The following is an 83,437-nucleotide window of genomic DNA, read 5'->3' on the forward strand; positions in this document are numbered from 1 at the left end:
TCTGCAATTTACCCTGAAGATTAGGGGCTTTCAGGCGCAGGTTGCTGCCTTTATAGCCTTCCGGATTGGCTTGCGGAGTGTCCATATAACGCTCTCCGTACATCACTTCATAATAGTTCCAGTCGATAACCGGTCCACCGGCTACACCCACCTTGAAGGTTTCCGGATAAGAAAGCATCAGGTTGGTAGTCATGAAACCACCGAACGACCATCCGTGCACACCGATGCGGTTCTGGTCTACGTAAGGCAATGACTTCAGGTAAGCTACACCGCACATCTGGTCTTTCATTTCCTCATCACCGAGATGTCTGAAAGTGACGTTCTCAAACTGGCGTCCGCGATTCTCTGAACCTCTGCTGTCGAGCACAAAGATCAGGTAACCCTTCTGAGCCATGTAAATCTCCCATCCGCGGGCCATGTAGTTACGGCTGGCATCCACCAGATGAGCGTGCGGACCGCCGTAGACATAAACAATGGTCGGGTATTTCTTATTCGGGTCAAAGTTTACCGGTTTTACCATGCGGTAGTACAGATCGGTGCTGTCGTCAGATGCCTTGATATGGCCACCCACGATTTCAGGCTTGTTGAACTCTTTCCAAGGATCTTCTGCCGTGAGCAGGTTGATACCCTTGCCATTCTTGGTGGCATACAGATTGATGCTGCGGGCAACTTTCGGAGAACTGTAAGTATCAATGATATACTGTCCGTCGGCAGACAGATTACCCTGATGCACTCCCTCTGATGTTCCGATTAATGTGCGCTTTTTGTTGGAAACATTGACCGAATTCAAAGTATATTGAATCGGGTTCTGTTCGTTGCTGCGAATCAGAATGCTTTTCTCTTTCTCATTGAATCCCAGCATGTCCAATACCACCCAAGGACCGGATGTCAGCTGTTCTACCTTGACATATTCCTTATAAGTTGCTCCATCGGCCGCATTTTTGAAATTATCGTAAAGCGGTGATTTCAAATCAAACAGGTACAGATGGTTATATCCGTCGCGCTGGCTCTGATAAATGAACTTGTTGCTGTCCCAAGGAAGGAAGACAATCGGATGCTGTGGTTCTACGAATTTAGGATGTTTTTCTTCATAGAGCACTTCTTCCTTTTTACCGTTGGCCGCGTTATAACAAACCAACTGGGCGTGGTTCTGGTCGCGGTTCAATTCGATGACATAAATCTTCTTGTTATCCGGTGACCAGGCGATATTGGTGAAATACCGGTCTGTGGCATCGCCGGTCTGCAACCATACGGTCTGTTCGTTTGCCGGATTGAAGACTCCGATGCTTACTTTGTGGCTCTTTTCGCCGGCCATCGGATATTTGCAAGGGAATGTTGTGGCAATTCGGGTATTAATATCTACCTGAGGATAGTCGGGCACCATGCTCTGGTCCATACGGTAGAATGCCAGCAACTTTCCGTCCGGACTCCAGTAGGTACCCTTGCTGATGCCGAATTCGTCACGGTGCACGCTCTTACCATACACCAGATCGTTGCTGCCGTCTTTGGAAACAGCGATTTCCTTACCCTCGGCAGTGGTTACATACAAGTTGTCGCCAATAGTGAAGGCTTTGTTTTTTGAGACTGGGTTCCAGTCTGTATTCTGGGCCTGGGCATTGTTTTTCTGGCTCCAGATCACTTTCTTTTCCTTGAAATCTACGATGAAATCCTTCTGTGCTGTGCGCAATACAAACTGTTCCTTTTCTGCATATGGGAACGAGATTGCAGTGCATGCGGTAGCCAGTTCCTGATCCTCACCCAGCCACTGCTTTACTTCTTCCAAAGTAAACAGGACAGATTTCTTTCCATCTTTCTTATTAATGACAGAGCATTGCTCTTTAGTTCGTTCGATGCAGTTGTCGCCCCACCACGTCAGATTCATGGATTTGGGTTGCAAATTCCAGAAGTTATTTCCACCCGGAAGCAAGTCTTCTAGGGTGAAACTCTTGTTTTGTCCCATCATGACAGATACTAAAAAGCTCAGAATCAGAAAGAGATTAATCTTCTTCATAACGGTTATACTTGCGGTTCTTATTAAACGATTTGTTTCCTTTATCGAAAGACTTTCCACCGCCACGGTAGCTCTTTTTGCTGCTGCCCCGGTCGAAGCCACGTTCTTCGCTTCTGAATCTGCCGCCCTTTCCGCTCTGACTGTCTCTTTTAAAGCGGAATCCGCTCTGATCATCGTCTTCGTCGATGGCTTTCTTGAACTCGCGGTTAGCCTTGAAACGCTTCTTCTGAGCCATCTGTCGGCGTTCCTCGTCTGTTTTGATCTGTCCGCCGTCGGCACGCATATCCTTATATTTTCCGCTAAAGATCTGATATTTGCGGAACTCGCACTCCAGAGAACCGTTGTAGAGTGGTATCTTGATAGATGGTTTCAGGCCAATCTGTTCGAAACACTCTTCGCGGTAGCTCAGAATCCATGCGTCATAATCCTGGAACTGGTGCTTCAGACGCTCACCGATTGTGCGGTACAGGCCCAATAAGTCAGGAGTAGAGATGCGCTCTCCATAAGGAGGGTTGGTAACCATGATGCATTTCTCCTGTGGGCGGGTAAACTGATGGAAATCCTTCTGGTTGATTTCGATTTCCTTGCTCAATCCGGCAGCCTTGACATTCTTCAACGCAATTTCTACGGCATTGCGGTTGATGTCATATCCATAGATCTTGTGTGTAAACTCTCTTTCTTTGGAGTCATCGTTGTAGATGGCGTCGAAGAGTTCCTGATCAAAGTCGTTCCACTTTTCAAAAGCATACTCTTTGCGGAATACACCCGGAGCAATGTTGCGGGCAATTAGGGCTGCCTCAATGGCAATAGTACCCGATCCGCACATCGGATCAATCAAATCACACCCACCATCCCAGCCGGTCATCATAATCATGGCTGCGGCCAATACCTCGTTCAATGGAGCTTCAACAGACTCCTGGCGGTAACCGCGACGGTGCAAAGACTCGCCGGAGCTGTCCAAAGACAAAGTGCAGTCATCTTCTGCAATATGGATGTGCAACTGCAAATCCGGGTTAGTGATGCTGATGTTCGGACGGCTTCCGGTTTTCTCTCTGAAGTAGTCAACGATAGCGTCCTTTACCTTGTAGGCCACAAATTTGCTATGACGGAATTCTTTAGAGAACACTACGGAATCCACTGCAAAGCTGGTTTCGTTGGTCAGGTACTGACTCCAGTCAATCTTTTTGATGGCATCGTACACCTGATCGGCGGTCTGTGCCTTGAAGTGCTTGATCGGTTTTAAGATTCTGATTGCGGTGCGGAGGGCGAAGTTTGCCTTATACATCAAGGCTTTGTCTCCGGTAAATGACACCATTCTTCTGCCGATCTGGATATTGTTTGCTCCTAAATCGGTAAGTTCTTTTGCCAGAATATTTTCTAACCCCTGAAAGGTTTTCGCAATAAGTTCGAATTCTGCTTCCATTATTTTTTATTCTTCTATGGATGTAGTGAGTGATATGTTTTTTTGATAATAATTACTTTTTCTGTACGAGTCGTGCTCCTTCGGGAACATCTTCGGTAACCCAGATATTTCCGCCTATGGTAGATCCTTTTCCGATGCGTATGCGTCCCAGAATGGTGGCATTGGCATATACCACTACGTCGTCTTCAAGAATCGGATGACGTGGGATACCTTTTATGGGATTACCGTTTTCGTCCAAGGGAAAGCTTTTTGCTCCCAAGGTTACTCCCTGGTAGAGTTTCACATGATTTCCTATGACGCAGGTTGAGCCAATTACGACACCGGTTCCGTGGTCGATGGTAAAGTGGTGACCGATCTGCGCGCCCGGATGAATGTCAATACCTGTTTCGGAATGAGCCATTTCAGAAATGATTCTCGGAATGAGCGGCACTCCCAGAACCAGAAGTTCATGAGCGATACGATAGCTGCTCAGGGCCTTGATGATGGGGTAACAACTGATAATTTCACCATAACTCTCAGCGGCAGGATCGCCGTTATAGGCTGCTTCCACGTCAGTGGCAAGCACACTTCTCAGTTCCGGCATCTTTGCGATAAAAGCGGCAGCTAGTTCGGCTGCTTTTTCCTTACAATGTTTGTTGCAACCGGATTCGTTCTCCTTATTTTGTGCACAACCTTCTTCCGAAGCAAAACAGAGGCCGGCCAGAATCTGATCGGTGAGCAATCCGTAAAGACGTTCCAGATTGACTCCTATGTGATAGGTTATGGTATGGCTGTTTACTGTGGATTTCCCGTAGAAACCGGGAAAGAGAATAGAACGGCACAGCTCGATAATTTCCTTAAGAACCTTTCCAGAGGGTAAAGGGCCGCCGTCTCTATGTTCGTGAAAGACACCCTTTAAAGAACTATAAGTGGACAGTTCTTCTACGGTCTGTGCCAGCAGATGAGTAAATTTGTGCAGACTCATTAAAACTTGTTATGATGTGGTATATTAGTTTAGTTGCAAAGATAGGTAAAGAAAATAAAATATAAAAATATTTTCTCATCTTAAAAGGAAGAAGCCTGTATGTGATGAAATACAGGCTTTCCTTGTTTATTGTTTCGGTGCGGAACTGACCATTTTATAGAGTTTGTCGCTCGGACGAATCTTTCCGGGCACTTTAAAGGATACGCGCATGCCTTTCTTTACCGTGTCTACCGGCTTCAGGTCATAGCGTACTTCCTCCAGAGTGAGGAACATGGCTCCGGTGGTCGGACCGGTGATCAGGAGTTTGTCTCCCACACTCATCTCGGCCGCTTCGATCTGGAACTCGCCTACCTCGATATTTGAGAAGTATTTGATGGCCTTACCTACATATACTTTCTTTTCAGTGGCATCGGAACCGTATGACTTGGTCCATTCTCCCAGGAACTGTCCCTGATAATATCCGTCCCAGAATCCGCGGTTGAACACGCGTTTCAAACGCTCATCCCAGGCATCTTTCTTCTCTTCTGTAAAATTGTTGTCGAGCACACTCTGGATCGCTTCCTGATAACAGCGCACTACGGTGTCTACATACTCTGGTCCGCGGGCGCGGCCTTCGATCTTGAATACCCGTACTCCCGCATTCATCATACGGTCGATGAAACGCACTGTCTTCAAGTCCTTCGGACTCATAATATACTGGTTGTCGATTTCCAGTTCCACATCGCTTTCTTTATCCTTAACGATGTATTGGCGGCGGCAAAGCTGCATGCAGGCACCACGGTTGGCCGAGCGTCCAGTGTTGTTCAGGCTCAGATAGCATTTTCCGCTTACGGCCATGCACAGGGCACCGTGGCAGAACATTTCGATGCGTACCAGTTCTCCGCTCGGGCCGCAGATTTTCTGTTCCTGAATCTGCTGATAGATATAGGAAACCTGGTCCATGTTCAGTTCGCGGGCCAGTACGACCACATCGGCAAACTGTGCATAGAATTTCAGGGCTTCAATATTCGTGATATTCAGCTGAGTAGACAAATGTACTTCCTGACCGACGCTTTGGCAATAAGTCATTACGGCCACATCCGATGCGATTACCGCCGAGATATTGGCTTCTTTGGCGGCATCGATAATCTGATGCATCAGAGGAATGTCTTCGTCGTAGATGATTGTGTTTACTGTCAGATAACTTTTTACTCCGCGCTCGGCACACTCCTGGGCAATTCTTTTCAGGTCGTTTATGGTAAATGTGCTTGCCGAGTGAGCACGCATGTTCAGATTTTCTATTCCAAAATAGATGGAATCGGCACCCGCATTCAAGGCTGCGGCAAAAGATTCAGGCGAACCTACCGGTGCCATTATCTCGAAATCACTTCTTGTCATGTTATGAATCAATTTATTGCTGCAAAGATACTGCCTTTTCTTGATAACTAAGGGATATGTTGCAGAAGTTCTGATAAATATATGTTTTTTTTATGATTCTCGAGTTTACTTTTTCACTCCTTATCCTTAATCCGCTCCTTGTTTTTTCGTATTTTTGCGCTCATTATGAAAATTGGAAATATCGAATTTGGTCCATATCCGGTCTTTTTGGCCCCTATGGAAGATGTGACGGACATCGGTTTCCGTCTGTTGTGCAAGAAGTTTGGAGCAGCCATGGTCTATTCTGAGTTCGTGGCAGCGGATGCTCTGATCCGAATGGTGAACCGAAGTCTGGAAAAGCTGAAGGTCTGTGAGGATGAGCGCCCGGTGGCGATTCAGATTTACGGTAAGGAGGTCGGTCCGATGGTGGAGGCGGCCCGTATTGTGGTGGATCAGGCGCGCCCTGATGTGCTCGATTTGAACTTTGGCTGTCCGGTAAAGCGAGTGGCCGGAAAAGGAGCCGGAGCGGGTATGCTTCAGAATCCCGAAAAGATGCTTGAGATAACTGAAGCTGTTGTGCGTGCGGTAGATATCCCGGTGACGGTAAAGACCCGTCTGGGATGGGATGAAAACAGCAAGATTATTGTCGATCTGGCCGAGCGCCTGCAAGACTGCGGTATTCAGGCACTGACTATTCACGGACGCACCCGCGCCCAAATGTATACTGGTGAAGCCGACTGGAGTCTGATTGGAGAAGTGAAGAAGAATCCCCGCATGCACATTCCGATTATTGGAAACGGTGATATCACTTCGCCCGAGAAAGCGAAGGATTATTTTGAGCGTTACGGAGTGGATGCCGTGATGGTGGGTCGGGCTACTTTCGGCCGTCCCTGGATTTTTAAGGAAATCGTAGATTATTTGTGTCCGCAGCAGGCAGAATCTGCTTCGAACCATATTATAGAGAGTGATTATGAAGTGATGTCGGACGACTGGAAAATCGATGTCTTGAAAGAGCAAGTACTCACCAGCGTGCGTCGTATCGACGAGTATCGGGGCATTTTGCACAGTCGTCGCCATCTGGCGGCATCGCCCATTTTCAAGGGAATTCCCAATTTCCGGGAAACCCGAATTGCCATGTTGCGTGCAGAAACTCTGGACGAGCTTTTCGCCATTCTGGAAACAGCCCGCGAGCAGTTGCGGAATCAGAAAGGCTAGTCCGATTCTTATTCATACAAAAACTCCTTATTATAATAAGGTATTCTGTATACCGGCTTATTATAATAAGGAGTTTTTCTATATTCCGTTATTGGTTTTCTTTGGCCTTGAAAGCCAGCGCATACATTTTCATCTGTTTCAGCATGGCCAGCAGACCATTGCTGCGGGTAGGAGAGAGATGCTCCTTCAGTCCGATGCGTTCAATGAAATACAAGTCTGCATTCAGAATCTCGTCCGGTGTATGATCCGACAACACCCGTACCAACAGCAGCACAATACCCTTTACAATCAGGGCATCGCTTTCGGCCTGGAAAATGATCTTGCCGTCCTTCAGGTCAGCCTGGAGCCATACACGGCTTTGGCAACCGTCAATCAGATTCTGGTCTGTTTTATACTCTTCGGGCAGTGGTTTCTCTTCGCTACCCAGATCAATCAACAGCTGGTATTTGTCCATCCAGTCGTCAAAGTCATTGAATTCCTCAATAACCTCGTCTTGCAGTTCGTTAATGGTTTTCATTATTTCTGTTTTCGTTATATAAAACCTGCAGAACGGTTTGTCCTACAGCTTTCAGTACATTCTTGTCAATATGTTCCATGTCATCCTTAGCTGTATGCCAGGTAGGTCCGAATGATGAAGGGCCGTCGGTAAAGTAAGGCACGATGTCGATGCACGGGATGCCTGCAATCTGATTTACCGGCACATGGTCGTCCACGATATAGCCGCTGAGGCGTTTCAGGAAATAGTTGCCATATCCCAATGCTTCTGCCGTATTCCATACGTTATTGACCACTCCCGGTGCATATTCCTGTGAGTAAGCTTCCTGCGAGAAGGTTGCTCCCTGTCCGCCGACCATATCCAGCAGAATGCCATACATGGCCTTATAACCCTCCTTATGCGGGTTCTGTGACCAGTGCTGCGAGCCCAGACACCAGCTTTGTGAATGATCTTCTGCCGTTTCGGCCCATTGCGGTATGCCCCAGTCTTCAGCATCGAAGCAGATAAAGTCCACACCGATCTGGCTCAGCGGCTGCTGTTGCAACATACGGGCCATTTCGAGCATGACCGCCACTCCGCTGGCTCCGTCGTTGGCAGCCAGAACCGGCTTTTTCCAGTTGGCAGAGTCCGGGTCGTTGTCGCACCACGGGCGGCTGTCCCAATGGGCACAGATCAGTACTCTTTTTTCTGCATCCGGATTTACCGAGGCGATGATGTTACGGCTTTTCAGTACAGTGCCGTCATAACCTTTCAGGTCGGCATACTGGTCGGTGATGGTGGCTCCATAAGCCGCAAACTTCTCGGCAATATAGTTGCCGCAGGCCTTGTGTGCCTCGCTGTTCGGAGTACGCGGACCGAAATCACACTGATCGGCTGTAAACTGATAAGCGCTGTCGGCATTGAATGTCGGGCATTCCGCATTAACCTGAGCCGATTGTTCTGTTTGGGTTGCGGTAGATGTATTCTTTTTACCGCAGCTGCTCAGCAGACAAACGGCAGCAAGCGCCAGGGCGCTCCAATATTTCTTTTCCATATCTTCAGATTATTACTTAAAGTTCTGTACCTGTTGCATCACACGCAGGAAGTTTCCTCCCCATATTTTCCGGATATCCTCTTCGTTGTACCGGTCCAGAATCAGGCGGCGTGTGAAGTTGATCAGTTCGGAAGCCGAGGCACAGCCCGGTATGCCCCCGTCGCCGTCGAAATCGGTACCGATGCCCACGTGGTCCACTCCCATAATGCGGATCATGTGATTCAGGTGCTCCATGGCATCCAGGATAGAGGCTTCGCCTTCCTTTTTCAGGAATCCGTGATAAAGGGTAACCTGTACCACTCCTCCCTTCTGGGCGATGCTTCTCAGCTGGTCATCCGTCAGATTACGCGGCACACCGCACAAGCTTCGGCAGGAAGAGTGCGAGCAGACAATCGGAGTGCGGCTGATTTCCAGTGCATCATAGAAACTCTTTTCCGAAGCGTGCGACAAGTCAACCATGATTCCCAGGCGGTTCATTTCCTGAATCACCTGTTCGCCGAAGGCGCTCACTCCGTGGTGTTCCTCTTCCGGTGCTTTGGCCGAGTCACAGATATCGTTGTTTCCGTTATGGCACAGCGTGATATAAACTACGCCGCGTTGCTTGAAATGTTCCACAAGCCGGATGTCGCGTCCCAATGCATATCCGTTCTCTATACCCAGCATAATGGCCTTTTTTCCCTGATCCTTCAGGCGGAACAGGTCTTCCGGCGTGCGTGCAATCTGCACGGCAGTGCAGTTTTTGGCTGCCATGTCCACAATCTGGTCCAGAATCAGGTCAGCCTTTGCCGTGGCAGCAGCCAGTCCGGCTTCGGTGCGCTCCTCCTGTTTCAGATAAGCCACCATGATGGTTGCATCCAGATGTCCTTCATGCATCTTATGCAGGTCCACCAGAATCTTGGAGTCCCGTTTGTGGAAACTGATATTCTGGTCAAAGAACATCGGCGTGTCGCAGTGGCTGTCCAAAGTCAGAATGCGGCGGTGCATCTGTTTGGCGGTGCTGAAAGAACGCGCTTCGCGTGTAAGCCATTCAAAGAGAGGCATCATGCAATCGTCCTGTTTCAGGATGAAGCATTCCGGATGCCACTGCACTCCCAGGATAGACTTATGCTCGGCCGATTCAATGGCCTCGATGATGCCGTCGGCCGAACGGGCGCATACGGTAAACCGTTCGCCCGGTTCGTTTACTGCCTGATGATGGAAGGAGTTTACCGGCAAAACCTCTGTCTGCATGATGCCATGCAGTAAAGAGCCCGGTTCGATATGGACGAGATGCGAGGCATGGCTACGGTCCAGATTCTGACTGTGCTTGAGCAGCGGTTGTTGCGAAGAGCAAGAACTGTAGATATCCTGATGAACGGTTCCACCAAGAGCTGCGGCAAGCACCTGAATGCCGCGGCAGATGCCCAGCATCGGAATCTGGCGGTCGTAGGCCAGGCGGGCCAGTAACAGTTCCGGAAGGTCGCGTTCTGCGTTAATACCCCCCAGTTCCCGTACCGGTTCTTCATCCAGATACAGCGGATTGATGTCGCCTCCTCCCGAGAACAGCAAGCCGTCCACGTGGTCCAACAGATTGATTAAGGCATCCTTATCGGCAAATGGCGGGATGATTACGGGAGTTGCACCGGCGTGCAGCACCGATTTGAAGTAGCCTTCGGCCAGTTCGCATCCCTTGTCTCCAAAGTTACCGGTGATGCCGATTACCGGCTGTGCTGTATATCCCGGAAAAGACTGGTGCATTCTGTCATAAGTCTGCTGCCAGCAAAAAGCCCCTTCTTTCATTATGCTTCTGTTTATTCGTTTTCTATATCATCAATTCCGATTGGAATTTCTTTCTTGATGCTCTGTTCCAGAGAGATCAGAGTTTCTGTAGCTACCACACCCGGAATTTCCTGCATCTTGTTGTTGAGCAGTTCCATCAGGTGTGAATTGTCGCGTGCATAAAGTTTGGTCAGCATGGTGTACGGACCTGTTGTGAAGTGACATTCCACGATTTCGGGAATCTTCATCAGTTCCTCAACCACTCTTTTGTACATAGACCCCTTTTCGAGTTTGATACCGACATAAGTGCAAGTGCTGTATCCCAAGCTTTTAGGATTCACCTGATAGCCCGAGCCCACAATCACGCCCATGTCGATGAGGCGCTGTACACGCTGGTGTATGGCTGCTCTGGAAACCCCGCATACCGCAGCCACATCCTTGAACGGGATGCGCGCGTTGTTTGATATGATTTCCAGAATTTTCTTGTCCAAAAGATCTATTTTTTCCATAATGTCTTACTGTTATCTGTGTGTTTGATTAGAGATTGTCAAAAAGTAAGCAAATATAAGGATTTATTCAGTACGGTGCCTGCTTTTAACAAAAAAAAGGCATCAAACCTAGGTTGATGCCTTCTTTTTATAAAGCAATATGCTATTTCACAATATCCAGAAGCTCTACGGTGAATATCAGCGCCGAGTAAGGAGGAATCTTTCCTGCCTCGCGTGCGCCATATCCCATTTCCTGCGGGATATAGATTTCCCATTTTGATCCGACCGGCATTTTGGTCAGAATCTCGGTCCATCCCTTGATCACCTGTTTGCAGCCAAATACCGCCGGCTCATTGCGCTTGTAAGAACTGTCGAAGATTGTTCCGTCGATGAGGCGGCCTTCGTAGTGCACCTTTACAGTAGAAGAGTCGGCCGGAATGGCTCCGTTACCCTCCTGTAAGATCTTGTATTGCACTCCGCTAGGCAGTTTCTTCACGCCTTTTTCCTTGGCATTTGCTTTCAGGAATTCTTCTCCGGCTTTTTTATTGGCGCCGAAGCGTTTTTCCATCAGAGCGTTCTGATAGTATTCCATCTGCTTTTTGGCCAGGTCCTGAGCATGATCCAGTGTCATCTTAGTCTCCTGTCCGGCAATGGCAGTTCTGAATCCGTCGATAAACAAGTCACCTTTTACCGTTTTCACAGTATCGTTTCCGGCAATCTGTTTGTCAATTTGCGGGATGATCTGTTCCTCTACCTGCTTGCGGATTTGCAGACCGGCAGTGTAGGCAATAGCCTTTTTAGCCTCTTCGCTGTTCATGTCCGCATCGAAACCTTTCAGGAAGTCGGCCATGTAGCCCATGTCCACTCCCATTCTGTTGGCCAGATAGTTTTTCAGTCCGTCGCTGTTGGCCAGTCCGATGGCATAGCTGAAGGTATCCACCGAGCAAGTATCTACCTTTTCAGCATTCTTCTTGTCCTTTCTTGTCTTGCGTGCATCCATCTGACCGCCAAAGAAGGTCAGCAGAGCCAGCGACAGAATCAGGAATTTAGAATATCTCATCGGTCAATTATTTTGCAGACTCGATATCAATCAGTTCAATAGTGAAAGTCAAAGCAGAGAAAGGTTTGATGTTTCCAGCCTCTCTTGCACCATAAGCCTGATCCTGTGGGATGTAAACGATCCACTTAGAACCAACAGGCATGTGAGTCAGAGCCTCAGTCCATCCTGGGATTACAGCGTTGCAAGAGAAAGTGATCGGATCTGTTTCAGTCTTGTCGAATACAGTACCGTCGATCAGTTTACCCTCGTATTTCACCTTTACGCGAGAAGTGTCAGCTGGGATAGCACCCTTACCTTCGGTAATTACCTCATAGTAAACGCCATTTGCCAGAGCCTTTACACCAGCCTTCTTGGCGATGTTAGCCATATACTCTTCGCTCTTCTTCTTGTTGTCGCCGTATTTCTTTTCCATCTGCTCCTTCTTGATGCTTTCCATCTTCTTGGTAGCCAGTTCCTGAGCCTGCTCTACAGTCATGATGTCAGTCTTGCCGTTTACACCGCTTACGAATCCGGCCATGAAGTTCTTCAGGCTGATAGTCTGGGTAGAATCCTCTCCATAGAGTTCGTAGTTGATGCCCTTCATCATCTGCTGGCTGATCTGCTGTCCGATCTGAACACCGGCAAAGTAAGCCATCTTCTTCTTGTCGTCACCGGCATTTGCACCTTCGTTCAAACCTTTGATGAACTCAGCCATATCGGTAGTGTCGATGCCTACAGTGTTAGCCAAATATGCTTTCAGACCCTGAGTCTGTGCCAGACCGATAGAATAGCTCAAAGAGTCAACGTCTGTTTTCAAGTCTGCTTTAGGAGCTCCAGACTTAGAGCAAGATGCCATGGTTGCAACCAGGGCTGCAGCCATAATAAAACTAGTTTTTTTCATTGTTCTATTTATAATTTAAGTTATTACCTGTTTATGATGGATTAAAGAACCTCGATCAGCTCTACATCGAAAATCAGAGTGCTGTAAGGAGGAATTGAAGCACCGGCACCGCGGGTTCCGTAACCCAGTTCGTAAGGAATGAAGAAACGGTACTTGCTTCCTTCCTTCATCAGCTGCAAACCTTCGGTCCATCCGGCGATCACACCGTTCAGAGGGAAGGTGGCCGGGGTGCCGCGCTGCAAGCTGCTGTCAAAGAGAGAACCGTCAATCAGCATACCTTCGTAGTGACATTTTACCTGGTCAGTAGCTTTAGGGCTCTTTCCGTTACCCTCGCTCAGTACCATATACTGCAAGCCAGAAGCAGTGGTGATGACACCTTCCTTCTCGGCGTTCTTTTTCAGGAACTCGATTCCGGCAGATTTCATCTCTTTTGCCTGCTCTTCCTCTTTCTCTTGGAGATATTTATTGACGATTTGTTGTGCTTCCTTATGAGAAACAGCCAGCTCGTTATTGTTCAGCACATCCTTAATTGCTTGTGCAAAGTCATCTACACAGATATCTTTGGCATTCATACTGCTCAATTGCTGGCCGATACCCAAACCTAATGCATAGCTAATCTTATCCATTTCTTAATTTGTTATATGATTTGTTTTCTGTATTTTTTCACGGCCGCAAAGTTAATAGTTTTCGCTGACTAAATCTTGCATCACCCGTTTATTTTTCTTTTTTTTGTATAAATAACGATAGCTTATTCAAAAACATACAGTTATGAAACTGTTGTGTTTCATAAGAATCCATAACAGCTGACGGCTTCTGATTCATCATGACTTGGTGCGCTGTGTGCGAATTCGCACTAAAAACGTGCGGATGCGCACGCTAATCAATCATGACTGTTTTTGTAATTCGTTTAAAACCAATAGGATATAAATTGGCACGATTTTTGAATGCATGATGGTATAGAGCCGTCAGAGTAATAAACTTAAAAGCCATGATATGATATTACATTATTTGAAGATAGCCGTACGCAGTCAGATGCGATTCAAGATGCAAAATCTGATAGCCATATTAGGTTTGGCCGTGTCGTTGTTTTGTTTCAGTATTTGTCTTTATTGTAGCAGATTCATATTCAGTACCGACAGTTGTTTCCGTAACAAGGACCGGATTATGGAAGTGGGTATGAATAAGGAAGACGGGGGGAGTTATCTTGGAACAAACGGACAACTTGCCGGCTATTTAAGAAATCAGGGTTTAGGTACAGAAACCTTTTGTGTGGTAGTTAATCCCGGGGAACGTACGTATCAGGTAGAAGTGTCGGAAGAAAAGCTTCTGCCCTATACCCTGATGTGTATGGAAACCGATTCGGTTTACCATGAGATTTTTACGCCGGAGATTTTGTTTGGAAGTTGGGAGCAGGCTACGCATGGTCCTAATTCGGTGATTCTTTTTGAGAGTGCGGCGGAGCGTCTCTTTGGAAAAGCCGAGCAGGCTATAGGAAAACATATGATTCTTTCCCACCGTTTGTATCCGTCGCCGGACACTACACCCCGTGATGGAGGAATAAGCTATACCATACAGGCTGTTGCCAAAGATTTGCCTTTGAACAATAGTCTGGGTTTTCTCCGTAAAATGGATGCGTTGGTTATAAACGATACGGAAGGACTGGTAAATATAGACAACAAAGACCTGACAGGCGCCAGTACTTATACTTTGATTCATGACGAAGAAGAATTGTCACGACTTGTGGACGAGGTAAATAGAAGGAAACTTGTCTATCATATCTTTGGTAAAGATGCCAGTATTCGTTTCGAAAAGTTCGGTGCCAGCTTCTGGAAGGATAATGAAGTTCTTTCTATCTGCTATACAACGCTTATTGCCGGAATACTTGTCTTGCTGGTAGGTCTGCTCAATTTCCTGCATTTCATTACGGGCTCTTTCTTTATTAGAGTGAGGGAGTGTCATATCCGCAGAGTCAATGGTGCCGGATTTAAGGATCTGTTTCTCATGTTCTTTGTGCAGATTGGCGTTTCCATTATATTGTCAGCATTCTTTACGTTTCTGCTTATTGAACTTTTGTCGCCTTTCCTTAATCTCGCCTTTGTGAATCTCAGTTTTACCATAGAACCGGATGTACTTATGTGGCAGGTATTTACTTATTTTGTGGGATTGATGGCTTTATGCGTTGTCATATCACTTTTTGTGATCTTCAGGATTCGTAAATCCTATGTAAATCAGAGTCTCGGGATCAGTTCTGCAAGAAGATACGGCCGTCATCGGTTGAGAAACATATCTTTGGGAATCCAGTTGTTTGTAGGCTGGATTTTCATTTCTTTTGCCGTAGCCTTGTATTTACAGTCCGCAAAAACAAGTCATTCTGTTCTCGGAACCTTGTCTCTATCGGATAAGGAACGGATTTTGAGCATTCCTTTTGAATTTCCGTTTCTGGATGTTCCTGCAAAGAGATTTCTTGTAGAAGAAATCCGTAAATGTCCAGGAGTGGAAGATGTCATTACTTCTGATGGCAATGATCTGTACGCTACTACCTATACACCTCTTTACCTTACAGAGGGAAGAGAACAATTTTTTGATGCCAATGTGATGCGTGTTTCACCTGGTTACTTCAAGTTTATGAATCTGAAAATCCAGTCCGGATGCGAGCTGCGAACAGCTGACGAGATGGTTATTGACGAAGTATTGTCGAAACGGATTCACAAGGATTCGCTTGGAACTGTTCTGTATGATTATAGTAAGGAATATAAGTTGGTTGGCATATCCGCTCCGCTCGTCATATCAAATTATCCTGAAGGTCAGTCAAACGGCTTTATGTTTACCTTTTCTGATTATTCCGATGATTTTATGCACTGTTATGTGAAATATAGTGCCGACAGACAGAAGGAAGCCATGCACGCCGTGCAGCATGTGATGCGTAAAGCCATACCAGAGAGTGTAGAAATCAAAATGCGCACCATGATGGATGATATACGTGAAGTTTATGCTGTGGAATTTGAGTTGAGAAACATTGTTCTTTTTATGGCGGTGGTGGCACTGGTTATATCTCTGCTTGGTATCTACTCAGCCATCACTCTCGACACGGAACATCGCCGTAAGGAGATGGCCATCAGAAAGATAAACGGAGCGGGAACATGGCAGATCGTCTTGCTGTTTGCGCGGTTGTATCTTGTATTGGTTTTATCAACGGCTGTTGTGGCGTTCCCGATTGTGGATTTCCTGTTGGGTGAGTTGCGCAGAACGTACCATTCGTTCATAGATACAGGTATCCTGTTTTACGGAGGCATCCTGCTTTTTGTGGTCTTGCTGATTACCTTGGCCGTTTATGTACGAATCCGGGATATATCACGGATAAATCCAGCGGAAATCATCAGGAGCGAATAATTGTTCTGGCGCATTTTTCTGTTTGTTGTTTTTTATTTGTATTTTTGTAGAAAATGGATACAATGTTTCTTACAGCATGAAAAAGATTGTCGTATTGACCGGAGCAGGCATGTCTGCCGAAAGCGGAATCACAACCTTTCGCGATTCCAATGGTTTGTGGGAACAGTTCCGGGTGGAGGATGTGGCTTCGATAGAAGGTTATGAACGCAACCCCCAGCTGGTGCTTCAGTTCTATAACGACCGCCGTCGGCAGCTGGCTGACGTGGAGCCTTGTGCGGGGCACAGACTGCTGGCCGAGATGGAAAGAGATTATCAAATGGTGATTGTGACGCAGAATGTGGATAATCTGCATGAGCGCGCCGGAAGCACGAATGTGATTCATCTGCATGGTGAACTGACGAAAGCCACTTCTTCACGTAATCCGAATGACGCGCGTTGTATTGTGGATATTCCGGTGGACCATGAGATCCGCTGGGGCGATCAGGCCAAGGACGGGTCGCAGTTGCGTCCGTTTATCGTGTGGTTTGGCGAGCCGGTACCGATGATAGAAAAGGCTATAGAGGAAGTGCAGACGGCTGATATATTCGTGATTATCGGAACTTCTCTGAATGTTTATCCGGCGGCCGGACTGATTCATTATGTTTCTCCTTCCGTTCCGGTATATCTGATTGATCCCAAGCCGGTAGAAACTCATGGAGCACGAGGCATTCAGTTTATTCAGAAAGGAGCCTCGGAAGGAGTAGCAGAACTGAAGGGCTTATTAAAGAATCTTAAATCTACTCTGTAATCAGTCCAAATGTGTATTTTATTTATTATACTTGCACCAGAGAATTAAATTAGAATATTGAAAATTAAAATTAAGTGAGATGAAGAAGTATATTTGTACAGTTTGTCAGTGGGTTTATGATCCAGTTGTAGGTGATCCGGATTCAGGTATTGCACCGGGAACTGCATTTGAGGATATTCCAGAAGATTGGGTTTGTCCTTTGTGCGGTGTGGGCAAGGATGACTTCGAGGTTTGCGAGGACTAATCCCCTTACATAAACACAGAAAAAGATAATCAGATGTGCATGACCGGAGTGTGATGCACATCTGTTTTTTTATGGGGTATGGAATCGGGTTCTGATGGCTGAAAAAAATCATCAGGATGATTTTGTAACTTCATTGAGATGAACGGAAAAAATGATCCCGATGAATTTTTTGTGTTATCATGGGATATAAAAAAACCGAACAGGCTCAGTCGTTGAGACGGGTCTGTTCGGTTTTTGAGTAAAAATGAGTCTGTAGAGTTTTATTCTCCCCACACATTAAAATCGCTTTCTTCGTTACCCAGCTGAGTTCCGTTGCTGACTTCATCGTTAAGTCCCAGAGAAGCGCTCAACAGCTGGCTTTCAGCTTCAACCTGCATCAACTCCATCTTGGGAGTCTGATAGATTCTTTTTTTCATAATGTCTATGATGTTTATTTGATAACTTTCTTTCCGTTTACAATATAAATGCCTTTCTTCAGACCGTTAAGTGCCTGATTCTCCAGAACCTGCTTACGTACCAGAATTCCGTCGATAGTATATACATTAACCAGTGCTTGTCCGTTTACAATCTGGTCAATGCCGGTTGTTCCGTCGCCTTCCAGACCAAAGCCTCTTGTGTTCTTGGCAATTTCGGTTGGAAGTGCCAGATAAGCCTTGTGGGCACCATTGGTAAATGCAGCACCGTTTTCGGCAGCCCAATAGAATCCCAGGTTCTCACCGTTGTTGTCGTAGGACAGCTTGTAGAACAAACAGTTTTCGCCTTCAGTAGTGGCTTCGGCAACAGAGCCTTTCAGCAGGTTTTCGGCAGGAGTCTTTGCCTCAGAATCATCTACAATATAAGAATAAGTACCTTCGTTTCCTTTCAACAGAACACCTGTGTTTGCCGGAACAATTTCTCCTTCTTTATATGCGCTCCAGTCTATAGTCAGAGTAGCATTTGCAGTTGACGCATTGGTTACGATACCGATCTCAACACCCGTTGGGACAACGAAGGCATGGTTTGCGTAGTAAGTGCTGTAACCGGCTTCTGTGATGTTCAGGTCGTAAAGACCAAATACTTGGCTGGTGCCTTTGATTCCGTTGTCTGTATCAAAATAGCGTTCTTTAGTACCATAGAAGGAAACTTCCTTACCGATGAAAGAACTGTTATCAACAATATTTACAGCATTTCGTAACGGGCCGGCTCCCAGTTGAACAGGAATGATGTCATCTCCTGTGCCTATCGCCCAATTGGAATTTATGGGTTTTGAAGCAATATTACCACCATTCTCATAAGAGCCTAAAATTGTTCCCGTAAACCATCCTTCTGTGCCAGCATTCAAATATTTGATATCGTTCAGAGTATATGGCTTTTCAAGGCTACCATTTCCCTCCAGAGTAATGAATGTATATGTAGCCTTAGTTACCGAACTTACCAAATCACCTTTGATGGCAACAGCCTTGATTGTTGTTGTTTTGTCAATGGTAATAGGTGAAGAATAAACTTCACCATTGTTCAGACTTGGTTCGGTATCGTCTGTTGTATATTTGATAATAGCACCTTCTTCTGCTGTTATGGTAAGTTCAAATGGATTTTGATAGATACCTTCTTCGGCAGATAATGAAGGTGAAGCTACATTTTCAGTATCCTCTCCATTGGTAAGAATGCGAATTTGAGAAACGGTTGCCTTTATGCAAGGGTTGATTTCTACGATGTTCTGTCCATTAGAACTGCTCCAGTTCATCTTTTCACCATTAGTAAATTCAATGGCTGTAATGAGTTCGTCGTTAGGAGCTGTAATTGTCAATATATTACCGGCATAGGTTCTTAAACCATCTGTCCAGATTCGTGCTGGTACATTGGCTGTACCATTTTCACCGACGAAGTGAAATCCCTGAATTGTAAAATCGCTACTTTCTTTGCCTTGGGCAATAAGTTCGCTTTTTGTAATAATGTATTCTGCTGCAAAAAGCACTTGAGCGCTAAAAAGCATCAGAAAACATGTAAGCGCCTTAAAGGACAATCTCGTTTTCATAATCTCAGAATTTAATATTAAACATTTTATTTCAATACTTTCTTTCCATTAATCAGATAGATACCGGCAGGCAGACCATCCAGCGCACCTCTTTCCTTTACCTGTTTTTTGAGCAGGGTGCCGCTGATTGAGTAAACGTTTACCCGTTTGTTTGTTGCATTTGCAGGCAGCTGAATGCCGGTAGATTTATCCAATGCAAAATAGTTGATGCCGCTTGCAGCAGCTTTCGGTACGGCCAAATAAGCCTTATGTGCTGAATTGGTGAATGCACCGCCGTTTTCTGCACCCCAATAGAAGCCGACAGGCTGGTCCACATCTGTTGACAGTTTGTAGAACAGACAGTCTGTTCCCTCTGTTTCGGCATCAGCAACACTTCCTTTCAACCAGTTGTTTGCAGGCTTTTCCGCATCTGTCTGACTGATTTTGCATACATAGTTTCCGGCTGCACCCTTAATAAGCACACCGGTTTCGCTCGGTACAACAGCTCCACCCTGATAATGCCAGTCTATAGTCACGTAATTGCCGGCAGTTTGTATGCCGTTTACTGTACCGGCCTGAAGGCCTGCCGGCAGATAGAATGGCTGGTCGCTGTAATAAGTGATGTAGCCGTTATGGTCAATCGTCAGGTTTACGGATTGTAATTTATAGAGGTTTACAGCTTTCTGCTGTGATTCGTAGCAGGCAAATCTTGGTGCTCCGGCATTATACTGGATGCTTCTGCTGCTATAGGCACAGTTGATGATCTGAGTACCTTCGTTGGTGATTTCAATATTCCATAAGGCATTTTCGCTGTTCTTGTCGGTTGTTGTGTGCAATTTATTGGCACTGCTGTTCAAAGACAGATAACACTGGGCCGTAGCATCGTAGAACGTATATTGGCCGGCGCTACCTCCCAATACAAAGGTGTAAGGTTGTCCGTTTCCATTTACTTCGGTATGAATCAATCCGTTGTCGAATCCAATCTCTCCATAGCTGCGGATATCTTTACCCTGTGCGCCCATGGCCACACTGAGTTCTTCGCACACGATGAGATATTGTGCCCCCGGAGTGAGGTCGGCTGTTGAGGTTACCGGTGAGAAGGTCCACAAACCGGATACGGAAGGAGTGTCGCCTCCATCATCTGAGATGGTATATGTGGCTGTTGCAGACTGGCTCTTTACACCATCCAACAGGGCATAGGCTGTGATGGTTGTGCTTTCGTTGATGGTCAGGTTAGCCGGATTGTTGACGGTCACCTCGGCACCGCCGTTTAAAGAGTATACAATCCGGGCTCCCGGAGTGCCGGTTGTAATCTGGATATTCGTGCCCTTGTTTACGGTGCCTGATGCCGGTGAGAACACCGGAGTCATCACCTGAGGATCTCCTCCTTGTCCGGAGCCGTCGTAATTTTCGGAATCGAAGATCACATCCATTTTCTCTCCCCAAATGTATTCTTCAAGGCCGGGATAGTCGATGAACGGATTGCGGTTTTTCTGCAATTTATATACTTCGTTGTTGCGGTCAATCTCTTTTTGGCTTACCGGGTCCTCTTCGGCCCAGCGCAACAACATGGTCACCGCCCAGTCGGTATAGGCGGGATATGCGTTTCCGGCCAGCATCGGACTGCTCCATTTGGCTATCTGGTTCTCGTAGCAGGTAGCCATATAGAAATAAGTTCGTGCAAAGTCGCCCTTATATTCGTCTGCCGGTTCAAATACGATACCGTTATAACCGGGAGTAGAAGAGGGGCCTAATTTGCTGAATCCTCCATTGGAAGTATAGGTCGGACTGTCTGTTTCGCCAAAGGGATAGTTGCTGCGACGGCCGTTTACATAGCCGTCTGTAGGATAGAGATGGAACAAGTCTGTGTACATAGGGCGGGCATCATTGAACCAGCTCTTGGGGAAGGAATGTTCGCGATTGTATACATCGCCTTCTTTAGAGTACTGACCAGCCTGATCGGCTCCGAACACAAAGTTGGTGCTCGAAGAATACATGTCCCAAACTTTTCCGTCAGCTCTTTTGTCGGTTGTCTTGAAGGCATTCCAAAGGGCGTCATAACTCAATGCGGTGTGTGCATTGATCACCTTGTAGAGGGCGGTTTTCAAACTGGCGCCACAATAGCCGTCGGCTGCACTGTAGTAGCCGCTTGGAATCTGAGCAAATAATTGAAAGAGTACACTTTGCAGTGTGAGCAATACCAAAAAACGTTTCATTTCTTTTAATTAGGTCTATTGTTGTTGTAAATTTATGAAATATAGAAACATCCTGTATCCTTGCCAAACAGGATTTTTGCCGAATGGTCGTTTTTCCAAGAAAAAACAGATCTTGAAACAGCAATGTAATGCAGATGACAAGAAACGGACTAATTGGGATGTCCTGCCGATTCTATTTTGGCCTCGATGATATTTTGGATGTATTCGCCGATCTTCTCGCATTCGTTGATAATATCCAGATATAAAGTGCCCAGATGGTAAGAGTACTCGTGATTGTTGATATCCACGGCATTCTGGTTGCGCAACTGCTTCTTGAAATTCTTGATTTCCTGATTGATGAAGAAGATGGTGCGTCCCTCGGCCAACGGGCGGCGCATTGAGGTGATGCGCTTCATCTCTTCAAGGGCCTGTTCTGTGAGCAGGAACAGCTGGTGCAGATGGTTCTGCTGCTTGGTGGTGAACTGTTCCTTGCCGTGATACTTATGGCCGATGACCCGCGATATGATATAGCAGGAGTCGGCAATACTTTCAAGTTCGGAAACTTCGCGGAGCATGCAGCGAATCTGATTCTTTGTTTTTGAACTGAGCAGGTCGTTGCTGACTTCGCCCAAATAGTCTGCAATTTCTTCTTCAAGCTCATCACTGGAGCATTCTAGTTTCTTGATCTTCAGATAAATGTCCTGAAATTCCTGATTCTTGTTTACGGTGAGCAGATAGCGCACTTGGGTGAACATACGGTGGGTAAGGTCGGCAAAATTGCTGACCTCCTTCTGGGCTTCCAGAACCGATAACTCCGGAGTGGCTAGCAGTCCGCCTGTGATGTAACGCAGCTCGCCTTCTTCTTCATCGCTCTTGGCCTGAGGAACCAAAGTGGCACTGATACGTTCCAGTGGTTTTACCAGCCAAATGAACAGAAGTACGTTCAGTAAATTAAAACTGGTATGGAAGGCAGCAAGAACATAAGCCGGCATGTTGCGGTCGGCAGAACTCTGTCCGGAAGTCATGGGAGTGGCCTGGTTTAGTAAATCTGTTGTGAAAGGGAAGATTGCAAAGACCCAGGCAATACCCGAAAGGTTGAATATCAGCTGTGCAGCCGCTACACGGCGGGCAGTGATATTGGCCGAATGAGCGGACTTGCAGGTGATGATGGCACGGCCCAGATTCTCGCCCAAAACAAGGGCAATACCCGAAGGAATGGAAAGCAGACCGGTGGAGCAGAGAATCATGCTGCTGGCCATCAAGGCAGCCGAAGACTGGATCAGAAGAATGAGCACCGCACCGATGAGCAGCAGAATCAGATAAGAGAGATAGCCTTCATTAAAGGTACTGAAGAAGGATACTAAAGCAGCATTATGGCTCAGCTCCATGTTGTCTGCAAATTCGCAGAGCAGGCGTAACCCCAGAAACATAAAGCACACACCAAACAACGATTCGCCCAGAGAACGGAAATTGCGGGTGTTGACCAGCCAGATGGCAACACAGAAAAAGACAAAGATGTAGTAGCTGATGGCAAAATTAAATTCTGCTGCCATAAGCCAGGCAATAAGTGTGTTGCCGATGCTCGCACCCATGATGATGGACAGGCCTTGTATGAAAGTAAGCATTCCGGCATGGACAAAACCGATGGTCATGACCGAGGTGGCCGATCCCGATTGAATCACGGCAGTAATAAGAGCTCCCGAAATCAGCGAGGTGAAACGGTTTGTGGTGAGTGTGTCCAAAATGCGGCGCAATTGGTTACCGGCCATTTTCTGAAGGCTTTCGCCCAACAGCTTCATGCCATACATAAGTAATCCCAGGCAACCTAAAAGCTTTAAAAATGCTAAAATCATCATCCCATTCTGTTTTTGTCTGTGCGTAATTTCTTTTTCTCCACAGCATTCTGTACATTTAGCAATGTATGAACCTAATCATGATGAATTATGGAAAGGATGCTGCAAATACGTTGCAAAAATAATAAAAAAAAGGTGGATGTACCCATCGGATGCAATCTTTTGGATGTGTATCATATCTTAAATCTTCAGATGCCTTATGGGCCGGTAAGCGCCAAGGTAAACAATAAGGTGGAGGGGCTGCATTACCGTCTGTTCAATAATAAGGATATTGAGTTCCTGGACGTGAGATCGGCTTCCGGTATGCGAACTTATACACGTTCTCTGTTTTTCCTGCTGGTCAAGGCGGTGGAAGATACCTTCCCGGGATGCCAGTTGCGCATTGCGGCACCGATAGCACGCGGATATTATTGCAAACTGCGCATGGAGCGTGAGGTGACAGCCGAGGATGTGCTCCTGATTCGTGAACGCATGAGGCAGATTGTAAAAGAGGATATTCCGTTTCATAGAATGCAGTGTCCCACGGAGGATGCAATTGATCTCTTCCGGAAAAAGGGAATGCTCAGCAAGGTAAAACTGCTGGAGAGCGTGGGAAGCCTGTATACTCATTACTATAAGTTGGGCGATTCCATTGATTATTTCTATGGCTCTTTGCTGACTCATACCGGAGGCCTGCGGGTCTTTGATCTGATTCCTTACCATGATGGCTGTCTGTTGCGCGTGCCGTCTATGAAAGATCCGGATAAACTGGAGGATATGGTGAACCAACAGAAGTTGTTGGATATTTTCGACGAGCATCACACTTGGCAGGATATTGTGGGAATCAGTACGGTGGGCGATTTTAACCGTGCCTGTATCGACGGACATGCCACGGACTTGATCAACGTGTCGGAGGCTTTGCAAGAAAAGAAGATTGCGCGTATTGCCGATGAAATCAATTCCCGAAAAGGTGTGCGCATTGTGCTTATTGCTGGCCCTTCTTCCAGTGGAAAGACAACTTTCAGCAAGCGTCTGGCCATTCAGCTGATGGCATGCGGACTCAAACCTTATCCGGTGTCTTTGGATGATTATTTCGTGGATCGGGAAAAAACACCGAAGGACGAGAATGGGGAATATGACTTTGAATCACTCTATGCCTTGAATCTGGATCTTTTCAACGCACACATGAAGGAACTGCTGGCCGGTAATGAGATTGTTCTGCCCAAGTATAATTTTCAGGCCGGAAGAAGCGAGACGAGCGGAAAAGTCCTGAAGCTGGAGGATAATATGATTCTGATTCTGGAAGGAATTCATGCGTTGAATCCGGAGCTTCTGCCGCAAATAGAAGAGGCGTGCAAATATAAGATTTATGTATCGGCCATCACCACCATTATGCTGGATGACCACAATTACATTCCGACAACAGATAACCGTTTGCTGCGACGCATCGTGCGTGATTTCAAGTATCGGGGCTGTTCGGCTTTGGATACCATAAGACGGTGGCCCAGTGTTCAGGCCGGTGAGAACAAATGGATTTATCCTTATCAGGAACACGCCGATATCATGTTCAACAGTGCCCTGCTGTTTGAGTTGGCAGTGATTCGGGATCAGGCAATTCCGCTCCTCGAACAAGTGCCGGAAAATGTATCGGAATATTCAGAGGCTTACCGCTTGAGGAAATTCCTGAGATACTTTGTTTCCATGCCTTCCTCACAGATTCCTCCGACGTCTCTGCTGCGTGAATTTTTGGGTGGAAGTTCCTTCCAGTATTGATTTTGCAATCCGATTGTACGGATTTTGTGGTATATTTGCCTTTTTAAGGACAATGATTTTATGAAAAAGCATGATTTGCATTCAGAAAATATCGAAGAGAGAATGTGCTCCCGCGGAGTAAAGCCCACAGCTGTACGCCTTCTGGTTTTTGCCGCCCTGCAAAAGGCGGCCCGTCCGATGTCGGTGGCTGATTTGGAGGAATACCTGCAAACAGTAGACAAATCTACCATATTTCGTGCGCTGACCCTGTTCCTGGAACATCATCTGATCCATGGAATCGAAGATGGCAGCGGGGCTGTGAAATATGAATTATGCCACGGAGAATGGGATTGTTCGGTGCGCGACATGCATCTGCACTTTTTTTGTGAATGTTGCCATCGTACGTTCTGTTTCAAGGATATGCCGATACCCGAAGTGAATTTGCCCGAGGGGTTTGTGATGAATGGAGTGAATTTTGTCATTAAAGGGCTGTGCCCGGAATGTGCGGTAAAATAAAAGGAATCGGATTCTCCGGAGGAGGTTTTTGTACCTCCGGGGAATCCGATTCCTTTTTCTGATATATTTATGGGATGTGCAGATAGCGTACCTGATCCTGCCAACTGGCCTTTTTGTAAATGTATTGCGTCAGGAAATACACCGGGAAGGCGGTGATGAATCCGGTGATGGCGTCAATGACATAATGAGCCTGGATATATACCGTAGCTCCGTAAAGGAGCAAGGATATGGGCAACAGGCAGAATCCCAATCGGCGTGACTCTTTGAATGCCAGAATCAGCAGAATCGTGGTGATGCTGACGTGGGAGCTGGGAAAGGCTGCTGTGGGATATTCACCCATGTCCTGAGCATTTTTCACCAGTCCGAAGAAGAAGCCGTTCGGGTCGCCCGGTGGCGGAAACATGTCGGTGTGGTACTTGAAATAATTACCCATTTCGGGGAATATTCCGATTTTTGCCCATTCATAGCCGATAGCCTGAAAATAATATTGTGGACCGGCCACGGGTATCAGAATGTAGATAATGTAATAGATGAAGAAAGAACACATGATGATGAATGAGGCTTCTTCGTATTTCTGATACTTATAGACAAAATAAAACACCGTGACTACCAGAATCATAGGATAATAAGAAAAATATCCTAAATTGAATGCTTCGCTGAAAATGGCCTGCGGACAGAGCTTGCCGAAAAGCAGCGATGGCTGGCAATGGAACAGACTTTGCTCGATGCGGGCAAAAATATGGTCCATATTGTCGAAATGACAATTGAAACTGTAGGTTTCGGGATACCAGAAGTTCAGCAGGATCATCTGGAAGGTGATTCTCAGAAACTTCAGTGCCTTATAAGGAAAGCGCTTATACAGAAGCAGCAGGATTGTGGTAACCAGTAGAATCATGACACGTCCTTCGATCATGCTCCAGGGATCAGCCATGTCTTTCCATAGTGCGAGGATCAGAATTGTTGTCAGGAAGGAGTAGACAAGACCGAGTTTCTCTATCAGCAGGAACCCCGGTCTGATTTGGTCTGTATCTTCTTTCTCCAGAAATCTTTTCCAGGCATTCATCATAACCATCCCTCCTTTTTATACCAGGCGATGGTTCGTTTGACTCCTTCGGCCAGCAACACACGGGGCTGGTATCCGATTTCTTTTCGGGCCGGTTCGATGTCGCACTGCCAGTTTCTCTGGCACAGAATATGGAATTTGTCTCCGTTCAGGGTGCTGGTCTTGCCGGTGCACTTGCTGATTGATTCGCTGATGCTGCAAATGATTTTCAGAAGGAATATCGGTGCCTTGATGCGGAGCAGCCATTTTATGCCCAGTTCCTTTTGAATGAGATCGCTGAAATCCTGACTGTGATACACCTGTCCGTCGCTGATAAAATAGGCACGTTGCGTAACTCCGGCATTGATGGCACAGAAAATGGCATCGACCAGATCCTGCACATAGACAAATGTAATTTCCTGAGGACGGTAACCGACGGCGAAGTCAGAGTGCTGCTTGATGCTTTGTGCCATCAGGAAATAGTCTTTCTCGCGCGGTCCGTACACTCCGGTAGGGCGGAGAATGACATAGGGAAATCCCGGAATGTTCTTGATGTATTCTTCAGCTTTGAGTTTGCTTTGTCCGTAGGCTGTATTGGGAGAAGGGGTGTCTTCTTCGCGGATCGGCGCATAAATCCACGGCGAGTTGCCCGACTGTTGCACCGGAGTTTCGCGTATGGCTCCGTAAACACTGAGCGAACTGACAAACACAAACTGCTTGGGCACCATATCCAATTTGCGCAAAGTATCTACAAAAATGCGGGTTCCGTCGAAGTTGGTCCTGAAGAAATCTTCCTTATTCAGGCATTTGGTTGCACCGGCAGCATGGACAATATAGTCCCAGTTGCCGTTGGCTGCTTTGTGGGCAGCCAGTTGTGCTTCCAGTTTTTCCGGATTGTTGAAGTCCAGCTCTATGAAATGAATGTGTGGGTCCTTTAGATATTTTTTGCTGCTGGAGTGGCGGATTCCGGCCCAGACCTGATAGCCTTGTTTCAGTCCTTCTTCTACAATGAAGCTGCCGATGAAGCCACTCGCTCCGGTAATTAGTATATTCATGATGTCTTTGTTTGTATTATTTTTCAGATGATGAGCATGCCGGACATTCGTTCGGATAAACACCGTTTACCTTGATGGGCTCGGTATGGATGCCTACATGAGTGTTCGGACCGAATCGCTCCTTCAGTTTGCGTTCCACGGCTGAGGCTTTGCAATGCGCTTCGTACAATGGAATATTTCCGTCCATGCGGATATGCATTTCGATGGCATACTCATTTCCGATTCTTCGAGTCCTCAGATTATGGATTTCGCAGATGTCGGGCACTTGCATGGCTGTGTTGATAATCTCTTCTTCCACGTCGTCGGGAAGAGAGCGTTCCGTCAGTTCGTCCACACTGCTCTTCAGCAGGCTGAGAGATACTTTCATGATGAAGAAACTGACGATGGCAGCGGCCAAGGGATCCAGTATGTGCCATTGATTGCCCAATAATATGGCTCCTCCGATACCCAGTGCGGTACCGATAGAAGAGAAGGCATCGCTTCTGTGGTGCCAGGCGTTGGCGATGACAGCCTGGGAGTTGACTTTCTGTCCCACATATTTGGTCATTTGGAAAGCTAGCTCTTTCAGTACGATGGAGAGGATGGCAGCCCAGAATGCCAGCATGCCAGGAGCTTCAATGTCTCCTCCCTGCAACACGAAGAATATTTTCTGCAGGCTGGTCCACAGAATGCCGATTCCGATGGCAAGCAGCGCCGCTCCGATGATGGCAGTAGCCAAGGTTTCATATTTTCCGTGTCCGTAATCATGCCCTTTGTCTTTGGGCTTGCTGGACATGCGTACAAATACCATCACAATCAGGTCGGTGACGAAATCAGACAGGGAGTGGATGGCATCGGCCACCATAGCCGCACTGTGTCCCCAAATGCCGGCGGCAAATTTAAAAACAACCAGAAACAAGTTGATAGCCCCACCTATCAGGGTAATCTCATAAATGCGTTTTGTTCTATCTTTCTGCATCGTAATTTCTTTTAATCAACCCGAACATTCCGATATATTTTGTTGGTTGTCTGTTGTTTTACCTTATATCCAAATGTTCCGGATTTACAGTTGAACGATATTCAGACATTAATTCTTTTAGGGAGAGCAAAAGTAGGGATTTTAGATGATATGAACAAAAAAAATGTGTGTTGTCCCTTGCAGATGGTTTTCATGTAGGAAAGAAGAAGGAAATAGGCCGTTGTCACTGGTTCTTCGGGGGGAGATTTTATGATTTTTTAGGTAGTATTTCTTTGTAACAAGTTTTTTCTTATTAAAAACAACCTTGCTTTTCTTGTAAGATATTTATTTTTGGTGTACTTTTGTAAAATAATATTAATGAGTAGAATCAAAACAAAAGAACCTATGAAGAAGATGAAGTTTATTTCGTGTCTCGTTTTGCTGATGTTGGCAATTCCACAAACCGGAAACGCACAGTTTTTGAAAAAATTGGGAAAGGCTCTGGAAACAGTAAATCAGACGTTGGAAACTATTAATCAGACGCTTGACCCTGAGAAGAAAACACAGCAGGCCGCAGAAAAAGTTGTTGAAGAGAAAAAGGCAGAAGCTACACAGGCTGTAACCAATGTGGTGAACAATGCAACACAGACCGTGGCCGCCAAAGTGGCTGAATATGTAGCGCCGGAATTTCTGGTACGCATTTCTGGAAATAAGGTGAATGTCCGTAAAACTCCGACTACCAGTGGAGAAGTGGTGACACAGGCCGGAGCCGGAACTTTGTATGAATTTGTGTCAGAACAAGACGGTTGGTTTGAAGTAAAAGTGCCGGGAAGCGCAGAAAACTGTTACGTTTCTGCCACAGTTGCTGCAAAAGTAGCACTGGCTACTGTACCGCGTACCGATAAGGGAATCGTGAAAGCTGCGGGTACAGATTTGATTTATCAGAAAACTGTAAACACATCAAAATACAGTTTGATAACCAATTATACCATTACTCAGGGAAGTCAGGCTGGAGAAGTAGAGGCTTATTATAATGAACATGGTGCTTACGCCGATGGAAGATTTATTCCAGCCGAAGAATATTATATGAAGGGAAAGCAGTTGGGCTGGTGTATCGTCCTTGATCAAATGCAAAACACGTTCAGCGAAGAGTGGGAGAAAATGGAAAGTCCAATTGTGATTTATGCCGCCGATGCAACCGGTCGAAAGGTTGTCATTGCAGGAGAGACATATACTCTGACTCGCGAGAGCTACTAAAGACCTAATTCCAGTTACAAGATATTAAGGAGGAGCATTCCGAAAGTTTCCGAGAAACTTCAGAATGCTCCTCCTTTCTTTTTTCTGGCGGATACGAAACTTCTAGGTGACGGGGGCCGGATGCCTTCTTTTAAAGATACTGAAATTCAAAAATAAAGTACTCCTTTTTGAGTCGTGATATCCATAATTTTGCTTTATTTGCATAAAAGAAAAAATAGGAACAACCTCTAAAAAGAAAGAAACATGGGAAAATCACAGAAAAAAGGAGGCAAGCGCCTCAAGAAGAAAGAACTGGCAAAGATGCTGATTGATCTTTTCCAGAACAACCCGTCGGAGGTTTACGATGTGAAGACAATTTTCCGCCTGCTGAAGCTTGATACCCATCCGGCAAAGATGCTTTGTATGGATGTGCTCGAGGAAATGGCTCTGGATGATTATATCGTAGAAAAGGAAAAACTGAAATATCGCCTGAACACGTTCGGACAGGTGCTCGAAGGTGTTTTCCGTCGCAAGGCGAATGGCAAGAATGCATTCATTCCTGACGGAGGCGGCGAACCGATTCTGGTGGCCGAGCGCAATTCGGCGCATGCCATGGATGGCGACCGCGTGAAGGCCACTTTGCTGGCCCGCCGCAAGCATCATGTGCGCGAGGCGCAGGTGACGGAAATTCTGAAACGCAGCAGCAAGAATTTTGTGGGTACTCTCAAGGTAAGCAAGGATTATGCGTTTCTGCTGACCGAGGACCGTACGCTGGCCAATGATATTTTCATTCCGAAAGGTGCTCTGAAGGGTGGAAAATCCGGTGACAAGGCTGTTGTAACGATTACCGAATGGCCGGATAATGCCAAGAATCCGATAGGAAAGGTTCTTGATATTCTGGGAAAGAGCGGCGAGAACAACACTGAGATGCATGCCATTCTGGCCGAATACGGTTTGCCGTATTCTTATCCGGAAGAAGTGGAGAAGGCGGCCGACCGGATTGATCCGGGAATCACGCCCGAAGAGATTGCCCGCCGTGAGGATATGCGCGGTATCACGACATTTACCATCGACCCGAGAGATGCCAAGGACTTTGACGATGCCTTGTCTATCCGCAGTCTCTCTGATGGTTTGTGGGAGATCGGTGTGCATATTGCCGACGTGTCACACTATGTGCAGGAAGGAAGCATTATCGACAAGGAGGCCGTGAAGCGTGCCACCAGTATCTATCTGGTAGACCGCACCATCCCGATGCTGCCCGAGCGCCTGTGTAACTTTATCTGTTCTTTGCGCCCGAACGAGGAGAAACTGGCTTACAGTGTGATCTTCAAGATGGACGATCAGGCAGAGATCAAGAGCTGGCATCTGGCACATACCGTCATCAAGAGCGACCGCCGCTTTACTTATGAAGAGGTGCAGGATTTGCTGGAAAAGAACCAGGAAGCTTCGCCCGAGGATTATCGTATGCCGGGCGACCATAAGGTGCCGCCATTGGACCCGAATGCCCTGCCTGTGGAGAATTTCAAGGACGAACTGATCACGCTGAACCGTCTGGCCAAGAAATTGCGCAGCAAGCGCTTTGCCAACGGAGCCATTGACTTTGACCGTAATGAGGTGCGCTTTGAGATTGACGAGAAAGGAAAGCCGCTGAGCGTATATTTCAAGGTGGCCAAGGATGCCAACAAACTGGTGGAGGAATTTATGTTGCTGGCCAACCGTACTGTGGCCGAGAGCATCGGAAAGGTGCCTAAAAACAAAACCGCCAAGACATTCCCGTATCGAATCCATGATCTGCCCGATCCGGCCAAGCTGATGAATCTGAGCGAGTTTATCGTGAAATTCGGATATAAGCTGAAAACCAGCGGAACCAAGGCCGAGGTGAGCCGCGGATTGAACAAACTGTTGGAGGAAGTGCGGGGCAAGAAGGAGCAGAATCTGATCGAAACCGTTTCTTTGCGCGCCATGATGAAAGCCCGTTACAGCACCCATAATATCGGTCACTACGGACTGGCTTTTGACTATTACACGCACTTTACTTCGCCTATCCGTCGTTATCCCGACGTGATGGTGCACCGCCTGCTGACCCGTTATGCCGATGGCGGACGGAGTGCCAACCGCGACAAGTACGAGGAACTGTGTGAGCACAGCAGCGAGATGGAGCAGCTGGCAGCCAGTGCCGAGCGTGCAAGCATCAAGTACAAGCAGGTAGAGTTTATGAGCGACAAGTTGGGCGAAGTCTTCGAAGGAACCATCAGTGGCGTAACCGAGTTCGGACTCTATGTAGAGGTCAATGAGAACAAGTGCGAGGGTATGGTGCCTTTGCGCGATCTGGACGATGATTACTATGAGTTTGACGAGAAGAACTACTGCCTGTGGGGCCGCAAATACCACCATCGCTACTCTTTGGGCGATCAGGTGAAGATTCAGGTTGCCCGTGCCAATTTGGATAAAAAGCAGTTGGATTTTGCGTTGGTAAAAGAAAAATAAGGATTTCTTGGATAGAAGTCTGTAATAAATCGGAGGGGGATGTCGGTATGAGGCATCCCCCTCTTCTTGTTTTTTATCGCCTTTGCCGCTGGGTGTTCATTCAGGAACATCCCTCTGTTGGTGCAGGCAGAAGAAAGAAACGGAACTGTATCTTTTTGTTTGACTATATGATTGATTCTCCGCTGTTTATCTACATGAAAAAAGACGGCGCTGATCCATGAAAAAAATCATGCTGATGAACTTTTGAAATCATTACGATGATTTTGGAAAATCATGCTGATGTTTTTTCGGGGAAGTCAGGATGCAAGTCTTCTTTCTTCGTTTTTTTCCGTGCAGGCATAACCCGCGTCTGTCCGGTTTTATGCAGATTCAGATTAACAGAATGTTTATTTTTCTTTGAATTTCTTTTTTCGGAATTGCGCAACGCGAGTGAATTAAAATAGTTATCTTTGCAATTGGATATTAAAGTTTTGACAGATCATACGATATGGCACAGAAAATCATTCAAACGCAATCCCTGCAACAAACACAGACCCTTTCGCCGCAACAAGTGCTTCAGGTGCGCCTGTTGGAAATGCCTGTGTCTGAACTGGAGCAGCGGGTGAAGAATGAAATTATAGAAAACGGAGCGTTGGAAGAAGGCGACCACTTTTCGGAAACAGACGATTCCTACAATGCCGATACTCAGGAGGATGCTTACGAATCTGGCGAAGGAGGCATGGAGGCCTATTCCGATCTGGTGTCCGCGCCCAGCAAGGAACTGAAGGACGCTCTGGGCGATTACCGCAACTCGGACGAGGTGCCCGATTATCTGTTGAAGAACTATCCGCAGAACGATACGATGGAAGCCATTGACTACAGCGACACCATCTCCTTCTACGAACAGATGAAAGAGCAGATGAACGAGTGCGAACTCACCGAAAAGCAGAAAATGCTGATGGAGTATCTCATCGGTTCACTCGAGAACGACGGCCTGCTGAAGAAACCGCTTTCCACTTTGGCCGATGAGCTGGAAGTGTATCACAACGAGCCCACCACGGTGGAAGAACTGGAACAGGTGCTCCGCATCCTGCAGGAATTTGAACCTGCCGGTATCGGTGCCCGCAGCCTGCAGGAATGCTTGCAGATACAGATCCGGCGCGACGAACGCTTTCACACACCGCTCAAACAGAAGGAGTATCGCATCGTAAGTCAGTTTTATGACGAGTTCACCCACAAGCGGTGGGACAAGATTCAGCAGCGCATGAAGCTCACCGATCAGGAAGTGGAGCTGCTTCAGAAGGAAATCCGGAAACTGAATCCGCGTCCCGGCAGCTCTATGGGCGAGGTAGTGGGGCATAACTACCAGCAGGTGGTGCCCGACTTTATTGTGGAGACGGACGACGACGGTACCATTACCATGACACTGAATCAGGGTGATGTGCCGGAACTGAAAATCAGTGATTCGTTTCTCGACATCCTGCGGCAGTATGATCAGGGACGGCAGAAAATGAGCCGCTCTGAAAAGGATGCCTTGCTTTATACCAAACAGAAGATCGAAAAGGCACAGATCTTCATCGACGCCATCCGGCAGCGCCGGCATACGCTGACGGTGACCATGCAGGCCATCATTGACTTGCAGCGCCCCTTCTTCCTCGAAGGAGACGAGATGCTGCTCAAACCCATGATTCTGAAGGATGTGGCTGAGCGCACGGGACTGGACATTTCAACCATATCGCGTGTGAGCAACAGCAAATATGTGCAGACCAATTACGGCATTTATCCGCTCAAATGGTTCTTCAGCGACGGCTATACCACCGAAGACGGTCAGGAGATAGCCACCCGCAAGATACAGAATGCCCTGAAAGAAATCATCGAAAACGAAGACAAGAAAAAACCATTGAGCGATGAAACCCTGACCCAAATGTTGAATCAGAAAGGTTTCCCCATTGCGCGCCGCACGGTGGCCAAATACCGTGAACAGCTGGGAATCCCCGTTGCAAGATTAAGAAAATGAGTGATAAACAGATTATTCTGATAGCCCGGTTCTTTTCCGGACTGTTCCGTCCTTTTTACATGCCATTGATCAGTTTTCTGGCTTTGTTTGTGTTCACCTATCTGAATGTCCTGCCCTTCAGCTATAAGTTGAGCGTGCTGGCGCTGGTCTACTGTCTGACCATCCTGCTGCCCCAACTGCTGATTTTCTCCTATCGGAGCATGAAAGGCTGGCAGGCGGTGCATTTGCGCCGGAGAGAACATCGTGTAGTTCCCTACATCTTGTCCATCTTTTCTTATCTCACCTGCCTGTATGTGCTCAACGAACTGCACATGCCCCGTTACATGGGCGGCATCATCGTTTCGGCCCTGCTGATACAGATTTCGTGTGCCGTGGTGAACATCTGGTGGAAGGTGAGCACCCATTCGGCAGCTATGGGCGGACTGATTGGCGGATTGCTGGCCTTTTCGCTGCTGTTTATGTTCAATCCGGTGTACTGGTTGTGCCTGGCGGTTCTGTTGGCCGGTGTCGTGGGCAGTTGTCGCATGCTGCTGCGTCAGCATTCTTTGGGCCAGGTGCTTGTGGGCACACTCATCGGCATTATCTTTGGCTTTTGGGGAATCCTGTTGCCTTTCCCCAGCATTTTACATTGATTCATTCGTAAACAAACATATTAAAACAAATTTATATGAAACCAGTTGTAAGTATTATTATGGGCAGTACGTCCGATCTTCCGGTGATGGAGAAGGCTGCTAAGTTTTTTGATGAGATGCAGGTTCCTTTTGAGATGAACGCTTTGTCGGCTCACCGCACACCGGACGAGGTGGAGGCCTTTGCCAAAGGCGCGGCTGCACGTGGCGTGAAAGTGATTATCGCCGGTGCCGGTATGGCTGCCGCTCTTCCTGGAGTAATTGCCGCCAGCACTACTTTGCCGGTTATCGGAGTGCCTATCAAGGGAATGCTCGACGGACTGGATGCCATGCTGTCAATCATTCAGATGCCTCCCGGAATCCCGGTGGCTACTGTAGGAGTAAACGGTGCACAGAATGCCGGAATCCTGGCAGTGGAGATGCTGGCACTGGCCGATGAGGCACTGGCTGCCCGTCTGGCCGAATATAAGAACAGCCTGAAGAACAAAATCGTAAAGGCCAATGCCGAACTGGCTGAGGTGAAATATCAGTTTAAGTGTAATTGATTCTATGGACTTGTTTGATTATCAGCGTAGAGAGACCTGCGAGGTGCAGATCGGCAGTACGCCTCTTGGCGGACAGAACCCGATACGGGTGCAGAGCATGACCAATACGGTTACTCTGGACACTGAGGCTTGCGTGGCTCAGACACTCCGCATCGCTCAGGCAGGCGGCGAGTATGTGCGCCTGACTACACAGGGAGTGCGCGAGGCTGAGAATCTGAAGAATATCAATGCCGGAGTGCGTGCTGCAGGATGTAACGTGCCTTTGGTAGCCGACGTGCATTTCAATCCCCGTGTGGCCGATGTGGCTGCGGAATATGCCGAGAAGGTGCGCATCAATCCGGGTAATTACGTGGATTCTGCCCGAACCTTCAAGCAGTTGACTTATACCGACGAGGAATATGCGGCCGAGATCCGTAAGATTGAGGAGCGCTTTGTGCCGTTTCTGGATATCTGCCGTCGGAACCATACTGCTATCCGTATCGGAGTGAACCACGGTTCGCTGAGCGACCGTATCATGAGCCGCTACGGAGACACGCCCGAAGGTATTGTGGAGAGTTGCATGGAGTTCCTGCGTATCTGTGTGAAGCAGGACTTCAAGGATGTGGTAATTTCCATAAAGGCCAGCAACACGGTGGTGATGGTGCAGAGCGTGCGTCTGCTCGTGCAGGTGATGGAGCAGGAGGGAATGAATTTCCCGATCCACTTGGGAGTGACCGAAGCCGGTGACGGCGAGGACGGACGCATCAAGAGTGCTGTGGGAATCGGTGCCTTGCTGGCCGACGGTATCGGCGACACGATCCGTGTGTCTTTGAGTGAGGCGCCCGAGAACGAGATTCCTGTAGCCCGTAAGTTGGTCGATTATGTGGTGCAGCGTCAGGGACATATCATGGTGCCGGGTATAGCCGCCGAGGATTTCAATTACGTACACCCCGTGCGTCGCATCACCCGCGCCGTAGGCAATATCGGTGGCGATCAGGTGCCTGTTGTGGTGGCCGACCGTATGGATTTGCAGGCTGCCGGAACATTGGCTTCCCATCAGTCAGCTCCCGATTTCCTGCCCGACTATATCTATTGCGGACAGAATCTGCCTGAAAAGGAGCATCGTGAGCCGACGGCTTACATCGTGGATGCCGACTGCTGGACCGGCGAGGAGAATACTTATCCTGCCTTCCCGTACAACATGCTGCCGTTCATGGGACAGTGTCCTGCCAAACTGAAATTCCTTTTCCTGAGCTATGCCGCTCTGACCGAGGAGGTGCGTGCCTGCTTGAAATACCATCCTGAGGTGGTGATCATCGCGCAGAGCAATCACAAAAACCGTCTGGCTGAATTCCGTGCCCTGATTCACGAACTGACGCGCAACGGACTGCAGAATCCGGTCATCGTGTTCCAGCACTATGCACACAGTCAGGAAGAGAAAGAAGACTTCCAGATAGAGAGTGCAGTCGATATGGGCGCTCTGCTCTTTGATGGTCTGTGCGACGGAATCTATCTCTACAACAACGGCTCGCTGTCGCATCAGGACATTGATGCCACGGCATTCTCCATTTTGCAGGCTGCCCGTCAGCGCACCAGCAAGACGGAATATATTTCCTGTCCGGGCTGCGGACGTACGCTTTACGACCTGCAGGACACACTGGCCCGTGTGAAAGCCGCCACAGCGCATCTCAAGGGATTGAAGATTGCCGTGATGGGCTGTATCGTAAACGGTCCCGGAGAAATGGCCGATGCCGACTACGGATATGTGGGAGCGGCCCGTGGAAAGGTGAGTCTCTACAAGAAAAAAGAATGTATCGAAAAGAATATTCCGGCCGAAGAAGCGGTGGAAAAACTCCTCCGTCTGATTCGGGAGAACGGCGACGATCCGGAATATAACGCTAATAAAGAAAATCTATAAACAATGGAACAGAAATTATTTGTTTACAATACCCTTTCGCGCAAGAAAGAAGAATTCAAGCCCATCACACCGGGACGCGTCGGCATGTACGTGTGCGGACCGACCGTATATGGCGATGCCCATCTGGGACACGCCCGTCCGGCGATTACTTTTGACGTGTTGTTCCGCTACTTGCAGCATATCGGTTACAAGGTTCGCTATGTGCGCAACATTACGGATGTGGGACATCTGGAGCACGACGCAGATGAGGGCGAGGACAAGATTGCCAAGAAGGCCCGTCTGGAGCAGCTGGAGCCTATGGAGGTGGCTCAGTATTACACCAACCGCTTCCACGATGCCATGGCAGCGCTGAACGTGCTTCCGCCGAGTATCGAGCCGCATGCTACCGGACACATCATCGAGCAGATTCAGCTGGTGAAGGAAATCATCGACAACGGTTATGCTTACGAGAGCGAGGGCAGTGTGTATTTCGATGTACCCAAATATAACAAGGTTTACCGTTACGGCAAACTCTCCGGACGTAATCTGGAAGATGTGATCAATAATTCACGTGAGCTGGACGGAGTCAGTGAGAAGCACAATCAGGTGGACTTTGCCCTTTGGAAGTCTGCCCAGCCGCAGCACATCATGCGCTGGCCGAGTCCGTGGAGCGACGGTTTCCCGGGATGGCACTGTGAGTGTACGGCTATGGGCCGCAAATATCTGGGCAATCACTTCGACATTCACGGAGGAGGTATGGACTTGATCTTCCCGCACCATGAGTGTGAGATTGCACAGGCTGTGGCCAGTCAGGGCAGCGACATGGTGAACTACTGGATGCACAATAACATGATTACCATCAACGGACAGAAGATGGGTAAGAGTCTGGGCAACTTCATTACACTGGCTCAGTTCTTCAGCGGAGAGCACATCAGCCTGGCACAGGCTTATTCGCCGATGACCATCCGTTTCTTTATTCTTCAGGCACACTACCGCAGTACGGTAGATTTCAGCAACGAGGCTCTGCAGGCTAGCGAAAAGGGTCTGTCTCGTCTGATGGAGGGTATGAAGAATCTGAAGCAGATCACTCCGGCAAGCGCTCCGGGCAGTGTGACCATGGATTACGTGAAGGAGATTGAAAACAAGTGTTACGAGGCCATGAACGATGACCTGAACACTCCGATTGTCATCAGCCATCTGTTTGATGTATGCCGTGTGCTCAATACGGTTGTGGACAAGAAAGCCACCATCGACGCTCCGACACTGGAAGCACTGACCAAGGTGTTCCATACCTTTGCTCTGGATATTCTGGGACTGAAGGAAGAAGTGGGCAGCAATAGTGGTCGTGAAGAAGCTTTCGGTAAGGTTGTGGATATGCTGCTGGAGCAGCGCATGATTGCCAAAGCCAACAAAGACTGGGCTACCAGCGACAAGATTCGCGACAGTCTGGCCGAGCTCGGATTCGAAGTGAAAGATACGAAGGACGGTTTCTCCTGGAAACTGAACAAGTAAATATTTTACTGTGCCGCCCCGATGAGCCGAAAGAATCATCGGGGCGTTTTTTATATCTATGATTGAAAAACTGACACTTAATATTTAAAAAAGACCGTAAAATGATTCGCAAAGACAATTCTACCTGGAAAGGATATTTGTGCGGCATTATCGCTGCCGCTACCTATGGCATGAATCCTTTGTTTGCCTTGCCTCTTTATAAAGACGGAATGGACACCGATTCTGTATTGTTTTTCCGTTATCTGTTTGCCAGTATCATTATCGGACTGATGATAAAGGCCCGCGGACGGAACTTCCGGGTGAGCCGGAAGGATGTTACCCCGCTGCTGGTGATGGGTTTCCTTTGTGCCTTTTCATCGCTTGCCCTGTTTGTGAGCTATTCTTATATGGAAGCCGGAATTGCCTCGACCATCCTCTTTGTCTATCCCATCTTTGTGGCAGTGATCATGGCCCTTTTCTTTAAGGAAAGACTGACTCTGCTCACCGTGTTCTGCATTCTGCTTGCTTTGGGTGGTATTGCCTTGCTCTATAAAGGCGAGAACGGTGCTACCTTGAGTACTACCGGCATAGGCTTTGTCATGGCTTCCGCGTTGGCGTATGCCATTTATATCGTAGGGGTGAACCAGTCACGTCTGCGGCAGATGCCTACCGTAAAACTTACGTTTTATGTCATTCTTCTGGGCACCTTCCTGTTTCTGGGACGCCTGTTGTGGAAGGGAGAAATCATTCTTCCCACACAGTGGTATCTGTGGGGAAATATTGTGGCGCTTGCCGCTCTTCCTACTGCCATTTCGTTCATGGCAACGACCAAAGCCATCCAGTATATCGGCTCCACGCCTACGGCCATTCTTGGAGCCCTGGAACCGGTTACGGCCATCTTCTTCGGAGTGCTGGTATTCGGTGAAGTTCTCACGCCGCGTCTGTGTACGGGCATTCTGCTAATTCTGATTGCCGTGACTCTGATTATTGCCGGCGGAAGCTTTTCTGCCGTGTTGCTCCGTTTCAGAAAACTTTTTCCGAAACTCAGACGTAACCGGAACAAGGCATCGTGATTCCCTGCTCGGGATTGGGCGTTGGAGAACTTCCTCTGCTTTGTCTTCTTACAAAATGACACTTTGACCAGAAGGGATGGCGAGATTCCGCTTTTCCGGACAAGGAGCATGGGAGTGGGAAAAAATGGAACTCTCAACGGCTTCATTTCGGGTTATTCTTCACTTTTTCAGATCAGTACGTGCAAAAAACGGAGTCTTCAGACAGTTGAATCTGGAGCGATGAGGCTGCGGAAAACCCGCATTTGGGGCATCCGGACACTTCATGCTGACGGTTGGAGAGAAACATTCTGATGTTTTCAGAAGAACAACACGATACTTTTTCAGAATCTCCGTGGTCATCCGGAAAGGATTACCACGGAGATTTTTGTATATAATCTGCATATATGCGTCTGCCAACCCTTTTTGCATGTATATTTATGCAGAAATATCTCCAGAATGATTTTTTGAAATAAAGGCTTTGTCAGCAGAATCCGGAAAAAACGGATATTCTGAAAGGAGAATCCCGCTTGAAGACGTCACACTGTTCTGCTGCACGGATACAAAAAAAGCATCCCGAAGCTGTCGTCTGTCAGGCGATAGCTTCGGGATGCCTTGAGAATTATTTCCTGTTTCTTACTTCTTGATGATGGAGGACATCGGGTTCTTCACTCCCTTGTATCCGGTCAGGAAAGCCTTGGCCGAACCGAAGTTCAGATACATGTCCAGGCGTACGGGCAAGTGGTTCTCGTCGTCGGTAACGTAGAAGGTGATGACTTCCTTTTCCTTGTTGTCCTTATATTCCACGAATGAGAACACCATGCATCGGTAAGTGACTCCGGTATTTTCCATCTCGAAGTTCTTCTTGCCCCGATAGATCAGTGTCTCCTGTTTCACATCATCACCATCGGCCATCAGGAATTTGATTTTCTGGTTCACCTTATAACCTTCGGTTTTGAAGGAGCGCGCCTTCAGCAGCATGCTGAGCATGTCATACACACACTCGGGACTTCTTTTGTCTTGTACGGTCACCTTATGCTCGGCATTCTTGTAGCGCTGGTGAATCAGAGTGTGCTCGTTCTTATAGTCATACCACACCTCGTCCACCTTGTAGCGTTTGCCCTCCAGGGCTCCCTTGCGGAAGTAGTAGGGCACGATGGAGTGGTCCACGATGCTGACCAGCGTGTCGCGCATCACAAAGAATTTGTCGGCACGCTTGCTGCCTCGGGTAATCAGGTGGCAGCGGTAGGCATCTTTTCCCTTATAGCGCGTGTTGGAAATGTCCATGCTGGCATTTCCCACCTTAATCCAAACGAACTTCCAGTTGAAATACAAATCGTAAGTCAACACTTCGCCGGCCTTGAAAGCCGTGTTCTTTACCGGGCATTGGCCCATGACAGAACTTATGCACAGCAGCATAAGGCTGATCCAGACAAAAGATCTTCTCATAATTTTATCTGTTTATCGGTTATAGTTTTGGTTTCTACGGAGAATCTTTTTCTCCTGATCCGGTTTTTGCTTGGTGATTTCCGGAGCTTTCTGTTTGGTGAGCGGGATGCTGGTCGGATTCCATTCCTGCTCAATCTCCATACGCACTTTCACGGGGATGGGCTTGGGGAAGTAATACATCGGCTCGGGTTGCAGTCCTTCGTCATAGTTTCCGGTGTCCCACACACCGTTGCCATTCACGTCGATGAATGCCCGCACGTAATAAGTTGCCGGTTGCAGATAGAAGAAATCGGCCCGGTTCTTTACGGTTTGTATGGATCGGTAGATGCGTCCCGATGCGTCGAGCAGTTGCACTACGGCCTGTGTGTCGGGAATGGCCAGATGGATGAACAGGGCGCCGAAACTCTCCAGCGGACTGATTTTGACGCTGCATTCCACCTTGTTGCTCTCTGTGCCGAAGATGTCGGTAAAGGCGGCCGTGTCGGCCACAAACTTATATTCCTTTCCCGGTTCCCATTCGGCATAAAGCCGGAAGCTGCGCACCTGTCCCTCTACGGGCAGGAACAGATAAGGTTCGTCCACCCAAAGCGTATCCACTTTCCTTTGGAAGGAGAAAAGCGTGGTGTCCACCCGCTCAATCGGTTGTCCGAAAGTGATGGTTACATTCTGGTTCGGAGCCATGCTGCCGAAGCTGGACAGTTGGGCGGTCATATACGACTTCAGGAAAGGATTCTCTTTCTTGGTGGCCATGCCCTTTTTCCGGAGGCGTTCGTTGTCCTTCTCCCATTTTTCTATTTTCTCCTTCAGTTCCTTTTCAATCCGCTCTCGGCTTTTCTTGGCGGCCAGCTCCTGGGAGTCCGTACGCAGAACGAGCTGTCCCAGAGTGTCGGTGTCGAGATAAGTGAGCGAGAACTTCAGGGTGTCCAGATTGGCTGTCAGAGTATCTTTAATCCAATAAGTCAGCGTGTCCTTGTGCTCGGACGCTTCCAGCAGGAAGGCGGTTTCCGGATTGAAGTTGAATCCCTTGATGACGGGGAGCGTGTCCGATGGTGCCGTGAAATACACGGTAAAGCGGTTGGGCACGGGGCGCTCTATCTTGAGCAAGTGCAAGTCCTGTCCGGCTTCTTTAAAGGCACGCAACACAATGTCGTTGGGGAGAAACTTGGTGTAGGGCACATAACGGATGGAATCAATATGAGTGGAATCGTGCCACACGGTGTCGTTCCGCACGTCCGGAGTGCTGTAAGGCACCACAACGGTGGTGTCGAAAGCAATCTGTTCGCTTTTCTGGTTAAACAGAAAGTCGCCGTCGGCATCCTGCAAGGCAAAGATGTGATAACGTCCGGGAGCAATACCCTTGATGTTGAAGAAGCCGCTTCCATTGGTACGTGCCACGCGCAGAAACGGTTTGGTACGCAGGGCCTTTTCGTCCGTTTCGCGGTGCAGTCCCACAAGGATTCCCTTTATCGGTTCCAGATCCTCGGCATTCAGCACATTTCCAGACACTTCCATCGTGTCAATCTCACTTCCTGTTGAGAAGGAGTAGGTGTACTGTCCCATAGGATTACCCTCGTTGTTGTCCACAATCGCATCGCCAAAGTCGATGGTATAAGTGGTGTTGGGCTGCAAAGAGTCGAACAGCTCGATATCGATTCGCTTGCCTTCCGTACGGATTTCGGGCATCTCCTTTTGTGGCGGAGATACGACAATCTTTTCGGAGGCATTCTCCAGTTTGATATATTCGTCAAAGAGCAAGGAGATGCGCTTCTGCTTGTTGTTGGTGGTTTTGTTGTCCGGATTGCTGCGCACTACCTTGGGCGGCGTTTCGTCGTAGGGACCTCCCTGAGGATTTCCCATGCTGGCGCAGGCGTAAACCAGAATGGTGAGTATGGCGAAGCACAGAGCTTTGGTAATTTTCTTTTTCTGCATTTCTGTAGATTAGTTCAGAGATAAAATTTCTTCGATATAAGTTCGGTTGTTGCTCAGACGGGGCACCTTGTGTTGTCCGCCCAGTTTTCCTTTCTGTTTGAGCCAGTCGTTGAACAGGTCTTTGCGGGCTACGACAATCTCCAGTCGCTGCAGGGTGATGTCCTTGTAGCGTTTGGCCTCATAGTCGGAGTTGATTTCCTGCAAAGAACGGTCCAGAATATCGGTGAAGCGTTCCAGAGAATCCGGCTCGCGGGCGAATTCAATGACCCACTGGTGGCTGCACTTTCCCTGTGCGTTCATAAATATCGGTGCGGCGGTATAGTCCAGAACTTGAGCTCCCGTTTCGCGGCAGGCGACGGCCAGTCCCTTTTCCGCATTGTCCACAATGAGTTCCTCGCCGAAGGCGTTGATAAAGAACTTGGTGCGTCCGCTGATAATAAACTTGTAAGGATTGGTAGAGGTGAATTTCACCGTGTCGCCGATCATGTAGCGCCACAGGCCGCTCGAAGTAGAGATCACCATGGCGTAGTTGCGTCCTGTTTCCACACCCCATAATGGAACGACGGCGGGATTTTCGTTTTCCAGCTCATCCATCGGGATGAATTCATAGAACACACCGTAGTCGAGCATCAGCAGCATGGCCGGATCATTCGGGTCGTTCTGCAATCCGAAGAAGCCTTCGCTAGCATTATAGGTCTCCATATAATGCATCTTGGGCGAGGTAATCAGATGCTTATATTGCTCCCGGTAAGGGGTAAAGGCCACTCCGCCGTGGAAGAAAACTTCCAGATTCGGCCAGACTTCCTCCAGATGCTGCTTGCCGGTGATTTCCATCACGCGGTTCAGCACAGAAAGCATCCATGAGGGCACACCGCTCAGATTCGTTACATTCTGGCCGATGGATTCGCGGGCAATACGGTCGCGCTTGATCTCGAAATCGCTGAGCAGGGCGGTGCTCTTCTTGGGCACGCGGATCATATTGACCAATGGATTGATATTCTCAATGAGAATGGCACTCAGGTCGCCCACCAGACTGTTCGGAAGATTATAGTTCGGTGCATGGCTTCCGCCGAGAATCAGGGCCTTGCCGTCGAAGATGCGGCTTTGAGGATTGTTCTTCAAATAGAGAACAACGGCATCGGTACCTCCTTTATAGTGTGTGTCATGCAATCCGTTTTTACTCACGGGGATAAACTTGCTCTTGTCATTGGTGGTTCCCGATGATTTGGCATACCATTTCACCTGACCGGGCCAAAGCACGTCCTTTTCACCCTGACGCATGCGATCAATAAAGAATTTCAGTTCTTCGTATGTATTGATTGGAGAAGAGGCTGCAAAATCTTCGTAGGTTTTGATACGGTCAAAACCGTGATTTTTGCCCCATTCCGTCTGACTGGCTTTTTGAACAAGAGAGAAAAGAGTTTTCAGCTGGAGTTCTTCTGCCGCGGTAAAGTGCAGATTAAGTTGCCTTTCGCGGGGTTTGAAGACATTTCTTATGATGCTTGTTTTATTCATCTTTGCTTTATTTTTGTATCGCATGAAACATTTATACAAAAATAAAGCAAAGTTCTTAGAATATCTAGGTTTTGACCCGTTTTTATTGATTTTAATAGGAAACTTTGGAAGTCAGGCTTCGAAAGCAGCTCGTTCTGCTGCTTCAATGATTTCTTTCTTCGACAGCTTCCTGTTTCCTTTTTTCATTGAAGTGTCTGGTTCAGAAACGGTTATTGACACCTCGGCTTCTGATGAATGGACAGCTTCTGTAGCAGAATCCGTTAGGGCTGTTTCCGTGGAAGTCTGAGTGCTCTGCTCCGGTTCTGCCTTTTCGGTTACTGGCGACAAGCTTCTTGCATTAAGAATCTTATGTGTGAATCCGGTTTTCTTGAGCATTTCCAAAGTCTCTTTGGCTGCGGTCTGCTGGCTTTCTTTCTTGGAATAGCCTTTGCCTATACCGCACTGAATGCCTTGCAGGAACACCTGTGAAGAGAAAATCGGAGTCCCGTCGCTTTCGCTTCCTTGCTCCAGCAGTTCGAAAGAGATGCCGACCTTGTTCTTTTGAGTCCACTCAATCAGCTTGCTTTTGAAGTTGACTTCTTTATAGGCGATGGAGTCCACACTGATGTATTTATCCAGAATGCGGCGTTGCATGAACTGCATGCAGCAGTCATAGCCCCGGTCCAGATAAATGGCTCCGATGAGTGCTTCAAAGGCATTGCCACACATGTTGCTGTTGTGTGAATTGTTGGAATGGACTGAGTATTTGATGAGTTTGTGCAGCCCGATTTCGATGGCTACCTTGTTCAGTGTTTCCCGCTGTACTATTTTACTGCGTGCATTCGTGAGGAAGCCCTCCTTTTTGCCGTCGAATCGGCGGAAGACAATATCTCCCACAATGGCATCCAGAATAGCATCGCCCAGGAATTCAAGTCGCTCGTTATTGATCCATTTTCCTTGTTCGCTCTTCACGGAAGAGGATTTGTGCAGAAGAGCCTGTTTATAGAAACGGATATCCTTGGGATAAAAGCCAAGGATCTGGTATAAAGAAGAATAAAGCTCCTTTTCTTTTCTAAAAGGGAGCTTCATTCTTTCTATGACATTAATGTGAAACACGATTATTCTGCGTATTTCTTAAAGATTACACATGCATTATGACCTCCAAAGCCAAAAGTGTTGCTCAGAGCGGCACGTACGGTGCGTTTCTGTGCTTTGTTGAAAGTGAAGTTCAGGTTGTAATCGATTTCCGGATCACGATCCTCTTCTTCGTGATTGATGGTTGGAGGAATGATGTCATTCTGTACGGACAAGACGCTGACCATAGCTTCGAGAGCACCGGCAGCACCGAGTAAGTGGCCCGTCATGGACTTGGTTGAACTGATGTTCAGTTTATAAGCATGCTCTTTGAAGAGTGCTTTGATGGCTTTAGCCTCAGAGATATCTCCCACAGGAGTAGATGTTCCGTGAACATTGATGTAGTCAATGTCTTCCGGCTGCATGTGAGCATCATCCAAAGCATTCTGCATCACCAGCATAGCTCCCAAGCCTTCTGGGTGAGAGGCTGTTATATGATATGCATCTGCCGACATTCCGGCACCTACCATTTCGGCGTAAATCTTGGCGCCGCGCGCTTTGGCGTGCTCCAGTTCTTCCAAAATCAGGCAGGCAGCACCTTCGCCCATGATAAATCCGTCACGGCTTGCGCTGAACGGGCGTGATGCACGGGTAGGGTCATCGTTACGGGTTGAAAGTGCCTTCATGGCATTGAAACCGCCGACTCCGGCAGGCCAGATAGCTGCTTCGGCACCACCGCTCAGGATCATGTCGGCCTTGCCCAAACGGATCAGATTGAACGCATCGGCAATGGCGTTGCTTGATGAAGCGCAAGCAGAAGTGGTACAATAGTTCGGTCCTCTGAATCCATATTGGATAGAGATATGACCGGCAGCGATATCTGCAATCATTTTCGGAATGAAGAACGGGTTATATTTCGGACCCATTTCCTTTCCGGTAACAGCATAGTAACCGGCTTCTTCTTCAAAAGTGTGAATACCGCCGATTCCGACACCATAAATAACACCAATACGGTTCTTGTTCACTGTTTCCAGATCAATGCCGGAATCAGTAACAGCCATCTGTGCAGAGGCAATGGCGTATTGGGTATATAAATCCATTTTGCGTGCTTCCTTGCGGTCGATGAAGTCAGTCACCTTGAAGTCTTTCACCTCGCAGGCAAACTGAGTCTTGAACATAGAAGCATCAAAATGAGTAATAGGACCTGCTCCACTTACTCCATTCAGCATGTTCTTCCAAGTTTCCTCGGCAGAATTACCCAATGGGGAAAGGGCTCCAAGTCCTGTTACTACTACTCTTTTTAATTCCATGTATAGTAGGGAATAAAAAAATATTACTGAGCGTTAGCCTCGATGTAAGAGATAGCGTCGCCTACAGTTGCGATCTTCTCAGCCTGATCGTCTGGAATGTTGATTCCGAACTCTTTCTCAAACTCCATGATCAACTCTACTGTATCCAGAGAGTCAGCACCCAGGTCGTTTGTGAAGCTTGCAGTTGCTACTACTTCTGACTCATCAACACCCAACTTATCAACGATAATAGCTTTTACTCTTGATTCGATTTCAGACATAATTTCTAGTTTTAAATTATTAATAATGTTAGTAAAGTCTCATTATTTCGATTGCAAAGGAACTATTTTTTATTCTTTTATGCAAGAAATGAACTAAATAAATTCACTCAAACTGCACATTTAATACTTCTTTGTGCATTTATAAGGCTTTAAAAACTATTTTTCACGCCGTAAAGGATAGTTGCCGCGCAGCTCCTCGAACTCTTCGGGATGCTCTTTCAGCAGTAGGCTGTCTCTCTGAGGGTTGTACAGGCAGAGTGCTCTTTCCCGCGGGGTGCAGTGGGGGGCGGGGCGCAGTTCTTCGGGCAGCTCCGGAGCAGAAATCTCATAGCAGAAGGGGAGACCGAAGAAACGGCAAAGCCCTTCGAGCGCCATGCGTGTTGCATTGGCTTTTCCGTCGGCCGAGTATCCGGCGATGTGCGGTGTGCCGATGAACACACGTTGCAGCAGTTCGCGGTTTATGTGGGGTTCATTTTCCCAGGTGTCGATCACGGCATCGCGTATGCCTTTCTGTTGCAGGACATCCAGCAGTGCTTCGTTGTCAACCACCTCGCCGCGGCTGGTGTTGAACAGGATGCATTCTTTTTTCAGGCCGTTCAGGAACGTGCGGTCGGCCAGATGATAGGTCGGATGCGGTCCGTTCAGTACCAACGGAGTATGGAAGGAGATGATGTCGCATTCCTGTTGCAGCTCCTTCAGAGTAGAGAAATGCATGTCGTTTGCCGTTCCGTTTTCTTCCAGAGGCGGGTCATTATACAGCACACGGACACCGAGCGAGGCGGCAGCCCGGCCTACGGCTTTTCCCACATGACCGGCTCCTACGATTCCCAAGGTGCAGTGGTTCAGGTCGATCAGTCCGTTCTGGTCGAGCAGAAGCAGGCAGGAATGCACATACTGCCCCACGGAATTGGCATTGCAGCCCGGGCAGTTTTTCCAGGTGATGCCTTTTTCTTTCAGATATTCCACGTCCAGATGGTCAAAGCCGATGGTGGCGGTGGCGATGTATTTTACGCGGCTTCCTTCAAGAAGCTGCCGGTTGCAGCGGGTGCGGGTGCGCACAATCAGGGCGTCGGCGTCCCGCACGTCCGGAGCGCTGATCTCACTGCCTTTTATATAAACCACTTCATCCGCAATCTGTTCGATTGCTTCGCGGATAAAGGGTATCTTATTGTCTACGATTACTTTCATAGAAGCAAAGGTACGTACTTTTTGTCTGATTTGTATTGCCTGTTCGGTAAAGTTTGCCTAGATTTGCAAAATAAAAATCAAAAAAACAATTTTATGATGACGTTTACTGAACTCTGTAATTCTATTTTTGTCCGTGTCATTGAGGATTATCACCGGACAAACGATGTCGATACCCCGATTAACAATCCTTATAAGGAGCACACCATTGAGCACGATCTCTATCTGAAAAACTGGATTGACACCGTGCAGTGGCATTTGGAAGACCTCATCCGCGATCCGCAGATTGATCCGGTTGAAGCTTTGGCCCTGAAGAGAAGAATCGATGCCAGCAATCAGGACAGAACCGACCTGGTTGAGTTGATTGACAGTTTCTTCTATACCAAATACAAGGATGTGACCGTACAGGCTGACGCCACCATCAATACAGAGAGTCCGGCATGGGCTGTTGACCGTCTTTCTATCCTCGCTCTGAAGATTTACCACATGAGCGAGCAGGTAGAGCGCAATGATGCTTCGGCCGAGCACGTAGCTATGTGTCAGAAAAAGCTGGATGTGCTGTTGGAGCAGCAGAAAGACCTTTCTTTGGCCATCGACCAGTTGCTGACCGACATTGAGCAGGGAAGAAAATACATGAAGGTATACAAGCAGATGAAGATGTACAACGATCCGGATACCAATCCTGTGTTGTACGGAAAGAAATAATCCCGATTTCTATACCTTATTAATATACACAAAGGAGCCGAACCACAAGACAGGTTCGGCTCCTTTGTTGTTTTTTATACCTCCGCTTCGGGGACGCTGCTCCGCAATCATCGGGACTTTAGAAAATCATCAGGATGATTTTCTAAAGTCATTGGGATGACTGTTGCATTTCATCAGGATTATTTTTTCGGATGAACGGCCGGAAATGCGCATCGTATGTAAATGACTGATAATTATCGAGATGCTTCATTGACTGCTTCCGAAGGTCAGGAAGTATCGGTGTCCGGATTTTTTCAGTTTCGGGAACTCATGGCAAATTCATTTCCGGATGACCACCATAAAAAAATCCGGGTGCGAATCCTTATGCCGATTCGCACCCGGAACGTTTTATTGTCAGATTATAACTGTTGCATGTCATTGAGCTTCTTGTAATAGCCACCTTTGGCCAGAAGTTCTTCGTGTGTGCCGCGCTCTACAATCTCTCCTTCGTGCATCACGCAAATCTCGTCGGCATGACGGATGGTGGACAGACGGTGAGCGATGGCGATGGTCGTACGCGATTTCATCAGGCGCTCCAACGCTTCCTGTACCAAGCGTTCCGATTCGGTATCGAGTGCCGAAGTTGCCTCGTCCAGAATCAGAATCGGCGGATTCTTCAGGATGGCTCTGGCGATGCTCACGCGCTGGCGCTGACCGCCCGACAGACGGCATCCCCGGTCGCCGATATTGGTTTCGTAACCGTTTTCGCTCTCCATGATAAAGTCATGGGCGTTGGCAATCTTGGCAGCCTCGATCACCTGCTCCATAGTGGCGTTCTCCACACCAAAGGCAATGTTGTTGAAGAAGGAATCGTTGAAGAGGATAGCCTCCTGATTGACATTACCGATAATCGAGCGCAGGCCGTGGATGCTGAAATCCTTGATGTCGGTTCCGTTGATGGTGATGCTTCCCGAAGTGACATCGTGGTAGCGGGGCAGAAGGTCTACCAAAGTGGATTTTCCGGAACCCGACTGGCCTACCAGAGCGATGGTCTGTCCTTTCTTGATGGTCAGGTTGATGTGCTTGAGTACCTGTTTGGCCGGTGTATATTGGAAAGAAACATCGCGGAACTCAATCTCCGTCTCCAGATCCTTGATGGGCTGCGGTGTGGTGGTTTCCTTGATCGGGTTTTCTGCGTTCAGAATCTTGTCGATACGCTCGATAGAGGCCAGTCCCTTAGGAATATTGTATCCAGCTTTGGAGAATTCCTTCAGCGGGTTGATGACGCTGTACAGAATCACCAGATAGAAAATAAAGGTAGGAGCGTCGATCGGCGAGTGGTCTGAGAAAATCAGCGTACCGCCAAACCACAGCACCAGAACAATGAGACAGGTGCCGAGGAACTCGCTCACGGGGTGAGCCGAAGCCTGACGGGTAGCCACACGGTTGCAGGCCGTGCGGTATTCGTTGCAGCACTTTTCAAACCGGTCGCTCATCTTCTTTTCGGCGATGAAGGCCTTGATGATGCGCAGTCCGCCGAGGGTTTCCTCCAGCTGAGTCAGCGTGTCGCTCCACAGATTCTGTGCCGTGAGTGAGCGCTGCTTGAGCTTTCGTCCGATGTTACCCATCACCCAACCGATTCCCGGAATGACAATGATGGTAAAGAGCGTCAGCTCCCAGCTGGTAATCAGCATGGTGGCAAAGTAGAAGATGATGAGAATCGGGTTCTTGATGAGCATATCCAGCGAACTGGTGATGGAGTTCTCCACCTCCGACACGTCGCCGCTCATGCGGGCCATGATGTCGCCTTTCCTCTCGTCCGACATGAAGGACAAGGGCAGGCGCACGATTTTGTTATACAGCAGCACACGGATGTCGCGCACCACGTTTGTACGCAAAGGAATCATGATGGCCGAAGAGGCAAAGTAAAAGGTGGTTTTCAGCAGAGTGGCAAAAGCCAGAAACAAGCCGATGAACAATAAGGACAGAGACTCTCCGTAGTTGTGAATCAACACAGTGGTATAATAATACAGATTGTTGATGGCAATATCCTTGATACTCATGTCCGGATTCTCCCAACTGATGAAGTGATACTGTGTGGTGTCCATACCGAACAGCAGATTCAGCAAGGGGAGGAGGGATAAAAAGGAAAATACGTTCAAGGCGGCAGAGAGAAGGTTGAACAAGACCGACCAGGCCATATATTTCTTATAAGGCCAGGCGAATCTTTTCATCACTTGAAGAAATTCTTTCATAAAAAAGCGTTTAATATAGATTTACTTGCGTCCGAAATCGGCTGGAATCTCTCCCCAAATCTCGGTTTTCCATTTTAATATAGGAGTTTGGTAGGAGTTGTTCTTCAGCCAGTTTTCCGCTCTTTGGATCAGATCATGCAAGGGAGCGGTCTTGGCGTTGAGCTCCAGTTTGGTCTTGCACTGCTTCTTGCTGACCCAAAGCATGGCTATTTTACTGTCGGAGTATATGGGCATGGAACTGTTTTTCTGCTTCAGCAGGGCCAGGGCATGCACAATGGCCAGAAATTCGCCGATGTTGTTGGTGCCGTGTACCGGGCCGTAGTGAAACACAACCTCACCGGTTCTCAGATAAACACCTCTGTATTCCATCTTGCCGGGATTACCGCTGCATGCCGCATCTACTGCCAGCGCCTCGGCTATGACTTCCGGAGGCAGCATCATGACAGAATCGTGGCGCTCCACGGCCGTACTGCTCTTTTCGGGAGCGGGAGCCGCCTTCTTTTGGAAATAAAGCTCGGGGGCGGACTGATAGGCCTGCTCGGCTTCTTCTTTACTGTCGAAAGACTTATAAACGGCACCGGCATAACCGTTGATCTGCAGTTTGCAGTCTGTCCAGGAAGTATAGATTCCCGGACAGACTCCATTCCACACTACATAATATTTTTGTTTGCTCATGCTGCAAGGCTTACATTCTTTCCGGCACCTCGATGCCCAGCAAGCTCATGCCCAGCTTGATGACTTTTCCTACATTGGCAGAGAGAGCCAGACGGAAGATCTTCTTGTTCGGATCCTCTTCGCGCAGGATGCTGAAGTCGTGATAGAACTGGTTGTATTCCTTAACCAGCTCGTAGCAGTAGTTGGCAATGCATCCCGGGTTGTAGTCGTTGCCGGCCTGTTTTACAATCAGGGCAAAGTTGGCCAGGTTCTGTACCAGACTGATTTCCTTCTCGCTCAGCTCGGTGTTGTGAGGCAATTCTGCCGGCACAGTCAGACCTGCCTCGGCAGCCTTGCGCAAGATAGAGCGGATACGGGCATAAGTATACTGGATGAACGGACCGGTGTTGCCGTTGAAGTCGATACTTTCTGCCGGGTTGAACAGCATGTTCTTGCGTGCGTCAACCTTCAGGATGAAGTATTTCAAGGCACCCAGACCCACGATGCGGGCAATTTCGTTGGCCTCTTCCTCGCTGATGTCAGTCAGTTTGTTGATCTTGTCCTCAGAAGTACGCTTGGCGGTAGCGATCATTTCGGCTACCAGATCGTCGGCATCTACTACGGTTCCCTCGCGGCTCTTCATCTTTCCGTTTGGCAGTTCCACCATTCCGTAAGAGAAGTGCACCAGACTCTTACCCCAGTCGAAGCCCAGTTTGTCGAGCAGGATAGACAACACCTGGAAGTGATAGTTCTGTTCGTTACCTACCACATAGATCATCTTGTTGATCGGATAATCCTGGAAACGCAGTTTGGCGGTACCGATATCCTGAGTCATATATACAGAAGTACCGTCAGAACGCAGCAACAGCTTCTCGTCCAGTCCTTCCTTGGTCAGGTCAGCCCAAACAGAACCGTCCTCTTTCTTGAAGAAGAAGCCCTTTTCCAGTCCTTCCATCACCTTGTCCTTACCCTCCAGATAAGTGTCAGATTCATAATAAATCTTGTCGAAGCTTACGCCCAATGCTTTGTAAGTCACATCAAAACCGGCATAAACCCAGTCGTTCATCTTCTTCCACAAAGCGCGGATTTCCGGGTCATTGTTTTCCCATTTCACCAGCATTTCGCGAGCCTCTTTAATCAGCGGAGCTTCGTTTTTGGCTTCTTCCTCGCTCATGCCCTGCGCCATCAGTTCCTTGATTTGCTCCTTGTAGTGCTTGTCAAAGGCTACATAATAGTCACCGATCAGGTGGTCGCCCTTGATGCCTGTTGACTCCGGAGTGGCTCCGTTACCGTATTTCAGCCAGGCCAGCATGCTCTTGCAGATGTGGATACCACGGTCGTTCACGATATTGGTCTTGACAACCTTGTTTCCGTTAGCCTCCATGATCTGTGCCAGCGCCCATCCCAAAAGGTTGTTACGCACGTGACCCAGGTGCAATGGCTTGTTGGTGTTTGGTGAAGAATATTCGATCATTACGAGCGGAGACTGCTCAGTTACTGGAGTGAATCCGAACTTTTCCTGTTTATGGATTGAGTTGAGAAGGTCAATCCAGCAGGCAGAAGAAATGGTCAGATTCAGGAATCCCTTGATTACGTTGAAATCGGCTACGACCTCAGAAAGGTTCTCTTTCAGATAAGTACCGATTTCCTGGGCGGTATCTTCCGGCTTCTTTTTGGATACTTTCAAGAATGGGAATACAACGAGGGTGAGATGACCTTCAAATTCTTTTTTGGTGGTTTGCAACTGTATTGTGCTTTCCGGCACTTCCTGTCCGTAAAGCTGCTTGATTCCGGCGGCTACGGCCGATACAATTTTTTTCTCAATTTCCATAAACTAAATAAGTATGATTTTGTTCGCAAAGATACGCAGAAAAAGGGATATAGGAAAGCTACTTGTTTAATTTTTATGGAATGATTGCGGTGAGAATCTAGCTTTTAGCTTGAATTTGTTCCGTAAAAAAAGAAAAGCATCGGAACTTCCCGTCCGATGCTTTCTCTGTTATGTTTACTGAATAGAGTCTGTCAATTCACTTCCGGCCTTGAATTTGATAATCTTCTTTGCCTCGATGGTGATCTGCTCCTTGGTTCTCGGATTGATACCGGTGCGGCTTGGACGCTCGCTGATAGAGAATGTGCCGAAGCCGATAAGAGATACTTTGTCTCCCTGCTTCAAAGCCTCAGAAATTGAGTCCAGGCAAATATCTAATGCTTTTTTTGCTTCAACTTTATTCAAACCTGCACCTTCTGCAATGGCGTTAATTAAATCTGTTTTATTCATGTCTTTATAAATTAAGTAGTTTCTGAATCAATAATGTCGCAAATATAGAGAAACTGCCGTTTAAAACAAATTATTTTCTGAAAAAGTATTTCTTTTTACGAAAAATAAGTCGCAAAGGTGTTTTCCTTGCTCAGGGAATGGAATAAAATATTTATTTTTGCAGCGTATTTATATTTAAGAAGCAATATGATGAATATGCCGCCCATTACCAAAAACTTGATTATAATCAATATTCTTTTTTTTCTGGCGCAACAGATATTGGGCATGCGCTATGATTTGGACTTGAACGATGTGTTGGGTCTGCATTTCTTTCTGGCCTCCGACTTTCATCTCTATCAGTTGGTGACCTACATGTTTATGCATGGCAACTTCCAACATATTCTGTTTAATATGCTGGCCGTGTGGATGTTCGGTCGCGTGATGGAAACCATGTGGGGACCAAAGCGCTTTCTACTCTTCTATCTGATATGCGGAATCGGTGCGGGTCTGACTCAGGAGGTGGTGCAATACTTTTCCTTTATGATGAACGGCCTGGGAAGTCTGCCTTTGGACGGTCTGGTTTCTGTAGACGGTTACACCATGCCGCTGTCTACTTACCTGAATTTCTGGACCACCGTGGGAGCATCCGGAGCAGTCTATGGTATCTTGCTGGCTTTCGGAGTGACCTTCCCGAATGAAAGAATGTTTATTTTCCCACTGCCGGTGCCCATCAAGGCAAAGTATTTCGTAATCGGATATGCTGTTTTGGAACTTTTCCTGGGACTGGGAAACCGCGGCGACGGAGTCGCTCATTTTGCCCACTTGGGAGGAATGATCTTTGCCTGGATTCTGATTATGTACTGGCGCAAAAACGGCGGTGGCAACGGTTATTACGGAGGCTCCTCTTCGTGGGAACAGCTGCGGCAGAAAGTGCAGGATCTTTTCCGGAAGATGTTTTCTGCAAAGCCCCAGATGCATGCTTCACGCGGCAAAATGTCTGAGGATATGGACTATAACGCCCGCAAGAAGCAGCGCTCGGAAGAGATTGACCGGATTCTGGAGAAAGTGAAGCGCGATGGCTATGGAAGCCTTACAGATGAAGAGAAGCGGAAACTGTTTGATGCCAGCCAGCAATAGACCATGTTGACAAAAATCAAAAAAATAGTACTACAGATAATGGCAGGGGCGAATATCACTTCGTCTCTGCTGTTGTTGTTTTCTTGCTGGTCCGTGTATCTGGTTCCGGCAGATTATCCGCGTCTGTCCTTGTTCGGTCTGGCTTTTCCCATATTTCTGGTCATTAACATTCTCTTTCTTTTTTTCTGGCTGATCTTTTATGTCCGCTATAGCCTGATTCCAATCGTGACTCTGTTATTGAGTTTTCCTTACCTGAATGATTATTGTCCGATAAATTGGAAAAAAGATCCTCCCAAGGATGCACTGAAGGTATTGACATATAATGTGGCGGCTTTTGGCGGCACAGAAGAAAGCAAGAAACAGGAAGACAATGAAATTCTTCAGTATATCTTAAAATCGGATGCCGATATCGTTTGTATTCAGGAAGCTACCGGACCGATACGGAGACTGCTGGATGAGAAAATGAAGGAGGCCGGTTATTCGGTGCCGAAGATTGTGAATGAAAACAAGGAACTGATGGAACATGCATATTTTAAGATGCCGATTCTGTCTGTAGAGGCCATAAAATATGACAGTGAGAGTAACGGTAGTGTGGCCTATCACCTGCTGTATGAGGGAGATACCCTGTTGGTCGTTAATAATCATCTGGAGTCGAACCGGTTGACTGTAGAGGACAAAAGTGTGTATAAAAGCATGATTTTTGATCCGGAAAAGGAAAAGATGGAAAACGGAATGCGTCTGCTGATGAGAAAAATGTCGAATGCCTCTGTAATCCGTTCGCCTCAGGTGGACATTGTTACGAAATACATCAAGCGCGACAGAAGCTCTTCGGTGATTGTATGCGGTGATTTCAATGATTCCCCGATATCCTACACTTGTAACCGTTTCGGAAAGGAACTGGTCAGTTCGTTTGTGGAATCTGGCAATGGTCCCGGCTTTTCTTACAATAAGGATCTTTTCTATGTGAGAATCGACCATGTGTTCCATTCCAAGAATCTGAAATCTTATGCGACACAAATAGACAGATCGATAAAAACTTCAGATCATTATCCGCTTATAACATATATTAATAAGGGTAATTTGGACACAAAATACTAAATTAATCTCTTAATTTGCGGACTTAATCTAAAAAAAACTTATATTTGCGGCTTCGTAACTAATATCAGTAAATTAATAATAAAGTAAATAACAATTTAGAAATGCAAAACAAAGGATTTGTAAAAGTGTTTGCTCTACTGCTGACTCTTGTTTGTATTTTCTATTTGTCCTTCTCATTTGTTACTCGCTACCAGATGAACAAGGCAGAGGAAATAACCAAGACTCAGGGTGCGGAAGCAGGCGACCACTACCTGGATTCAGTAATGAACGAGCCGGTGTGGATGGGTACATGGACATTGAAGGAATGTCGTGAGATGGAGATTGGTTTGGGATTGGACCTGAAGGGAGGTATGAACGTAATCCTGGAGGTTTCTGTTCCTGATGTAATTAAGGTTTTGGCTGATCACAAGACAGATCCGGCTTTCCTGCAGGCTGTTGACTATGCCAAGACTGAAGCAGAAAAGAGCCAGAGCGACTTCATCAAGCTGTTTGTAACCAAATACAAAGAGTTGGCTCCGAATTCTAATCTGGCAGAGCTTTTTGCCACTCAGCAGTTGAAAGGAAAGGTTTCTTCAAAGAGTACCGATGCTGAGGTAGAGGCTGTGCTGAGAGAAGAGGTAAAAGCTGCCGTTGACAATTCATACAATGTATTGAGAACCCGTATCGACCGCTTCGGTGTGGTTCAGCCGAATATCCAGACTTTGGAAGGACAGATGGGCCGTATCATGGTGGAAATGCCGGGTATCAAGGAACCAGACCGTGTACGTAAATTGTTGCAGGGTAGTGCTAATCTGGAGTTTTGGGAAACTTATACTACTCAGGAAGCTGTTCCTTATCTGGCTTCTTTGGACAGCCGTCTGGCTGCTGCCGGTCAGACCGATGCTGACACTACTGCACAGGCTGCCGCTCCGGCCGATTCTACTGTTGCCGACAGCGCAAAGACTCAGGCCAAGGCTGTAGATCTGGCAGCTGCTCTGAAGGGTGGCGACAAGGCCCAGGCTAAGGCTGCCGCTTCTACTAGTGAGGCTGATGCCAAACTGCGCAAGGAACATCCGCTGGCTTCTGTACTGCAGCTGGCTCAGGGACCTGCCGGTTGTGTAGTTGGTTATTCTGTATGGCGTGATACCGCTGCCGTAAACGCTTGTCTGGCTTCTCCAGAGGCAAAGGAGATTCTTCCTACTGACATGAAGTTGGTTTGGGGTGTTAAGCCTGTAGGTAAGGGCAGTGCCGGTGATGTATACGAACTGTATGCCATCAAGGTAACTTCACGCAACGGACGTGCTCCGCTCGAAGGAGACGTAATTACTGACGCTAAAGATGATTTCGATCAGTTCGGTCGTCCTTGTGTCAGCATGACCATGAATACAGACGGTGCCCGCCGTTGGGCTGTTCTGACAAAGGCAAACAAGGATCGTTGCATTGCCATTGTTCTGGACGGTTATGTATACAGTGCTCCGAATGTAGAGGGTGAAATCACCGGTGGTGTTTCTTCAATTACCGGTTCCTTCACTATCGAAGATACACGTGACTTGGCCAACGTATTGAAGTCAGGTAAGATGCCGGCTCCGGCACACATCGTTTCTGAGGAAATTGTTGGTCCTACCTTGGGTCAGGAATCTATCAACCAGGGTATCACTTCATTCGTGATTGCCTTCATCCTGTTGATGTTCTACATGTGTTTCATGTATGGCTTCACTCCGGGTATGGTGGCTAACGGTGCCTTGATTCTGAACTTCTTCTTCACTCTGGGTATCCTTACCTCATTCCAGGCAGCGCTGACTATGTCCGGTATTGCCGGTATGGTACTTTCTTTGGGTATGGCTGTGGATGCCAACGTGCTGATCTACGAGCGTACCAAAGAGGAATTGCGCGCAGGAAAGAACGTACGTGCCGCTTTGAAGGACGGTTATTCAAATGCCTTCTCTGCGATCTTCGACTCTAACTTGACATCTATCATTACCGGTGTGATCCTGTTCAACTTCGGTACAGGTCCTATCCGTGGTTTTGCTACCACCTTGATCATCGGTATCCTGGTATCTTTCTTCACTGCCGTGTTCTTAACACGTTTGGTTTACGACCACTTCCTGGAGAAAGACAAGTGGACAAAACTTACTTTCACCACTTCTCTGTCGGCTAAGTTCCTGAAAGATACTCATTACAAGTTCATGAGCGCTTACAAGAAGTCATTCATCGTATTCGGTGTTCTGATTCTGGTCAGCCTCGGTTCATTGGTCGTACGTGGCTTGAGCAAGAGTATCGACTTCACCGGTGGACGTAACTTTGTGGTTCTCTTCGAGAAGCAGGTACAGCCAGAAGATGTAAGAGCCTTGTTGAACGACAAGTTCGGCGATGCTACTACTCAGGTTATCGCTTTGGGTACAGAGGGCAACACCTTGCGTATCTCTACCAACTACCGCATCCAGGAGTCAGGAACCAATGTGGATTCTGAAATCGAGGCCAAGTTGTTCGAGGCCCTGAAGGGTGCCGACCTGCTGGCTAAGGATTTGGATCTGAATACCTTCATCAACCGCGATGAGCGTGCCGGTGGTTCTATCATCAGTTCTCAGAAGGTAGGTCCGGCTGTTGCCGAGGATATCACTTACGGTGCTATCGTTTCTGTGGTATTGGCTTTGGTTGCTATCTTCCTCTACATCCTGTTGCGTTTCCGTAACGTAGCCTTCTCTGTAGGTGCTGTAGTAGCTTTGACTATCGATACCTTCCTGATTATCGGTGCATACTCATTGTGCTGGGGCTGGGTTCCGTTCTCACTGGAGATTGACCAGACCTTCATCGGTGCCATCCTGACGGCTATCGGTTATTCTATCAACGATAAGGTGGTGGTATTCGACCGTATCCGTGAGTTCCTGCATCTGTATCCGACACGCGACAAGCAGGTGCTGTTCAACGACTCATTGAATACTACTTTGACTCGTACCATCAATACTTCACTCACCACTTTGGTGGTATTGCTGTGTATCTTCTTCCTGGGTGGAGAGAGCATCCGCAGCTTTGCCTTCGCCATGATTCTGGGTGTGGTTATCGGTACTTGTTCTTCTATCTTCATGGCAGCTCCGGTTGCCTTCCTGACTATGGGTAAGAAGATTAAGGAGAACGATCAGGTTGCAGCATAATCTGAAAATTCAAGCATATTAAAAAGAGGTTGCGTCCGTGCGGGCGCAACCTCTTTTGTTTTTCTTCGGTGGCTTTGCTGTGTGCCGGGGAAGTCGGGAAACCGGAAACAGACGCTCCCGACGCTTTCAGAAAATCATTTCGATGAAATGAAAAAATCATCCCAATCATTTTAGAAAACCATTGGGATGATTTTTCAGAACTATAGCGGCTGTGCGGACATGTCTTTCAAGCGGCCGGAAAGAGCCTTGCAGGCGAAAGATTAAAGCCGGAATATTCTGAAGGACAGGCAAGCCTGCCGCTCCAAATATTCCAGCTTTAATCTTGAAATTCATCCATCTGCACCCCTGTCAAAAGGGCCGGCAGATGTAAAAAACTTGTTTATCTTCGTTTGGAAATGCAAATAAAGTTCTATCTTTGCATTGTTTTAAGCGCCTCTGTAGTTCAATGGATAGAACTACGGTTTCCTAAACCGTCAATCCGGGTTCGATTCCCGGCGGAGGTACTTTTATATCTTTTCTCCGTATGCCAGATCTCCGGCATCGCCCAATCCCGGTACGATATACATTTTTTCATTCAGCTCATCGTCTATTGCCGCACACCATAGTGTGACATTCTCCTGATTTCCGAGCAGCTCTTGCAGGAATTCCACTCCTTTTTTGCTGGCAATGACGCAGCAAAGATGAATCTGTGCGGGCGTACCTTTGGTTTCAAAGGCTTTGAGTCCCAGCTCCATGCTTCCTCCCGTGGCCAGCATCGGATCGGCGATGACGAGGGTTTTGCCCTCCATGCCCGGAGAAGCAATATATTCGATGTGGATGCCCACATCATGACATTCCTTGTCCTTGTAGTAGCGGTAGGCCGATACAAAGGCATTGTCGGCATGGTCGAACACATTCAGGAATCCCTGGTGGAAAGGCAGTCCGGCGCGGAATATTGTAGCCAGCACAATCGAGTCGTCGTGCGTGCACACCTGAGCCGTGCCCAGTGGAGTCTGCACCTCCTTGGTGGAATAGTTCAGCGTTTTGCTGATTTCGAAAGCCATCATTTCACCGATGCGTTCCAGGTTGCGGCGGAAGCGCGCCCGGTCGTTCTGCACGTGTATGTTTCTCAGCTCCTCGATGTACTTGTTGATCACAGTGGTTTGTTTGCCAAAATCAATAATCTTCATAGATCCTTTTTGTTTTTAAATCGCAGCAAAAATAGCGATTTAAAAGCGCAAATGCAATGTCCGTTTAGCAAATGTAACATTTGTCAAGCGCCTTTCTCTAAATTAATGATAAAAGATACCCTTTTGGAAAAAATAAATCGCGTGTTTGTTTCCCTATGCGGGCAAAAATGCCTACATTTGTATCGCAAAAAGCACTGCATATAATTATCACTAAATAATAACCAATTTTTATTTTTTAGTAAAATGGCAAATATTGATTTGAGTAAGTACGGCATTACTGGTGCCGTTGAAATTTTGCACAATCCGTCTTATGACGTATTGTTCGCAGAGGAGACAAAGGCTGGTTTGGAAGGCTTTGAAAAAGGCCAGGTAACCGAGCTGGGTGCAGTTAACGTAATGACAGGTATCTACACTGGTCGTTCTCCTAAAGATAAGTTCATCGTTAAGGATGCAACTTCTGAGAACACTGTATGGTGGACATCTGAAGAGTATAAGAATGACAACAAGCCTGTTACTACTGAGGCTTGGAAGGTTTTGAAGGACTTGGCAGCAAAAGAGCTTTCTAACAAGCGTTTGTTCGTAGTTGACGCATTCTGCGGCGCTAACGAAGGTACTCGTCTGAAAGTTCGTTTCATCGTTGAGGTTGCTTGGCAGGCTCACTTCGTAACTAACATGTTCATCCGTCCTACAGCTGAGGAGTTGGCTAACTTCGGTGAGCCTGATTTCGTTGTTTACAACGCTTCTAAGGCTAAGGTTGAGAACTACGCTGAGCTGGGCTTGAACTCTGAGACTGCAGTAGTATTCAACTTGACTACTAAGGAGCAGGTTATCCTGAACACTTGGTACGGTGGTGAGATGAAGAAGGGTATGTTCTCTATGATGAACTACTACAACCCATTGCGTGGTATCGCTTCTATGCACTGTTCAGCTAACACTGACAAGGAAGGCAAGAGCTCTGCTATCTTCTTCGGTTTGTCAGGAACTGGTAAGACTACTTTGTCTACCGATCCTAAGCGTCTGTTGATCGGTGATGACGAGCACGGATGGGATAACGAAGGTGTATTCAACTACGAAGGTGGTTGCTACGCTAAGGTTATCAACCTGGACAAGGAGTCTGAGCCAGATATCTACAACGCTATCAAGCGCGACGCTTTGTTGGAGAACGTAACTGTTGCTGCTGACGGTAAGATCGATTTCGCAGATAAGAGCGTAACTGAGAACACTCGTGTTTCTTATCCTATCTACCACATCGAGAACATCGTTAAGCCGGTTTCTAAGGGTCCTCACGCTAAGCAGGTTATCTTCCTGTCAGCTGATGCCTTCGGTGTATTGCCTCCAGTATCTATCCTGAACCCAGAGCAGGCACAGTACTACTTCCTGTCAGGATTTACTGCTAAGTTGGCTGGTACTGAGCGTGGTATCACTGAGCCTACTCCTACATTCTCTGCTTGCTTCGGTGCTGCATTCTTGAGCTTGCACCCAACTAAGTACGCTGAGGAGTTGGTTAAGAAGATGGAAATGACTGGTGCTAAGGCTTACTTGGTGAACACTGGTTGGAACGGAACTGGCAAGCGTATCTCTATCAAGGATACTCGTGGTATCATCGACGCTATCCTGGACGGTTCTATCGAGTCAGCTCCAACTAAGACTATTCCTTACTTCGACTTCGTTGTTCCTACAGAGTTGCCGGGTGTTGATCCTAAGATCTTGGATCCACGTGACACTTACGATTGCGCTTGCAAGTGGGAAGAGAAGGCTAAGGATTTGGCTGGACGCTTCATCAAGAACTTCGCTAAGTTCACTGGCAACGAAGCTGGTAAGGCTTTGGTTGCTGCTGGTCCTAAGTTGTAATTTTTACCAATATAGGATAATTCGGGGGCTGCACGCTGGCGTGCGGCCCTCTTTTTTTATGAAAAAAGATTTTGTTTTCCGAATCGTATTGAGTGCACCTTAAATCGATGAAAAAATTGAAATAAATATTTTAATGCACTCATTTATAGGCTTCGTTGCTGATTTTCATTATCTTTGTGGCCAAATAAAAATCCATTTATTAATTATGAAGAAAATTACCCATTTCTTATTGCTGATGCTGGTCTCTGTGACTATGTGGGCGCAGTATCAGGAACCGGTAAAATTCTCCGTAGAGCAGAAGAAGATTTCTGATTCGGAGATCGAGTTGATTTTTACAGGAACGGTTGATCCGGGCTGGCATGTTTATTCTACAGATATTGCCGATGGAGGTCCTACAGCCGCTACCATTACGTTCGAAACCAAGGAAGGTGTCAAGCCTGCCGGAAAACTGACCCCGAAGGGAAAGGTGCTCACCAAGCACGATGCCCTGTTTGATATGCAGGTGTCTTATATGGAAGGCAAGGCCGTGTTCTCTCAGAAACTGAAGATCACAGCACCTCAGTATAAAGTGAGCGGTTATCTGACTTTCGGCTCATGCAACGACGAAAACTGTATGCCTCCTACCAATGTGGAGTTCAATTATTCCGGTAAGGGAGTTCCGGCCGGCGAAACAAAAGAGGCTGCTGCCGAGAAAAAGGACGCAAAGGCTGAGGAAACTCAGGAGGCGGTTCTTGAGATCGAAGAACATCCGGCTACCGTTGAGGATTCTGTAGCAACAGATACCGCAGCAACTTCTGTAGCGACTCTTCCGGCTGCAGGAGGTGAGCAGGGACAGATTTCTGATTATTGGAAACCGGTAATTCAGGAACTGAACGCTTTCGGTACAGAAGGAACCACTGCTGACCGTTCTTTCTGGTCTATTTTCTTTTTAGGTTTTCTGGGTGGTCTGGTTGCCTTGTTCACTCCTTGTGTATGGCCGATTATCCCGATGACAGTAAGTTTCTTCCTGAAACGCAATAAGGACAAGGCAAAAGGTGTACGCGATGCCGTGACTTACGGAATCAGTATTATTGTGATTTATGTGGCTTTGGGTCTGATTGTGACCGGTATCTTCGGTGCCAGCGCCCTGAACGCCCTGTCTACCAACGCTATTTTCAATATATTCTTCTTCCTGATGCTGGTGGTATTCGCAGCCAGCTTTATGGGAGCTTTTGAAATTACTTTGCCTTCTTCATGGAGTAGTGCCGTAGACAGCAAGGCCGAGTCTACAACCGGTCTGTTGAGCATCTTCCTGATGGCTTTCACCCTGGCTTTGGTTTCTTTCTCCTGCACCGGTCCGATTATCGGATTCCTGCTGGTAGAGGTTTCTACAACCGGAAGCATCATTGCGCCGACCATCGGTATGTTCGGTTTTGCCCTGGCTTTGGCTTTGCCGTTCACCCTGTTTGCTCTGTTCCCAACCTGGCTGAAGCAGATGCCTAAGTCAGGAAACTGGATGAACTGCATCAAGGTTTGTCTGGGATTCCTTGAGCTGGCTTTCGCCTTGAAGTTCCTTTCGGTGGCCGATCTGGCCTACGGCTGGCGCCTGCTCGACCGCGAGACTTTCCTCGCTTTGTGGATTGTGATTTTTGCTCTCCTCGGTTTCTATCTGTTGGGCAAGATCAAGTTCCCGCACGATGAGGACGAAGATGAGGGCAAGGTGGGAGTGACCCGTTTCTTCCTGGCTCTGATTTCTCTGGCTTTCGCCGTGTATATGGTGCCGGGTCTGTGGGGCGCTCCGCTGAAGGCCGTAAGTGCTTTTGCTCCTCCAATGAAGACTCAGGACTTTAATCTCTATACCAACGAGGTTCATGCCCAGTTCACCGACTATGATGCCGGTATGGCTTATGCCAAGCAGCACGGCAAACCGGTGATGGTGGACTTTACCGGTTACGGATGTGTAAACTGCCGTAAGATGGAGCTGTCTGTATGGGTGGATGAGAAAGTGTCTTCACTGATCAACGATGAATATGTATTGATTACCCTTTATGTGGATGACAAGACTCCGTTGCCGGAGAAGGTTACCGTACAGGAAAACGGTGCAGAGCGCATTTTGCGTACCGTAGGTGACAAGTGGAGCTACTTGCAGCGAACTAAGTTTGGTGCCAATGCCCAGCCGTTCTACGTGCTGATTGACAACAACGGTATGCCGCTGAACAAATCTTATTCTTATGACGAGGATGTTGATAAGTATGTAGATTTCCTGCAGACCGGTTTGAATAACTACAAAAAAAATAAATAATGAATTTTAGAAAGCTTTTTACAGCATTCGCCTTTGTTTGTGCCGGAGTTTCTTCGGCTCAAACTGTATCTGCCCCCCTGACTCTGGATCCGGCAGTGCGTTATGGCGTGTTAGAGAATGGATTGACTTATTATATCCGTAAGAACAACTATCCCGAGAAGCAGGCTGAGTTTTATATTGCTCAGAAGGTCGGTTCAATACAGGAGGAAGAAGAGCAGCGCGGACTGGCACACTTCCTGGAGCACATGTGCTTTAATGGGACAGAGCATTTTCCGGGTAACAGTCTGGTGAAATATCTGGAACGCATCGGTGTGAAATTCGGTGAGAACCTCAATGCCTATACTTCCATTGACGAGACGGTATACAACATCAGCAGTGTGCCGGTGACCCAGCCCGGAGCCATTGACTCCTGTCTGCTGATTCTGCACGACTGGAGCAACGCCCTGCTTCTGGAAAATGAAGAGATCGACAAAGAGCGTGGCGTGATTCATGAAGAGTGGCGTATGAGCAGCAGCGCTTCCAAGCGTATGTTCGAACGTTCTCTTCCGAAACTGATTCCCGACAGCCGTTACGGTTTGCGTATGCCTATCGGTTTGATGAGCGTGGTGGACAACTTCGATCCGAAAGTACTGCGCGACTATTATCACCGTTGGTATCGTCCCGATTTGCAGGGTATCATCGTGGTGGGTGATATCAATGTAGACGAGATGGAGCAGAAAATCAAGAAAACCTTCAGTCACATTAAGAAGGCAGTAAATCCGGAACCGCGGGTTTATTTGCAGGTGGCCGACAATGCCCAGCCTATTTCTGTAAGCGAACAGGATCCGGAACAGACACTGACTGTAGTTCAGGTTATGTTCAAGCACAACGTATGGCCCGACAGCCTGAAGAATAAGGTGGAATATTTCCTGGATAAGGTGCAGGGCTCTATGGCACTTTCTATCATCAATGAGCGTTTGGCCGACCTGACCAGCAAGGCTGATGTACCTTTTGCCGGTGCCAGCTGTGGTGACGGTAATTTCCTGGTAGCAAAGACCAAGGGTGCTTTTGATGTGACGATTGTTCCTAAAGACGGTATGCTCGACGAGGCAGTGAAGCAGGTAATGGCCGAGGTTTACCGTGCCGACCGCTATGGCTTTACAGAATCTGAGCTGGAGCGCGTCCGTGCCAACTTCATCAGTTCTTTGGAAAGCATCTATCAGAATAAGGAGAAAATCCAGAACCAGAGTCTGGTCAATGAATATGTGCAGCACTTCCTGAATGGAGAGCCTTCACCGGGTATCGAGGCCGAATATCCTCTCTTCTCTGAGATTTACCGCAGCATTACGCTGGATCAGGTAAATGCCCGTTACAAGCAGTGGGTGGCCAATAATGATACCAATCTGGTGGTTTATACCGTATCTCCACAGAAAGAGGGTGTGGTGAAGCCTACTGCCGAGCACATGCTTCAGTTGGTACAGGAGGCCCGCAGCATTGATCTGGGTGCTTATCAGGATGAAGTGAACGATCGTCCGCTGATTGCTTCTCTGCCTGAGCCAGGCAAGATTGTCAAGGAACGTCCGGAACGCTTCGGATTTACCGAATGGCGCTTGTCAAATGGAGTGAAGGTATGGTTCAAGAAAACTGATTATCAGGCCAACGAGGTGGTGATGCGTGCATTCAGCCCAGGTGGTACTGGCTATTATTCCGGTGATGATTTGATTCAGCTCAATTTCTTCAATGAAGTAATCGGTGCTTCTGGTGTAAGCGGATTCAAGCAGACCGAGCTGGCCAAGAAACTGGCCGGAAAGCAGGTTTCTGTGGCACCTTATCTGAGCGGCCGCCGCGAAGGACTGCAGGGTGGTGCCAATCCGAAGGATCTGAAGACTCTGTTCGAGCTGATTTATCTCAGCTTCCAGGAGCCTTACCGCGATGACGAAGCTGTTGCTTCTGTACTGAATCAGGTGCGCGAGGTACTGCGTAACCGTGAGGCCGACCCGATGCATGCCTTCAATGATTCTGTTTCTGTAGCATTGTATGGCCATCATCCTCGTTTGGTGTTTATCCGTCCGGAAATGGTGGATCAGGTAAACTACGGCCGTATTCTGGAAATTTACAAGGAGCGCTTTGCTGATGCTTCAGACTTTACTTTCGTGTTCTGTGGTAATTTCGACGAAGACTCTCTGCGTGCTTATTCCGAGAAGTATCTGGCTACATTGCCAGCCTTGTATCGCAAGGAGAAGCCGGTAGATACAAAAATGTATAAACTCAAGGGCGAGCATTCTATTGTTTACAGCGAGCCGATGCAGACTCCGCAGTGTCAGGCTGTAAGAGCTTGGTACGGACCGTTGAAGCTGAATCTGAAGAACAAACTGGCTTGTGAGATTCTGGGTCAGGTGCTGAGCATCCGTTACGTGGAGGTAATCCGTGAGGAAATGGGAGCCGCTTATTCATTGGGTGCTTCCAGCCGTGTGAACATGACTACTGCCGACAAACCGGAATATATGTTGCAGATCTTTGCTCCTTTGAAACCGGAACTGAGTGATTCGGCTCTTCAGGTTATGGACGAGGAATTGCATCAGATTGCGGAACACGGTATTGCAGACAGTTATCTGAATAAGGTGAAAGAGTTCTTGTTGAAGAGTGCCCGTGAGCAGTTCAAGCAGAACGGAACCTGGATGGGAGCGCTTTGTACTTATAAGGACTACGGTGTGGATGTTCTTACAGATTATGAGAAGGCTGTAGAGTCAATCACAACCGACGATCTCCGTAAGATGGCTGCCCGTATCTGGAAAGACCATAACAAGGCAACTGTGAAGATTCTGCCTGCAGAATAACAATTGCCTGAAATGATATTTGGTGCCTCGATTGCCTTTTGGGCAGTCGGGGCATTCTTGTTTTGTTCTCCCGTATCGTTTTTGTCTTGTATTGCTTATTTTGTTGCTTCTTTTGCATAGTCTCATCGTGAATTCAGAAATATCTTTGCATACGATAATTATATAAGGTAAAAGATATGTGTTTGAGAAGGTATTTGTTTTTGATGGTAGGAGCCTTTCTGATGCTTCCTGCCGGAGCTCAAAAAGAAACGGATAAAAGTAGAGAGGTCATCAAGGTGGAGATTTCTGAAGGGCAGATAGATGTCATCAGTGGAGTGGTTTATTCACAGATTACTTCTTTGCGTGCCAACCGCCCGTTGAAGATGACTTTGTTGATTCCGAGAACCAAAGAGCCGAAACCTGCCATTGTGTATTATCCCGGTGGCGGATTTACTTCGTCGGATTATGAAAAGTATATCGAAATGCGTATGGCTCTGGCCAAAGCCGGTTTTGTTGTGGCTGCTGCGGAGTACCGTACGGTTCCGAACCAGTATCCGGCTTTGGTTGTAGATGGAAAGGCCGCCGTGCGTTATCTTCGTGCGCATGCCGCTTCGCTGGGTATTGATCCTGCCCGCATCGGAGTCTTGGGGGATTCTGCCGGCGGTTATGTGGCTCAGATGGTAGGAGTGACCGGTAACGACAAGAGTTTGGATCTAGGTGATTTCCTGGATTATCCGTCCGATGTGCAGGCTGTTGCCACGATATACGGAATCAGTAATCTGATGAATATCGGTGCCGGTTTCTCGGAGCAGAGTCAAAAGGTACATGCTTCTCCGGCAGTGACCGAAGCATTGCTGTTGCATGGAGTCGCTTTCCGTAACTTTGAGGGAAGCAGTATTCTGAGTGATTCCGTAAAGGCCATGAAGGCCAGTTCCATGGGGCATATCCGTGAGAATCTGCCCCCGTTCCTGATTATGCACGGTACTGCAGACAATCATGTGTCTCCCCGCCAGAGTGAGCAGCTTTATGAGGCTCTGAAGGTTGCAAACAACGACGTGAAATATGTAGAAGTAGAAGGAGCCGGTCACGGCGACTTGTATTGGTTTCAGAAACCGATTATTGACAGGGTGGTAAACTGGTTTCAGGAAAAACTGAAATAAAGAGGAACTGAAAAAAACAAAATGCCCCGAACCGCATTCATCATCGGTTCGGGGCATTTTTATGATCAATCGTTTGATTAGTCTCTGTTGGCACGCTTGCGCTCGGTATGATCCAGAATGATCTTACGCATACGCATGCTCTTTGGAGTTACCTCCACATATTCATCCTCGCGGATGTATTCCAGTGCTTCTTCCAGAGAGAAGATGGTAGCCGGAATGATACGTGCTTTTTCGTCAGAACCGGAAGCACGCATGTTGGTCAACTGCTTGCTCTTGGTTACGTTTACTACCAAATCATTTTCGTGAATGTGTTCACCTACAATCTGTCCTGCGTAAACCGGATCCTGCGGTTCGATGAAGAATTTACCGCGGTCCTGCAGGTTGTTGATAGCGTAAGCAAAAGCAGTTCCGCTTTCCAATGCAATCATGGCACCGTTGCTACGACGTGAGATTTCACCCTTGTACGGCTGGTATTCCTTGAAGCGGTGTGCCATGATGGCCTCACCCTGGCTGGCTGTCAGCACGTTGGTACGCAGACCGATAATACCGCGTGACGGGATGTTGAACTCGATGTTTACACGGTCGCCCTGAGTTTCCATAGAGGTCATTTCACCTTTACGGCGGGTTACCATATCAATCATCTTGCTGGAGAACTCTTCCGGTACGTTGATAGTCAATTCCTCGATAGGCTCGCAACGCTCACCGTTGATTTCCTTGTAGATAACCTGTGGCTGACCTACCTGCAATTCATAACCCTCACGACGCATGGTCTCGATCAATACAGACAAGTGCAGCACACCGCGTCCGGAAACAACCCAGCGGTCAGTATAACCTTCCTGGAAAGCTACGCGCAGGGCCAGATTCTTTTCCAATTCCTTCTCCAGACGGTCGTTGATATGACGGCTGGTGCAGAACTTACCTTCCTTACCGAAGAACGGAGAGTCGTTGATGGTGAACAACATACTCATGGTCGGTTCATCAATGGTGATGGTTGGCAGTGGTTCCGGATTCTCATAATCGCAGATGGTGTCACCGATCTCGAAATTCTCCAGACCAACGATAGCACAGATGTCACCAGAAGAAACTTCTGCGATTTTCTGGCGTCCCATACCGGTGAAGGTGTGGATTTCCTTGATTTTGGTCTTTTCTTTCTGTCCGTCGCGGTGCACGATGGTGATATTCATACCTTCTTTCAAAGTTCCGCGGTGCACACGTCCCACAGCGATACGGCCTGTATAGTTTGAGTAGTCCAAAGAAGTGATCAGCATCTGTGGAGTTCCTTCCAGCTGTTCCGGTGCCGGGATATGCTCCAGAATCTGATCCAGCAGATACAGGATATTGTCCTGAGGCTGCTGCCAGTCCGGTCCCATCCAGTTGTTCTTGGCAGAACCGTAGATTACCGGGAAGTCCAGCTGCTCTTCGGTTGCGTTCAAATCGCACATCAGGTCGAACACCATTTCATAAACTTCTTCCGGACGGCAGTTTGGTTTGTCAACCTTGTTGATTACCACAATCGGTTTCAAACCGATTTCCAGTGCCTTCTGCAGTACGAAACGAGTCTGAGGCATCGGACCTTCGAAAGCGTCAACCAGCAGGATACAGCCGTCGGCCATATTCAGCACACGCTCCACCTCGCCACCGAAGTCCGAGTGTCCCGGAGTATCAATAATATTGATTTTGGTATCTTTATAGTTAATGGATACGTTTTTGGAGAGGATAGTGATACCGCGTTCGCGCTCCAATTCATTGTTATCCAACATCAATTCACCTGTCTGCTGGTTCTCACGGAACAAGTTTCCGGCCAGCAACATCTTGTCCACGAGGGTAGTCTTACCGTGGTCTACGTGGGCAATAATCGCAATGTTTCTAATATTCTGCATATTCTACCTAAAAATGATGATGCAAAGTTACTACAAAAAAGTGAAATGCGGAAAGATATAGTGATAGAATTGAGTTACAAGGGTTTTGGTTGAAGTGGCGATAATCCGTGAAGCCATTACAATCCCTGCCGAAGCCAAATCCTGACGCCGCTACGTTACTTGTTCGTAACCATGCCCGAAAATGCGACAAACGGGTACGAATAGCGAAACAAGGCTCTAAGGAATAGTGAGTTATCCATAACTCATGCGAAAAATCAGGTTACGGAAAAAGATTGCGCCGTTCCTCCCCGTTTTGCGTACCAACACCGGACTCTTCACCAACTAATTTTGAAACCCAAAAATTAAGGACAATCAAGAGTACATTTTCAGTAATCTACTACCTCAAGCGTCAGGTAGTGAAAAAGGACGGGACAGTTCCCGTCATGGGACGCATCACGGTGGACGGCAGCCAGACACAGTTCAGCTGCAAACTGACTGTCGATCCGAAACTGTGGGACACCAAAGGTGGACGTGTCACGGGCAGAAGCACGGCGGCACTCGAAACGAACCGTATGCTTGACAAGATGCGGGTACGCATCAACAGGCATTATCAGGAAATCATGGAGCGTGACAACTTCGTCACGGCGGAGAAGGTGAAGAACGCCTTTCTCGGACTGGAACACCGCTACCACACGCTGATGCAGGTGTTCCGCCAGCACAACGAGGACTACGAGAAGCAGGTGGAGGCAGGCATGAAAGCCAAAGGCACGCTGCTGAAGTACCGCACCGTTTACAAGCACATGCAAGAGTTCCTCGACATCCGCTACCATGTGAAGGACATCGCCCTAAAAGAGCTTACCCCGGCTTTCATCTCCGACTTCGAGATGTTCCTGCGCACGGACAAGCACTGCTGCACCAATACCGTGTGGCTGTACGTCTGCCCGTTACGGACGATGGTATTCATCGCCATCAACAACGAGTGGCTGACGCGCGACCCGTTCCGCGAGTATGAAATCAAGAAGGAGGAAACAACACGCAGTTTCCTGACCAAAGATGAGATCCGCCTGCTGATGGAGGGGAAACTGAAAAACGCCAAACAGGAATTGTACCGCGACCTCTACCTGTTCTGCGCCTTCACGGGGCTGTCGTTCGCGGATATGCGCAACCTTACGGAAGAGAATATCCGCACCTACTTCGACGAACACGAGTGGATAAACATCAACCGCCAGAAAACGGGCGTGGTGTCCAACATCCGCCTGCTCGACATCGCCAACCGCATAATCGGCAAATACCGGGGACTGTGCGGGGACGGCAGGATATTTCCCGTTCCGCATTATAACACGTGCCTTGCCGGTATCCGTGCCGTCGCCAAGCGTTGCGGCATCACCAAGCATATCACGTGGCATCAGAGCCGCCACACGGCAGCCACGACGATATTCCTCTCCAACGGTGTTCCCATCGAAACGGTCAGCTCCATGCTCGGACACAAGAGCATAAAGACGACGCAGATTTACGCAAAGATAACCAAAGAGAAGCTCAATCAGGACATGGAGAACCTTGCCGCAAGATTGAACGGCGTCGAGGAATTTGCAGGTTGCACCATCTAAAAAGAAAAGCCATGAAACGTGACACAATCATCATCGAGGACAAGGCAGTCAGCGTAACCGGTAACGACGTGTGGATGACCGCCACCGAAATAGCCGGATTGTTCCATACGACCGTCCCGGCAGTGAACGCCGCCATCAGAGCCGTCCGCAAGTCGGACGTGCTGAACGACTACGAGGTGTGCCGCTACATGCAGCTTGAAAACGGGCTGCACGCGGACGTGTACGCCCTTGAAATCATCATCCCGGTCGCTTTCAGGGTGAATACCTACAACACCCACCTGTTCCGCACATGGCTGGTGGGAAAGGCACTCTCACAAGAGAAACGGCAGACATACGTGATGTTCATACAGAACGGAAAAGCCGGGTATTGCTGATTGCACATACCCCATAAGACAAGTAAACGGGTAGCACCACAAAAGGTGTCACCCGTTTACTTTTTCATGAAACCGCCTCACTCCAGCGGCTTGCGGTAGTTCGCTTCCAGTACCCCGCGCAGCCCCGTTTCCGGGTAAAGCACCTTCCCTCCCAAAAGTATGAAGGGCAACACGCGGTTGTTGCGGTATTCCTGCAAGGTGCGCCGGCTCACACGGAGCAGTTCCGACACCTCGCCGTCCGTCAGGTAACGTTCCCCGTCCAGCGGAGGACGGTAGCTTTCCAGAAATGCGGACAGCCATTTCGAGCCTTTGCGCATATCCTGCACCACAGAGGCTATCGGCTCGTCTTCCATCGTAAAAACATCGTTGTTCTCGTTCATCATAACTTCGGATTCAGTGGGTGAATAAATCAAATCATCTGCCGTGCGGATAGAGCGTGCCGACAAGCGGTATCAGCCGCTTCACCTCCTCTGGCTTGTAATAGAACCTGCGGTTTATCTGCGAGTAGCCGATAAGCCGCCTGTCACGCAGCGTCTGCAACGTGCGCGGGCTTATTCTCAACTGCCCGCAGACCTCCTCGCCCGTGAGCCATCTTTCCATGCGCCCCGTGTCGCTTTTGCGCCTCAGGGCGGCGACCTTCTCCGAGAGTGCGCCGAATGCCGCCACCATCATCTCGAAAGTCTTTTTCTCGATAGATACTATTTCCATATTCATGTCATTTAGAGTTTGCCGCAAAGGTAACGAAACGGCATACAAGACGTATCGTTTTCCGCTGAAAGGCTGCCTGTTGCGCCGTTTGACCGGGTTACGGAGCCATCTTCCGCAAAAATCTTACGTGAGTCACGTAGTGAGTTGTTAAAGCCCCTTTTGTTTATTGCCGAATTTTGTCGCAGAAACAAAAAGAAAGGACTGAACATGAAAGTGATAACAATGGAAAGTTCCGCCTACAAGGAGATGATGGCGCAGATTGCGAACATCGCAGGGTACATCCGCGAGGCAAGGGACGAGAAGAAACGGAAGCGGGAAACCGAAGACAAGCTGCTTGACACGGCACAGGCGGCGAAGATGCTCAACGTGAGCAAGCGCACCATGCAGCGTATGCGCACCGACCACCGTATCGAGTATGTGGTGGTACGCGGAAGCTGCCGCTACCGCCTTTCCGAGATACTGCGGCTATTGGAGGACAACACAGTAAGGAACGAGGAAGGGACAATAGACACCCTGTTCCACAACCACACGCTGCGCACGGGCGGCAAACCAAAAGGAAGGAGGACATAGGTCATGGAACTGCTCACACGAAACAACTTCGAGGGCTGGATGCAGAAGCTGATGGAACGGCTCGACCGTCAGGACGAACTGCTGCTGGCGATGAAGGCTGAGGGGAAACAGCCCACTATCACGGAAAGCATCCGCCTTTTCGACAATCAGGATTTGTGCATGTTGCTCCAGATAAGCAAACGCACCCTCCAACGCTACCGCAGCGTAGGCGCATTGCCCTACAAGACGCTGGGCAAGAAGACCTATTACAGCGAGGAGGACGTGCTGACATTCCTTTCCAACCATATCAAGGACTTCAAAAAGGAAGATATAGCCTTCTACAAGGCTCGTATCCATAATTTCTTTCATAAATAACCCATTAAAACATTTTTCAGATGGCAAAGAAAAAAGACGAAAAGGACGTGCTGGTAGTCCGTGACGAGAAGACAGGCGAGATCAGCGTGGTAGCCGGGCTGAACGCGGACGGCACACCCAAGCGCACCCCCGCAAAAGCGGAGAACGCGCAGAGTTTCCTGCAATTCGACCGACATGGCGACGTGCTGGACAACTTCTTCAAGAACTTCTTCCGGCAGTGCAAGGAACCCAGCCGCTTCGGTTTCTACCGCATTGCGGCAGACCAAGCTGAAAATCTCTTAGAGGTGATGAAGCAACTGCTGAAAGACCCCGAAGCGAACAAGGAGCTGCTCGCCCCTCACAAGGTGGACACCTCCGACTATGAGAAGAAGGTGCAGGAAGAGATGGCAGCACAACAGACAGAGAAACAAGAACCTCAAAAACAGGAGAACATGGAACAACGGAAAGAACAGCAACAGGACAAATCCGAACAGATGCAGGGCAAACGTGGCTACCAGCCCATCGACGAGAGTAAAATCAACTGGCAGGAGCTGGAGGACAGATGGGGCGTAAAGCGGGACAACCTTGAAAAGTCCGGCGACCTTACGAAGATGCTCAACTATGGCAAGTCCGACTTGGTAAAGGTCAAACCGACCTTCGGCGGCGAATCATTCGAGCTGGACGCCCGCCTCTCCTTCAAGAAGGACGGTGAGGGAAACATCAGCCTCGTGCCGCACTTCATCCGCAAGGAGCAGAAGCTGGATGAGTACAAGGAACACAAATTCTCCGACAATGACCGGAAGAACCTCCGCGAAACGGGCAATCTCGGTAGGGTCGTGGACATTGTGGACAGGGAAACGGGCGAGATCATCCCCTCCTACATCAGCATCGACCGCAAGACGAATGAAATCACGGACATTCCGGCAAGCAGGGTGCGCATCCCGGAGCGCATCGGCAAGACGGAAATCACCACGCAGGAGCGGGACATGCTCCGCGCCGGACTGCCCGTACGCGACAAGCTCATCGAGCGCAACGACGGCAGAAAGTTCGTCACCACCCTGCAAGTGAACGTGGAGCAGCGCGGCGTGGAGTTCGTGCCGGGAACCGGCAAGTCGCCCCGTACCGCACAGACACAGGAAACCAAAGGCGACACATCGAAAAGTCAGGCGCAGGGCGGGGAAAATGCCGCACAGACCAAGAAGGAGCAACGCCGCAACACGTGGACGAACGAGGACGGCAGCATCCGCCCCATCAGCAAATGGAGCGGCGTGAGCTTCACCGACCAGCAGAAAGCCGACTATGTGGCGGGTAAAGCCGTGAAGCTGGAGAACGTGACCGACAAGCAGGGCTTCCATGCCACGATGTATATCAAGTTCAACCCGGAGAAGGGACGCCCGTACCGCTACGACACGAACCCTGACAATGCACAGCAGGTTGCTCCGTCCAACGAGAGCCGCACGCAGGTGGCGGTGAACAACGATGGCAAGACCAACGAGGCTACAAAGAATCTGAGAGAGCCGTTGCAGAAAGGTCAGACCAACCCGAAGGACGCCCGCCAGCAACAGCAGCAGGAGAAGCCGCAGAAGAAAACGGGCAAGGGCATGAAAATGTAATCCCGTGTCCGCCACTGAATCCAAAATAAAATCCAAAGTATCAACAAAAAAGAAGAAGACATGAAGACAATCATTGCAGAAAAGCCCTCCGTGGCACGTGAAATCGCCCGCATCGTGGGCGCGACAAAGAGAGAGGAAGGATATTTCGAGGGAGGCGGTTATGCCGTGACATGGGCATTCGGACACCTCGTTCAGCTTGCCATGCCCGACGGCTACGGCGTGCGCGGATTTGTCCGTGACAACCTCCCGATTATTCCCGACACATTCACGCTCGTCCCCCGTCAGGTCAGGACGGAGAAAGGTTACAAGCCCGACAGCGGCGTGGTGTCGCAGATAAAAGTCATCAAAAGACTGTTCGACACAAGCGAACATATCATCGTGGCGACCGATGCCGGACGCGAGGGAGAGCTTATCTTCCGCTACCTCTACCACTATACGGGTTGCACCACTCCTTTCGTGCGCCTGTGGATCAGCTCTCTCACCGACAAAGCTATCCGCGAGGGACTGCGGAAACTCGAAGACGGCAGCAAATACGACAACCTCTACCTCGCCGCCAAAGCGCGGAGCGAATCCGACTGGCTCGTGGGCATCAACGGCACACAGGCGTTATCCATCGCCGCCGGACACGGCACGTATTCCGTGGGGCGGGTGCAGACACCAACGTTGGCTATGGTATGTGAACGCTACTGGGAGAACCGCCGCTTTACGTCCGAAGCATTCTGGCAGCTCCATATCGCAACGGACGGTTGCGACGGCGAAGTCGTGAAATTCTCATCCTCCGAGAAATGGAAAGAGAAAGAACCGGCGATGGAACTATATAATAAGGTAAAGGCGGCAGGTTGCGCCACTGTCACGAAAGCCGAGCGCAAGGAGAAGACGGAGGAAACTCCCTTGCTCTACGACCTGACCACGCTCCAGAAAGAAGCCAACGCCAAGCACGGCTTCACGGCGGAACAGACGCTTGAAATCGCGCAGAAACTCTACGAAAAGAAGTTGATAACCTATCCGAGAACGGGAAGCCGCTACATCCCCGAAGACGTGTTTGCCGAAATTCCCAAACTGCTCGCTTTCATCGGCACACAGCCCGAATGGAAAGACAAGGTGCGGGCAAAAGCCGCCCCGACACGCCGCAGCGTGGACGACGGCAAGGTGACAGACCACCATGCCCTGCTCGTCACGGGTGAGAAACCGCTCTTCCTCTCCAAAGAGGACAATACCATCTATCAGATGATTGCCGGGCGCATGGTCGAGGCATTCTCTGAGAAATGCGTCAAGGATGTGACCACTGTCACGGCGGAATGTGCCGGAGTGGAGTTTACCGTAAAAGGCAGCGTCGTGAAGCAAACCGGATGGCGTGCCGTCTATGGCGAGGAAAAAGAGGAAATTACCATCCCCGGCTGGCAGGAAGGCGACACGCTGACACCGAAAGGCTCGTCCATTACCGAAGGAAAGACCAAACCCAAGCCGCTGCATACCGAAGCCACCCTGCTCTCGGCAATGGAAACGGCGGGCAAGGAAATTGAGGACGACGCACTGCGGCAGGCGATGAAGGACTGTGGCATCGGTACTCCCGCCACACGCGCCTCCATCATCGAAACGCTTTTCAAGCGCGGTTACATGGAACGCTGCAAGAAGTCGCTTGTTCCCACCGAAAAAGGACTTGCCCTCAATTCCGTCGTCAAGACGATGCGCATCGCCGATGTTGCCATGACGGGCGAATGGGAAAAGGAGCTGGCGCGTATCGAGCGCGGGGAACTGTCCGACGACACCTTCCGCAAGGAGATAGAGGCGTACACACGTGAGATAACCTCCGAACTGATCTCGTGCGACAAGCTCTTCGGCAGCCGTGACTCCGGCTGCGCGTGTCCCAAGTGTGGCACGGGCAGGATGCGGTTCTACGGCAAGGTGGTACGCTGCGACAACACGGAGTGCGGACTGCCCGTGTTCCGGCTGAAAGCGGGACGCACCCTGTCCGACGATGAAATCAAAGACCTGCTCACCGAAGGGCATACCAAGCTGCTCAAAGGGTTCAAGAGCAAACAGGGCAAGAGTTTCGATGCTGTTGTCGCCTTTGACGGGGAATATAACACGACTTTTGTGTTCCCGGAGGCTAAAAAGGACAAGAAATTTTCAGGACGGAAGAAATAGTATTAACTTTGCCACTTGTTCAGAGTAATGAATTGTTCTTCGATACCGGATTACACTCATACTTTGGATTTAGTGGTGGCACTCGGAGGGATACCGAGTGCCTTTTTCTTCCTTTTTCCAACCGATTATCCCGTTAATTATCAATCCGCTAAATCCAAAGTAATGAACAACAAGAAGAAAAACGAGGGTCAGACCGACTTTTCCTATTACGGTCTGTACCTGCTGGACTATCTCCGCACGAACAAGTTTGAACAGGCTGACGACACCGCTTTCATACGGGAACGGGCCGACCGTGCCGCCGAAACGTATGAGAGGGCACGGCTTGAAGGCTATCCCGCCGATGGTGCGCAGGAACTGGCGATGGACACGCTGCTGCGCGGGCTGCATTATTCCCGTTACGCCATCCTCCGCGAAGTCGTGGAAAACGAGTTTGCCGATGAAGTGCCGGAAGAGAAGCGTGAAGCCTTTGTCCTGAAACTGCTGCCGCTTGTCGGCAACGTGTTCTCCGTCTATGACCTCTCGGATGACAATTTCGCCCTGTCTTCCGATTACGACCTGCTCTACACGGAGCTGACGGGAGCAACCGTCCTTTACTTAGACGAATATGGCGTTTAACCGCAAACAGAAACTGCGGGACAACATCGAGGCGATACGGACGGCATTCATCCTTGACAGGGAAAATAGGACAGCGACAACCGAAGAGCGTGCCATACTTCAAAGGTACTGCGGTTTCGGCGGTCTGAAATGTATCCTCAACCCTGCAAAGGAACTGACGGATGCCGTCCGGTGGGCGAAATCCGACCTCGAACTGTTCGCCCCGACGGTGGAGCTGCACAGGCTTATCCGTGAGAACAGCAAGGACGAAACAGAGTACAAGCGGTTTGTGGATTCGCTGAAAGCGTCCGTGCTGACCGCTTTCTACACCCCCAAAGAGATAACCGACACCATCGCGGACGTGCTGGCAGATTACAGCGTCCGCCCCGCCCGTATGCTCGAACCGTCGGCAGGTGTCGGCGTGTTCGTGGATTCCATGCTGCGGCACAGCCCCAATGCGGATGTGATGGCTTTCGAGAAGGATCTGCTCACGGGTACAATCTTGAGGCATCTCTATCCCGACCAGAAAATGCGCACCTGCGGTTTTGAGAAAATCGAAAGACCGTTCAACAATTATTTCGACTTGGCGGTGTCCAACATTCCGTTCGGTGACATTGCCGTGTTCGACGCGGAGTTTCAGCGGAGCGACTCTTTCGGCAGACGCTCCGCCCAGAAAACCATCCACAACTATTTCTTTCTCAAAGGACTGGATGCCGTGCGTGACGGCGGTATCGTGGCGTTCATCACCTCGCAAGGGGTATTGAATAGCACCAAGACCTCCGTGCGTAACGAGCTGTTCAGTCAGGCCAATCTGGTATCCGCGATACGCCTGCCCAACAACCTGTTCACGGACAACGCGGGCACGGAGGTGGGCAGTGACCTGATTGTCCTGCAAAAGAACCTCAGCAAGAAGGAAATGTCGCAGGACGAGCGGCTGATGACCGTGATACAGACGGACACGAAAACCGCCCTGACCGACAACGCCTATTTCATCCACCACCCGGAACGCATCGTGCATACGATGGCGAAACTTGACACAGACCCCTACGGGAAGCCCGCTATGGTTTATCTGCACGAGGGCAAGGCAGCAGGCATCGCCGGGGATTTGCGCCGTATGCTCGACGAGGATTTCCATTACAGGCTTGCCATGCGCTTGTATTCGGGTTCAATCCGGCAGGCAGGAACGGAAGAAAAAGTTGCCGTTCAAAATAAAGTAGAGCGTCCTGCCATAAAATTGGAAACAGTATCCTCGGCGCAGACGGTGGAAACTCCGACAGAAAAGCCGCAACCCGCAGATGAAAAGCCGGAGATAGAGCCACGTCCGAAATATTCTGACGGTGTGCAGCTATCCTTGCTCGATCTCTGGGGGATGACGGAAGAAGTCAGCCAACAACCGAAAACCGCCAAAAAGAAAAAGGAGGCGAAAAAGGAAAGCTCGGCAAGGCGCGTTCTACCCAAGCCACAGGTGCATGTCACACAAAATGTTACGGCTGTGCCGACGGCTACCACCCCTAAGACTGTAACAGAGAACAAGGAGGCTAAAACGGAGAACACCGCCAAGCCTGCCGACCCGGACGACATCTATGCCACGTTGGACTGGGATACCAATCCTCCCATCAACGGCTTCTACGAGATGATGATGGATTTGACGCCGGAACGCAGGAAGGAACTTCGGGAACTGGCAAGGCAGCATAACGAGAAACAAGCGGCGGCGGAAAAGATGGAAGTGAAAGCCGTGCCGGACACTCCCCGTGAGCAACCACGGCAGGAGGAAACACAGCCGGAAGCAGTCACCGCACCTGCCGTTACAGATACCCCACCGGAAGCGGTGGCGACCTCCCTTTTCCCCGACATCGAAGCGGAGAAGCCGAAGGAAGAAGTCGTGGACCTTTCGCCGCGTGCCTACCACCGCACGCCGGAGATGCACCTGCGCGAAGGGTCGCTGGTGGCTGACAGGGGGCGTCATAACATCGGCTACCTGAAGGACATCACGCCATACGGGGCGACATTCCAGCCGCTCGACCTGAAAGGCTACCAGAAGGAGAAGGCGTTACAGTATGTTTTACTCCGTGACGCCTACGAGCGGCTGTACCGCTATGAATCGAACCTGCATGAAGCAAATGTCCCGTGGCGAGAGCATCTAAACACCTGTTACGATGAGTTTGTCATGCGCTACGGCAACCTCAACGCCAAGCAGAACGTGAAGTTAGTGATGATGGACGCGGGCGGGCGTGACATCCTTTCGCTGGAACGGGCGGAGAACGGGAAGTTTGTCAAGGCGGACATCTTCGAGCGTCCCGTTTCCTTCTCCGTGGAGAGCCATGCCAACGTCGGCTCACCCGAAGAAGCACTGTCCGCGTCGCTCAACAAGTTCGGCACTGTCGATCTCGACTATATGCGGGAGATAACCGACAGTACGGCGGAGGATTTGCTCACAGCCCTGCAAGGGCGCATCTATTACAATCCGCTCGTAACCGGTTACGAGATTAAGGACCGCTTTATTGCCGGAAACGTGATAGAGAAAGCGGAACGCATAGAGGCTTGGATGGGCGAAAACCCCGAAAGTGAACGTATGCCGGAGGTGAAGCAGGCGTTGGAGGCTCTGAAAGATGCCGAACCGCCGCGCATCGCTTTTGAAGACCTTGATTTCAATTTCGGGGAACGCTGGATTCCGACGGGTGTCTATGCCGCCTACATGAGCCGGCTGTTCGACACGGAGGTGAAAATCGCCTACTCTGCAAGCATGGACGAGTTTTCGGTGGCGTGCGGCTACCGCACCATGAAAATCACGGACGAGTTTCTGGTGAAGGGGTATTACCGTAACTATGACGGCATGCACCTTCTGAAACACGCCCTGCACAACACCTGTCCCGACATGATGAAGTCCATCGGCAGGGACGAGCATGGCAACGACATCAAGGTGCGCGACAGCGAGGGAATACAGCTCGCCAACGCCAAGATTGACGAGATACGAAACGGCTTCTCCGAATGGCTCGAAGAGCAGTCGCCACAGTTCAAGGAGCGGCTGACGACGATGTATAACCGCAAGTTCAACTGTTTCGTGCGCCCGAAGTATGACGGCTCGCATCAGACTTTTCCCGACCTCAATCTGAAAGGGCTGGCAAGCCGGGGCATCAGGAGCGTCTATCCCTCGCAGATGGATTGCGTCTGGATGCTGAAACAGAACGGCGGCGGAATTTGTGACCACGAGGTTGGAACCGGCAAGACGCTGATAATGTGCATCGCCGCGCATGAAATGAAGCGTCTGAACTTGGCGCACAAGCCGATGATTATCGGGCTGAAAGCCAATGTTGCGGAGATTGCCGCCACCTATCAAGCGGCATATCCCAACGCGAGGATTCTGTACGCTTCGGAGAAAGACTTTTCGACCGCCAACCGCGTGCGTTTCTTCAACAACATCAAGAACAACGACTACGATTGTGTCATTATGTCGCACGACCAGTTCGGCAAGATACCGCAGTCGCCGGAGTTGCAGCAGCGCATCCTGCAAGCGGAGCTTGACACGGTGGAGGAAAACCTCGAAGTGCTGCGCCAGCAGGGAAAGAACGTATCGCGGGCGATGCTGAAAGGTCTGGAGAAGCGCAAGCATAACCTTGAAGCGAAATTGGAGAAGGTGGAACACGCCATAAAGTCACGCACGGACGACGTGGTGGACTTCAAGCAGATGGGCATCGACCACATTTTCATTGATGAATCGCACCAGTTCAAGAATCTGACTTTCAACACGCGCCACGACCGTGTGGCGGGATTGGGGAACAGCGAGGGAAGCCAGAAGGCACTGAACATGCTCTTTGCTATCCGCACCATACAGGAGCGCACGGGCAAGGACTTGGGGGCGACCTTCCTCTCCGGCACGACTATCAGCAACTCGCTGACTGAGCTGTACCTGCTGTTCAAGTACCTGCGCCCGAAGGAGCTGGAACGGCAGGACATTCGATGTTTTGATGCGTGGTCGGCGATATTTGCCAAGAAGACAACGGATTTTGAGTTCAACGTGACGAACAACGTGGTGCAGAAGGAGCGTTTCCGCTACTTCATCAAAGTGTCGGAGCTTGCCGCCTTCTATAATGAAATCACGGACTACCGCACGGCGGAGGATGTGGGCGTGGACCGTCCCAACAAAAACGAGATACTGCACCACATACCGCCCACGCCGGAGCAGGAGGACTTCATACAGAAGCTGATGCAATTCGCCAAGACGGGCGACGCCACCCTGTTGGGCAGACTGCCGCTTTCGGAAACGGAGGAAAAGGCGAAGATGCTTATCGCCACGGACTATGCCCGGAAGATGGCACTCGACATGCGCATGATAGACCCGCATTACGAAGACCACCCCGACAACAAGGCGAGCCACTGTGCCAAAATAATCGCGGAGTATTATCAAAAATACGACGCGCAGAAAGGCACGCAGTTCGTTTTCTCTGACTTGGGGACTTACCAGCCGGGCGATGGGTGGAACGTCTATTCGGAAATCAAGCGCAAACTGACGGAGGACTACGGCATACCGCCAAGCGAGGTGCGCTTCATTCAGGAGTGCAAGACCGACAAGGCTCGGAAGGCGGTGATAGATGCCATGAACGCCGGGACGGTGCGTGTGCTGTTCGGCTCCACCTCCATGCTCGGAACGGGTGTGAACGCACAGAAACGGTGTGTGGCAATTCATCATCTTGATACGCCGTGGGTGCGACATGAAGTCGCATA

Annotated in this window: 63 protein-coding genes and 1 tRNA gene (1 of these 64 running past the window's edge); 31 read left to right on the plus strand and 33 right to left on the minus strand. The window is 48.7% G+C overall.

Annotated features, from left to right (window positions below):
- The 4 genes from DXA74_RS04120 to DXA74_RS04135 form a co-directional block, all read right to left on the minus strand.
- Window positions 1-2,011, minus strand: the 5' portion of a protein-coding gene (locus tag DXA74_RS04120) for a S9 family peptidase (RefSeq protein ID WP_118525566.1). Its footprint begins 188 nt before the window's first position; 2,011 of the gene's 2,199 nt are visible here — the first part of the coding sequence; the start codon lies at window positions 2,009-2,011; its stop codon lies off the left edge, out of view.
- Window positions 1,998-3,434, minus strand: a complete 1,437-nt coding sequence (locus DXA74_RS04125) for a class I SAM-dependent RNA methyltransferase (RefSeq protein WP_118525567.1) — start codon at window positions 3,432-3,434, stop codon at window positions 1,998-2,000. The genes DXA74_RS04120 and DXA74_RS04125 overlap by 14 nt, the downstream gene beginning before the upstream one ends.
- A gap of 52 nt (window positions 3,435-3,486) precedes the next feature.
- The gene (locus tag DXA74_RS04130; RefSeq protein WP_118525568.1) at window positions 3,487-4,398 is read right to left on the minus strand and encodes a serine O-acetyltransferase; all 912 of its coding nucleotides are present in this window, start codon (window positions 4,396-4,398) and stop codon (window positions 3,487-3,489) included.
- A 126-nt stretch (window positions 4,399-4,524) separates the two neighbouring features.
- Window positions 4,525-5,775, minus strand: a complete 1,251-nt coding sequence (locus tag DXA74_RS04135) for a peptidase U32 family protein (RefSeq protein ID WP_118525569.1) — start codon at window positions 5,773-5,775, stop codon at window positions 4,525-4,527.
- 165 nt (window positions 5,776-5,940) lie between these two features.
- Here DXA74_RS04135 and dusB point away from each other — a divergent pair, with 165 nt between their 5' ends.
- Window positions 5,941-6,969, plus strand: a complete 1,029-nt coding sequence (gene dusB / locus DXA74_RS04140) for a tRNA dihydrouridine synthase DusB (RefSeq protein WP_118525570.1) — start codon at window positions 5,941-5,943, stop codon at window positions 6,967-6,969.
- A gap of 88 nt (window positions 6,970-7,057) precedes the next feature.
- Here dusB and DXA74_RS04145 read toward each other — a convergent pair whose 3' ends face one another.
- From DXA74_RS04145 to DXA74_RS04175, 7 genes are all read right to left on the minus strand, one after another.
- Window positions 7,058-7,486 (minus strand): SufE family protein, encoded by a 429-nt coding sequence (locus DXA74_RS04145; protein WP_118525571.1) that lies wholly within the window; start codon window positions 7,484-7,486, stop codon window positions 7,058-7,060.
- Entirely contained in the window at window positions 7,473-8,498 is a 1,026-nt protein-coding gene (locus tag DXA74_RS04150) for a M28 family peptidase (RefSeq protein WP_118525572.1), read from the minus strand. Before DXA74_RS04150 ends, DXA74_RS04145 begins: the two co-directional genes overlap by 14 nt.
- Window positions 8,499-8,510: 12 nt before the next feature.
- Window positions 8,511-10,277: a gamma-glutamyl-gamma-aminobutyrate hydrolase family protein gene (locus tag DXA74_RS04155; RefSeq protein WP_118525573.1), complete on the minus strand. Its 1,767-nt coding sequence runs from the start codon at window positions 10,275-10,277 to the stop codon at window positions 8,511-8,513.
- 11 nt (window positions 10,278-10,288) lie between these two features.
- A complete protein-coding gene (locus tag DXA74_RS04160; protein ID WP_118525574.1) occupies window positions 10,289-10,765 on the minus strand; it encodes an Lrp/AsnC family transcriptional regulator in 477 nt (158 codons plus the stop codon).
- 142 nt (window positions 10,766-10,907) lie between these two features.
- Entirely contained in the window at window positions 10,908-11,804 is an 897-nt protein-coding gene (locus DXA74_RS04165) for an FKBP-type peptidyl-prolyl cis-trans isomerase (protein WP_118525575.1), read from the minus strand.
- A 7-nt stretch (window positions 11,805-11,811) separates the two neighbouring features.
- Entirely contained in the window at window positions 11,812-12,684 is an 873-nt protein-coding gene (locus tag DXA74_RS04170; RefSeq protein ID WP_199666078.1) for an FKBP-type peptidyl-prolyl cis-trans isomerase, read from the minus strand.
- Between the two features lie 41 nt (window positions 12,685-12,725).
- Window positions 12,726-13,310, minus strand: coding sequence for an FKBP-type peptidyl-prolyl cis-trans isomerase (locus tag DXA74_RS04175; RefSeq protein WP_118525576.1), 585 nt, complete (start codon window positions 13,308-13,310; stop codon window positions 12,726-12,728).
- A gap of 367 nt (window positions 13,311-13,677) precedes the next feature.
- Here DXA74_RS04175 and DXA74_RS04180 point away from each other — a divergent pair, with 367 nt between their 5' ends.
- From DXA74_RS04180 to rd, 3 genes are all read left to right on the plus strand, one after another.
- Entirely contained in the window at window positions 13,678-16,074 is a 2,397-nt protein-coding gene (locus DXA74_RS04180; RefSeq protein WP_118525577.1) for an ABC transporter permease, read from the plus strand.
- A 76-nt stretch (window positions 16,075-16,150) separates the two neighbouring features.
- Entirely contained in the window at window positions 16,151-16,861 is a 711-nt protein-coding gene (locus tag DXA74_RS04185; RefSeq protein ID WP_118525622.1) for an NAD-dependent deacylase, read from the plus strand.
- A 79-nt stretch (window positions 16,862-16,940) separates the two neighbouring features.
- The gene (gene rd, locus DXA74_RS04190) at window positions 16,941-17,105 is read left to right on the plus strand and encodes a rubredoxin (RefSeq protein ID WP_118525578.1); all 165 of its coding nucleotides are present in this window, start codon (window positions 16,941-16,943) and stop codon (window positions 17,103-17,105) included.
- A gap of 260 nt (window positions 17,106-17,365) precedes the next feature.
- On the opposite strand, the gene DXA74_RS16285 is transcribed toward rd, so the two are convergent.
- The 4 genes from DXA74_RS16285 to DXA74_RS04205 form a co-directional block, all read right to left on the minus strand.
- Window positions 17,366-17,521, minus strand: a complete 156-nt coding sequence (locus DXA74_RS16285) for a hypothetical protein (protein ID WP_158576014.1) — start codon at window positions 17,519-17,521, stop codon at window positions 17,366-17,368.
- 14 nt (window positions 17,522-17,535) lie between these two features.
- Entirely contained in the window at window positions 17,536-19,119 is a 1,584-nt protein-coding gene (locus DXA74_RS04195; protein WP_118525579.1) for a chitobiase/beta-hexosaminidase C-terminal domain-containing protein, read from the minus strand.
- A gap of 26 nt (window positions 19,120-19,145) precedes the next feature.
- Window positions 19,146-21,314 carry an endonuclease gene (locus DXA74_RS04200; RefSeq protein WP_118525580.1) on the minus strand — a complete coding sequence of 723 codons (2,169 nt, stop codon included), beginning with the start codon at window positions 21,312-21,314 and terminating at the stop codon, window positions 19,146-19,148.
- A gap of 149 nt (window positions 21,315-21,463) precedes the next feature.
- The gene (locus DXA74_RS04205) at window positions 21,464-23,149 is read right to left on the minus strand and encodes a Na/Pi cotransporter family protein (RefSeq protein WP_118525581.1); all 1,686 of its coding nucleotides are present in this window, start codon (window positions 23,147-23,149) and stop codon (window positions 21,464-21,466) included.
- Between the two features lie 96 nt (window positions 23,150-23,245).
- On the opposite strand from DXA74_RS04205, the gene DXA74_RS04210 reads away from it, so the two are divergent.
- Together DXA74_RS04210 and DXA74_RS04215 are read left to right on the plus strand one after the other, a co-directional pair.
- Window positions 23,246-24,898 (plus strand): nucleoside kinase, encoded by a 1,653-nt coding sequence (locus DXA74_RS04210; RefSeq protein ID WP_199666081.1) that lies wholly within the window; start codon window positions 23,246-23,248, stop codon window positions 24,896-24,898.
- Between the two features lie 60 nt (window positions 24,899-24,958).
- Window positions 24,959-25,393 (plus strand): Fur family transcriptional regulator, encoded by a 435-nt coding sequence (locus DXA74_RS04215; RefSeq protein WP_118525583.1) that lies wholly within the window; start codon window positions 24,959-24,961, stop codon window positions 25,391-25,393.
- Between the two features lie 67 nt (window positions 25,394-25,460).
- Here DXA74_RS04215 and DXA74_RS04220 read toward each other — a convergent pair whose 3' ends face one another.
- Genes DXA74_RS04220 through DXA74_RS04230 form a run of 3 tightly spaced genes read right to left on the minus strand, consistent with a single transcriptional unit; the run spans window position 25,461 to window position 28,448 of the window.
- Window positions 25,461-26,456 carry a phosphatase PAP2 family protein gene (locus DXA74_RS04220; RefSeq protein WP_118525623.1) on the minus strand — a complete coding sequence of 332 codons (996 nt, stop codon included), beginning with the start codon at window positions 26,454-26,456 and terminating at the stop codon, window positions 25,461-25,463.
- Window positions 26,456-27,493 carry an NAD(P)-dependent oxidoreductase gene (locus DXA74_RS04225; RefSeq protein ID WP_199666083.1) on the minus strand — a complete coding sequence of 346 codons (1,038 nt, stop codon included), beginning with the start codon at window positions 27,491-27,493 and terminating at the stop codon, window positions 26,456-26,458. Before DXA74_RS04225 ends, DXA74_RS04220 begins: the two co-directional genes overlap by 1 nt.
- A 13-nt stretch (window positions 27,494-27,506) precedes the next feature.
- The gene (locus DXA74_RS04230; RefSeq protein ID WP_118525585.1) at window positions 27,507-28,448 is read right to left on the minus strand and encodes a cation diffusion facilitator family transporter; all 942 of its coding nucleotides are present in this window, start codon (window positions 28,446-28,448) and stop codon (window positions 27,507-27,509) included.
- Window positions 28,449-28,832: 384 nt separating this feature from the next.
- Between DXA74_RS04230 and DXA74_RS04235 the strand changes: the two genes are divergently transcribed.
- From DXA74_RS04235 to DXA74_RS04270, 8 genes are all read left to right on the plus strand, one after another.
- The gene (locus DXA74_RS04235; RefSeq protein WP_158576015.1) at window positions 28,833-29,684 is read left to right on the plus strand and encodes an SH3 domain-containing protein; all 852 of its coding nucleotides are present in this window, start codon (window positions 28,833-28,835) and stop codon (window positions 29,682-29,684) included.
- A 243-nt stretch (window positions 29,685-29,927) separates the two neighbouring features.
- Complete coding sequence (rnr, locus tag DXA74_RS04240; RefSeq protein ID WP_118525587.1) at window positions 29,928-32,150, plus strand: ribonuclease R; 2,223 nt, start codon at window positions 29,928-29,930, stop codon at window positions 32,148-32,150.
- A 487-nt stretch (window positions 32,151-32,637) separates the two neighbouring features.
- Window positions 32,638-34,146 (plus strand): RNA polymerase factor sigma-54, encoded by a 1,509-nt coding sequence (gene rpoN / locus DXA74_RS04245; protein ID WP_118525588.1) that lies wholly within the window; start codon window positions 32,638-32,640, stop codon window positions 34,144-34,146.
- Window positions 34,143-34,778: a hypothetical protein gene (locus tag DXA74_RS04250; protein WP_118525589.1), complete on the plus strand. Its 636-nt coding sequence runs from the start codon at window positions 34,143-34,145 to the stop codon at window positions 34,776-34,778. Before rpoN ends, DXA74_RS04250 begins: the two co-directional genes overlap by 4 nt.
- A 35-nt stretch (window positions 34,779-34,813) precedes the next feature.
- Entirely contained in the window at window positions 34,814-35,320 is a 507-nt protein-coding gene (purE, locus tag DXA74_RS04255; RefSeq protein WP_118525590.1) for a 5-(carboxyamino)imidazole ribonucleotide mutase, read from the plus strand.
- A 4-nt stretch (window positions 35,321-35,324) separates the two neighbouring features.
- Window positions 35,325-37,217: a 4-hydroxy-3-methylbut-2-en-1-yl diphosphate synthase gene (locus DXA74_RS04260; protein WP_118525591.1), complete on the plus strand. Its 1,893-nt coding sequence runs from the start codon at window positions 35,325-35,327 to the stop codon at window positions 37,215-37,217.
- Between the two features lie 3 nt (window positions 37,218-37,220).
- Window positions 37,221-38,708 carry a cysteine--tRNA ligase gene (gene cysS / locus DXA74_RS04265; RefSeq protein ID WP_118525592.1) on the plus strand — a complete coding sequence of 496 codons (1,488 nt, stop codon included), beginning with the start codon at window positions 37,221-37,223 and terminating at the stop codon, window positions 38,706-38,708.
- 101 nt (window positions 38,709-38,809) lie between these two features.
- Window positions 38,810-39,760 (plus strand): DMT family transporter, encoded by a 951-nt coding sequence (locus DXA74_RS04270; protein ID WP_118525593.1) that lies wholly within the window; start codon window positions 38,810-38,812, stop codon window positions 39,758-39,760.
- A 612-nt stretch (window positions 39,761-40,372) separates the two neighbouring features.
- Here the strand turns inward: DXA74_RS04270 and DXA74_RS04280 are convergent.
- The 7 genes from DXA74_RS04280 to pdxB form a co-directional block, all read right to left on the minus strand.
- Window positions 40,373-41,185 (minus strand): DUF3108 domain-containing protein, encoded by an 813-nt coding sequence (locus DXA74_RS04280; protein WP_118525595.1) that lies wholly within the window; start codon window positions 41,183-41,185, stop codon window positions 40,373-40,375.
- Window positions 41,186-41,197: 12 nt separating this feature from the next.
- Entirely contained in the window at window positions 41,198-43,114 is a 1,917-nt protein-coding gene (locus DXA74_RS04285) for an Ig-like domain-containing protein (protein ID WP_118525596.1), read from the minus strand.
- Between the two features lie 9 nt (window positions 43,115-43,123).
- Window positions 43,124-44,629 carry a GH3 auxin-responsive promoter family protein gene (locus DXA74_RS04290; protein ID WP_118525597.1) on the minus strand — a complete coding sequence of 502 codons (1,506 nt, stop codon included), beginning with the start codon at window positions 44,627-44,629 and terminating at the stop codon, window positions 43,124-43,126.
- A 111-nt stretch (window positions 44,630-44,740) separates the two neighbouring features.
- Window positions 44,741-45,697: a ribonuclease III gene (gene rnc / locus DXA74_RS04295; protein WP_118525598.1), complete on the minus strand. Its 957-nt coding sequence runs from the start codon at window positions 45,695-45,697 to the stop codon at window positions 44,741-44,743.
- Between the two features lie 29 nt (window positions 45,698-45,726).
- A complete protein-coding gene (gene fabF / locus DXA74_RS04300) occupies window positions 45,727-46,992 on the minus strand; it encodes a beta-ketoacyl-ACP synthase II (RefSeq protein ID WP_118525599.1) in 1,266 nt (421 codons plus the stop codon).
- Between the two features lie 23 nt (window positions 46,993-47,015).
- Window positions 47,016-47,252, minus strand: a complete 237-nt coding sequence (locus DXA74_RS04305) for an acyl carrier protein (protein ID WP_118525600.1) — start codon at window positions 47,250-47,252, stop codon at window positions 47,016-47,018.
- Between the two features lie 156 nt (window positions 47,253-47,408).
- A complete protein-coding gene (gene pdxB, locus DXA74_RS04310; RefSeq protein WP_118525601.1) occupies window positions 47,409-48,440 on the minus strand; it encodes a 4-phosphoerythronate dehydrogenase PdxB in 1,032 nt (343 codons plus the stop codon).
- 96 nt (window positions 48,441-48,536) lie between these two features.
- Here pdxB and DXA74_RS04315 point away from each other — a divergent pair, with 96 nt between their 5' ends.
- The gene (locus tag DXA74_RS04315) at window positions 48,537-49,142 is read left to right on the plus strand and encodes a DUF4254 domain-containing protein (RefSeq protein ID WP_118525624.1); all 606 of its coding nucleotides are present in this window, start codon (window positions 48,537-48,539) and stop codon (window positions 49,140-49,142) included.
- Window positions 49,143-49,540: 398 nt separating this feature from the next.
- Here DXA74_RS04315 and DXA74_RS04320 read toward each other — a convergent pair whose 3' ends face one another.
- The 4 genes from DXA74_RS04320 to DXA74_RS04335 form a co-directional block, all read right to left on the minus strand.
- Window positions 49,541-51,376, minus strand: a complete 1,836-nt coding sequence (locus DXA74_RS04320; protein WP_118525602.1) for an ABC transporter ATP-binding protein — start codon at window positions 51,374-51,376, stop codon at window positions 49,541-49,543.
- 21 nt (window positions 51,377-51,397) lie between these two features.
- On the minus strand, window positions 51,398-52,051 hold the full coding sequence (locus DXA74_RS04325; protein WP_118525603.1) for a viroplasmin family protein: 654 nt from the start codon (window positions 52,049-52,051) through the stop codon (window positions 51,398-51,400).
- Between the two features lie 10 nt (window positions 52,052-52,061).
- A complete protein-coding gene (gene argS / locus DXA74_RS04330) occupies window positions 52,062-53,861 on the minus strand; it encodes an arginine--tRNA ligase (RefSeq protein WP_118525604.1) in 1,800 nt (599 codons plus the stop codon).
- A 174-nt stretch (window positions 53,862-54,035) separates the two neighbouring features.
- Window positions 54,036-54,308 (minus strand): HU family DNA-binding protein, encoded by a 273-nt coding sequence (locus DXA74_RS04335; RefSeq protein ID WP_118525605.1) that lies wholly within the window; start codon window positions 54,306-54,308, stop codon window positions 54,036-54,038.
- Window positions 54,309-54,494: 186 nt separating this feature from the next.
- On the opposite strand from DXA74_RS04335, the gene DXA74_RS04340 reads away from it, so the two are divergent.
- The 4 genes from DXA74_RS04340 to DXA74_RS04355 all read left to right on the plus strand — a co-directional run bounded on the left by DXA74_RS04340 (window position 54,495) and on the right by DXA74_RS04355 (window position 60,156).
- A complete protein-coding gene (locus DXA74_RS04340) occupies window positions 54,495-55,424 on the plus strand; it encodes a rhomboid family intramembrane serine protease (protein WP_118525606.1) in 930 nt (309 codons plus the stop codon).
- Between the two features lie 39 nt (window positions 55,425-55,463).
- Window positions 55,464-56,522: an endonuclease/exonuclease/phosphatase family protein gene (locus DXA74_RS04345; protein ID WP_158576016.1), complete on the plus strand. Its 1,059-nt coding sequence runs from the start codon at window positions 55,464-55,466 to the stop codon at window positions 56,520-56,522.
- A gap of 101 nt (window positions 56,523-56,623) precedes the next feature.
- The gene (gene secDF, locus DXA74_RS04350; protein WP_118525608.1) at window positions 56,624-59,653 is read left to right on the plus strand and encodes a protein translocase subunit SecDF; all 3,030 of its coding nucleotides are present in this window, start codon (window positions 56,624-56,626) and stop codon (window positions 59,651-59,653) included.
- A 431-nt stretch (window positions 59,654-60,084) separates the two neighbouring features.
- Window positions 60,085-60,156: transfer RNA gene (locus DXA74_RS04355), tRNA-Arg, on the plus strand.
- Window positions 60,157-60,159: 3 nt separating this feature from the next.
- Here DXA74_RS04355 and upp read toward each other — a convergent pair.
- Window positions 60,160-60,822: a uracil phosphoribosyltransferase gene (gene upp, locus DXA74_RS04360; protein ID WP_118525609.1), complete on the minus strand. Its 663-nt coding sequence runs from the start codon at window positions 60,820-60,822 to the stop codon at window positions 60,160-60,162.
- Between the two features lie 243 nt (window positions 60,823-61,065).
- Here upp and pckA point away from each other — a divergent pair, with 243 nt between their 5' ends.
- From pckA to DXA74_RS04380, 4 genes are all read left to right on the plus strand, one after another.
- On the plus strand, window positions 61,066-62,673 hold the full coding sequence (pckA, locus tag DXA74_RS04365; RefSeq protein WP_118525610.1) for a phosphoenolpyruvate carboxykinase (ATP): 1,608 nt from the start codon (window positions 61,066-61,068) through the stop codon (window positions 62,671-62,673).
- Between the two features lie 205 nt (window positions 62,674-62,878).
- Complete coding sequence (locus DXA74_RS04370; RefSeq protein ID WP_118525611.1) at window positions 62,879-64,954, plus strand: cytochrome c biogenesis protein CcdA; 2,076 nt, start codon at window positions 62,879-62,881, stop codon at window positions 64,952-64,954.
- Window positions 64,954-67,770, plus strand: coding sequence for a pitrilysin family protein (locus DXA74_RS04375; protein ID WP_118525612.1), 2,817 nt, complete (start codon window positions 64,954-64,956; stop codon window positions 67,768-67,770). The genes DXA74_RS04370 and DXA74_RS04375 overlap by 1 nt, the downstream gene beginning before the upstream one ends.
- Window positions 67,771-67,952: 182 nt before the next feature.
- The gene (locus tag DXA74_RS04380) at window positions 67,953-68,909 is read left to right on the plus strand and encodes an alpha/beta hydrolase (RefSeq protein ID WP_233550458.1); all 957 of its coding nucleotides are present in this window, start codon (window positions 67,953-67,955) and stop codon (window positions 68,907-68,909) included.
- Window positions 68,910-68,986: 77 nt separating this feature from the next.
- On the opposite strand, the gene typA is transcribed toward DXA74_RS04380, so the two are convergent.
- Entirely contained in the window at window positions 68,987-70,789 is a 1,803-nt protein-coding gene (gene typA / locus DXA74_RS04385) for a translational GTPase TypA (RefSeq protein WP_118525614.1), read from the minus strand.
- Window positions 70,790-71,139: 350 nt separating this feature from the next.
- On the opposite strand from typA, the gene DXA74_RS04395 reads away from it, so the two are divergent.
- Window positions 71,140-72,375: a site-specific integrase gene (locus DXA74_RS04395; RefSeq protein WP_004291422.1), complete on the plus strand. Its 1,236-nt coding sequence runs from the start codon at window positions 71,140-71,142 to the stop codon at window positions 72,373-72,375.
- 11 nt (window positions 72,376-72,386) lie between these two features.
- The gene (locus DXA74_RS04400) at window positions 72,387-72,749 is read left to right on the plus strand and encodes a hypothetical protein (protein WP_004291423.1); all 363 of its coding nucleotides are present in this window, start codon (window positions 72,387-72,389) and stop codon (window positions 72,747-72,749) included.
- Between the two features lie 77 nt (window positions 72,750-72,826).
- On the opposite strand, the gene DXA74_RS04405 is transcribed toward DXA74_RS04400, so the two are convergent.
- Together DXA74_RS04405 and DXA74_RS04410 are read right to left on the minus strand one after the other, a co-directional pair.
- On the minus strand, window positions 72,827-73,132 hold the full coding sequence (locus DXA74_RS04405) for a helix-turn-helix domain-containing protein (protein WP_004291424.1): 306 nt from the start codon (window positions 73,130-73,132) through the stop codon (window positions 72,827-72,829).
- A gap of 31 nt (window positions 73,133-73,163) precedes the next feature.
- A complete protein-coding gene (locus tag DXA74_RS04410; RefSeq protein ID WP_004291426.1) occupies window positions 73,164-73,463 on the minus strand; it encodes a helix-turn-helix domain-containing protein in 300 nt (99 codons plus the stop codon).
- Between the two features lie 201 nt (window positions 73,464-73,664).
- On the opposite strand from DXA74_RS04410, the gene DXA74_RS04420 reads away from it, so the two are divergent.
- The 6 genes from DXA74_RS04420 to DXA74_RS04445 all read left to right on the plus strand — a co-directional run.
- A complete protein-coding gene (locus DXA74_RS04420) occupies window positions 73,665-74,027 on the plus strand; it encodes a helix-turn-helix domain-containing protein (RefSeq protein WP_004304264.1) in 363 nt (120 codons plus the stop codon).
- 3 nt (window positions 74,028-74,030) lie between these two features.
- Window positions 74,031-74,381, plus strand: coding sequence for a helix-turn-helix domain-containing protein (locus DXA74_RS04425; protein ID WP_004291454.1), 351 nt, complete (start codon window positions 74,031-74,033; stop codon window positions 74,379-74,381).
- Window positions 74,382-74,401: 20 nt separating this feature from the next.
- The gene (locus DXA74_RS04430; protein ID WP_004291455.1) at window positions 74,402-75,973 is read left to right on the plus strand and encodes a DUF3945 domain-containing protein; all 1,572 of its coding nucleotides are present in this window, start codon (window positions 74,402-74,404) and stop codon (window positions 75,971-75,973) included.
- A gap of 60 nt (window positions 75,974-76,033) precedes the next feature.
- Window positions 76,034-78,121: a type IA DNA topoisomerase gene (topB, locus tag DXA74_RS04435; protein WP_004291456.1), complete on the plus strand. Its 2,088-nt coding sequence runs from the start codon at window positions 76,034-76,036 to the stop codon at window positions 78,119-78,121.
- Between the two features lie 27 nt (window positions 78,122-78,148).
- Complete coding sequence (locus DXA74_RS04440) at window positions 78,149-78,736, plus strand: DUF1896 domain-containing protein (protein ID WP_004291461.1); 588 nt, start codon at window positions 78,149-78,151, stop codon at window positions 78,734-78,736.
- Window positions 78,726-83,437: N-6 DNA methylase (locus DXA74_RS04445; protein WP_118525616.1), on the plus strand; the 4,712-nt coding region annotated here is incomplete at its 3' end. The genes DXA74_RS04440 and DXA74_RS04445, both read left to right, overlap by 11 nt.

Source organism: Bacteroides sp. OF04-15BH, from assembly GCF_003477995.1.
In the GTDB taxonomy this organism is placed as follows: domain Bacteria; phylum Bacteroidota; class Bacteroidia; order Bacteroidales; family Bacteroidaceae; genus Paraprevotella.

Bases quoted from the DNA above. Each gene is read 5' to 3' on its own strand.
- DXA74_RS04125 (WP_118525567.1), bottom strand. From the start codon at position 3,434: ATGGAAGCAGAATTCGAACTTATTGCGAAAACCTTTCAGGGGTTAGAA.
- DXA74_RS04130 (WP_118525568.1), bottom strand. From the start codon at position 4,398: ATGAGTCTGCACAAATTTACTCATCTGCTGGCACAGACCGTAGAAGAA.
- DXA74_RS04135 (WP_118525569.1), bottom strand. From the start codon at position 5,775: ATGACAAGAAGTGATTTCGAGATAATGGCACCGGTAGGTTCGCCTGAA.
- dusB (WP_118525570.1), top strand. From the start codon at position 5,941: ATGAAAATTGGAAATATCGAATTTGGTCCATATCCGGTCTTTTTGGCC.
- DXA74_RS04145 (WP_118525571.1), bottom strand. From the start codon at position 7,486: ATGAAAACCATTAACGAACTGCAAGACGAGGTTATTGAGGAATTCAAT.
- DXA74_RS04150 (WP_118525572.1), bottom strand. From the start codon at position 8,498: ATGGAAAAGAAATATTGGAGCGCCCTGGCGCTTGCTGCCGTTTGTCTG.
- DXA74_RS04155 (WP_118525573.1), bottom strand. From the start codon at position 10,277: ATGAAAGAAGGGGCTTTTTGCTGGCAGCAGACTTATGACAGAATGCAC.
- DXA74_RS04160 (WP_118525574.1), bottom strand. From the start codon at position 10,765: ATGGAAAAAATAGATCTTTTGGACAAGAAAATTCTGGAAATCATATCA.
- DXA74_RS04165 (WP_118525575.1), bottom strand. From the start codon at position 11,804: ATGAGATATTCTAAATTCCTGATTCTGTCGCTGGCTCTGCTGACCTTC.
- DXA74_RS04170 (WP_199666078.1), bottom strand. From the start codon at position 12,684: ATGAAAAAAACTAGTTTTATTATGGCTGCAGCCCTGGTTGCAACCATG.
- DXA74_RS04175 (WP_118525576.1), bottom strand. From the start codon at position 13,310: ATGGATAAGATTAGCTATGCATTAGGTTTGGGTATCGGCCAGCAATTG.
- DXA74_RS04180 (WP_118525577.1), top strand. From the start codon at position 13,678: ATGATATTACATTATTTGAAGATAGCCGTACGCAGTCAGATGCGATTC.
- DXA74_RS04185 (WP_118525622.1), top strand. From the start codon at position 16,151: ATGAAAAAGATTGTCGTATTGACCGGAGCAGGCATGTCTGCCGAAAGC.
- rd (WP_118525578.1), top strand. From the start codon at position 16,941: ATGAAGAAGTATATTTGTACAGTTTGTCAGTGGGTTTATGATCCAGTT.
- DXA74_RS16285 (WP_158576014.1), bottom strand. From the start codon at position 17,521: ATGAAAAAAAGAATCTATCAGACTCCCAAGATGGAGTTGATGCAGGTT.
- DXA74_RS04195 (WP_118525579.1), bottom strand. From the start codon at position 19,119: ATGAAAACGAGATTGTCCTTTAAGGCGCTTACATGTTTTCTGATGCTT.
- DXA74_RS04200 (WP_118525580.1), bottom strand. From the start codon at position 21,314: ATGAAACGTTTTTTGGTATTGCTCACACTGCAAAGTGTACTCTTTCAA.
- DXA74_RS04205 (WP_118525581.1), bottom strand. From the start codon at position 23,149: ATGATGATTTTAGCATTTTTAAAGCTTTTAGGTTGCCTGGGATTACTT.
- DXA74_RS04210 (WP_199666081.1), top strand. From the start codon at position 23,246: ATGCTGCAAATACGTTGCAAAAATAATAAAAAAAAGGTGGATGTACCC.
- DXA74_RS04215 (WP_118525583.1), top strand. From the start codon at position 24,959: ATGAAAAAGCATGATTTGCATTCAGAAAATATCGAAGAGAGAATGTGC.
- DXA74_RS04220 (WP_118525623.1), bottom strand. From the start codon at position 26,456: ATGAATGCCTGGAAAAGATTTCTGGAGAAAGAAGATACAGACCAAATC.
- DXA74_RS04230 (WP_118525585.1), bottom strand. From the start codon at position 28,448: ATGCAGAAAGATAGAACAAAACGCATTTATGAGATTACCCTGATAGGT.
- DXA74_RS04235 (WP_158576015.1), top strand. From the start codon at position 28,833: ATGAAGAAGATGAAGTTTATTTCGTGTCTCGTTTTGCTGATGTTGGCA.
- rnr (WP_118525587.1), top strand. From the start codon at position 29,928: ATGGGAAAATCACAGAAAAAAGGAGGCAAGCGCCTCAAGAAGAAAGAA.
- rpoN (WP_118525588.1), top strand. From the start codon at position 32,638: ATGGCACAGAAAATCATTCAAACGCAATCCCTGCAACAAACACAGACC.
- DXA74_RS04250 (WP_118525589.1), top strand. From the start codon at position 34,143: ATGAGTGATAAACAGATTATTCTGATAGCCCGGTTCTTTTCCGGACTG.
- purE (WP_118525590.1), top strand. From the start codon at position 34,814: ATGAAACCAGTTGTAAGTATTATTATGGGCAGTACGTCCGATCTTCCG.
- DXA74_RS04260 (WP_118525591.1), top strand. From the start codon at position 35,325: ATGGACTTGTTTGATTATCAGCGTAGAGAGACCTGCGAGGTGCAGATC.
- cysS (WP_118525592.1), top strand. From the start codon at position 37,221: ATGGAACAGAAATTATTTGTTTACAATACCCTTTCGCGCAAGAAAGAA.
- DXA74_RS04270 (WP_118525593.1), top strand. From the start codon at position 38,810: ATGATTCGCAAAGACAATTCTACCTGGAAAGGATATTTGTGCGGCATT.
- DXA74_RS04280 (WP_118525595.1), bottom strand. From the start codon at position 41,185: ATGAGAAGATCTTTTGTCTGGATCAGCCTTATGCTGCTGTGCATAAGT.
- DXA74_RS04285 (WP_118525596.1), bottom strand. From the start codon at position 43,114: ATGCAGAAAAAGAAAATTACCAAAGCTCTGTGCTTCGCCATACTCACC.
- DXA74_RS04290 (WP_118525597.1), bottom strand. From the start codon at position 44,629: ATGAATAAAACAAGCATCATAAGAAATGTCTTCAAACCCCGCGAAAGG.
- rnc (WP_118525598.1), bottom strand. From the start codon at position 45,697: ATGAAGCTCCCTTTTAGAAAAGAAAAGGAGCTTTATTCTTCTTTATAC.
- fabF (WP_118525599.1), bottom strand. From the start codon at position 46,992: ATGGAATTAAAAAGAGTAGTAGTAACAGGACTTGGAGCCCTTTCCCCA.
- DXA74_RS04305 (WP_118525600.1), bottom strand. From the start codon at position 47,252: ATGTCTGAAATCGAATCAAGAGTAAAAGCTATTATCGTTGATAAGTTG.
- pdxB (WP_118525601.1), bottom strand. From the start codon at position 48,440: ATGAAAGTAATCGTAGACAATAAGATACCCTTTATCCGCGAAGCAATC.
- DXA74_RS04315 (WP_118525624.1), top strand. From the start codon at position 48,537: ATGACGTTTACTGAACTCTGTAATTCTATTTTTGTCCGTGTCATTGAG.
- DXA74_RS04320 (WP_118525602.1), bottom strand. From the start codon at position 51,376: ATGAAAGAATTTCTTCAAGTGATGAAAAGATTCGCCTGGCCTTATAAG.
- DXA74_RS04325 (WP_118525603.1), bottom strand. From the start codon at position 52,051: ATGAGCAAACAAAAATATTATGTAGTGTGGAATGGAGTCTGTCCGGGA.
- argS (WP_118525604.1), bottom strand. From the start codon at position 53,861: ATGGAAATTGAGAAAAAAATTGTATCGGCCGTAGCCGCCGGAATCAAG.
- DXA74_RS04335 (WP_118525605.1), bottom strand. From the start codon at position 54,308: ATGAATAAAACAGATTTAATTAACGCCATTGCAGAAGGTGCAGGTTTG.
- DXA74_RS04340 (WP_118525606.1), top strand. From the start codon at position 54,495: ATGATGAATATGCCGCCCATTACCAAAAACTTGATTATAATCAATATT.
- DXA74_RS04345 (WP_158576016.1), top strand. From the start codon at position 55,464: ATGGCAGGGGCGAATATCACTTCGTCTCTGCTGTTGTTGTTTTCTTGC.
- secDF (WP_118525608.1), top strand. From the start codon at position 56,624: ATGCAAAACAAAGGATTTGTAAAAGTGTTTGCTCTACTGCTGACTCTT.
- upp (WP_118525609.1), bottom strand. From the start codon at position 60,822: ATGAAGATTATTGATTTTGGCAAACAAACCACTGTGATCAACAAGTAC.
- pckA (WP_118525610.1), top strand. From the start codon at position 61,066: ATGGCAAATATTGATTTGAGTAAGTACGGCATTACTGGTGCCGTTGAA.
- DXA74_RS04370 (WP_118525611.1), top strand. From the start codon at position 62,879: ATGAAGAAAATTACCCATTTCTTATTGCTGATGCTGGTCTCTGTGACT.
- DXA74_RS04375 (WP_118525612.1), top strand. From the start codon at position 64,954: ATGAATTTTAGAAAGCTTTTTACAGCATTCGCCTTTGTTTGTGCCGGA.
- typA (WP_118525614.1), bottom strand. From the start codon at position 70,789: ATGCAGAATATTAGAAACATTGCGATTATTGCCCACGTAGACCACGGT.
- DXA74_RS04400 (WP_004291423.1), top strand. From the start codon at position 72,387: ATGAAACGTGACACAATCATCATCGAGGACAAGGCAGTCAGCGTAACC.
- DXA74_RS04405 (WP_004291424.1), bottom strand. From the start codon at position 73,132: ATGATGAACGAGAACAACGATGTTTTTACGATGGAAGACGAGCCGATA.
- DXA74_RS04410 (WP_004291426.1), bottom strand. From the start codon at position 73,463: ATGAATATGGAAATAGTATCTATCGAGAAAAAGACTTTCGAGATGATG.
- DXA74_RS04420 (WP_004304264.1), top strand. From the start codon at position 73,665: ATGAAAGTGATAACAATGGAAAGTTCCGCCTACAAGGAGATGATGGCG.
- DXA74_RS04425 (WP_004291454.1), top strand. From the start codon at position 74,031: ATGGAACTGCTCACACGAAACAACTTCGAGGGCTGGATGCAGAAGCTG.
- DXA74_RS04430 (WP_004291455.1), top strand. From the start codon at position 74,402: ATGGCAAAGAAAAAAGACGAAAAGGACGTGCTGGTAGTCCGTGACGAG.
- topB (WP_004291456.1), top strand. From the start codon at position 76,034: ATGAAGACAATCATTGCAGAAAAGCCCTCCGTGGCACGTGAAATCGCC.
- DXA74_RS04440 (WP_004291461.1), top strand. From the start codon at position 78,149: ATGAATTGTTCTTCGATACCGGATTACACTCATACTTTGGATTTAGTG.